This is a genomic window from Mycobacterium palustre, assembly GCF_002101785.1.
Classification (GTDB): domain Bacteria; phylum Actinomycetota; class Actinomycetes; order Mycobacteriales; family Mycobacteriaceae; genus Mycobacterium; species Mycobacterium palustre.
The window spans coordinates 1-80,891 of the sequence record NZ_LQPJ01000139.1 but is presented as its reverse complement, the minus strand read 5'-3'; the positions used below and the strand labels follow the sequence as shown (position 1 = coordinate 80,891).

Below are 80,891 nucleotides of genomic sequence, written 5' to 3'. Positions count from 1 at the left end.
GATCGACAACCAGGCCAAGGTGGTGTCCTGGTACGACAACGAATGGGGCTACTCCAACCGCCTCGTCGACCTCGTCGACCTGGTCGGCAAGTCCCTGTAACCGTCGTGACGTCCTCCCTGCCCAACCTGGACGGCCTTCTGGCCGAAGGAGTTTCGGGTCGCGGCGTGCTGGTGCGCTCGGACCTGAACGTGCCGCTCGATGACGGCGGCGAGATCACCGACCCCGGTCGCATCACCGCATCGGTCCCGACGCTCAAGGCGCTGCTGGACGCGGGCGCCAAGGTGGTCGTGGCCGCACACCTGGGCCGTCCCAAGAACGGAGCCGACCCCAAGCTGTCGCTGGCGCCCGTCGCCGCCGCGCTCGGCGAACGGCTGGGCCGGCACGTGCAATTGGCCGGAGACGTCGTGGGCAGCGACGCGCTCGCCCGCGCCGAGGGGCTGACCGAGGGCGACATCCTGCTGCTGGAAAACGTCCGCTTCGATCCCCGCGAAACCAGCAAGGACGACGGCGAGCGGCTGGCGCTGGCCGGGCAACTGGCCGAATTGGTCTCGCCGGGAGGCGCTTTCGTCTCCGACGGGTTCGGGGTGGTGCATCGCAAGCAGGCCTCCGTCTACGACGTCGCCACCCTGCTGCCGCACTACGCCGGCACCCTGGTGGCCAAGGAGATCGAGGTGCTGGAGAAGTTGACCAGCTCCACCACCCGGCCCTACGCGGTGGTGCTCGGCGGGTCGAAGGTGTCCGACAAGCTCGGCGTCATCGAATCGTTGGCGACCAAGGCCGACAGCATCGTGATCGGCGGCGGCATGTGCTTCACTTTCCTTGCCGCGCATGGGCTTTCGGTGGGCACCTCGCTGCTCGAGACCGAGATGATCGACACCTGCCGGCGGTTGTCCGAGACCTACGCCGACGTGCTTCGGCTCCCGGTCGACATCGTGGTGGCGGAGAAGTTCGCCGCCGATTCGCCGCCGGAAACCGTGGCCGCCGACCGGATCCCGGAAGGCAAGATGGGCCTGGACATCGGGCCGGAATCGGTCCGGCGGTTCGCGGCGCTGCTGTCCAACGCCGAGACCGTCTTCTGGAACGGGCCGATGGGCGTGTTCGAGTTCCCGGCCTTCGCCGCCGGCACGAAGGGCGTCGCCGAGGCGGTCGCCGCGGCCACCGGCAAGGGCGCCTTCACCGTGGTCGGCGGCGGCGACTCCGCGGCCGCGGTGCGCGCCCTCGGCATTGCCGAGGCGGACTTCTCGCACATCTCCACCGGCGGCGGCGCATCGCTGGAATACCTGGAAGGCAAGACGCTGCCCGGCATCGAGGTGCTCGGCCGGCCGCAACCAAGTTGAGCCAAGCGAAGGAGACCCGTGAGCCGCAAGCCGCTGATCGCCGGCAACTGGAAGATGAACCTCAATCACTTCGAGGCGATCGCCCTGGTGCAAAAGATCGCTTTCGCGCTGCCGGATAAGTACTACGACAAGGTCGACGTCACCGTCCTGCCGCCGTTCACCGACCTGCGCAGCGTGCAGACCCTGGTCGACGGCGACAAGCTGCGCCTCACCTACGGCGCCCAGGACCTGTCCCAGCACGACTCCGGCGCCTACACCGGCGACATCAGCGGGGCCTTTCTGGCCAAGCTCGGCTGCAGCTTCGTCGTGGTCGGGCACTCCGAGCGGCGCACCTATCACCACGAGGACGACGCGCTGGTGGCCGCCAAGGCCGCCGCCGCGCTCAAGCACGAGCTCACCCCGATCGTCTGCATCGGCGAGCACCTCGAGGTCCGGGAGGCCGGCGAGCATGTCGGCCACTGCGAGGAGCAGCTGCGCGGCTCGCTGGCCGGCCTGTCGGCCGAGCAGATCGGCCGCGTCGTCGTCGCGTACGAGCCCGTATGGGCGATCGGAACCGGACGGGTCGCCAGCGCGTCCGATGCTCAAGAGGTGTGCGCGTCCATCCGCAAGGAGCTTGGCTCGCTGGCCTCGGCGCAGGTCGCCGACACCGTCCGGGTGCTCTACGGCGGCTCGGTGAACGCCAAGAACATCGGCGACATCGTCGCCCAGGACGATATCGACGGGGCTCTGGTCGGCGGGGCGTCGCTGGACGGCGAGCAGTTCGCGACGCTGGCGGCCATCGCCGCCGGCGGGCCCCTGCCGTGACCGCGCGGCTGTCCCGGTAGGCTCTGCGTCATGGAATTGGCCCTGCAGATCACCCTGGTGGTGACCAGCATCCTCGTGGTGCTGCTGGTGCTGTTGCACCGCGCCAAGGGCGGCGGCCTGTCGACGCTGTTCGGCGGTGGCGTGCAATCGAGCCTGTCCGGGTCCACCGTGGTGGAAAAGAACCTGGACCGCCTGACGCTGTTCATCACCGGGATCTGGCTGGTCTGCATCATCGGCATGGCCCTGCTGATCAAGTACCGCTGACGCTCGACGGGCGCGCAGCTTGGCGCGCCTCGATACTGGAACCCATGGCTGGGCATTCCGACAGGGCTTTTGACAGCGCGCTCGAACCGATCGGCGCCGTCCAGCGCACCCGCGTCGGGCGCGAGGCCACCGAGCCCATGCGCGCCGACATCCGGCTGCTGGGCACCATCCTCGGCGACACCGTGCGCGAGCAGAACGGCGAGGAGGTGTTCGACCTCGTCGAGCGGGCGCGGGTGGAATCCTTCCGGGTGCGGCGCTCCGAGATCGACCGGGCCGACATGTCGCGGATGTTTTCCGGTCTCGACATCCGCCTGGCGCTGCCGGTCATCCGGGCGTTCAGTCATTTCGCCCTGCTGGCCAACGTGGCCGAGGACATCCACCGCGAGCGCCGGCGCGCGCTGCACGTCGCCGCGGGCGAGCCGCCGCAGGACAGCAGCCTGGCCGCCACCTACGCCAAACTCGATGCGGCGGACCTGAATTCGGCCGCGGTGGCCGACGCGCTGCGCGGCGCGGTGGTGTCCCCGGTCATCACCGCCCACCCGACCGAGACCCGCCGGCGCACCGTGTTCGTCACCCAACATCGCATCACCGAGCTGATGCGCCTGCGCGCCGCGGGGCACACCCACACCGACGCGGGCCGCGACATCGAGCGCGAGCTGCGCCGCCAGGTCCTGGCGCTGTGGCAGACCGCGCTGATCCGGCTCAACCGGCTGCAGATCACCGACGAAATCGACGTCGGCCTCAGGTACTACCCGGCCGCGCTGTTCACGGTGATCCCGCAGGTCAACGCCGAGGTGCGCGACGCGTTACGCGCCCGCTGGCCCGAGGCGGACCTGCTGGCCGCGCCGATCCTGCAGCCCGGCTCCTGGATCGGCGGCGACCGCGACGGCAACCCGAACGTCACCGCCGACGTCGTGCGGCGCGCCACCGGCAGCGCCGCCTTCACCGCGCTGGATCACTACCTGTCCGAGCTCACCGACCTCGAGCAGGAACTGTCGATGTCGGCGCGGCTGATCACCGTCACGCCCGAGGTGACCGCCCTGGCCGAGCGCAGCGACGAGGCGGCCCGCGCCGACGAGCCGTACCGGCGGGCGCTGCGGGTGATCCGGGGGCGTCTGACCGCCACGGCGGCTGAGATCCTGGACCGGCGGTCGCAGCACGAGCTCGACCTCGGCCTGCCCCGCTATTCGGCGCCGGCCGAGTTGCGCGCCGACCTGGACGCCATCGACGCCTCGCTGCGCACCCACGGCGCCGGCCTGTTGGCCGACGACCGCCTGGCCCGGCTGCGAGAAAGCGTGCACGTCTTCGGATTTCACCTGTGTGGGCTGGACATGCGGCAGAACTCCGACGTGCACGAGGAGGTCGTCGGCGAGCTGCTGGCCTGGGCCGGGGCGCACCCCGACTACGGCTCCCTCCCCGAAGACGAGCGGGTCGAACTGCTGGCCCGCGAGCTCGGCACCCGCCGCCCGCTGGTCGGCGACCGCGCCCAACTGTCCGAGCTGGCCCGTCGCGAGCTGGGCGTCGTCGCCGCGGCCGCCCGCGCCGTCGAGCTCTACGGCCCCGCGGCGGTGCCCAACTACGTCATCTCGATGTGCCAGTCGGTGTCGGACGTCCTGGAGGCCGCGATCCTGCTGAAGGAGGCCGGCCTGCTCGATGCCTCCGGACCCGAACCCTATTGCCCCCTGGGCATTTCGCCGCTGTTCGAGACCATCGACGACCTGCACAACGGGGCGTCGATCCTGCAGGCGATGCTGGACCTGCCGCTGTACCGATCCCTGGTGGACGCCCGGGGCGGCTGCCAGGAAGTCATGCTCGGCTACTCCGATTCCAACAAGGACGGCGGGTACCTCACCGCCAACTGGGCGGTCTACCGCGCCGAGCTCACCCTCGTCGAGGTGGCGCGCAAGACCGGTATCCGGTTGCGGCTCTTCCACGGCCGCGGCGGCACCGTCGGCCGCGGCGGCGGCCCGAGCTACCAGGCCATCCTGGCGCAGCCACCCGGAGCGGTGAACGGCTCGCTGCGCCTCACCGAGCAGGGCGAGGTGATCGCCGCCAAGTACGCCGAGCCCGAGCTGGCCCGGCGCAACCTGGAGAGCCTGGTGGCGGCGACGCTGGAGTCGACACTGCTCGACGTCGAGGGCCTAGGCGATGCGGCCGAGCCGGCCTACGCGGTGCTCGACGAGGTGGCGGCCCTGGCGCACCGCGCCTACGCCGAATTGGTCCACGAGACACCGGGTTTCGTCGACTACTTCAAGGCCTCCACGCCGGTCAGCGAGATCGGGTCGCTGAACATCGGCAGCCGGCCCACCTCACGCAAGCCCACCGAGTCCATCTCGGACCTGCGCGCCATCCCGTGGGTGCTGGCCTGGACCCAGTCGCGGGTGATGCTGCCCGGCTGGTACGGCACCGGCTCGGCGTTCGAGCAGTGGATCGCCGCGGGCCCCGAACCCGAATCCGAGCGGGTGGCGGTGTTGCACGACCTCTACGAGCGGTGGCCGTTCTTTCGCAGCGTGCTGTCCAACATGGCCCAGGTGCTGGCCAAGAGCGACCTGGGCCTGGCCGCCCGCTACGCCGAGCTGGTCGCCGACGAATCGTTGCGGCGCAGGGTATTCGACAAGATCGTCGACGAGCACCGCCGCACCATCGCCATGCACAAGCTGATCACCGGCCACGACGACCTGCTCGCCGACAACCCCGCCCTGGCGCGGTCGGTGTTCAACCGCTTCCCGTACCTGGAGCCGCTGAACCACCTGCAGGTGGAGTTGCTGCGCCGCTACCGCTCCGGCGACGACGACGAGCTGGTGCAGCGCGGCATCCTGCTGACCATGAACGGGCTGGCGAGCGCGTTACGCAATAGCGGTTAACGGCCGATGATGAGATGATTCTGCCCGGCCGCAGCGGTACCCACCCCCAGGAGCAACCATGGCTCTCGCCTCGCTCTCCGAGCTGGACCAATACAAGGCCGCACCGTTCCCGCCCGGCTATCCCGACGGCACGCGGACTTTCTACAGCCCGGTCGACCGTGTGCACGAAGCCCTGCAGGCGTTGTTGACGTCGGCCAACAAAAGCATCGTGGTGGCCATGTACGGCTACGACGACAGCCAGCTGAACACGATCCTCCAGTCGAAGCTGCACGACGAAAACGTCTACGTGCAAATGACTCTCGATTCCACGCAGGCCGCCGGGAAGGCGGAGCGGGAACTGTTGGCCGCGTGGCTGAACGACAAGACGGGCAACAGCATCGCAATCGGCCACAGCGAGAAGTCGGCCATCATGCACCTGAAGATGGTCATCATCGACGGCGTCGACGTCGTCACCGGCTCGACCAACTGGTCCCAGGGCGGCGAGACCAGGCAGGACAACCAGATGACCGTGATCCGCGACCCCTGCGTGTGCGCCGAGGCCCGCTCCAGGCTCGACATCATCCACGACGACATGCTCAAGCAGATGGCCGCGCGCGCCGCGAAGGAAAAGCAGGCGCGTTAGGCGACCGCGGTTAACGGGCATCCGGAGGCCATGTCGCACGCCACGTCATCCGACAACACACGGCTGGCCCAAAACAGCGTCTTCGAACGACTGGCCCGCGCCGGCTATGTCGTCAACGGGCTGGTGCATTTGATCGTCGGCTACCTGGCCATCCGGATCGCCTGCGGCGACGGCGCCACCGCCGACCAGACCGGGGCGCTGGCGGCGCTGGCAAGCAAACCGGGTGGCCGCCTCGTCCTGTGGGCCGTCGCGGGGGCCCTTCTGACGCTTGGCCTCTGGCGGCTCGTCGAGACGGCCCTCGGGCGGTCGAGCGACCGCGAGTCGGGTCGCCGCGAGCCCGAGGGGGCGTGGGATCGGGCGAAGGCCTTCGGGCTGGCGGTGGTCTACCTCGCGTTCGCGTACTCGGCGTTCGGGTTCGCCCGCGGCGCGGGCAGGGCGGCCGATCGACAGAATTCCGGCATCAGCGCGCGCCTGATGCAGACGGCCCCGGGCACCCTCGCCCTCGTCGCGTGCGGGCTGGTCATCGTCGGGGTGGGCATCTACCACATCTACAAGGGGGCCAGCCGCAACTTCGTGGGCGACCTCAAGGGCAAGACCGGGCACCTGGTGCGACGGCTGGGCGCGGCGGGCTACGTCGCCAAGGGCGCGGTCATCGCCGGGACCGGCGCGCTGGTCGTCGTCGCCGCCTGCCGCTCCGAACCGAAGAAGGCCACCGGACTCGACGGGGCGCTCAAGACGCTCGGTGCCCAGCCCTACGGGCGGGCGATGCTGATCGCGGCCGGCGTGGGGATCATCCTCTACGGCCTGTACAGCTTCGTCATGGCCCGGTCGAACAAGATGTGACCCTCAACGGTTGCGCAGCCGGTCGATGACGCCGCGCACCGCGTTCTCGGTGACCGCCAGCGGCGAGATCATCGTCTCGCCGACCTTCACCATGTCGTCGATGCGCGCGACGATGGCCTCCACCGGCTCGACCAGCACGATGAGCCGCTTGGCCAGCTCGTCCAGGCTGGCCAGGGTGCCGTCCAGGTGATCCAGCCCGGTCTCCATGCGTTCGACCGTGGCGTTGAGGCGAGACAGCGAGCTGTTCAGCTCGCTCATCGTGCTGCTCAGGCCGTCGAGCACGTCCTCGACCTGCTCGACGGTCTTGTCGGCGTTCAGGGCGGCCTGGGTGAGGGTCTTGATGCGGTTGCGCTCGCCCCCGCCGCGCACGGTTCTGTCTGCCATGACGGCAATTATGCGCCGAGGGGGTCAGCGGGGGAGCCTGGCCGCGGCCTCCTCGTCGAGGAACCAGCGCGTGGCCTCGCGCCCGATGGCACCGGCGGCCGGCACCGACGCCGGGGTGGCGCCGCCGATGGCGGCCGCGGCCGCGTCAGCCTTGCCGGCCCCGGACACCATCAGCCACACCTCCCGCGAACGCTGAACCGCGGGCAGCGTCAACGTGATTCGCTGCGGCGGCGGCTTGGGAGAGTCTTCGACGGACACCACCATGCGGGTCATCTCGTGCACCGCGGGCGTGTCCGGGAACAGCGAATTGATGTGGCCCTCGGGGCCCATCCCGAGCAGGTGCACGTCGAAATTCGGCACCGGCTCGCCCGGTGCGGCGTTGGCCGCCAGCAGTTGTTCGTACGACAGCGCCGCGGCGGCGATGTCGTTGCCGAACTCGCCGTCGCTGGCCGGCATCGCGTGCACGTGACTCGACGGGATGTCGACGTGATCGAGCAGCGCCTCGCGCGCCTGCTTCTCGTTGCGCTCGTCGTCGTCCTCGGGCACGTAGCGTTCGTCGCCCCAGAACAGGTGCACCTTCGACCAGTCGATGCGCTCGGCCTGGGTGCCGAGATACTTCAGCAATCCGATGCCATTGCTGCCGCCGGTCAGCGCGATCAGTGCCCGGCCCCGGGCCGCCGCGGCGGCCTCGATGGCATCGACCAGCCGTGTGCCCGCGGCCCGCACCAACGCGTCGCCGTCGGGAAAAACTTCGACAATGGCAGTCACACGTATTGCACCTTCTTAATACCTTCGAGCGCTTGCTGATAGATCTCGTCCGCGTCCAGCCGTCGCAGATCCTCGGCGAGGCATTCACCGGTTTCCCTGCGCGCCAACGGAACCAAGGCTTCCGGTTTGGCGGTGCGGCTCAGCGTTGCCGTCCGGCCCGTTTGCGGCCGGCTCAAGGTGATGGTCTCGCTCGGGCGGGTCAATTCGACCTTGAGCTCGCCGACCGCCCGGCGCACCGGGCCGTCGATCCGGCTGGCCAGCCACCCCGCCAGGATGTCGAGGGCGGGCTCGTCCCGCAGGCCGGACACCAACGCCCCCTGGATCGGTTCGTGCGGCGGCTGGTCGACCGCGGAGGTCAGCAGCGCCCGCCAGTAGGTGATGCGCGCCCAGCACAGGTCGGTGTCGCCGGCGGTGTAGCCGGCCAGCCGGCTCCGGATCGCCGACAACGGGTCGACGCCGTTGGTGGCGTCGGTGATGCGCCGAATCGCCAACTTGCCCAACGGGTCTTGGGCCGGCACCTCCGGGGCGATGTCGGGCCACCACGCCACCACCGGAATGTCGGGGAGCAGAAACGGGATGACCACGCTGGCGGCGTGGCCCGCGAGCGCCCCCGACAGCTTCAGGATCACCACCTCGCTGGCGCCGGTGTCGCCGCCGGCGCGCAGCTGCGCGTCCAGGCGCGGTGTGTCGGCGTACGGGTCGCCGCGCATGGTGACGATGATCCGGCTGGGGTGTTCGTGGCTGGCGTCGTTGGCGGCCGCCAGCGAATCCTCGAGCACCTCTTCGCTATCCGGCGCGATGAGCAGCGTCAGCACCCGTCCCATCGTGACCGCGCCGACCTTCTCGCGCAGCCCGCTGAGTTTCTTGTTGACCGCTGTGGTGGTCGTCTCGTCGAGGTCGACAATCATCGGCGCCACCATCCCCGCCCGGCGGCAATCACGGCCGCCGCCATTCCCGCCCGGTGCGGCGCAGCATCTCGAAGGCGGACTCCGGACCCCAGGTGCCCGCCTCGTACGGGTCGGGCTTGCCGTGCGACGCCCAGTTGTCGAGGACGGGATCGAGGATCTCCCAGGCCAATTCGACCTCCTCGTTGACCGGGAACAGCGACGGCTCCCCGAGCAGCACGTCGAGGATCAGCTGTTCGTAGGCCTCCGGGGATTCCTCGGCGAACGCCGATCCGTAGGAGAAGTCCATGTTGACGTCGCGGACCTCCATCGCGGTGCCGGGCACCTTCGAGCCGAACCGCAGCGTGGTGCCCTCGTCGGGCTGGACCCGGATCACCATCGCGTTGGCGCCCAGCTCGTCGGTCATGGTGGCGTCGAAGGGCAGGTGCGGGGCGCGCTTGAAAACCAGGGCGATCTCGGTCACCCTGCGGCCCAACCGTTTTCCCGTCCGCAGGTAGAACGGCACACCGGCCCAACGGCGGGTGTCGATCTCCAGAGTGATGGCGGCGAACGTCTCGGTGGTGGAGTCCTTGGCGAACCCCTCCTCGTCGAGCAGCCCGACGACCTTCTCGCCGCCCTGCCAGCCGCCGGTGTATTGGCCGCGGCTGGTGGTCTCGTCGAGCGGTTGGGCCAGCTGCGTGGCCGACAGCACCTTGATCTTCTCGGTCTGCAGCGCCGCCGGGTGGAAGCTGACCGGCTCCTCCATCGCGGTCAGGGCCAACAGCTGCATGAGGTGGTTCTGGATGACGTCGCGGGCGGCGCCGATGCCGTCGTAGTAACCGGCGCGCCCGCCCAACCCGATGTCCTCGGCCATGGTGATCTGGACATGGTCGACGTAGTGGGAGTTCCAGATCGGGTCGAACAGCTGGTTGGCGAACCGCAGGGCCAGGATGTTGCGCACCGTCTCCTTGCCCAGGTAGTGGTCGATGCGGAACACCGCCTCCTCGGGGAAGACGGCGTTGACGGTCTTGTTCAGGTCGCGGGCGCTTTGCAGGTCGTGGCCGAAGGGCTTTTCGATCACCACCCGGCTCCACCGGTCGCCCTGCGGGCGGGCCAATCCGGACTCGTGCAGCCGCTCGCACACCACCGGGAAGGCGTTCGGCGGGATCGCCAGGTAGAAGGCGTGGTTGCCGCCGGTGCCGCGCTCGGCGTCGAGCTTGTCCAGCGTCTCGGCCAGCCGGGAGAATGCCTCGTCGTCGTCGAAAGACCCTGGCACGAAACGGAATCCCTCGGCCAGCCGGTCCCAGTTCTCCTGACGGAACGGCGTGCGGCAGTGCTCCTTGACCGCCTGGTAGACCACCTTGCCGAAGTCCTGGGTGGTCCAGTCCCGGCGGGCGAACCCCACCAGGGAGAAGGTGGCCGGCAACAACCCGCGGTTGGCCAGGTCGTAGATCGCCGGTATCACCTTCTTGCGGGCCAGGTCGCCGGTGACGCCGAAGATCACCATGCCGCACGGACCGGCGATCCTCGGCAGCCGTTTATCCCTCTTGTCCCGCAAGGGGTTCTGCCATTGCGCGGCCTGGCCGCGCGCGCCGGCCTTGGAGTTCGCCGGGCTCATTTGCCGTTGGAATCCAGTTGCTTCCGTGTCTCCTCGAGCAGCTCGGTCCAGGATTCCACGAACTTCTCCACGCCCTCTTTCTCCAGCACCACGAAGACGTCGGTCAGGTCGACGCCGACGCCGTCGAGCTTGTCGAACACCTCCTGGGCGGCCGCCGCGGTGCCGCTGACGGTGTCGCCCTTGATGTCCCCGTGGTCGGCGACCGCCTCGATCGTCTTCTCCGGCATGGTGTTCACCGTGTTGGGTGCGACCAGCTCGGTGACGTAGAGGGTGTCGGGGTAGTCGGGGTTCTTCACCCCCGTCGAGGCCCACAGCGGGCGCTGCACCCGGGCCCCGTCCGACCTGAGCGACGCGAAGCGGTCACCGCCCTCGAACACCTCCTGGTAGGCGGCGTAGGCCAGCCGGGCGTTGGCGACGCCGGCCTTGCCGCGCAGCGCCTTCGCCTCCTCCGAGCCGATCTTCTCCAGCCGCTTGTCGATTTCGGTGTCCACCCGGGACACGAAAAACGATGCGACCGAATGGATCTTGGACAGGTCGTGGCCGGCTTCGCGGGCCTTCTCCAGCCCGGCCAGGTAGGCGTCCATCACCTGGCGGTGGCGCTCCACCGAGAAGATCAGCGTGACGTTGACCGAAATCCCTTCCGCCAGACTGGCGGTGATCGCGGGGATGCCGGCCTTGGTCGCCGGGATCTTGATGAACAGGTTCGGCCGGTCGACGATCTTCCACAGCTCGACGGCCTGCGCGGTGGTCTTGTCGGTGTCGTCGGCCAGCCGCGGGTCCACCTCGATCGAGACCCGGCCGTCCACGCCGTCGGAGGCCTCCCATTGCGGCCGCAACACGTCGCAGGCGGCGCGGACGTCGTCGGTGGTGACGGTGCGGATCGTGGCGTCGACGTCGGCGCCGCGGTCGGCCAGCTCGGCGATCTGGTCGTTGTAGGTGTCGCTGTCGGCGAGCGCCTTCTGGAAGATCGATGGGTTGGTCGTGACGCCGACGACGCTTCTGGTGTCGATCAGCTCCTGCAGATTGCCCGACCGCAGCCGCTGCCGCGACAGATCGTCCAGCCAAACGGATACGCCCGCGGCGCTCAGCGCCGCAAGGTTAGGGTTCTGACTGGCCATGTGAATCACCCTTTCTCAGTTGTCCACTACCTGTTGCGCGGCGGCGGCGACGGCTTCGGCGGTAAAGCCGAACTCACGGAACAACGTCTTGTAGTCGGCGGATTCGCCGTAGTGCTCGATCGACACGATCCTGCCCGTGTCGCCGACCAGCTTATGCCAGCATTGCGCCACGCCGGCCTCGACGGCCACCCGCGCCGACACGTCGGGGGGGAGCACGCTGTCGCGGTAGTCCTGCGGCTGGGACTCGAACCATTCGAGGCAGGGCATCGACACCACGTAGGCGTTGATGTCTTTGTCCGCCAACAGTTTTGCCGCCTCGACCGCGAGCTGGACCTCCGAGCCGGTGGCGATGATGATGACGTCGGCGTCGTCGGCCGGCTGGCCGCCGCCCAGCACGTAGCCGCCGCGGGCGACCCCGTCGGCGCTGGTGCCCTCCAGCACCGGCACGCCCTGGCGCGTCAGGCACAGCCCGACCGGGCCGCTCCCGTTGCCCCGCGCCAGGATGCTGCGCCAGGCGTAGGCCGTCTCGTTGGCGTCGGCCGGGCGCACCACCGACAGGTTGGGGATGGCGCGCAGCGCCGACAGGTGCTCGATCGGTTGGTGGGTCGGGCCGTCCTCGCCCAGCCCGATCGAGTCGTGCGTCCACACGTAGATGGTGTCGATGTCCATCAGCGCGGCCAGCCGCACCGACGGGCGCATGTAGTCGGAGAACTGCAGGAAGGTGCCGCCGTACGCCCGGGTCGGACCGTGCAGCACGATGCCGGACAGGATGGCGCCCATCGCGTGCTCGCGGACCCCGAAATGCAGGGTGCGCCCGTACCAGTGCGCGGTGTAGTCCTTGGTCGAAATCGACGGAGGCCCAAAGGAATCCGCGCCCTTGATGGTGGTGTTGTTGCTGCCCGCCAGGTCGGCCGAGCCGCCCCACAGTTCCGGCAGCTTGGGCCCCAGCGCGTTGAGCGCCTCGTTGGATGCCTTGCGGGTGGCGACCGCCTCGGATCCGGGCTCCCAGTGCGGCAGGTCGGCGTCCCAGCCCTCGGGCAGTTCCTCGGCGGTCAACCGGTCCAGCAGCGCCTTGCGTTCGGGCTCCCGCTCGGCCCACGCGTCGAAGTCTTGCTGCCACTTCTCGTGCGCTACCTTGCCCCGCTCGACCAGCTTGCGGGTGTGGGCGATGACCTCGTCGCGCACCTCGAAGGTCTTGTCCGGGTCGAAGCCCAGGATTTTCTTGACCTCCGCGACCTCCTCGTCGCCGAGGGCCGCGCCGTGCGCCTTGCCGGTGTTCATCAGGTTGGGCGCCGGGTAGCCGATGATGGTGCGCAGCGAGATGAACGACGGCCGGTCGGTGACGGCCTTGGCCTTGGCGATGGCCTCCTCGATGGCGACGACGTTCTCGCCGCCCTCGACCTCCTGGACGTGCCAGCCGTAGGCGCGGTAGCGGGCGGCGGTGTCCTCGCACAGCGCGATGTTGGTGTCGTCCTCGATCGAGATCTGGTTGTGGTCGTAGAACACGATCAGGTTGCCCAGCTGCTGGACGCCGGCCAGCGACGACGCCTCCGACGTCACGCCCTCTTCGATGTCGCCGTCGGAGGCGATCACGTAGATGTGGTGGTCGAACGGGCTGGTTCCCGGCTCGGCGTCGGGGTCGAACAGCCCGCGCTCGTAGCGCGACGCCATCGCCATCCCGACCGCCGAGGCCAGGCCCTGCCCGAGGGGGCCGGTGGTGATCTCGACGCCCTTGGTGTGCCGGAACTCCGGGTGCCCGGGCGTCTTGGACCCCCAGGTGCGCAGCGACTGGATGTCGGACAGCTCCAACCCGAACCCGCCCAGGTACAGCTGGATGTATAGCGTCAGGCTGCTGTGGCCGGCCGAGAGCACGAACCGGTCGCGACCCAGCCAATGGGGGTCGCTGGGGTCGTGGCGCATCGTCCGCTGGAACAGGGTGTACGCCAGGGGGGCCAGGCTCATCGCCGTTCCGGGATGGCCATTGCCGACCTTCTGGACCGCGTCGGCGGCCAGCACCCGGACCGTGTCGACCGCAGCCGAATCGATCTCGGTCCAGTCGTCGGGAAGGTGGGGTTGGGTCAGCGTGGAGATCTCTTCGAGTGTGGTCACAGCCTCTGTCCTTGGGTCATCAAGCTGATACTGCTCAACCCTAATGCGGGAGGGCCGGCTCTTGCAGTGCAGAGTCTCGGGGTACCCAACGCCGGCCGTTGTGAAAATTACGCGCCGGCCGTTCGCGCGCTGCATCAGTCCTGCGATCCGGCCGAAATCACGCGGAATCGACCCTGGGGGCTCGCCACCGCCAGCGGGCGGTCTACCATCGTGCGTAGTAGATGCTGCGCGCTGCTGCGACCCCGAGGAGTTATTGCGTGAGCGTTCGCGGGCGCGCCGCGCCGAGCGGAGTACCGAGCCGGGTACACACCACGGTGCTCGCGTACTTCGCGCTGACCAAGCCGCGGGTGATCGAGCTGCTGCTGGTCACCGCGATCCCCGCCATGCTGCTGGCCCACCGCGGCACGGTGAACCCGCTGTTGATCCTCGATACGCTGATCGGCGGGATGCTCGCCGCCGGCGGCGCCAACACGCTGAACTGCGTGGCCGACGCCGACATCGACAAGGTGATGAAGCGCACGGCGCGCCGGCCGCTGGCGCGCGCCGCGGTGCCGATGCGAAACGCCCTGGTGTTGGGGCTGGTGCTGACCGTGGGGTCGTTCTTCTGGCTGTGGTGGACGACGAACCTGTTGTCGGGGTTGCTGGCCATCGCCACGGTCGCGTTCTACGTGTTCGTCTACACGCTGGTGCTCAAGCGCCGCACGTCGCAAAACGTGGTGTGGGGCGGCGCGGCCGGGTGCATGCCGGTGATGATCGGCTGGTCGGCGGTCACCGACACCATCGGCTGGCCGGCGCTGGTGATGTTCGCGATCATCTTCTTCTGGACGCCGCCGCACACCTGGGCCCTGGCGATGCGCTACAAGGACGACTACCGGGCGGCCGGGGTCCCGATGCTGCCCGCCGTGGCCACCGAGCGTCAGGTCACCGAGCAAATCCTGATCTACACCTGGCTGACCGTGCTGGCGACGCTGGCGCTGGCGCTGGCCACCGGCTGGCTGTACGCGGCGGTGGCGTTGCTGGCCGGCGTGTGGTTCCTGGCGATGGCGCACCAGCTCTACGCCGGCGTGCGCGCCGGCGAGCCGGTCAAGCCGCTGCGGCTGTTTTTGCAGTCGAACAACTACCTGGCGGTGGTGTTCTGCGCGCTGGCGATCGACTCCGTGGTCGCGCTGCCGACGCCGTTCTAGGCGAGGCGCGAGCTAGGGCAGCAGCACCAGCGACCCGGTGGTCTTGCGGCCCTGCAGGTCCTGGTGGGCCCGGGCCGCCTCGGCCAGCGGGTAGCGCCCGCCGACCTCGACGGTGATGGCCCCGCCGGTGATCGCGTCGAACAGTTCGCCCGCGCGCCAACCGAACTCGTCGCCCGTGCGCACGAAGTGCGCCAGCGAGGGCCGCGTCAAAAACACCGAGCCGGCGGCGTTGAGCCGCTGCGGGTCGAACGGCGGCACCGGCCCGCTGGCGGCGCCGAACAGCGCCAGCGTCCCGCGCACCGCCAGGCTGGCCAGGCTGGCGTCGAACGTCGTCGCGCCCACGCCGTCGTACACCGCCGCCACCCCGGCGCCCCCGGTCAGCTCGCGAATCCGCCGCCCGAACGCGGCGGCGTCGTCGGGATAGGGCAGCACCTCGTCGGCGCCGGCCCGCCTGGACGTCCGCTCCTTTTGCGGCGTCGACACCGTCGTGATTACCCGCGCGCCAAGGGTTTTGGCCCACTGGGTCAAGATCAGCCCGACGCCGCCGGCGCCGGCGTGCACCAGCACGGTCTCGCCGTCGGCCACCGGGTAGACCGACTTGAGCAAGTAATGGGCGGTCAGGCCCTTCAACAGCACCGAGGCCGCCACCTCGGGCGTCACCGCCTCCGGCACCTTGGCCGTCAAAGCCGCTGGCGCGGTGGCGAATTCGGCGTAGCCTCCCGATGCCGCGGCGCTGACAACCCGGTCGCCGACGGCGAAGCCGTCGACGCCGTCACCGGTCGCGGCCACGGTGCCGCACAATTCCGAACCGAGGACGAACGGCACCTCTCGCGGATATTGCCCGGAGCGGAAGTACGTGTCGATGTAATTGACGCCGATCGCCTCGGCCTCGATCAGCACCTCACCGGGGCCGGCCGTGGGCTGGTCCGTTTCGACGTAACGCAGGACTTCGGGACCGCCGGTTTCACTGATTTCGATTGCGTGCATGCCGATATCATGCCTGGCAATGAAACTCGCGCGCCCGGACGTCTTCCATCCCCGCATCGTTCTGGCGGGCGAGAGGCGGGCCGTGCCGGGGGACCGCGACGACGCCGGGCTGGTTGCCGCGCTGCGGCAACGCGGCCTGCACGCCCGCTGGCTGCCGTGGGGACATCCCGATGCCGGTGACGCCGACCTGGTGATCCTGCGGGCCGCCCGCGACCACACCGACCGTCCCGACGAGTTCCTCGCCTGGATCCGCCGGGTGCGCCGCCTGCTCAACCCGCCGGACGCGATCGCGTGGAACCTCGACGAGCGATACCTGCGCGACCTGCAAGGCGACGGGGTGCCGGTGCTGCCGGGCGGGACGGCGCAGGCGGCGTTGGTCTTTCTCGGCGGACAGCAATCGCACGCCTGGCCGGGCGAGCCGGGCTTTGACTCGTGGGACCTCGGCTACGCCGCGATCGCGGCCGGCGCCCGGCGCGCCGGGCTCGGCGCGCGCGAATTGCTTTGCGCGCGAGCCGATGTGGCCGGCGACCGGCTGGTGCGGCTCGACCTGGTCGCGCCGTCGTTAGGTTGGTCACACCTGGGCGCCGACGAGCGCGAGCTCGCGCAGCGCCGGTTCGCCCTGAAGGTGGAATCAGCCTGCGAGCGGCTCGGGCTGGGCCCGTTCTCGCATCGACGCCCATAGCGCCGCGGTGGCCGCCGTGCACGCCGCCGCGCCCGCGACGTGAACCGCGACCAGCGCGGCGGGCACGCCGGTGAAGTATTGCGTGGTGCCCACGGCCGCCTGCGCGACCACCAGCGCGACCAACACGCCCAGTCGCAGCCGGACGGCCCGGCCGGCGCCCACCGCCAGCAGCCCGAAGCCCAGCCCGACCAGCAGCGCCAGGTAGGAGACCAGCAGCGACGAATGCGCGTGCACCAGCGTGGTGATCTCGACCTTCAGGCGCGGGACCGTGCGGCTGGGGCTGCGGTCGCCGGCGTGCGGGCCCGCGGCGGTCACCAGCGTCCCGGTGACCAGCACCGCCGCCAAGTTCAGCGCGCTCAGCGCCGTCAGCGCCCGCAGCGGGCGGGCCACCCGTTCTTCGACCACCCCGTTGTCCGGCTCGCCGACCTTGACGTAGAGCAGCACCGACAGCCACACCATCGTCATCGACGTCAGCAGGTGGATGGCCACCGTCCACCACAGCAGCCCGGTGCGCACGGTGATCCCGCCGATCACCGCCTGCACCACCGTCGACACCGGCATCAGCCACGCGTAGACCAGCACCTCGGCGCGCCGGCGCGCCCTCGTCACGGCCAGCACGGCCAGGGCCGCGGCGATCACCACGGCGAAGGTGATCATCCGGTTGCCGAACTCGACGGCCTGGTGCACGCGCGGCACCTCGGCGACGGCGACCGGGGTGAAGCTGCCCGGGAAGCATTGCGGCCAGGTGGGGCAGCCCAGGCCCGACGCGGTGACGCGGACGATCGCGCCGGTGACGGCGATGCCGCCCTGGGTGAGGATGACGAGCGCCGCGATCATGCGCTGGACGCGCAGGCTGGGCTCGGGAAGCAGGTCCACCAGCGGCCGCAGCGTTCGTCGTAGCACCGCCCGATGGTAAGCCAACGACAACTACGCGCCGTAGTACGGCCGTCGCCCGGCCGTCAGAACACCTAGGTGAAACGGAACCAGCGCAGCGCGGCCAGCGCCGCGACCGCGCCCCACGCCGCCAGAACGACGATCCCGAACCAGTCCACCGACAACGTCATGGCCCGCGAGAGCGCCTCGGTCAGCGCGCCCGACGGGGTGAGCCGGGCCGCCCACTTGACCCCGGTCGGGATTACCTTCATCTCCACGGTCAGCGCGCCGAGCCCGGCGAAGACGAACCACATCAGGTTGGCCACCGCCAGCACGATTTCGGCGCGCAGCGTCCCGCCGAGCAACAACCCCAGGGCCGCGAACCCCGCGGTGCCCAGCGCGATGACCGCCGCGCCCAGCGCCAGCGCCGCGGGTGCGGGCCGCCACCCGAGCCCAAAACCTATGGCGCCCAACAGGATTGCCTGCAGGAACACCACCGTCACCACCGCCAGCGACTTCCCGGCGATGATGCCCCACACCGGCAGCGGGGTGGCCCCCAGCCGCTTGAGCGCGCCGTACCGACGGTCGAAGGCGACGGCGATCGCCTGCCCGGTGAACGCGGTCGAGATGACCGCCAGCGCCATGATCACGGGCACGAAGGTGGCGGCGCGGTTGCGCCCGAAGTCGCCGAAGGGCAGCAGGGTGAGCCCGACCAGCAGCGTGATCGGGATGAACATGGTCAGCAGCAGCTGTTCGCCGTTGCGTAACAACAGCTTCAGCTCCAGGCCGAACTGCGCGGCGAGCATCTTCGACACGGAGTTGGGGCGCGGGTCGGGGGTGAAGGTCCCCGCGGGGAAGACGTCCGATTGGGTCACGATCGCAACTTCCTGCCGGTGAGGTCGAGGAACACGTCCTCGAGGCTGCGCTGCTCGACGCGCACGTCGGTGGCCAGCACGTCGATCTGCGCGCACCACGCCGTGACCGTGGCCAGCACCTGCGGGTCGACCGGCCCCTCGACCAGGTACTCGCCCGGCGTCACCTCGCTGGCCCGGTAGTCCTCGGGCAGCGCCGAGGCCAACAGGGACAGGTCCAGCCGGGGCGGCGCGCTGAACCGCAGCTGGTCCTTGGCCCCGCTGCGCATCAGCTCCGCGGGCGTGCCCGAGGCCACCGTCGCCCCGTGGTCGATGATGACGAGCCGATCGGCCAGCTCCTCGGCCTCCTTGAGCTGGTGGGTGGTCAGCACCACCGTCACGCCGTCGCGGCGCAGCGCGTCGATCAGCTCCCACACCAACAGCCGCGCGTGGGCGTCCATGCCCGCGGTCGGCTCGTCGAGGAACACCAGCTCGGGGCGGCCGACCAGCGCGCACGCCAGCGCCAGCCGCTGCTGTTGGCCGCCGGAGAGCCGCCGATAGGTGGTGCGCGCCGCGTCCGTCAGGCCCAGGGTGTCGAGCAGCCACGCCGGGTCCAGGGGGTCGGCGGCGTAGGAGGCGACCAGGTTGAGCATCTCCCCGGCCCGCGCCGCGGGGTAGCCGCCACCGCCCTGCAGCATCACGCCGATGCGCGCCCGCAGGCGGGCGTTGTCGGCGATCGGGTCCAGGCCGAGCACCTGGATCGTGCCGGCGTCGGGGCGCACGAAGCCCTCGCACATCTCGACGGTCGTGGTCTTGCCCGCGCCGTTGGGGCCCAGCAGGGCCAGCACCTCGGCGGCGTGCACCTCCAAGTCGAGGTTGGAGACGGCCTCGATCGAGCCGTAGCGCTTGCTCACGCCCCGCAGCCGCAGCACGACGTCGGGGTTCCCGCGGGCCGATCTCACGTGGAATCAGCGTAGGCGTCGGGCGCCGCCTCCGAACTGGGGGTCTGGTGCGCCTGGGGCGTGGGCACGGCGTCCACCGCCACCGGGCTCTCCGGTTCGGGCTGCGGCAGCAGCGGCCGCCACGGCAGGCGGGTGTACGTCAACCCGATCAGCAGCAGCACGATGACGGTGCTGGCCAGGGTCGCGTCGACGATCTGAAAGAGGGCGAACCGGTCGCCGTTGGCCGTCGGGCCGAAGATGCCGACGATCAGGGTGATGACGATCGCGGCCACCCGGAAGCCGGTGCGGGTCGCCCAGGCCGCCAGCGGGATGATCGCCCACAGCAGGTACCAGGGCTGCACGACGGGAAACAGCAGCACGGTGACGCCCAGCGCGACGCCCAGGCCCCCGATCGGGTGCAGCCGCCCGCGGAACACCGCCACCAGCAGCCAGGACACCATCACCGTGATGATCAGCACGCCGATGGCGCGGGTCAGCCCCAGCACGGCGGTGGTGTGATCGCCCAGGCCCAGCAGGATGCCGACCTGCCCGGTTCCCAGCGCCAGCAGCGTCGGCGGCGACATCCAGCTGCGCACCACGTTGGCGGTGCCCAGCGTGAAAACCCAGCCGAACCCCAGCCCGCTGGCCCAGCCGACGAGGGCCATCACCGCAAGGGACAGCGCCGCCATGCCGCCCCCGCACAACAGCAACGCCCGCAGGGTGCCGCCGCACTGGTAGGCCAGCGCCATCGTGACGAAGCCCAGCGCCAGCAGCGACGGCAGCTTCACCTGCGACGACAGCGTGATCAGGATGGCGCCCGCGAGCAGCATGCCCAGCGGCCCCCAGTGCGGGCCCGGCCGCCAGGACGTGGGCAGCAGCCGCCGCGCCTTGGCAGCCGAGACACCGCGCAGCGCGAATTCGGCGCCGGCCAGCATCAACCCGAGCATCAGCGCCTCGTTGTGCACGCCGGCGACCAGGTGCATGATCAGCAGCGGATTGGCCGCGCCCAGCCACAGCGCGCTGACCTCGGCGACCCCGCAGCGCCGGGCCAGCCGGGGGGTCGCCCACACGATCAGGGCCACGCCGACGAGCACCACGACCCGGTGGCAGAGCACGGCGGCGACGATGTTCTCGCCGGTCAGCGCCGAGATGCCGCGTCCGACCCACAAGAACAGCGGGCCGTAGGGCGCCGGGGTCTCGCGCCACAGCGTGGGCACCGACAGGGTGAAGACGTGCGACAGGCCCAGCCCGGACGCCGGGCCGACCCGATACGGGTCGAGCCCTTCCAGGGAGATCTGGCTCTGCGCCAGGTAGGAGTAGACGTCCTTGCTGTACATCGGAGGCGCGGGCAGCAGCGGCAGCACCCACAGCAGCAGGGTGCGGTCCAGGTCGCCCCGCGACATCCGCCTGGGGCCCAGCGCGAACCGGCCGAGCATCAGCCAGGCCAGGGCCATCATGACCGCCCCCGTCGTGGTCATCGTCAACGAGACCGTCTGGATGCGCGACGGCAGGTTGAGCAGCCGGACCCCGAACGTCGGGTCCTGGACCACGGGCCGCGCCCCGGCGCCCAGCGCGCCGATCGCCATCAGGACCGTCCCGGTGGCGCCGAACAGCCGGGTGCGTTGCAGCGCGGTGAGCTCGGTATCGTTTAACGGCGACCCCACCGCCTGCTCGTCGCCGTGCAGGCTGGCGATCGACGAGCTCAGCGTTCGGTGGCGGGCTGCCATCAGAGCAGCGTAGCCCGGCCTTCGAGACGGCCGACTGGCCGCGCGGCTCCCCGGCGGGGGCGGCCGTGTGACCAGCGCAACGCGCACAGAGGCGACCCTTGCTAGACCGATCCCAGGAATTGCGTCACACTGGTGTTGTGAAAATCTCCGAGGCTCAGGCGGCTGCTGCTGTCCTGACGCCGGATGGTCACACCCGCCGTGCCATCGTGCGGCTGCTGCTGGAATCCGGATCGATCACCGTCAGCGAGATCGGTGACCGCCTCGGCCTGGCGGCCGCCGGCGTGCGGCGCCACCTCGACGCGCTGATCGACGCCGGGGACGCCGAGTCGGTGCCCGCGGCGGCCTGGCAGCAGGTTGGGCGCGGGCGGCCCGCGAAGCGCTTCCGGCTGACCGCGGCCGGGCGCGCCAAGCTCGGCCACGCCTACGACGACCTGGCGGCGGCGGCCATGCGGCAGCTGCGGGAAATCGGCGGGGAGGACGCGGTCCGGACGTTCGCCCGCCGCCGCATCGACGCCATCCTGGCCGGCGTCGAGGCGGCCGAGAGCAACGACGACGTGGCGGTCGAGGCGGCCGCCGAGCGGGTCGCGGGCGCCCTGACCGAGGCGGGCTACGTCGCCACCACGGCGCGCGTCGGTGGGCCGATCCACGGCGTGCAGATCTGCCAGCACCATTGCCCGGTGTCGCACGTCGCCGAGGAATTCCCCGAATTGTGCGAAGCCGAGCAGCAGGCCATGGCCGAGGTGCTCGGGACGCACGTGCAGCGGTTGGCGACCATCGTCAACGGAAACTGCGCCTGCACCACCCACGTGCCCCTGACCCAGGCGCCCAGCCCGCGCCACCAGACCAACATCAAAGGAGCGTCGTCATGACCCTAGAGGCAGACAAGGCCGTTGCTCAGCCGCTCACCCAGGCGGAGGCCATCGCCTCGCTGAGCCGGTACGGCTACGGCTGGGTGGACTCCGACGTCGCGGGCGCCAGCGCACAGCGCGGGCTGTCCGAGGCGGTGGTGCGCGACATCTCCGCCAAGAAGAACGAGCCCGAGTGGATGCTGCAGACCCGGCTGAAGGCGCTGCGCATCTTCGAGCGCAAGCCGATGCCGACCTGGGGCTCCAACCTCGAGGGCATCGACTTCGACAACATCAAGTACTTCGTGCGCTCGACCGAAAAGCAGGCCGCCACCTGGGATGATTTGCCGGAGGACATCAAGAACACCTACGACCGGCTGGGCATCCCGGAGGCGGAGAAGCAGCGCCTCGTGGCCGGCGTGGCCGCACAGTACGAATGCCTCGCCGGCGACACCTTGGTGTGGACTGCCAATCGCGGACAGGTCCCCATCAAGGAGATCGAGTTCGGCGATCGGGTTTTCGCGTACGACGAAGACGCAGAGCGATTCATCGTGGCGCCCGTCAAGGCGTCAGCGCAGACGGATACCCGGCTCACCTATGCAGTGAAGACCACTGGCCGCAGCATCCGCGCGACCGGCAACCACCCGATGCTGGTGCTGCGGGACGAGCGCAAACCGGGTCGCCAGCGCAGGCGCTATGCGCGACGGTGGGTGACTGTCGGCGAGATCAAGCCGGGCGACTTCATTGCAGTCCCTCGGCAGGTGCCCGAATTCGGTGCCAGTGTTGACCTTCCGAGCATTGCCGGATTCGTCTCGCCGCCGACAAGTTCCGTAGACCTGATGTGGCTGTTGGGGCTGTACATCGGTGACGCCAACCTGCACCTGTCCACCAAGACAAACCGCGTTCGATTCGCCATTCCCGCAACCGATGTCGAGCTGCGGGCGGAGCTGGCGCGCGTCGTGAAGGACTTGTTTGGTCTTCGGTGCATAGCGGCCGATGGGGACCGGGTGGTGGTGAACTCCAAGGCCTTGACCGAGTTGATTATCGAGCTCGGTTTCAGCGGTCTGGCGCTGACAAAGCGGGTGCCCGACTGGATTTTCGGCTTGCCCGTTGACGAGCGGCTGGCGTTCCTCGGCGGCTGGGTCGACGCCGACGGCTACGTCGGCCCGGACAACAGCGGTTCGATCCTGTTGACGTGTGCCAATGAGGCGCTGATCGGTCAAGCGCGTGAACTCGCCCAGCTGTCCGGATTGCGCACGGGCGGCCCGTGGTCGTTTACTCAGCCGTATCGCCACGCGCCCGAACGCATGCAGATCGGTTGGCGGCTTGGCATTTCCGGTGACCTCGAGCGCCTCGGCTGCCGTAACCGCAAGCGCGCCGACCGCTTTGGACGCCGCCGCTACATGCACTCGTCGAACAGTACGCACGGGACGACAATTCGAGCCCACACCAATGAGTGGCTGGGCTTTGAACGGGTCGAGTCGATCGAGCCGTATGCGGTGGAACCGGTGTACGACATCGAGGTCGACGGTCCGCACAACTTCGTCGCCGAAGGCCTGGTAGTGCACAACTCCGAAGTGGTGTACCACCAGATCCGGGAAGACCTCGAGGCTCAAGGGGTGATCTTCCTCGACACGGACACCGGTCTGCGGGAGCACCCCGACGTCTTCAAGCAGCACTTCGGAACGGTAATTCCTGCCGGCGACAACAAGTTCTCCGCCCTGAATACCGCGGTGTGGAGCGGCGGCTCGTTTATCTATGTCCCCCCGGGGGTGCACGTCGACATCCCGCTGCAGGCCTACTTCCGGATCAACACCGAGAACATGGGCCAGTTCGAGCGGACGCTGATCATCGTCGACGAGGACGCCTACGTCCACTACATCGAGGGCTGCACCGCGCCGATCTACAAGTCGGACTCGCTGCACTCCGCGGTGGTCGAGATCATCGTGAAGCCCGGCGGCCGTTGCCGTTACACCACCATCCAGAACTGGTCGGGCAACGTCTACAACCTGGTCACCAAGCGGGCCCGCGCCGAGGCCGGCGCCACCATGGAGTGGGTCGACGGCAACATCGGGTCGAAGGTGACCATGAAGTACCCGGCGGTCTGGATGACCGGCGAGCACGCCAAGGGCGAGGTCCTGTCGATCGCCTTCGCCGGCGAGGACCAGCACCAGGACACCGGCGCCAAGATGCTGCACCTGGCGCCCAACACGTCGAGCAACATCGTGTCCAAGTCGGTGGCCCGCGCCGGCGGCCGCACCTCCTACCGCGGCCTGGTGCAGGTCAACAAGGGCGCGCACGGGTCGCGCTCCAGCGTGAAATGCGATGCGCTGCTAGTCGATACGATCAGCCGCAGCGACACCTACCCCTACGTCGACATCCGCGAGGACGACGTCACGATGGGCCACGAGGCCACCGTGTCCAAGGTCAGCGAGAACCAGCTGTTCTACCTGATGAGCCGCGGGCTGACCGAGGACGAGGCGATGGCGATGGTGGTGCGCGGCTTCATCGAGCCGATCGCCAAAGAGCTGCCGATGGAATACGCGCTCGAGCTCAACCGCCTGATCGAGCTGCAGATGGAGGGCGCGGTCGGATGACCCCCGCCGGCGACGATGCAGAGCGAAGCGATGAGGAGGAGCGGCGCATATGACGGCCGTTCTGAACAAGGGAGAGTTGTTCTCTTCCTTTGATGTCGACGCGTTCGAGGTGCCGCACGGCCGCGACGAGATCTGGCGGTTCACCCCGCTGCGCCGGCTGCGCGGGCTGCACGACGGGTCCGCGGCGGCGACCGGCAGGGCCGAGATCAGCGTCGACGAGCGGCCCGGCCTGCGGGTCGAGCGCGTGCGCCGCGGTGACGAGCGCCTCGGTGCGGGCGGCGCTCCCACCGATCGCGTTGCCGCCCAGGCGTTTTCGTCGTTCAACTCGGCGACGCTGATCACCGTCGGGCGCGACACCCGGATCGCCGAGCCGGTCAACGTCGCCGTCACCGGGCCCGGTGACGGCGCGACGGCCTACGGCCACCTGCAGATCCGGGTCGAAGAACTCGGCGAGGCGGTGGTGGTGATCGACCACCGGGGCAGCGGAACCTACGCCGACAACGTCGAATTCGTCGTCGACGACGCCGCGCGCCTGACGGTCGTGTGGATCGCCGACTGGGCCGACGACGCGGTCCACGTCAGCGCGCACCACGCCAGGCTGGGCAAGGACGCCGTGCTGCGCCACGTCACGGTGACCCTGGGCGGGGAGGTGGTGCGCATGGCCGCCACCGTGCGGTTCGCCAGCCCCGGCGGTGACGCCGAGCTGCTGGGCCTGTACTTCGCCGACGACGGCCAGCACCTCGAGTCGCGGCTGCTGGTCGACCACGCCCAGCCCGACTGCCGGTCCAACGTGCTGTACAAGGGTGCGCTGCAAGGGGATCCGGAATCCGCGCTGCCCGACGCCCACACCGTCTGGGTGGGCGACGTGCTGATCCGGGCCGAGGCCACCGGCACCGACACCTTCGAGGTCAACCGCAACCTGGTGCTCACCGACGGGGCGCGCGCGGATTCGGTGCCCAACCTGGAGATCGAGACGGGCGAGATCATCGGCGCCGGACACGCCAGCGCCACCGGGCGTTTCGACGACGAACAACTTTTCTACCTGCGCTCCCGCGGCATCCCGGAAGATCAGGCCCGGCGGCTGGTCATCCGCGGATTCTTCGGCGAGATCATCTCCAAGATCGCGGTGCCGCAGATACGCGAACGCCTGACCGACGCCATCGAACACGAACTCGAAATCACGGAAAAGACGGCTTTATGACGACTCTGGAAATCAAGGACCTGCACGTCAGCGTCGACAACTCCAACGCCGCCGAGGGCGAACGCGACATCCCCATCCTCAACGGTGTCGACCTGACGGTGAAATCCGGTGAGACGCATGCGTTGATGGGCCCCAACGGCTCGGGCAAGTCGACGCTGTCGTACGCCATCGCGGGCCACCCCAAGTACCGGGTGACCTCGGGATCGATCACGCTCGACGGCGAGGACGTGCTGGCGATGAGCGTCGACGAGCGCGCGCGGGCCGGCATCTTCCTGGCCATGCAGTACCCCGTCGAGGTGCCCGGCGTCTCGGTGTCGAACTTCTTGCGTTCGGCCGCAACCGCCGTCCGCGGCGAGGCCCCGAAGCTGCGCCACTGGGTCAAGGAGGTCAAGGCGGCCATGGGCTCGCTGGACATCGACCCGGCCTTCGCCGAGCGCAGCGTCAACGAGGGGTTCTCCGGCGGGGAGAAGAAGCGCCACGAGATTTTGCAGCTGGAACTGCTCAAGCCCAGGATCGCCATCCTCGACGAGACCGACTCCGGGCTGGATGTCGACGCGCTGCGGGTGGTCAGCGACGGCGTCAACCGGTATGCCGAATCCGAGCACGGCGGCATCCTGCTGATCACGCACTACACCCGCATCCTGCGCTACATCCATCCGCAATTCGTGCACGTGTTCGTCGGCGGGCGCGTCGCCGAATCCGGCGGCCCGGAGCTGGCCGACGAACTCGAGCAGAACGGTTACGTGCGCTTCACCCAGCCGGCGGCGGAGAAAGTCTGACGGGGCCCGACATGAGCACTCCGCTGGACATCGACGCGATCCGCGCCGACTTCCCCATCCTCAAGCGGGTGATGCGGGGCGGAAACCAGTTGGCCTACCTGGATTCCGGGGCGACGTCGCAGCGGCCGCTGCAGGTGCTCGACGCCGAGCGGGAATTCGTGCTGACCTCCAACGGCGGGGTGCACCGCGGCGCGCACCAGCTGATGGAGGAGGCCACCGACGCCTACGAGCAGGGCCGCGCCGACATCGCGGCCTTCGTCGGCGCCGACGCGCAAGAGCTGGTGTTCACCAAGAACGCCACCGAATCGCTCAACCTGGTGTCATACGTGCTGGGGGACAACCGCTTCGAGCGGGCCGTCGGACCCGGCGACGTGATCGTCACCACCGAGCTCGAACACCACGCCAACCTGGTGCCGTGGCAGGAGCTGGCCCGGCGCACCGGGGCCACGCTGCGCTGGTACGGCGTCACCGACGACGGCCGCATCGACCCGGACTCGCTGCGGCTCGACGAGCGCGTCAAAGTGGTTGCGTTCAGCCATCATTCGAACGTCACCGGGGCGGTGGCACCGGTGGCCGAGTTGGTCGCGCGGGCGAAAGCCGTCGGCGCGTTGACCGTGCTGGACGCCTGCCAGTCGGTGCCGCACGAGCCCGTCGACTTTCACACGCTCGACGTCGACTTCGCCGCCTTCTCCGGGCATAAGATGTTGGGTCCCAACGGAATCGGGGTGCTCTACGGACGCCGGGAGGTTTTGACCGCCCTGCCCCCATTTCTCACCGGCGGGTCGATGATCGAGACGGTCACCATGGAGGCCAGCACCTACGCCGCCGTGCCGCAGCGGTTCGAGGCCGGCACGCCGATGACCTCGCAGGTCGTCGGGCTGGCGGCGGCCGCACGGTATCTCGGCGCCATCGGCATGGACGCCGTCGCGGCCCACGAAAAGGGACTGGTGGCCGCGACCCTCGAGGGCCTGTCCGGCATCGACGGGGTGCGCATCGTCGGGCCCGCCTCGATGGACGACCGCGGCTCGCCGGTGGCTTTCGTCGTCGATGGCGTGCACGCCCACGACGTCGGTCAGGTGCTCGACGACGACGGCGTCGCCGTGCGGGTCGGGCACCACTGCGCGCTGCCGCTGCACCGCAGGTTCGGCCTGGCGGCCACCGCGCGGGCGTCGTTCGCGGTCTACAACACGCCCGACGAGGTCGACCGCCTGGTCGCCGGCGTGCGCCGAGCGCTGGATTTCTTTGGGAGGGGCTGACTTTGCGGCTCGAGCAGATCTACCAGGACGTGATCCTCGATCACTACAAGCACCCGCAACACCGGGGGCTGCGGGAGCCGTTCGCCGCGCAGGTCTACCACGTCAACCCGGTCTGCGGCGACGAGGTCACCCTGCGGGTCAGCCTGTCCGACGACGGCGAAACCGTCACCGACGTCTCGTATGACGGGCAGGGCTGCTCGATCAGCCAGGCGGCGACGTCGGTGCTCGCCCAGCAGGTGATCGGGCAGAGCGTGGGCGAGGCGCTCAAGATCGTCACGGCCTTCACCGAGATGGTGTCGTCGCGCGGCACCATCGAGGGCGACGAGGACGTGCTGGGCGATGGGGTGGCGTTCGCCGGGGTGGCCAAATACCCGGCGCGGGTGAAGTGCGCGCTGCTGGGGTGGATGGCGTTCAAGGACGCGCTGAGCCAGGCCGCGACGGGTTTGAAGGAGGATCACCGATGAGCGAAACCACCGCACCGGACGACGAACTGCTCGCCGACGTCGAGGAGGCGATGCGCGACGTCGTCGACCCCGAGCTGGGCATCAACGTCGTCGACCTCGGACTGGTCTACGGCATGAACATCGAGGAGGGCGACGACGGGACCGTCGCGCTGATCGACATGACGCTGACGTCGGCGGCCTGCCCGCTGACCGACGTCATCGAGGACCAGTCGCGCAGCGCGCTGGTCGGCAGCGGCCTGGTCGACGACCTGCGGATCAACTGGGTGTGGAACCCGCCGTGGGGCCCGGACAAGATCACCGAGGACGGCCGCGAGCAGCTGCGCGCGCTCGGCTTCACCGTCTAGACCGATCCGCCTACGAACCCATCCGCCTACAAGTGGAAGTGCAGGTGCGGCAGGTGTAGGTGGTGGTGCGGGCGCCCCATCGGCGGGCAGGCTTGCAAGGCGATCGTCACGGCCTGAAGCGCGCCGCCGCTGTTGGTTCCCTGCGCACCCATGCACTTTCCGTTTCCGATCGCTTCGGGGCTCGACGGCGTCTGCTTGTTGTAGGCGGTCGAGTCGGCGACGGTCACGTCGGTGGGCGCGCTTTGACGGGCGGGACCGAGGCCGTTGACGGCGATCGTGTCGCCCGAAACCGAGGCGACCATTCCGTAAAAGCCCGGCGGGGGTGGACATTTCGCGTCGACCGCGGGGGTGACGGTCACCGATTGCGCGGTGATCGCGCCGGGCGGAGGGGCGCTTTGCGGAGTGGCCCGCACGTTGATGCAGCTGCCCGGGGTGACGTCGGTCAGCCGGGCCGGCGCCTGCTCGACGACCCGTGTCGCCGGCGAAAAGTCCACCGTCGCCGAGCCGGTCCGCGTCCGCAGCCGGATCGTGCCGCCCGAGACCGATTCGACCAGGCCCTCGACGTAATCCTTGGGCACGGGCGGCGCCGGCACCGGAGCCGGGCTCGGCGCCGCGGCGGGCGCCGGGCTCGTCGGGACGGCCGTCACCGTCCGTTTGCCGGCGCCGCCGGTGGGCGTGCGGTCCGAGTGGCACATGGCGACGGTGAGGCTGACGACGGCGACGACCGCGACGATCGAGAGCTGCGCCAGTAGTCGGGGACTGGCCGATCGTGCGGTCCGCATTCGGCGCGAAATACCCAGCAAGGCGCCGTTTTCACCGACCCGTAATCAAGATCACCTCAGTGACCGCGGGGTGGCTGCCCGGGCCCCGGGCACTTGCCGTCGACGGCCGCGCGCAGCCTGATCGACGTCGCCTGCAGCGCGCCGCCGTTGTCGGTGGTTCCGCGCGCGGAGACGCACTTGCCCTGGGTGATCGCCTCGGGGGTCGAGGAAACCAGCTTGGTGTACTTGGTCTTGTCGTCGACCGTCACGGAGGTCTGGGTGGTGTTGCCGCTGGCGTCGGTGCCCGCGACGGTGATGGTGCCGCCGGTCACCGAAGCGACCGAACCCTGCAGGGGCTTCGGCTTGGCCGGCGCCGGCGACGGGGAACCGGACGGCGCGGGGGTCGTCGCACCCGGCGCGGAGCCCGGCTTGTTGTCCTTGGGCTTCGGGCAGGTGCCGTTGACCGAGGGGCTCACCCGGACGGATGCCGCGGTGACCGGCTGCTGACCGCCGGGCTGAATTTCCTGGGTGGGCCGCACGGTGACGCAGCTGCCCGAGGTGACGTCGCTGAGCGTCGCCGGAGCCACCTCCGTGATCTTGGTCGTGGACGTGAAGTTCACGGTGGCGTTGCTGTTGTCGTCCTTGGTGACCTGCAGCGAGTTACCGGCCACCGACGCGACCAAACCGTTGACCTGCGCCTCGCCCTGGGCCGGCGCCGGGGTGGTGGTCGTCGAGGTCACCGTCGAGGTCGAGGTGGAGGTGGAGGTCGACGTCGAACTCGACTGATTCGACGAGCCGCACGCCGCCACCGACAGCGCGGCGGCGCCCGTTACGGCGAGGATGGCGAATCGGGTGAGCCGGGGCGCAGGACAGCTGACAGACATCGACGCGTCTCCAATCGTGGTGGGCCAGGAAAAGATGTACCCCCTAAAGCTGTGCGTGAACTGTGTGATGGCCGCTTTAGAAGGCGTCTTCGGAGATGCGCATGACCTCGTCGTCGATGGACTCGAGGACTTTGCGCTGCGCGGTCAGCCTCGGCAGCATGTTCTTGGCAAAGAACGCCGCGGTGGCGATCTTGCCCCGATAGAACGGCGCGTCCTGCTCCGACGGCGCACCGGCCAGTGCGGCGTGCGCGACGCCGGCCTGCACCAGCAACCGCCAACCGATCAGCAGGTCACCGACGGCGAGCAGGTACCGCACCGACCCGAGCCCGACCTTGTAGATCTCCGTCGGCTGCTGGGGCGCCGCCATCAGGTATCCGGTGAGCGCGGCCGTCATGGCGGTGACCTCGTCCAGGGCGGTCTGCAGCAGCTCGGCTTGCGGCTTGAGCGCCTCGTCGCAGGTGTCGATGGTCTTGCTGATCTGGGCCGTCAGGAACTGCAGGGCCTCGCCGCGGTCGCGGACGATCTTGCGAAAAAAGAAGTCCAGGGCCTGGATGGCGGTGGTGCCCTCGTAGAGCGAATCGATCTTGGAATCGCGGATGTACTGCTCCAGCGGATAGTCGACCAAAAAGCCGGAGCCGCCCAGGGTCTGCAGCGACTCGGTCAGGATCTCGTAGGCCCGCTCGGAGCTGGCGCCCTTGACGATCGGCAGCAGCAGGTCGTCGACGCGGTGCGCCATGTCGTGGTCCGCGCCCGAAACCCGTTGCGCCACAGCGTCGTCCTGGTGCGCGGCCGCATACATGTACAGCGCGCGCAGCCCCTCGGCGTAGGCCTTCTGTGTCATCAGGCTGCGCCGCACGTCGGGGTGGTGGATGATCGTCACGCGCGGGGCGGTCTTGTCGGCCATCTGGGTCAGGTCGGCCCCCTGCACCCGCTCCTTGGCGAAAGCCAGCGCGTTCAGGTAGCCGGTGGACAGCGTGCCGGCGGCCTTGACGCCGATCGTCATGCGGGCCTGCTCGATCACGGTGAACATCTGCGCGATCCCGTTGTGCACGTCGCCGACCAGGTAGCCGACGGCCGGCACGTCGGTGGCGCCGAACGTCAGTTCACACGTGGGCGAGGACTTGATGCCCATCTTGTGTTCCACGCCGGTGACGAAAACGCCGTTGCGGGAACGCAGTTCCAGCGTATCCGGGTCGAACAGGTACTTGGGCACATAGAACAGGCTCAATCCCTTGGTGCCCGGTCCGGCGCCCTCGGGCCGGGCCAGCACCAGATGGAAGATGTTCTCGGCGGTGTCGCCCACGTCGCCGCCGGAGATGAACCGCTTGACACCCTCGATGTGCCACGTCCCGTCGGGCTGCGCGACGGCCTTGGCGCGCCCGGCGCCCACATCGGACCCCGCGTCGGGTTCGGTGAGCACCATGGTTGCTTGCCAGCCGCGCTCCACACCCATTGCGGCCCAACGCTTTTGCTCCTCGTTGCCCTCGGCGAAGAGCGCCTGGGCCATGAAGTAGCCCAGGCAGAAGAAGTTCGCGGAGGGGTTGGCGCAGATGATCATCTCGTTGACGGCCCACACCAGCGGCGCCGGCGCGGGCATGCCGCCTATCTCCTCGGACAGGTTCAGCCGCCACCACTCGGCGTCCTTGATCGCCTGCACCGTCTTGGCCAGCTCGTCGGGCACGCTGATGGTGTGCTCGGCGGGATCGAACACCGGCGGGTTGCGGTCGGCCGCGGCGAAGGACTCGGCGACCGGCCCCTCGGCCAGGCGGGCGGCCTCGGCCAGGATCGTCCGGACGGTGTCCTCGTCGAGGTCGCTGTAGCTTCCGCTGCCCAGCACCGCGCCCAGGTCGAGCACCTCGAAGAGGTTGAACTCGAGATCGCGGACGTTGGCGATGTAATGGCTCAAGGCGATTCTTTCACTGGTTTTCAAGACAGGCGGATCGTCAGCCCTCAGTCTGTCCGACGTGGGAAAACGTACGCAACCGTAACCTCGCGGCGCCGCGACCTTGTGCCAGAGGCAAATTCAACGCCCACCGGCCCGCGGGAACATCGCGCCGACTCGGTACGTTGATACGCCCGTGACCACAGTCAATCTCACCGCCGAGAAGTTCAACGAGACCATCGAGGGCAACGACATCGTGCTCGTCGACTTCTGGGCCTCCTGGTGCGGGCCATGCCGCCAGTTCGGGCCGACCTTCCAGGCGTCGTCGGAAAAGCACCCCGACGTCGTCTACGCCAAGGTCGACACCGAAGCCGAGCCACAGCTGGCCGCGGCCGCGCAAATCCGGTCCATCCCCACGCTGATGGCGTTCAAGAAGGGCAAGCTGCTGTTCAACCAGGCCGGTGCGCTGCCGCCCGCGGCGCTGGAGGACCTGGTGCAGCAGGTCAAGGCGTTCGACGTCTCGGCAGTTTAGGGCCGCCCGCCCGGGCCGAACAGGCATGATCCGACGAGCCGCCGTCGGAGCCGAAAGCCGGTAGCGCCACGGCCCTCGGCGCCCGACCTTCAGCACGGGAGCGTCTTTTCTCCTGGCCACGGCGCCGCGGGCGGTAGAGTGCCGCCCATGTGGGCCACGGTGCTGGCGCTAGGGCTGTTCGCGGGCGCGGACCCGGTGCGAATCGGGATCGTCGTGCTGCTGTTTACCCGGCGCCGGCCCATGGTGCATCTGGTGGCCCTGTGGTTCGGGGCACTGGCGGCGGCGGTGGTGCTGGGCGTCGGGATGCTGATCGGGCTGCACGGCGTCGCGGCTTCGGTGATGCAGCGGGTGGACCGGGCCACCACGAGTTCGACGATGGGGCACATCCAGGTCGCGATGGGCGTGCTCGCGCTCGTGGTCGCGGTGGGCTTTGCGGTCCGTTTTTCGGTGCGGCAACCGGCGAAGGTTGCGGTGCCCGCCGGTGACCGGCCGGATCAAGTTGGCGCGAACGCTTTTTCGCGGCTGTCGGCGCGCGCGCTGAATGCGCTTGTGTCGGCCCCGCCGTGGGTGACATTCCTTGTGGGAGTGACGATTACGACCGATTTTCGATACCTTGGGGTGCTCACCGCCATCCTGGCGTCCGGAACCGCGGTGGGCACCCAGGTCGGCGCCGCCGCGGTGTACACGGCCCTGTCGCTGGCGTTCGCGGAGATCCCGATCGTCAGCCAATTGGTCGCGCCGGTTCAGACCAGCGCGGTGATGTCGCGCGTGCACACGTGGGTGAAGGCCCGCTGGCGGGCGGTCGTCGGCGTCGTCGTGGCGGCGCTGGGGGTTGTGCTGATGACCACCGGCATGGGCCACGTCTGAGCCCCGGCGGTCGAAGCACGCTACCTTTCACAGGTGAGCTTGGTACTGGTAGAGCACCCGCGGCCCGAGGTCGCGCTGATAACCCTCAACCGGCCGGAGCGGATGAACTCCATGGCGTTCGACGTCATGGTGCCGCTCAAAGAGGCCCTCGAGAAGATCACCTACGACAATGCCGTGCGCGTGGTCGTGCTGACGGGCGCCGGCAAAGGATTCTCCTCGGGAGCCGATCACAAGTCGGCGGGCGCGGTGCCCCACGTCGAGGGGCTGACCCGCCCGACCTATGCGCTGCGCTCGATGGAGTTGCTCGACGACGTCATCCTGGCGCTGCGGCGGCTGCACCAGCCGGTGATCGCCGCGGTCAACGGGCCGGCCATCGGCGGCGGGCTGTGTCTGGCGCTGGCCGCCGACATCCGGGTCGCCTCGACCAGCGCCTACTTCCGGGCCGCGGGCATCAACAACGGGCTCACCGCCAGCGAGCTGGGCCTGAGCTACCTGTTGCCCCGGGCCATCGGGTCGTCGCGAGCCTTCGAGATCATGCTGACCGGTCGCGACGTCAGCGCCGAGGAAGCCGAGCGCATCGGCCTGGTGTCCTGTCAGGTGCCCGAAGGGCAGCTGCTGGACACCTGCTACGCGATCGCCGCGCGGATAGCGGCCTTCTCGCGCCCGGGGACCGAACTGACCAAGCGCACACTATGGAGTGGACTGGACGCCGGTAGCCTGGAAGGGCACATGCAAGCCGAAGGCTTGGGCCAGCTTTTCGTCCGCCTGCTCACCGCCAACTTCGAAGAGGCGGTTGCCGCGCGCGCAGAGAAACGGCCGGCGGTGTTCACCGACGACAAATAGCAAACGGGAGTAGATGTGATCACGGCCACGGACCTCGAGGTCCGCGCCGGCGCGCGCATCCTGCTCGCACCCGACGGCCCGGACCTGCGTGTGCAGCCCGGCGACCGCATCGGGCTGGTCGGCCGCAACGGCGCCGGCAAGACGACGACCCTGCGCATCCTGGCCGGCGAGACCGAGCCCTACTCCGGATCGATCACCCGCACCGGTGAAATCGGTTATCTGCCACAGGATCCCAAGGAGGGCGACCTCGACGTGCTGGCCCGCGACCGGGTCCTCTCGGCGCGCGGCTTGGACGTCTTGCTCACCGACCTGGAAAAGCAGCGGGCCCTGATGGCCGAGGTCGCCGACGACGACGCGCGGGACCGCGCGATTCGCCGCTACGGCCAGCTCGAGGAGCGGTTCGTGGCGCTGGGCGGCTACGGCGCCGAAAGCGAGGCCGGGCGGATCTGCGCGAGCCTCGGCCTGCCCGACCGGGTCCTGACCCAGCAGCTGCGCACGCTGTCCGGGGGCCAGCGCCGCCGGGTGGAGCTGGCGCGCATCCTGTTCGCCGCGTCGGAGGGCGGAGCGGGCGCCTCGGGTTCTGGGACCACGTTGCTTTTGGACGAGCCGACCAACCACCTCGACGCCGATTCGGTGGGCTGGCTGCGCGATTTCCTGCGGGGCCACACCGGCGGCCTGGTGGTCATCAGCCACAACGTCGAGCTGCTCGCCGACGTCGTCAACCGCGTGTGGTTTTTGGACGCGGTGCGCGGCGAGATGGACGTCTACAACATGGGCTGGCAGAAGTATCTCGACGCCCGGGCCACCGACGAGCAGCGCCGCCGCCGCGAACGCGCCAACGCCGAGCGCAAGGCCGCCGCGCTGCGCGCGCAGGCCGCCAAGCTGGGCGCCAAAGCCACCAAAGCCGTTGCGGCGCAGAACATGTTGCGCCGTGCGGATCGGATGATGGCCGCCCTCGACGAGGAGCGCGTCGCCGACAAGGTGGCCCGGATCAAGTTCCCCACCCCGGCCCCGTGCGGGCGCACGCCGCTGGTGGCCAAGGGGCTGAGCAAGTCCTACGGCTCGCTGGAGGTGTTCAGCGGCGTCGACCTGGCCATCGACCGGGGCTCCCGGGTGGTGGTGCTCGGCCTCAACGGCGCCGGCAAGACCACGCTGTTGCGGCTGCTGGCCGGCGTCGAAACACCCGACACCGGAGGGCTCGAGCCCGGACATGGTTTGCGGATCGGCTATTTCGCGCAGGAACACGACACGCTCGACAACGACGCAACGGTCTGGGAGAACATCCGCCACGCCGCACCCGAAGCCGGCGAACAAGACCTACGCGGCCTGCTCGGCGCGTTCATGTTCAGCGGCCCCCAGCTCGAACAACCGGCGGGCACCCTCTCCGGCGGCGAGAAGACCCGGCTCGCGCTGGCCGGCCTGGTGGCGTCGACGGCCAACGTGCTGCTGCTCGACGAACCGACCAACAACCTCGATCCCGCGTCGCGCGAACAGGTCCTCGACGCGCTGCGCAGCTATCACGGGGCGGTGGTGCTGGTGACGCACGACCCGGGCGCGGCCGAGGCCCTCGACCCGCAACGCGTGGTGCTGCTGCCCGACGGGACCGAGGATTACTGGTCCGACGAGTACCGGGATCTCATCGAACTCGCGTAGCGCACACAACTTTTAAACGATTTCGCCAATCCGGCCCGCGCTTCGCGGCGGCTTCCTACTCTATGTGCTTGGAATCGACTTCGGGTGGGGAGGCACCTTGACGGGCAGAGTGAGAAAGCCGGAGAAGACGCGCGACCAGCTGTTGCACGAGCTACGCAACGCGTACGAGGGCGGTGCCAGCATCCGCAACCTGGCCGCCACCACCGGCAGGTCGTACGGCTCGATTCACAGTATGCTGCTGGAATCCGGCACCACGCTGCGCAGCCGCGGCGGTCCCAACCGCACGTCCAGCCGGCGCCGGTCGGCGCGGGCGTAGCGTCACTGCGAAATCACATCCCCTTGTTCGCAGTGGCGCTACGCCCAGAATCCCGAGAAGTGCTGCGCCGCACCGAGTTTTCCACCAGATCCAGGACGGCCGCCAGCCGCCGCGGATCCTCGCCGGACGCCAGCCGGGCCACCAAGCCGTCCAGAACCAGTTCCAGGTAGCACTGCAAGACGTCGCCGGGAACGTCGTCGCGCACCCGGTGTGCCTGCGTCTGGCGGCGCAGCCGATCGGTCGTCGCCGCAGCCAGTTCCGCGGACCGCTCCGCCCAGCCGCGGTTGAACACCGGATCGTTGCGCAGCTTGCGCGCGATCTCCAGCCTGGTGGCCAGCCAGTCGAATTCTTCTGGCGCGGCGAGCATGTCGCGCATGACCTGGATCAGGCCCTCGCGGGACGCCACGTCGGCCATCCGCTCGGCGTCCTCGTGCGCGAGGGCGAAAAAGAGTGCGTCCTTGTCCCGGAAGTGATGGAAGATCGCGCCGCGCGACATCCCGATCGCCTTCTCCAGCCGGCGCACCGTCGCCCTGTCGTAGCCGTATTCGGCGAAGCAGCGGCGGGCGCCGTCGAGGATCTGACGGCGGCGGGCCGCCAGATGGTCCTCGCTGACTTTGGGCACAGGCGACGAGGCTATGACTTCAGCATGTTGCGCAGCACGTACTGCAGGATGCCGCCGTTGCGGTAGTAGTCGGCCTCGCCGGGGGTGTCGATGCGCACCACGGCGTCGAACTCGATCGGGTCACCAGAGTCCTTGCTGGCCTTGACGTGCACCGTCTTCGGCGTCTTGCCGTCGTTGATCGCCTCGATGCCGGTGATGTCGAAGACCTCGGTGCCGTCCAGGCCCAGGTCGCCAGCCGTCTTGCCCTCGGGGAACTGTAGCGGGATGACACCCATGCCGATCAGGTTGGAGCGGTGGATGCGCTCGAACGACTCGGCGATGACCGCCCGCACGCCCAACAGCCGGGTGCCCTTGGCCGCCCAGTCGCGCGACGAACCCGATCCGTACTCCTTGCCGCCCAGCACCACCAGCGGAATATCTTGCGCCGCATAGTTTTGCGCGGCGTCGTAGATGAACGCCTGCGGCCCGCCGTCCTGGGTGAAGTCGCGGGTGTAGCCGCCCGAGACGACCTCTCCCAATGTGCCAAGCAGCTCGTTGCGTAACCGGATGTTGGCGAACGTGCCGCGAATCATCACCTCGTGGTTGCCGCGCCGCGACCCGAAGGAGTTGTAGTCCTTGCGGTCCACGCCGTGCTCGTCGAGGTACTGCGCCGCCGGGGTGCCCGGCTTGATGCTGCCGGCGGGGGAGATGTGGTCGGTGGTCACCGAATCGCCCAGCAGCGCCAACACCCGGGCGCCGGTGATGTCGCTGACCGGCTCCGGGTCGGCCGCCATGCCCTCGAAGTACGGGGGCTTGCGCACATAGGTGGAATCCGGGTCCCACTCGAAAGTGTTGCCGCTGGGCGTCGGCAGGTTGCGCCAGCGCTCGTCGCCCTTGAACACGTCGGCGTAGTTCTTGGTGAACATCTCCTGGCTGATCGCCGAGGCGATGGTGTCCGAGACGTCCTTTTGCGACGGCCAGATGTCTTTGAGGAACACGTCGTTGCCGTCCTTGTCCGTGCCGAGTGGCTCGGACTCGAAGTCGAAGTCCATGGTTCCGGCCAGCGCGTAGGCGACCACCAGCGGCGGGGACGCCAGGTAGTTCATCTTCACGTCCGGGTTGATGCGGCCCTCGAAATTCCGGTTGCCCGACAGCACCGCCGCCACCGAAAGGTCGTTGTCGTTGACGGCCTTCGAGATGTCTTCGGGCAGCGGGCCGGAGTTGCCGATGCAGGTAGTGCAGCCGTAGCCGACCAGGTAGAAGCCGAGCTTCTCCAGATACGGCCACAGACCGGCCTTGTCGTAGTAGTCGCTGACCACCTGCGAGCCCGGCGCCATCGACGTCTTCACCCATGGCTTGGAGGCCAAGCCCTTTTCGACGGCGTTGCGGGCGAGCAGCGCCGCGCCCAGCATCACCTCGGGATTGGAGGTGTTGGTGCACGACGTGACGGCGGCGATCACCACGGCGCCGTGGTCGAGCACGAACTCGCCGAGGTCGTCCGACTTGATCGTCACCGGGTTGCTCACCCGCCCGTTGGCGTGCTTGGCGGCCGATTCCAACTCGGGGAGGGCGTCGGCGTCCTCGCACTCCGTATTCTGCCCGGGGTCGCTGGCCGGGAAGGACTCGTCGACCGCCTCGTCCAGCTTCGAGTACTCCTTCTTGTCGGGGTCGTCGCCGACATAGTTCGGAATCTGTTCGCGGAACGTCTCTTTGGCCTTCGACAGCGGGATGCGGTCCTGCGGGCGCTTGGGCCCGGCGATCGACGGCACCACGTCGGACAGGTCGAGCTCGAGGTACTCGGAGAACTCCGGCTCCTGCTTGGGGTTGTGCCACATGCCCTGTTCCTTGGCGTAGGCCTCGACCAGCGCCAGCTGCTCCTCGGAGCGGCCGGTGAACCGCAAATAGGAGATGGTCTCCTCGTCGATCGGGAAAATCGCTGCGGTGGAACCGAATTCGGGGCTCATGTTGCCCAGGGTGGCGCGATTGGCCAGCGGCACCTCGGCCACGCCCTCGCCGTAGAACTCGACGAACTTGCCGACCACGCCGTGCTTGCGCAGCATCTCGGTGACCGTCAGCACGACGTCGGTCGCCGTGACGCCCGGCTGGATCTCGCCGGTCAGCTTGAAACCGACGACCCGCGGGATCAGCATCGACACCGGCTGACCGAGCATCGCGGCCTCGGCCTCGATGCCGCCCACGCCCCACCCCAGCACGCCGAGGCCGTTGACCATCGTGGTGTGCGAGTCGGTGCCCACGCAGGTGTCGGGATAGGCGACACCGTCGCGGGACATCACCACGCTGGCCAGGTACTCGATGTTGACCTGGTGCACGATGCCGGTCCCCGGCGGCACCACCTTGAAGTCGTCGAAAGCGCCCTGCCCCCAACGCAAGAACTGGTAGCGCTCGCCGTTGCGCTGGTACTCGATCTCGACGTTGCGCTCGAACGCGTCAGGCCGGCCGAACAGGTCGGCGATCACCGAGTGGTCGATCACCAGGTCCGCGGGTGCCAGCGGGTTGACCTTGTCCGGGTTGCCGCCGAGGTCGCCGATGGCCTCGCGCATGGTGGCCAGGTCGACGATGCACGGCACGCCGGTGAAGTCCTGCATCACGACGCGGGCGGGGGTGTACTGGATCTCAATGCTGGGTTCGGCCTTGGGATCCCAATTCGCGATCGCCTCGATGTGGTCCTTGGTGATGTTGCTGCCGTCCTCGTTGCGCAGCAGGTTCTCGGCGAGGACCTTGAGGCTGTAGGGAAGTCCTCCGGTGTTGGAAACGGCGTCGAGGCGATAGATCTGGTAACTCTTGTCGCCGACCTTGAGGGTGTCGCGGGCTCCGAACGAGTTCACAGATTCAGTCACTTCAACTCCCAAGGATTCAGTTCTTTCACCGACGGGCTGTGTCGGCGGCGCGGTGCTACTTTAACAGTACGCTTGTCCTGCATTACGGCGGGCGTTCGTATGTTCAGTCTTGTCGCGTACGGCGTGGGTTTAAACCCCTGGGGGCCGCTCCAGTTCTGCGGCCGCACGAGCGGGCCGAGCGCCACGCTAGAGTGACCGCCGTGGCCGAGCGCCACGCCGGCGTGACGGCGGGGCCGCGAAGGGCAGGAGGGAAAGCGATGACCGGGCACGATTCTCTGCCCCTCTACATTCCGCAAGACGTCGACATGGCCGCGATCAAGGCCCAGGTCGCCGCCGACGGCGTCAGCGCGCCGCCGGCCGTCGCGCCCGGCCTGCTCGACGTGGTCCACGAGGCGCACGCCAAGGGCATCAACCTCAAGATCGTGCTGCTCGACCACAACCCGCCCAACGACACGCCCCTGCGCGACATCTCGACCGTGGTGGGCGCCGACTACCACGACGCGACCGTTCTGACGCTGAGCCCGAACTTCGTTGGCACCTACAGCACGCAGTTCCCGCGGGTGACCCTCGAGGCGGGCGAGGACATCGCCAAGACGGGCAACCCGGTGGTCTCGGCGCAGCATTTCGTGCACGAGCTGGAGACGCCGGAGTTCCCCTGGACCGGGCTGACCGTTTTCCTGCTGATCGCCGTGTTCGCGGCGGCCGTCGGCGCCCGACTCCTGCAGCTGCACAGCAAGCGTGCAGCAACGTCGGCGGGTGCGCGGGAGGCGGGGGCCGAGGCGCCCGATCGCGCCGTCTGACCGCCACATCCGGCTGACCCCGGCCTAAGCCGGCGACCGTCGCGGCAAACACCGCAGGTCACCATTCGGTCACATTAAACGCACGTCCAGAGTGCAGTTTGTGACGAGCGTTTCCACGGCGTCTCATGTGACGTACGGTGCAAATGATGCTCGTGTTGTTTGTGGCGCCCTCGGAAAACGTGTGCATGGCGCCGACCGTCCGCGTTGAGCCGTAGGAGACCTGAGCCGTATGAGACGCACCCGGTGTGGCTCTTCTGCGCGACTTGCCGCGAGGCTGGTCCGGCCGCTCATTCCCGCGGTGTTGAGCGTGGCCCTGCTCGTGTGCACCCCGGGGCTGGCGGAGGCCGATCCCGCCGCCGACAGCCTGGCCGCGCTGATCGCCGACGTCGCCAAGGCCAACCAGCGCCTGGAAGACCTGACCGCGCAGATCGAGGCGCAGCAGGAAAGCGTCAACAAGGCCCTCGTCGACGTGGAGACCGCGCGCGACAACGCCGCGGCCGCCGAACACGACCTCGAAGCCAGCCAGCAGGCGGTCAAGGACGCCAACGCGGCGATCGCCGCGGCCCAGCAGCGTTTCAACACCTTCGCGGCGGCCACCTACATGAACGGCCCGTCGGGCAGCTACCTGACCGCGAAAAGCCCGGAAGACATCATCGCCACCGAGTCGGCCGCCCGCACGCTGACCGCGAGCTCGCAGGCCGTGATGGACAAGCTGCAGCGGGCCCGCACCGAGCAGGTGAACAGGGAGTCCGCGGCGCGGCTGGCCAAGCAGAAGGCCGACAAGGCCGCGGCCGACGCCAAGGCCAGCCAGGACGGCGCGGTGGCCGCGCTCACCGACTCCAAGCGCAAGTTCGACGAACAACGCGAGCAGGCCGTCCGCCTGGCCGCCGAGCGCGACCAGGCTCAGGCGAAGCTCGACGCGGCCAAGCTGCAATGGGCGGCGGGACGAGGCGGCGGCCCCGCCCCGGCGACCGGCGATCGGTGGGATCCGGGCGCCCCGGGCGCCCCGGCCGCCGCGCCGCACTCCGGCGGGCGCCGGTGGGACGGGTGGGACCCGACGCTGCCGATGGTGCCCAGCGCCAACGTCCCCGGCGACCCGATCGCGGTGATCAACCAGGTGCTGGGGATTTCGGCGACGTCGACGCAGGTCACCGCGAGCATGGGGCGCAACTTCCTGCAGCAGTTGGGCATCCTGCGGCCCGACGACACCGGCATCACCAACCCCGTTCCGGGCCGCGCGTCGCGGATCCCGCGCGTCTACGGGCGGCAGGCCACCGAGTACGTGATCCGTCGCGGGATGTCGCAGATCGGGGTCCCCTACTCCTGGGGCGGCGGCAACGCCGCCGGCCCGAGCAGGGGCATCGACTCCGGGGCCAACACCGTCGGTTTCGACTGTTCGGGGCTGGTCCTGTATTCGTTCGCCGGCGTGGGCATCAAGCTGCCGCACTATTCGGGTGCGCAGTACAACCTGGGCCGCAAGATCCCGTCGTCGCAGATGCGCCGCGGCGACGTCATCTTCTACGGCCCCGGCGGCAGCCAGCACGTGACCATCTACCTCGGCGACGGCCAGATGCTCGAGGCTCCCGACGTCGGCCTGAAGGTCCGGGTCGCGCCCGTCCGCACCAGCGGCATGACGCCCTACGTGGTCCGCTACATCGAGTGGTGACGATTGAATACTAGACGAGGAGCCATGCGCCGCAAGGGGTTTCGCCTGATCAACGTCGCCGGCATCGCCGCCGCGCTGACCGGGCTGATGCTGACTTTGGTCATCTCCGGGCCCAGCCCGGCCACCGCCGACCCCGGCCAATGGGACCCCACGCTGCCCGCGACGATCAGCGCCGGCGCCCCCGGGGACCCGCTCGCGGTCGCCAACGCGTCCCTGCAGGCCACCGCGCAGGCCACGCAGACCACGCTGAATCTGGGCAAGCAATTCCTCGGCGGGCTCGGGATCAACCTGGGCGGCGATCCCGCTCCCAGCGCGGCGCCCCCCACCAACCCCGGCGGCAAGATCCCGCGCGTCTACGGCCGGCAGGCCATCGAGTACGTGATCAAGCGGATGGGGTCGCAGATCGGCGTCCCGTACTCCTGGGGCGGCGGCTCGCTGGAAGGTCCCAGCAAGGGCGTCGGCGACGGTGCCAACATCACCGGCTTCGACTGCTCGGGCCTGATGCGCTACGGCTTCGCCGGGGTCGGCGTGCTGATCCCGCGGTTTTCCGGTGACCAGTACAACGCCGGCCGGCACATCCCGCCCGACCAGGCCAGGCGCGGCGACCTCATCTTCTACGGCCCGGGCGGCGGCCAGCACGTCACCATGTATCTGGGCAACGGTCAGATGCTGGAGGCGTCGTCACTGGCCGGCAAGGTGACCGTAAGCCCGGTTCGCAAGCCCGGCATGACGCCGTTCCTGACTAGGATCATCGAGTACTGACCCGGGTGTGCCGGCCGTTGGCTGCGCGAACGGCGCGTCGACGGATTTCGGCGGGCCTGGAATAGTTAAACGCGGGCACGTTGCTGCCCGGCAGTCGTGTCCGAGTGAGCTGTGGAGGGTTCTTGATGACATCAGCAGGTGGACCGCCCCCGGGCGCCAGCAACTACCCCGGCCCGGGTGGCCAGTCCGGCCCCCCGGCCCACGAAGCGCCCACCGGCGGCGGCAACGGCCTGGCCGCCGAGGTGCACACGCTCGAGCGCGCGATCTTCGAGGTCAAACGCATCATCGTCGGCCAGGACCAGCTGGTGGAGCGGATGCTGGTCGGCCTGCTGTCCAAGGGCCATGTGCTGCTCGAGGGCGTGCCCGGCGTGGCCAAGACGCTGGCCGTCGAGACCTTCGCCCGCGTGGTCGGCGGGACGTTCGCGCGCATCCAGTTCACCCCGGACCTGGTGCCCACCGACATCATCGGTACCCGCATCTACCGGCAGGGCAAGGAGGAGTTCGACACCGAGCTCGGCCCGGTGGTGGTCAACTTCCTGCTCGCCGACGAGATCAACCGCGCGCCGGCCAAGGTGCAGTCGGCGCTGCTGGAGGTCATGCAGGAACGCCACGTGTCGATCGGCGGCAAGACCTTCCCGCTGCCCAACCCGTTTTTGGTCATGGCGACCCAGAACCCGATCGAGCACGAGGGCGTCTACCCGCTGCCCGAGGCCCAGCGGGACCGCTTCCTGTTCAAGATCAACGTCGGCTACCCGACGCCGGAGGAAGAGCGCGAGATCATCTACCGGATGGGCGTCAAGCCGCCGGTGCCCAAGCAGGTGCTCAACACCGGCGACCTGCTGCGGCTGCAGGACATCGCGTCCAACGTCTTCGTCCACCACGCGCTCGTCGACTACGTGGTGCGCGTGGTGACCGCCACCCGGCACCCCGAGCAGCTCGGCATGAACGACGTCAAGACCTGGATCTCGTTCGGCGCGTCCCCGCGTGCGTCGCTGGGCATCATCGCCGGCGCCCGCTCGCTGGCCCTGGTGCGCGGCCGGGACTACGTGATCCCGCAGGACGTCGTGGAAATCATTCCCGACGTGCTGCGGCACCGGCTGGTGCTGACCTACGACGCGCTAGCCGACGAGATCTCCCCCGAGATCGTCATCAACCGGGTGCTGCAGACGGTCGCCCTGCCGCAGGTGAATGCCGTTCCGCAGCAAGGTCATTCGGTCCCGCCGGTGATGCAGACCGTGGCGGCCAGCGGTCGGTGACCGAACCGAAACCACGCTCCGTTTCGCACCCGCCGTCGTTCGAGCGCGGGCAGATCGACGACCCGAAGCTGTCGGCGGCGCTGCGGCAGCTGGAGCTCACGGTCAAACGCAAGCTCGACGGGGTGCTGCACGGCGACCACCTCGGCCTGATCCCGGGACCCGGGACGGAGCCGGGGGAGTCGCGCGAGTATCAGCCCGGCGACGACGTCCGGCGCATGGACTGGGCCGTCACCGCGCGCACCACGCACCCGCACGTGCGGCAGATGATCGCCGACCGCGAGCTGGAGACCTGGCTGGTGGTCGACATGTCGGCCAGCCTGGACTTCGGCACCACGGTCTGCGAGAAGCGTGACCTGGCGGTGGCGGCCGCGGCGGCGATCACCTTCCTCAACAGCGGCGGCGGCAACCGGCTGGGCGCGATCGTGGCCACCGGCGCGACGATGAAGCGGGTGCCCGCGCGTTCCGGGCGCCAGCACGAGCAGACGCTGTTGCGCACCATCGCCACCACGCCCAAGGCCCCGGTGGGGGTGCGCGGGGACCTGGCGACGGCCATCGACGCGCTGCGCCGCCCGGAGCGCCGGCGCGGCATGGCGGTGATCATCAGCGACTTCCTCGGCCCGATCAACTGGACGCGCCCGCTGCGGGCCATCGCGGCGCGCCACGAGGTGCTGGCCATCGAGGTGCTCGACCCGCGCGACGTGGAACTGCCCGACATCGGTGAGGTCGTGCTGCAGGACGCCGAAACGGGCGTCACCCGCGAGTTCACCATCGACGCCCAGCTGCGCGACGACTTCGCGAGGGCCGCCGCGGCGCACCGCGCCGAGGTGTCCCGCACGGTCCGCAGCTGCGGCGCCCCGGTGCTGACCCTGCGCACCGATCGCGACTGGATCGCCGACATCGTCCGGTTCGTCGAGTCCCGTCGGCGCGGGGCCCTCGCGGGGCGGCAGTGACGCTGCCCCTACTGGGCCCGGTCTCGCTGTCGGGCTTCGCGCATGCTTGGTTCTTCCTCTTTCTCTTAGTCGTCGCGGGGCTGGCCGCCCTGTACATCCTGTTGCAGCTGGCGCGTCAACGCCGGATGCTGCGGTTCGCCAACATGGAGTTGCTGGAAAGCGTTGCGCCCCAACGGCCCTCGCGGTGGCGGCACCTGCCGGCGATCCTGCTGGTGACCGCCCTGGTGCTGTTCACCATCGCGATGGCCGGACCGACGCAGGACGTGCGGATTCCCCGCAACCGCGCGGTCGTGATGCTGGTGATCGACGTGTCCCAGTCGATGCGCGCCACCGACGTGCAGCCCAACCGGATGGCCGCCGCCCAGGAGGCGGCCAAGCAGTTCGCCGACGAGCTCACCCCCGGCATCAACCTGGGCCTGATCGAGTACGCGGGCACCGCGACGGTGCTGGTGTCGCCGACCACCAACCGCGAGGCGACCAAGAACGCGCTGGACAAGCTGCAGTTCGCCGACCGCACCGCCACCGGCGAGGGCATCTTCACCGCGTTGCAGGCCATCGCCACGGTGGGCGCGGTCATCGGCGGCGGCGACAAGCCGCCGCCGGCGCGCATCGTGTTGTTCTCCGACGGCAAGGAGACGATGCCGACCAACCCGGACAACCCCAAGGGCGCCTTCACCGCCGCGCGCACCGCCAAGGACCAGGGCGTGCCGATCTCGACAATCTCGTTCGGCACCCCCTACGGCTTCGTCGAGATCAACGACCAGCGCCAGCCCGTTCCCGTCGACGACTCCACGATGAAGAAGGTCGCCGAGCTCTCCGGCGGCAATTGGTACAACGCGGCGAGCCTGGCCGAGCTGAAGGCCGTGTACGCGTCGCTGCAGCAGCAGATCGGCTACGAGACGATCAAGGGCGACGCCAGCACGGGCTGGCTGCGGCTGGGGGCGCTGGTGCTGGCGGTCGCGGCGCTCGCGGCGCTGCTGATCAACCGCCGCCTGCCGACGTAAGTCTGGGGCGTTCGCGGGGGCTGTGGGTCGCGAGCGCAACGGGGTTGAGATTTTGAGCCCGGGTTTTGTCGGTGTGGCTACGCTCGCGAGCCGCGGGCCTCGGCCACCCGGCGGATGATGTCGGCGGGATGGTCCTCGGCTACTACCCGGACCACGATCCAGCCGTGGTGGTGCTCCAGCTTCTCGAGGCGGCGAATGTCCTTGACGTATTGGTGCCGGCTGGTTTGGTGTTGCTCGCCGTCATACTCCGCGGCCACCTTGATGTCCTCCCACCCCATGTCCAAATGCGCGTCGGGCCAAGCCCATTCGTTGCGCACCACAATCTGGGTTCGGGGACGCGGAAATCCGGCCCGGATCAACAACAGCCGCAGCCACGTCTCTTTGGGGGACTGTGCCCCGCCGTCGACCAATTCGAGTGCGGCGCGGGCGGCCTTCATGCCGCGGCGCCCGCGATACCGGTCGATCAAGAGCTCGGCGTCGGCGATCTTCAGGTCCGTCGCCCGCACCAGCGCGTCGACGGCGGCGACGGCGACGTCGGTCGGAAACCGGCGCGCCGGGTCCAGCGCCGTTCGGGCCGGCGTCGTGACGCGCATGCCGCCGCGGACGGTGACCTCGTCGGGGTCGATGCGCTCTTCCCACACCTGGACGCCGGGCCGATGGCGGCGGTTGGTGTCGATGATCGCGGCGGGCAACGCCGGGTCGATCCACTTGGAGCCGTGCATTGCGGAGGCCGAGAAGCCCGCGAGGATGCCGCGTCGTCGTGACCGCAGCCAGCATGCCTTTGCCCGCACGACTGCCGTCATCGCGGCATCTTTGGGCAGGTAGACGTCTTTGTGCAGGGCTACGTACCGGCTGCGTAACTCGTAGGGGGTCAACGCGCCGGCGGCGAGGGCTTCGCTGCCCAAAAACGGGTCGTCATGGGCGAAAGTGTGATGCGCCACACCGACAAGCCACGCGAGCGTGACGGGGCTGCGAAACGCCGACCCGGAAATTGCAGCGTGGTTACGCTCGCGGTCCGACAGGGGGGAGATTTCGGCCGCCAACCGGCGAGGCGCTAGGTTGTCGGGGTGACTGACACGGCCACCTCGAACACCACCGACAGTGCATCCACTTGGGGCAGACCCGCATTCGTATCCCGCTCGGTCCTGGTCACCGGCGGAAACCGGGGCATCGGGCTGGCGATCGCGCAGCGGCTGGCCGCCGACGGGCACAAGGTGGCCGTCACGCACCGCGGGTCCGGGGCGCCCGAGGGGCTGTTCGGCGTCGAGTGCGACGTCACCGACAACGAGGCCGTCGATCGCGCGTTCAAGGAGGTCGAGGCGCACCAGGGGGCGGTCGAGGTGCTGGTCGCCAACGCCGGCCTGGCCGCGGACGCGTTCTTGATGCGCATGACCGAGGAGAAGTTCGTCAAGGTCATCGACGCGAACCTGACCGGCGCGTTCCGGGTCGCCCAGCGGGCCTCGCGCAGCATGCAGCGGAACAAGTTCGGCCGCATGATCTTCATCGGGTCGGTCTCGGGAACCTGGGGCATCGGCAACCAGGCCAACTACGCGGCCTCCAAGGCCGGTGTGATCGGCATGGCCCGCTCGATCGCGCGGGAGATGTCCAAGGCCAACGTGACCGCGAACGTGGTGGCCCCGGGCTACATCGACACCGACATGACCCGCTCGCTCGACGAGCGGATCCAGGAGGGCGCGCTGCAGTTCATCCCGGCGAAGCGGGTCGGCACCGCCGCCGAGGTCGCCGGGGTGGTCAGCTTCCTGGCGTCCGAGGACGCGAGCTACATCTCCGGCGCGGTCATCCCGGTCGACGGCGGCATGGGCATGGGTCACTGACAACCACGATTTCATAGATTTCATAAAGGACGGACATGGCAGGACTGCTCGACGGCAAACGGATTCTGGTCACCGGCATCATCACCGACTCCTCGATCGCGTTTCACATCGCGCGGGTGGCCCAAGAGCAGGGCGCCGAACTGGTGCTGACCGGCTTCGATCGGCTGCGGCTGATCCAGCGCATCGCCGACCGGCTGCCGCAGAAGGCCCCGCTGCTCGAGCTGGACGTGCAAAACGACGAGCACCTCAACACGCTCGCGCAGCGGGTGACCGAGGTGATCGGGGAGGGCAACAAGCTCGACGGCGTGGTGCATTCGATCGGCTTCATGCCGCAGAGCGGGATGGGCATCAACCCGTTCTTCGACGCGCCGTACGAGGATGTCGCCAAGGGCATCCACATCTCGGCCTACTCGTACGCCTCGCTGGCCAAGGCGCTGCTGCCGATCATGAACCCCGGCGGCGGCATCGTCGGCATGGACTTCGACCCGTCGCGCGCGATGCCCGCCTACAACTGGATGACGGTCGCCAAGAGCGCGCTCGAGTCGGTGAACCGGTTCGTGGCCCGCGAGGCGGGCAGGTACGGCGTGCGCTCCAATCTTGTTGCGGCCGGGCCGATCCGGACGCTGGCGATGAGTGCGATCGTCGGTGGTGCGCTGGGCGAGGAGGCCGGCGCGCAGATACACCTGCTCGAGGAGGGCTGGGATCAGCGCGCGCCGCTGGGCTGGAACATGAAGGACCCCACCCCGGTCGCAAAGACCGTGTGCGCGTTGCTTTCCGAGTGGCTCCCCGCCACCACCGGCACCGTCATCTACGCCGACGGCGGCGCCAGCACGCAGTTGCTATAAGCGCCAATGGATTTCGACGCCGTCCTGCTGCTGTCCTTCGGCGGCCCGGAGGGCCCCGAGCAGGTGCGGCCGTTTTTGCAAAACGTCACCCGCGGGCGCAACGTGCCGCCCGAACGCCTCGACGAGGTCGCCGAGCACTACCGGCATTTCGGCGGGGTGTCACCGATCAACGGCATCAACCGCGCGCTGATCGCCCAGCTGGAAGCCGAACAGGACCTGCCGGTCTACTTCGGCAACCGCAACTGGGAGCCCTACGTCGAGGACGCCGTTGAAGACATGCGCGACAACGGTGTTCGCCGCGCCGCGGTATTCACGACCTCGGCATGGAGCGGGTACTCCAGCTGCACGCAGTACACCGAAGACATCGCCCGGGCCCGCGCGGCGTCCGGCCCGCAAGCCCCCGAATTGGTCAAGCTGCGGCCGTATTTCGACCACCCGCTCTTCGTCGAGATATTCGCCGGGGCGGTCGCGGCCGCGGCCAAAAACGTGCCGGCGGGCGCGCGGCTGGTGTTCACCGCGCATTCGGTCCCGGTGGCCGCCGACGAGCGCTGCGGGCCGCGGCTGTACAGCCGCCAAGTCGCGTACGCCGCAAGGCTGGTCGCCGGGGCCGCGGGGTATGACGACTACGACCTGGTGTGGCAGTCGCGCTCCGGCCCGCCGCAGGTGCCGTGGCTCGAGCCCGACGTGGCCGACCATTTGGCCGCGCTGGACGCCGCCGGGACCAAGGCCGTCGTCGTCTGCCCGATCGGGTTCGTCGCCGACCACATCGAGGTGGTGTGGGACCTCGACCACGAATTGCGATTACAGGCCGAGGCGGCCGGAATGTCGTTCGCCCGCGCCGCAACGCCCAACGCGGACCGCCGATTCGCCCGGCTGGCCGCCGGATTGATCGACGAACTGCGCACCGGCCGACCCCCCGAACGCGTCGCCGGACCCGACCCGGTGCCGGGCTGCCTGGCCAGCGTGAACGGCGCGCCGTGCCGGCCGCCGCACTGCGCGGCGCGCGAAAACCGAACCTAGTCCGCCCAGGCCGAGTGCAGGATCGCGGTCACCGCGGCCATCCGCGCCGAACGCACCACGGTGGTCAGCGGCCGCAGCGCATCGGTGGCGATCTGCGCCTGCGACGACGACTGGGTGATCGCGACGGCGATGCGGTCCCCGGGGGCATCCGACGTTCGGCTCAGCCCCGCGCTGACCGCGATGATCGCGTCGACGTGCGCGGCGTTTTCCAGCACCCGCAGCGCGCGCGTGGGCGCGTGGTCCGGAATGCGGTGTTGCCGTGCGGATTCCAGCAGCTGCTCGACGAGCCCGCGCGGATCGTCGACGTCGGACGCGGCGGCCAGACCGATCTCGCCGAGCGCATCGGCCGCCGAGCGGACGGCCGAGCGCAGCGAATATTCGGCGTCGCCCAGCTCGTAATGGTCGAACACGGGGTGACCGGGCAACGAGTACACCGTCCAGGACAGCGCGCACAATTCCGGCGCGAGGTCGTCGCAGGCTTCGTCGGGGTCGGCGTAGGAAAACTCCGGGACCAGCCCGACCGCGGTGGCGGCATCGTCGGGGTTGGTGATGATGACGGCCTCGCCCGCGGCCAGCGCGTCGCGCCCGAACTGCGTCCCGGGGGCCAGCCCGCGCACGTCGCCGGGCACCGGCAACACGACGTTGATCGTCCCGCGCAACCGATCCGGCAGGCCCGCCGCCCCCGCCGGGGACCGGCCGACGGCCGCGCGCAGCGTCTGCAACAGCGCCACCGTCCCCGCGTCGTGCACGTCGGGCCACGGCAGTCCGGTGTGGCCCGCGGCGACGGCATCATACGCGGTGACCGATTGCTTTGGCGCCCAGAGGGATAACGCGTCCAAGACGTCGTCGGGCGCGGCCTTGCCCGCGAGCCAGGCGTTGGCCCACAGGGACAGCGAAACACTGGGACACCACATGATCTCGGAGTGTAGTTGTTTGGCCCCGCAAAGGCCGATCACGCGTATTCTGACCGCATGCCCGCGGCGGTGATTTGGCTCATATTCGGGCTGGTCCTTGCCGGTGCCGAGGCGCTGACCGGCGACATGTCGTTGTTGATGCTATCGGGCGGGGCGCTGGCCGCGGCGGGCGGCAGCTGGCTGCTGGATTGGCCGGTTTGGGCCGAGGCGACGGTGTTCCTCGTCGTGTCCGTCCTGCTGCTGGTCCTGGTGCGGCCGGCGCTGCGGCGGCGGCTGAGCCCGGCCAAGGGGCTGCCGACCGGCATCAAGGCGCTGGAGGGCAAGAAAGCGCTGGTTTTGGACCGGGTCGCCCGCGACGAGGGCCAGGTCAAGCTGGACGGCCAGGTATGGACGGCGCGGCCCCTCAACGAGGACGATGTCTACGAGCCGGGGGAACGAGTGACGGTCATGCACATCAACGGCGCCACCGCGGTGGTGTTCAAAGACTTTTAATCCCTGGCGCAAAAGTAGGAGGAAAGCGTGATGCAAGGCGCATTCGCGTTGTTAGTGGTGGCCATCGCGCTCATCGTCTTCGGGATCATCGTGGTGGCAAAGTCGGTCAAAGTGATCCCGCAGGCCGAGGCCGCGGTGATCGAACGGATGGGCAGCTACAGCCGCACGGTCAGCGGGCAGCTGACCTTGCTGGTGCCGTTCATCGAGCGCATCCGTGCCCGCGTGGACCTGCGTGAGCGGGTGGTGTCATTCCCTCCGCAACCGGTGATCACCGAGGACAACCTGACCCTCAACATCGACACGGTCGTCTACTTCCAGGTCACCGTCCCGCAGGCGGCGGTCTACGAGATCAGCAACTACATCGTCGGCGTCGAGCAGCTCACCACGACCACGCTGCGCAACGTGGTCGGCGGGATGACGCTGGAACAGACGCTAACCTCGCGCGACATGATCAATCGCCAGTTGCGGGGCGTCCTGGACGAGGCCACCGGCCGCTGGGGGCTGCGGGTCGCGCGCGTCGAACTGCGCAGCATCGACCCGCCGCCGTCGATCCAGGCGTCGATGGAAAAGCAGATGAAGGCCGACCGCGAGAAGCGCGCGATGATCCTGACCGCCGAAGGGAACCGGCAGGCCGCAATCACCCAGGCCGAGGGCGCCAAGCAGGCGCAGATTCTGGCCGCGGAGGGCGCCAAGCAGGCGGCGATCCTGGCCGCCGAGGCCGACCGGCAGTCGCGGATGCTGCGCGCCCAGGGTGAGCGGGCCGCGGCCTACCTGCGGGCGCAGGGGCAGGCCAAGGCGATCGAGAAGACGTTCGCCGCGATCAAGGCGGGCCGGCCCACCCCGGAGATGCTGGCCTACCAGTACCTGCAGACGCTGCCGGAGATGGCCCGCGGCGACGCCAACAAGGTGTGGGTGGTGCCCAGTGACTTCAGCGCCGCGCTACAGGGATTCACCAGGCTGCTGGGAACCCCGGGCCAGGACGGCGTGTTCCGGTTCGAGCCGTCTCCGGTCGAGGACGCGCCCAAGCACCAAGCCGACGACGACGCCGAGGTCGCCGACTGGTTCTCCACCCAGACCGATCCCGCGATCGCCCAGGCGGTGGCTAAGGCCGAGGCCATCGCCCATCAGCCGGTGGACGTTCCCCCGGGGGCGCCGCCGGAGTTGACCCAATGACCGGCACGGCGACCTGAGCTGTCTCACATTGCCGAAACCCTATGCGGCCCTTGGCCGAACGCTGCTAGTCCAGCCGGAACTCGACCATCGGCAACGGGGTGGCGGTGTCGGTGATCGGCGCGCCGAGCGTCTCTTCGAGCACCGGGCGCATCTTCTTCCAGGCTCGGGGATGACGGGCGCGGTAGGCGGCCAGTGTGCGGTCCGCCTCCTGTTGGTCGAGGACCCGCGCGGCGGCGGGCCTCGGCGCGCGGCTGCCGGCGTAGACGCGGACGCGCGGATTGGCGCGAATGTTGAGGAACCACTGCGCCTTTGGCCCGAAACCCGAGGCGACGACGTACCTGTCGGGCGCGGGGTGATCGACGACCTCCAGCACGGCGTGGCGCGGCGCGCCGGACTTGCGGCCCACGTGTTCGACCATCACGAATCGCGAGCCGAACAGAGCGCCCGCCCGAGCCTTGTAGAGCCACACCGGCGCCCGCACGAACGGGCGCGAGCGCAGCAGCCGGCCACCGGCCCGGGTGAACAGGGAGGGAGCGTGCGGTTCGGCCACACTCCCCATGTTGCCTCGCGCACAGCCGCGCGAGCTCGGTCGTCGGCGTAGGCGCCGCGACGATGGGGTATGACTTTCCCTCGATGCCCAGCAAAGCGAGCGGGGGACAGCCTGGGACGGCGACGCCCGGTAGAACCACCGTGCTCACCTCCCGGGCAATGCACCGCTCGATCGAGGGCACCGCCATCGGCAACTTCATGGAGGCTTACGACTTCACGCTCTTCAGCCTGGTCGCCACGATCCTGGCGCAGAAGTTCTATCCCGGGGAAAACTCCGGCGCGGGCAACCTGATCGCCATCTTCGGCACGATGACGGCGGGGTTCGTGGTGCGCCCGCTCGGCGGGGTCATCTTCGGCCCCCTCGGCGACCGCATCGGGCGCAAGCCCGTGCTGGTGGTGACGATCTCACTGATGGCGGTGTGCGCGGCGGCGACCGGCGTGCTGCCCGTCTACCACACCATCGGGGTGTGGGCGCCGATCCTGCTCACGGTCATCCGGATCTGCCAGGGCCTTTCCTCCGGCGGGGAGTACGCGGGCGCGATGACCTTCATCGCCGAGCACGCCCCCGACGACAAGCGCGGAATGATGGCCGGGTTTCTGCCGGTGGGCACGCTGGGCGGATTCGTGGTGGGCGCGACGCTGGTGACCGGGCTGCAGACCGCTCTGTCGAGCGCCGAGATGCTGGCCTGGGGCTGGCGGGTGCCGTTTCTCCTGGCCGCTCCGCTCGGCCTGATCGCGGTCTACCTCCGCAAGCGGATCGAGGAATCGCCCGACTACGAGGAGGTGCACGCGCGCGAGCAGCCCCTCTCGGGCCGCAAGCAGTTCGTGCAGACGGTGGTGCTGCAGTGGAAGCCGCTGTTGATCTGTTTGGGCGTGGAGCTCGCCGTCACCGACACCAGCTACATGGTCAGCGGCTACGTGCCGACCTACCTGAAGAAGACCGCGGGCGTCGGGGACACCGCGGCCCTGGTGATGGTCCTGGTGGTGCTGGCGGTCCTGACGGTCGGGGTGCTCCTCGTCGCGATGCTGTCGGACCGCATCGGCGTCAAGCCGCTGATGTGGACGGGTTGCGGGCTGCTGGTCGCGATCTCGCTGCCGGCGTTCGGGTTGATGCGCTTCGGCGGGGCGTACCCGACGCAGTTCGTCGGGGTGCTGCTCGTCGGGTTGCCCATGCTGTTCTTGAGCAGCCTCGAACCGGCGATCCTGCCCGCGCTGTTTCCCACCAACGTGCGCTACGGCGCGGTGTCGATCGGATTCAACATCGCGGTGTCGGCGTTCGGCGGCACCACCCCGCTGATCGCCGAGACGCTGGTTGCCGGCACCGGCAACGCGATGGTGCCGGCGTACATGCTGATGTTCGCCGGGGCGGTCGGCGCCGTTACGTTGTTCTTCGCGCCGGAAGTGGCCCGCCGGCCGCTGCTGGGTTCGCGACGGTCGCTTGACGCCGCCGAAACCGGCCCCGGCGCCGACGTGGGCGCGGTGCCCGGCGCCGGGTAGGGCGGTTTTACGGGGACGCTACTGGCCCTGGCCGTCGCCGGGAACCGCTACCGCGCAGGCGACGCCCGGCGCTCGAAGAATGTTTCGGTCCAAGGTCACCAAAGGGATCGCCAGCGTCTCGGCTAACGCAACGTAGGCGGCGTCATAGCAGGGCAGGTTCGCGCGCAGCTCCCACGCCCGCGCACCGAGCACCTCGTAGGGCCACAGCTCCACCGCAAGGTCGATCATGTCGGCGTGGGCTTGAGCGGCCTGGTCTGCTCCGATCGCCCCGCTTAATTCGGCGCGCCTGATGACGTTGGCGCATTCGTATGGCAATAGCGCGGGCGCAAACAGGTCGGCGTCCTTCAGTTGTGCCGTCGCCCACTGACCGTCGCTCCCGGCGTCCAGAAGGACGGCCAGCACCGCCGATGCGTCGCACACCACCCGGTCGGTCACCGACGATCGGCGTCCCTGGCGGCGAGGATGTCGGCCGCGCCCAGGCGCGCTCCGGTCGCGTCCACCCTGGCGCGTGCCCGGGCGATGACGCCGCGGACGGTCGGCTTCTCGGCCGTCGTCACCAACAGTCGGCGCAGGTATTCCTGAAGCGACTGCCCGGACAGCGCGGCGCGGGCGGCCAGTTCGTCGCGGACGTCGTCCGGGACATCGCGAATCGTGATCGCCACCATGCCTGCAGTTTAGCAGCGATGCCTGCATAACGCAGCGCCGTGGAAACGTGAAGCGAACCTGAAGAAAGCCGCGTCGCACGCCCGTCCCCCGAAGTGCGCGCTAACAATGAGGCATGGCTGATTCCGGTCGCGGCACCCCGCGGGTGCTGGTGGCCGAGGATTCGGAGACCATCCGCGAAATGGTCAGCAAAGCGCTGACCGACACCGGTTACCACGCGGACGCCTGCCGCGACGGCGCCGGGCTGGAACGCGCGCTCGACGGGCTGCGACCGGATCTGGTGGAGGCGGCGGGCGAGCGCTCAGATCTTCGGGTTCGCTTCAGCCGGCGAGGACGGACACGGGGCCCGTCGCCGTCTTGCGGTGCCGGCGCCGGAAGTGGCGGACCTCGACGATCAGCCCCGCCAGCCCCACAGCGCCGGTGCACAGCAACACCAGCGCCAGGCGGGGGCTGGGATGACCGGCGATCGCGTCGCCGAGGACGACGACCGCCGCGGTGCCCGGCACCAGGCCGGCCACCGTGGCCAGCGTGTATGGCAGCAGCCGCACGGCCGACGCGCCGGCGGCATAGTTGATCGCCGAAAACGGCACCGCGGGGATCAACCGCAGCGACAACACGGCCGCCCAGCCCCGCTGTTGCAGGCGCTCGTTCACCGTCTCGATCGATTCGTGGCGCACCAGGCGGGTCAGCCGCCAGCCGGCCGCGCGCACCAGCAGCAGCGCGAGCACCGCGCTCGTGCTGCTGGCGACCACCGCGATCAGCACGCCCAACGCCGGGCCGAACAACAGCCCGGCGGCCAGGGTGAACGCCGTGCGGGGCACCGGTAGCACCGTGACCATGACGTGCGCGCCCAGAAACGCCAACGGGAACCACGGGCCCACCGACTCGGCCCAGTCCCGCAGCTGCACCGGGCTGGGCAGGGGAAGCCACGTCGCCGCCGCGATCAGCGATGTGATACCGGCCACTGCGGCCAGGGCCCGCGGGCCGGTCAGCCGACGCGCCGCCGCGCGCAGCGCGCCGCCAAGGTCGCGCAGCCGCTCGGTGATTTTGCTGGTGGCGGGATCCGTCACGGCTGTCAAGGTTACGGGTCCCAGATGAATGCCCCGTTTACCGACGCTGGCGTTTCACCGGGGAGCCGGCCGGATCGGCGCCGCCGGCAATTTTTTGCGGAGAGGCCCCATCAATTAGCCTCGTTAGCAAGTGGCAGTACCCGGAGCAGCCCACCAATCAGCTGGGAAAAAGGGAGCAATCGGTGTCCATTGACGTACCCGAACTCGCCGACCTGGAAGAGGTTCGCGGGCGTTGGCGCACGGCGGTCGCCGGCGTGCTGTCCAAGAGCACGGGCAAGGACCCGGGCGAGCTGGGCGACGAGCCCGAGCGGCTGCTGGACACCCCCACCTACGACGGGATCGCGGTCCGCGCGCTCTACACCGCGCTCGACGAGCTGCCCGAACCGCCGCTGCCCGGCGAGTGGCCCTACGTGCGCGGCGCCGACGCGCTGCGCGACGTCAACGCGGGATGGAAGGTCGCCGAGGCGTTCCCCGTCCCGGGCGGCGACCCCGATCGCAGCGGCAACGCCGCGGTGCTCGCCGCCCTCGCCGACGGGGTGAGCGCGCTGCGGATCCGGGTGGGCGAATCCGGGGTGGCGGCCGGCGAGCTCGCCCAGCTGTTGTCGGGGGTCTACCTGGACCTGGTGCCGGTGCTCCTCGACGCGGGCGCCGACTACGCCGAGGCCGGTGATGCCCTGCTGGCGCTGGTGGATCAGGTCGCGGACAAGAGCAAGCTGTCGATCGACCTCGGGGCAGACCCGCTGACCGCCACGCTGAGCGGGCGGGCCGCCGCGTCGATGGAGCAGGTGGTCGCGGCCGCGACGCGCGCGGCCGGCACGCCCGGTGTGCGGGCGATCACCGTCGACGGGCCCGCCTTCCACAACCTGGGTGCCAACGCCACCTGGGAGCTGGCCGCCGGCATCGCGGCGGCGGTGTCCTACCTGCGGGCGCTCGCCGACGCCGGGCTGCCGGTCGCAAACGCGTTGCGGCAGATCAGCTTCCGGTTGGCCGCCGACGACGACCAGTTCATGACCATCGCCAAGGTGCGCGCCGCGCGCCGGCTGTGGGCGCGGGTCGCCGAGGTGGCCGGCGACCCCGAGGGCGGCGCGGCCGTCGTGCACGCGGAGACGTCGCTGCCGATGATGACCCAGCGCGACCCCTGGGTGAACATGCTGCGCACGACGGTGGCCGCGTTCGCCGCCGGCGTCGGCGGGGCCGACACCGTGCTGGTGCTGCCGTTCGACGTGGCGATCCCGGGCGGCTTTCCCGGCGTGGGACGCGGCTTCGCGCGGCGCATCGCCCGCAACACGCAGCTGCTGCTCCTGGAGGAGTCACACGTCGGGCAGGTGTTGGACCCGGCCGGCGGCTCGTGGTTCGTCGAGGACCTCACCGAGCGGCTTGCCCAGCAGGCTTGGCAGCAGTTCCAGGCGATCGAGGCGCGGGGCGGCCTCGCCGACGCGTGCGGCTTCGTCGCCGAGCGGATCGCCGACGTCGCCGCGCGACGCGCCGACGACATCGCGCACCGGCGCACCGCGATCACCGGCGTCAACGAATACCCCAACCTCGAGGAACCGCCTCTCGAACAGGCGGAGCAGCAAGGGGATTCGGTGGTGGCGGCGCGCCGCTACGCCGCGGAGTTCGAGGCGCTGCGCGACCGCTCGGACGCCTTCCTGGCGCGCACCGGCTCGCGGCCCAAGGCGCTGCTGTTGCCGCTGGGCCCGCTGGCCGAGCACAACGTCCGGGCGACGTTCGCGGCCAACCTGCTGGCCTCGGGCGGCATCGAGGCGGTCAACCCCGGTTCGCTCGACGCCTCCGGGGTCGCCGCCGTCGTCGCCGGGGCCGGTTCGGTTCCCGCCGCGGTCATCTGCGGCACCGACAAGCGCTACGCCGACGAGGCCTCGGCCGTGGTCGAGGCGGCCCGCGGCGCCGGCGTGTCGAGGGTCTATCTGGCCGGCCCCGAGAAGGCGCTGGGCGATGCCCAACACCGGCCGGACGAGTATCTGACCGCGAAAATCAATGCGGTGCAAGCCTTGTCGGATCTGCTTACCCTGTTGGGAGCGTAGGCGCCATGACGATGATGAAACCTGTAGTCGGTAGTTTCGCCGACATCCCGTTGCACGGCGATCGCGAGGTGACCCGGCCGATTGAGGCCGCCGTGGCGCAACGCGTCACCGCGGCCGCCTCGGCGCACGGGTACGCGCCCGAGCAACTGCACTGGCACACCCCGGAAGGCATCGATGTCAAACCGGTCTACATCGCGGCCGACCGTGCCGCCGCGGCGGCCAACGGTTACCCGCTGAACAGCTTCCCCGGTGAGCCGCCGTTCGTGCGGGGGCCCTACCCGACGATGTATGTCAACCAGCCCTGGACGATTCGCCAGTACGCCGGGTTCTCGACGGCCGCGGACTCCAACGCGTTCTACCGGCGCAACCTGGCCGCCGGGCAGAAGGGCCTGTCGGTGGCCTTCGACCTGGCCACCCACCGCGGCTACGACTCCGACCATCCGCGCGTGCAGGGTGACGTCGGAATGGCCGGCGTGGCAATCGATTCCATCCTCGACATGCGCCAGCTGTTCGACGGCATCGACCTGTCGGCGGTGAGCGTGTCGATGACGATGAACGGCGCCGTGCTGCCGATCCTGGCGCTGTACGTGGTGGCCGCCGAGGAGCAGGGGGTGCCGCCGGAGAAGCTGGCCGGCACCATCCAGAACGACATCCTCAAAGAGTTCATGGTGCGCAACACCTACATCTATCCGCCCAAGCCGTCGATGCGCATCATCTCCGACATCTTCGCCTACACCAGCGCCAAGATGCCCAAGTTCAACTCCATCTCGATCTCGGGCTACCACATCCAAGAGGCTGGCGCCACAGCGGATTTGGAGTTGGCCTACACGCTGGCCGACGGCGTCGACTACATCAAGGCCGGTCTGGACGCCGGGCTGGACATCGACAAGTTCGCGCCCCGGCTGTCGTTCTTCTGGGGCATCGGGATGAACTTCTTCATGGAGGTCGCCAAGCTGCGGGCCGGCCGGCTGCTGTGGAGCGAGGTGGTGGCCGGGTTCGGGGCCAAGAACCCCAAATCCCTGTCGCTGCGCACACATTCGCAGACCTCGGGCTGGTCGTTGACCGCCCAGGACGCCTTCAACAACGTCGCGCGCACCTGCATCGAGGCGATGGCCGCCACCCAGGGCCACACCCAGTCGCTGCACACCAACGCCCTGGACGAGGCGCTGGCGCTGCCCACCGACTTCTCGGCCCGGATCGCGCGCAACACCCAGCTGCTGCTGGCGCAGGAGTCGGGCACCACCCGGCCGATCGACCCGTGGGGCGGCTCGTATTACGTGGAGTGGCTGACCCACCGGCTCGCCCAGCAGGCCCGCGCGCACATGGCCGAGATCGCCGAGCACGGCGGCATGGCGCAGGCCATCGACGACGGCATCCCCAAGCTGCGCATCGAGGAGGCCGCCGCGCGCACCCAGGCCCGCATCGACTCGGGCCAGCAGCCGGTGATCGGGGTCAACAAGTACCAGGTCGACGAGGACCAGGAGATCGAGGTCCTCAAGGTGGAAAACAGCCGGGTGCGCGCCGAGCAGCTGGCCAAACTGCAAGAGCTGCGGGCCAACCGGGACCAGGCGGCCGTCGACGCCGCCCTGGCCGAGCTGTCCCGCGCGGCCGCCGCCCAGGGCCGCGCCGGGGACGACGGGTTGGGTAACAACCTGCTGGCGCTGGCCATCGACGCGGCCCGGGCCAAAGCCACCGTCGGGGAGATCTCCGACGCGCTGGAGAAGGTGTATGGCCGCCACCAGGCCGAGATCCGTACCATCGCCGGGGTCTACCGTCACGAAGCCGGAAAGGCCACCAACATCGCCAGCGCCACCGAATTGGTCGAGAAGTTCGCCGAGGCCGACGGCCGCCGGCCGCGGATCCTGGTGGCCAAGATGGGTCAGGACGGCCACGACCGCGGGCAGAAGGTGATCGCGACGGCGTTCGCCGACATCGGGTTCGACGTCGACGTCGGGTCGCTGTTCTCCACGCCCGACGAGGTGGCCCGCCAGGCCGCCGACAACGACGTGCACGTCATCGGGGTGTCGTCGCTGGCCGCCGGGCACCTGACGCTGGTGCCCGCGCTGCGGGACGCGCTGGCCGAGGTGGGCCGGCCCGACATCATGATCGTGGTGGGCGGCGTCATCCCGCCCGGCGACTTCGACGAGCTCTACGCCGCCGGGGCCGCCGCCATCTTCCCGCCCGGGACGGTGATCGCCGACGCCGCGATCGGCTTGTTGCACAAGCTCGCCGAGCGGCTGGGCTACGACCTGGGCCAGTGACGTCGATCTGTGTCGCGAGCGTAGCGCCAGTGCGAAAATCCGCCTCGAATCGCGCCGCGGCGTTCCGCTCATGAATCCCCAGAAGGCCGGCTCGGTCGAGGAACTGGCCAAGGCCGTGCGGGGCGGCGACCGCGCGGCCCTGCCGCGCGCCATCACGCTGCTGGAGTCGACCCGCGCCGACCACCAAAAGAAGGCCCAGCAGCTGCTGCTCGAGCTGATGCCGGACTCGGGCAACGCGCATCGGGTCGGCATCACCGGGGTGCCCGGGGTGGGCAAGTCCACCAGCATCGAGTCGCTGGGCATGCACCTGATCGAGCGGGGCCACCGGGTGGCGGTGCTGGCCGTCGACCCGTCGTCGACGCGGACCGGTGGCTCGATCCTGGGCGACAAGACCCGGATGGCGCGCCTGTCGATGCACCCCGACGCCTACATCCGGCCCTCGCCGACGTCGGGCACCCTCGGCGGGGTGGCAAAGGCCACCCGGGAGAGCATCGTGCTCCTCGAGGCCGCTGGGTTCGACGTGATCGTGGTCGAGACCGTCGGCGTGGGGCAGTCCGAGGTGGCCGTGGCCAACATGGTGGACACCTTCGTGCTGCTGACCCTGGCGCGCAGCGGCGATCAGCTGCAAGGCATCAAGAAGGGAGCCTTGGAGCTCGCCGACATCGTGGTCGTCAACAAGGCCGACGGCGACCACCTGGCCGAGGCGCGGTCGGCCGCCCGGGAGCTGTCCACCGCGATCAGGTTGATACATCCCCGCGAAACCCTTTGGCGCCCACCAGTTTTGACCATGAGCGCGATCGAGGGAACCGGCCTGGTCGAGCTGTGGGACACCATCGAACGCCATCGCGAGGTGCTCACCGAGGCCGGGGAGTTCGAGCAGCGCCGCCGCGCCCAGCAGGTGGACTGGACCTGGCAGCTGGTGCGTGACACCGTTGTGGACCGGGTGCTGTCCAGCCCGGCGGTGCGCAAGATGCGCGCCGAGGTGGAACGGCAGGTCAAGGCGGGGGAGCTCACCCCCGCGCTGGCGGCCCAGCAAATCCTGCAGGCCGCATCGCCGGGGCCGCCCTGAGCTAGGCCTTAGTCAGCCGGCGGATTCAGGCCCCTTGGTCCGCGACGATCGTCTGCAGGAGATCGACGATCTGCTGTTGTCCGGCGGCCGCGGCGTCGAATCTGCCACGCATCTCGGTAAAGCCCCGGTCGACGTGCTCCTGGAGGGTGCCGAACTCCGCTCGCAGCGTGCCAAAGTCCGACCGCAGGTCAACAAAGTCGTCCCTAAGGGCGTTGAAACTTGCCGCCGTGGCTTGTCGAAATTTGCGCAGATCGCTCCGAAATTCGCTGACGTCGCGGTCGGCCGCCCCGGCCAGCACCCGAGCGGCCGCGGCGTCTTGCTCGCTCGCCCGTACTCGCCCGGCCAGGTCTAGCACCTGGTGCTCGAGGGCGCTGACGCGCGACTCGAGGTCCTCGGGTTCCATGGACAGAAGCGTAGCGGTGTCCCCCCGCCGCGGCCCACCCCAATCAACAGGCCACCAACGGCCCGCACCTTTTAACGGAAAGGTAACTAAATCGGGTGTTGCCCTACGGAAGGTATGAAGTCCAAGTAAATTAGTTAGCGTGACAATGGAGTCCGGGATCGATCGCCGCGCGATCCCACGACACGATGGCCCCGGCGCCGGCCATCGCGTGTTCGGTGCGGCGGATCCACATTTCGCGTGCGCCGTTCGCAGTTTCTCCGCCATGTTCCCCGCCCGCCGGTTCGGCGGCGGCGCGCTGGCCGTGTACGTCGACGGCCAGCCGGCCGTCGACGTGTGGACCGGCTGGTCGGACCGGGGCGGTCACGTGCCGTGGTCGGCCGACACCGCGCCGATGGTGTTCTCGGCGACCAAGGGCATGGCCGCCACGGTCATTCACCGGCTGGCCGACCGGGGGCTGATCGACTACGAGGCGCCCGTCGCGCGGTACTGGCCGGAGTTCGCCGCCAACGGCAAGGCCGACCTCACGGTGCGCCAGGTGATGCGGCACACCGCCGGCCTGTCGGGCCTGCGGGGCGCCACCCAGGAGGACCTCCTGGACCACGTGGTCATGGAGGAGCGGCTCGCCGCCGCGCCGCCGGGCCGGCTGCTCGGCAAGCCCGCGTATCACGCGCTGACGTTCGGCTGGCTGCTGTCCGGGCTCGCGCGGGCCGTCACCGGCAAGGGGATGCGCGCGCTGATCCGCGAGGAGCTCGCCGAGCCGCTGGGCACCGACGGCATGCACCTGGGCCGCCCCCCGGCCGAGTCGCCGACGCGGGTCGCGCAGATCATCATGCCGCAGAGCATCATCAACAATTCGGTCGTCAACTACGTGACGCGCAAGGTCGCCAACGAGTTGTCCGGCGGCTGGCGGTCGATGTACTTCCCGGGCGTCGTCGCCGCCGTGCAGGGAGAGATCCCGTTGCTGGACGCCGAGATTCCGGCGGCCAACGGCGTGGCGACGGCCCGCGCGCTGGCGCGCATGTATGGGGCGATCGCCAACGGCGGCGAGATCGACGGCGCCCGATTTTTGTCCCGCGAGCTGGTCGCCGGCCTGACCGGTCGGCGCAGCCTGCGTCCGGACCGAAACCTGTTCGTGCCGTTGGCTTTTCACCTCGGCTACCACAGCCTGCCCTTCGGTGACGTGATGCCGGGCTTCGGTCATGTCGGGCTGGGAGGCTCGGTCGGGTGGGCCAACCCCGCCGAGGGGGTCGCGTTCGCGCTGGTGCACAACCGGCTGCTGACCCCGTTCTCGCTCACCGATCACGCCGCGTTCGTCGGGATCTACAAGCTGATCCGGCAGGCCGCCGCCAAGGTGCGCAAGCGGGGCCTGCAGCCGATCACCGAGTTCGGGGCGCCGTTCTCCGAGCCGGGGGCGGTCGCCGGCTGAGCCGAGGCGGCGGTCTTCAGCCGAGGGTCTCGAAGGCGGCGATCTGCTCCTGGGTGACCCCGAGCGGGTCCTCGCCCGCGTGCACGCGCCGTTCCCAGTCGATCGTCCAGGCCAGGGCGCCACGGAAGCCGAGCCGGTTGCGCCAGCCGAGTTCGCGCTGCGCCTTGGAGGCATCGAGGGCGAGCAGGTTCGCCTCGTGCGGGTGGTTCCCGCTGTCCAGCTCCCACCGCGCGCCGCCGCCCCACAGCTCGGCGGCGAGCGAGGCGACCTCGCCAACCTCGACGAAGCTGTCGCGCCCGGGCCCAAAGTTCCACTCGCCCAAGCCTTCACCGGCCAGCAGCGCATCAACGAGGGTGAGGTAGCCGTTGAGGCAGTCGAGGACGTGCTGCCACGGCCGCACCGCGCGCGGGAACCGCAACCGCGGCGCCCGGCCGCTCGCGTAGGCGGCGATCAGGTCGGGCAACAGCCGATCGCGGCTGACGTCGCCGCCGCCAATTACGTTGCCGCCGCGTGCGATTGCCGTGGCGGGGCCGGGGAAGCTTCGAATCCACGACTGGGTCAGCAGGTCGGCCATCGCCTTCGACGCGCTGTAGGGATCGTCGCCGCCGAGCGGGTCGGTTTCGACGTAGCCGGCCTCCTGGTCGACGTTGCGGTAGACCTTGTCGGTGGTGATGACGACGTGCGCGCGCACCGACGGGGTGGCCGCGACGGCCTCGAGCACGTTGAGCGTGCCCATCGCGTTGGTCTCGTAGGTGTAGCGCGGGTTGCGGTAGGACTCGCGGACCAACGACTGGGCGGCCATGTGCACCACCACGTCGGGAGCCGCGGCCGACACGGCCGCCGCCGTGGCCTCCGCATCGCGGATATCCACCCGGAAGTCGGAGACGAGCAGGTCGGCGACACCCGCGCGATTGAACAGGCTACCGTCGGCGGGGTCTAACGCCAGTCCGGATACCCGGTGCCCGCGGCTCAGCAGGAGCAGCGCGAGCCACGGTCCCTTGAACCCGGTGTGCCCGGTCATCAGGTAGTGCACGGCTATCGCGCGGCCCTCTATTCGTGGATCGCCGTAGCGAATTTCTCGGCTGGCCCCGGTGAACGCTTCGTAGTGTATGCGGCCGGCGGTCAGCTCGGCGCCGCCCGGGCCACCACCCGCCACAATCTGGCGATTCGGTGACACGGCCGTCCGGCGTCCACCTAGGATCAGCGGGTGATTGAGTCCCGGTCCGACAGCGTCAGCCCCGCTGTCAGCGTTCTTCCCGCCCCGGGAGCGCAGGAGAAGCGCACGGCGCAGAGCGGGTTCCGCAACGACATCGAGGGCTTGCGCGGCTTCACGCTGCTGGCCATCGTCGGCTGGCACATCTCTATGCCGGGGGTGAGCGGCGGCTTCGTCGGGCCGGACATCTTCTTCGAAATCTCCGGCTTCGTGATCACCGGTCAGCTGTGGCGCCAGGTGAGCACCACCGGGACGGTCGGGCTGCGCCAGTTTTACGGGGCGCGGTCGCGCCGACTGCTGCCGGTTTCGGCCACGGTCGGCGTCGTCACCGCGATCATCGCGGCCTTCCTGCTGCCCGTGGTGCAGGCTCAAAGCGCGCTGAAGGACGCCATCGCGTGCGCGTTGTACGTCCCCAACTTCTGGTTCATCGTCCAGCAGGTCGACTACTTCGCCGGCGGCGTGCCCTCGCCGTTCCAGCACTACTGGACCCTGGGGGTGGAGGAACAGTTCTATCTGTTGTGGCCGCCCATGATCGTCGGCACGGCGTGGTTAGTGCGACGTTTGCGTCGGCGGTCGAGGAGCGCTGCGCCGCCACCGCGAAGCCCGTTCGTAGCCCTCGTCACGCTCATCACGGTTGTGTCGTTGGCGCTGTCGCTGCTGGTCACGTACGTGATGCCGCTCGCGGCGTACTTTTCGCTGTTCACCAGGGCGTGGCAGTTGGCCGCCGGCGCCCTGGTGGCGCTCACGGCGGACTACTGGCGCCGACTCCCGGTGCGAGCCGCGGTGGTCACGGGCTGGGTCGGGCTGGCCATGGTCCTGGTGGCCTGCATTTTTTACACCCCGGACATCCCCTATCCGGGCGTCGCCGCGCTGTTGCCCGTCGTGGGCACGGCGCTGCTGCTCGGCGCCGGCTGCGCAGCGGCGTCGCAGGGTGCCGGGCGCCTCCTGGGATGGTCGCCGATGCGGGCGATCGGACGGTTGTCCTACTCCTGGTATCTGTGGCACTGGCCGGTGCTGGTCTTTGCGCCGATTTTGCTGGGCCACCCGCTCGGGCTGGTGGGTAAGTTCGTCGCGGCCGTCGTCGTCTCCGGTGGGCTGGGATGGCTCACGCTGCGGTTCATCGAGAACCCGTTGCGATACGCCGCCGCGCTGCGCAAGTCTCCCGGCAAGAGCCTGGCGGTGGGCGGTCTGGCCACCTCGGCGGCGGCCTGCGTGGGGGTGGCGCTGCTGATGTGGGTGTCCTCGATACCGATGCCCATTCCGGTCGGGCGCGGCGCGCCGGCCGCCGCGCCAACGATCAAACCCCCCGCCGCGCCGACCGGGACCGACGTCGCCGCCTACAACGCGGCCATGCAGAACGTGTTCGCGCAGGTGCAGGCGGCGGTAGCGTCGTCGGCGGACCGAAACGACGTGCCATCGAACCTGGCCCCGTCGCTGGCCGGTGCGGCAGGCGAGATTCCCAAGATGCAGTTCGACGGCTGCCTGCGACTGCCCTTCGAAAGCGGCCAGCCGGAGTGCGTGACGGGCGATGCCGCCTCGAAGACGACGGTGGCCATGGTCGGAGACTCGCACGCGTCGATGTGGATCCCGGCGTTCCAGCAGATCGGCACGGAGCGCCCCTGGCGAATGGAAACCATGGCCAAGGCGGCCTGTCCCATGATGGACCTGCCCGTCACCACCCGCCTGTTCAGCCGGCTGGTGGAAGCCTTCGAACATTGTGAGCAATGGCGCGGCCAGATCATGGACCGGCTGCGCGCCGAACACCCGCGCGTGGTGGTGGTGAGCGTGTTCCGGGGCTACCTGGCCAGCCACAGCAACGGTTTCCTGTCGGGTTTCACCTCCTACGACCCCGCGTGGATCGACGGCCTGGGCCGCCTCGTCCGGCAGCTGCGCGGGACCGGCGCCAACGTGCTGGTGCTCGGGCCGCTCCCGCATCTGGACGCCGCGGTGCCGAACTGCCTGTCCGATCACCTCGACGACGCGACGGCGTGCGCGCCGACCATGTCCACCGCGTTCAACCGAACCGGCATGGCGGCCGAGTCCGCCGCCGTCAAAGCCGCCGGCGGGCAATACGCCGACCTCACCGAACTGTTCTGCATCAAGACCCGCTGCCCGGTCATCGTCGGCAACACCATGGTCTACGTCGACGCCGGTCACCTGACGCTGGAGTACTCCCGGCTGTTGAGCCCGGCGATCGCGGCGCTGGTCGACCGCGCGCTCGCGCAATAGTCAGCAGGGGACCGGTCAGCGCCCGGCCGCGACGCCGATTCGGATTTGCGGACTTTGCTGAAAACGCCCATATCTGAACTGCGGATTTCGTACGCTCCGATACGGAATCAACCACACACTCGTCTGCCCTTGTCGTCGTTCAACCCTTGGGCCGGGTTTGAGGCAGGGGGGCCGGAGGGGGACGTTTGGCATGGTAGGTCAACCCGATAACCAAATCTGCATCATTGGCGGTGCCGGCCACGTGGGCCTGCCGCTGGCGCTCGTTTTAGCCGACGAGGGTTTCCATGTCGACATCCTGGATACGAACGCGAGCGCGTTGAAAACCATCATGGCCGGCCGGATGCCCTTCGTCGAGGACGGAGCCCAGGAGCTACTCCAGCGGCTACTGCCGACTGGGCGCATCTCGGCCACCACCGATTCGTGGGCGGTCAGGAATTCCGACATCGTGATTTGCGTCGTCGGGACGCCGGTGGACGAATACCTGACGCCCCAGGCGCACACCTTTTTCCGCATCATCGACGAAATCAGCCCGTACTTCCGCGACGGGCAAACGCTCGTGCTCAGGAGCACCGTCTACCCGGGCCTGAGCCAGCGTGTCCACGACATGTTCCAGGAACGGGGGATAGGTGTTCACGTCACCTTCTGCCCCGAACGCATCGCGCAGGGCCACTCGATCCGCGAGCTGAGGACAATTCCGCAGATCATCAGCGGATTCGACGCCGAGGGCCGGCGAATCGTTCGCGAACTTTTCTCCCGGACTGCCAGCGAGATCATCGAGGTCGAGCCGCAAGAGGCAGAGTTGGCCAAGCTGTTCTGCAATGCCTACCGCTACATCCAGTTCGCCGTCGCCAACCAGTTCTATCTGCTCAGCCGCGACGCCGGGCTCGACTTCGACCGCGTTCACCACGCGGCCACCTACAAGAACCCGCGGGTCGACAGCCTTCCCCGAGCGGGGCTGGCGGCGGGCCCGTGCCTGCTCAAAGACACCATGCAGCTCGCCGGCTTCAGTAACAACAACTTCATGCTGGGGCACGCGGCGATGCTGATCAACGAGGGGCAGCCCCAGTTCATCGTCAACATGCTCAAACGGCGAGTTGATCTGCGCGACAAGACCGTTGGTCTCCTGGGCATGACGTTCAAGGCCGATTGCGATGACACGCGCGACTCGCTCAGCTTCAAGCTTCGGCACCTGCTGATGCTGGAGGCAAAAACCGTGATCCTGCACGACCCGTTCCTGGACGGCCCGGACTATTACCCCCTGGACGTCGTTTTGGGCCGCTCCGACGTGCTGGTCGTAGGCGCGCCGCACTCCATCTACCGCGGCCTGCGGATCCCGCCAGACAAGATCGTCGAGGACGTCTGGAGTTGCCTGGAGGTCAGCCGGGATGACGACACCGCTGTGAACGAGGCGCCGGTGCCGACGAAGGTGAGCGCGGGGGCAACGGCCCGGTGAGGGTATTAGTCACCGGCAGCGCAGGTTTCATCAACGGCTACGTTGTCGAGGAACTGCTTCGGGCGGGCCACGAGGTCGTCGGTATCGACAACTACTCGAAGTACGGCAGGGTCAAGAAGAGTTACGACGACCATCCGCGCTACCAGTTCGTCGAGGGCGACGTCAAAGACGTCGACCTGATGTTTCGCCTGGTCGAGGGTTGCGACCAGATGGTGGCCAGCGCGGCCCGCATCGGCGGCATCACCTACTTCCACGAGTATGCCTACGACTTGCTCGCCGAAAACGAACGCATCGCGGCTGCGCATTTCGACACGGCCATCTACGGATATCGCAAGGGCTGGCTGAAGAAGATCAACGTGATCAGTTCGTCGATGGTGTTCGAGAACGCTACCGTCTTCCCGACGCCGGAGAAGCACATCACCGAATGCCCGCCTCCGACAAGCACTTACGGATTTCAGAAGCTGGCCTGTGAGTATTTCGCGCACGGCGCCTACGAGCAGTACGGTCTCCCGTACACGATCATCCGCCCGTTCAACTGTGTGGGCACCGGCGAGCAACGTGCGCTGGGTGGTCGTGAAATACCCAGTGGCAACGTCAAACTCGCCATGAGTCACGTGGTTCCCGACCTCATCCAGAAGGTGGCCAAGGGCCAGGATCCGTTGCACATCCTCGGTGACGGCACTCAGGTGCGGCACTACACCTACGGCGGCGACCTGGCGCGCGGCATCCGTATCTGCATGGAGCATCCGGCCGCGGTCAACGGGGACTTCAACCTTTCGACGCCCGAGGCCACCACCGTCTTGGAGCTCGCGGAAGTGATCTGGAAAAAGATGCGGCCCGATGCGCCGTTCCGCTACGAAAGCGATCCGCCGTTCGAACACGATGTGCAGCTGCGCTCACCGGACGTTCACAAGGCGTCCGAGGTTCTCGGCTTCGAGGCCAAGACTTCCCTCGATTCGATGCTGGACGAGGTCATCCCCTGGGTCGTGAACGCCGTTGAGGCCGGGACGATCTAAGGTGCGCCGCTTCCCGCCGCCAGGACGCCATGGACAGCGCGGGTAAGCCCCACCTGCAACAGCTCTACCGCAATCGCTTCGGCCACGCCCGTGAGTCGCGGTCGGCCATCTGGGCGGCAATAGTTCGCGACTTCTTCCAAGCGTGGATCAAGCGGAGCGACACGGTGGTCGACCTCGGCTGTGGTTATGGCGAGTTCCTTAACCACGTCGTGGCCGCCCGGCGCATCGGCGTGGATTTGAACCCCGACTGCGCCGGCATGCTGCGCCCTGGGACCGAGTTTCATCACGGCCGCGCCGACGATCTCGGCTTCCTCGGGGATGGCTCAGTCGACGTGGTCTTCACCAGCAACCTTTTGGAGCATCTGGACGGCAAGGCCGAAGTGGAGCGCACGGTCGCTGAGGTCCACAGGGTGCTCAAGCCGGGCGGGCACTTCATCGCCATGGGGCCCAATATCCGCTTCGTCCCCGGCAAGTATTGGGACTTCTGGGACCACACCGTGCCGATCAGCGACCGCTCATTGATCGAGCTGCTCGAGTCGTGCGGGCTCGAAGTCTCGGACAGCTACGACCGCTTCCTGCCCTACACGTCGTCTTCGCGCTTGCCGCAGGCTCCGATCCTGGTGCGTTGGTACCTGCGCTCCAAGGCGACGTGGCGAATCCTAGGGAAGCAGTTCGTGATTCGCGCCCGCAAGCCGGGACGTCCGTCCGAGGACGCTGGACGGTTGGTGAGCGTGGTCATCCCCGTCTACAACGAGGGCGAAAACATCCAAGCCTGCGTCAGGAGGCTCACCGAAGCGCTGAAGGACACCGCGCATGAGCTGCTGGTGTGTTACGACTTCGACGAGGACACCACGCTGCCGGCGCTCGCCGCGATGCCCGACAAGCCGGCCACCGTGCGGCTGGTTCGCAACTCGCTAGGGAAGGGTGTGGCCAATGCGCTGGTCGCCGGATTCGCGGCTGCGCAGGGCGACGTCATAGTCACCACCATGGCCGATCTGTCGGACCCACCTTCGGTAATTCCATTGATGGCGGCCAAGATTCGTGACGAGGGTGCAGATGTGGTGAGCGGGTCGCGGTATATGCCCGGGGGTACCCAGCGCGGTGGCCCTCGATTGAAGACGCTGATGTCGCGGACCGCCGGGCTGAGCCTGCACTACGTCGGCCGCGTACCCACCCACGACGCCACCACAAACTTCCGCGCCTACAGCCGGCGGTTCCTCGATGACGTTCCGGTGCAGAGTTCGCGGGGGTTCGAGGTGGGTCTGGAACTGACCACGAAGGCGCATTTGCTTGGCTACCGGGTCGACGAAGTCCCCAGCAGCTGGGACGACCGAACCGCCGGGACCAGCAAGTTCGATCTGGGCGGTTGGTTGCCTGCCTACCTGCATTGGTATGGGCTGGCCATGCGCCGCCCGGCGGTGCGCTGGGCGGGCGGCGGGCTGGCATCGCTGGGGGTGCTGCGCCTCTCGCGGCGGTACAAAGGCAACATTTCGAGGCCAGGGCGCCGAAGGCCCCGTCGCTGAAGTGAATTGGGCCAATGGGAGACATGGAGCCGATGAGTGAACACGGCGAATTGACCTCGGACGATCCACCCGTCAGCCTCGGACCGGCCGGTCCCGCTGCGGATGCGGGCACTCTGGCGGTGCCAGACAACGCGGCGCCGGGCACACCGCCAAGGCGGAACGGCCTACGCACACTGCTGGCGGCCGTGGCATTGAGCGTCTTCGGCGCCAAGCTAATCGTCATTTCGGCGCTCGGTTCCCCGGTGCCCCTGCTCGATCAGTGGGACGCCGAGGCCGACGCTCTATATTCGCCGTATCTGAAGGGGACATTGTCTGCTGGCGCCCTCTTCGCCCCTCACAACGAGCACCGCATCTTTGTTTCTCGGGTGTTCTCGCTGCTGCATCTCGAGCTGGCCGGCGAGTGGAACACCCGCCTCGAGATGGTCTTGGGTGCGATCACCCTCACCGCGCTGGTCACCTTGGTCACGGCGCTGCTGATGCCCCTCGTTGCGCCGCAACGCAAAATGCTCCTGGCATGTTTCGCCGCGCTTCTGTTTGTGTTTCCCATCGGCTACGAGAACACGCTGTGGGGATTTCAGTCTCAGGTGTACTTCACACTGCTCTTCGGCGTAGCAGCTCTGGTTGCCTTCGCCGCCGCTCGCCCGTTTTCGTTGCGTTGGCTCGGCGGATTGGCGGCGGCGGTCGCCAGTTACTGGTCGTTCGGGACCGGCGCGACAACCATTTTCGCCGCGGCCGGGCTGGTGAGCCTGCAGCTGGCAACGAAGGCCAGAAAGCGGTCCTGCCTGGAGTTGGCCGCCGTCGCCGCGATGGCGGCGATCGGTTTGGCGATGGTCGTCCGGCAAGCGTCGGGTGCGCATCCGAAGTCCACTTTGTGGACGTTTGTCCAGGGGCTGAGCGTGTTCGGCGCCATGACCGTCGCGGGGCTGATCCCCGTAGCGTGGTTCTGTCGCCACACGATGGCCAGGCACCCGGGGATCAGCGACCGCGCCTGGGTGGTGATCGGGATCCCGTTGTGGATCGTGATCCAACTCGGCGTGGTCGCCTACGCACGTGGAATCCTTATCGCACCGCGCTATATGGACATCGTCCTGCTCTTGTATCCGGTGGCGCTCGTGGCGGTGTACACATTCGCCGACAGTGCGCGCGACACGAGGTTCGGCCGGTATGCGAGCCGTGGCGCTGTGACATGGGTGTTCGCCGTCGCGGCAGCCATTGGAATCCTGGGCTACTACGTGACCGCGCTGGGAGCGACCGATTGGAGCAAGTCGGCATACCAACAGATGGTCAACGTCCAGGCCTACGTGGCCACGGGAAACGTCGACCATCTCAAAACCAAAGGCGCGAGTGGCCGCATGGCTAACCTGTTCTACCCGAACCCGCAACGGCTGGCCGGAATTCTCCGGGATCCCGCCGTCAGAGCGATCCTGCCCCCCGGAATGCGGCCGCCGGACGCTGATAATGCCGTGGGCCGCAACCGGATGTTGCTCAAGGGGAGGGCCGCGGGTGTCACCGCCGGTGCGATTCGCCTCTTACTCGGGAGCGGCCCCGCAATGCTGGCGCTGGGGGTCGGTCTGTTCTTCGCCGCCGCTGCAGACGGAGGGCCCCGGGGCGAAAGGCGTTGATGGCGTGTGGAGGAATGGCGCCAACCTCAAGGCGTTGGTGTGCTTAGCTTTCTGCGGCGGGGCTTGCAGCGCCACCCGCAAATTGGGTCGCAGACTTGGGACCCGCCAAGAAAAGTGTGAAAAGCCGCGAGTTGTTCTCTTCGAGAGAGCCAACTGCGTCCATCCCGGCTCCCCGAATCAGCCGGTGATCGTCATCCGGGGCCTTATGGGTGCGACGGAAGAGCCATTTATCTAGCATGACGAAGCGGCCGACCCAGACAATACCGAGACCTAGCAACTGCGCCAGGAAGACGGCTGCGCCTCGGTAAACCATTGCGCGATCTGCCATGGCACACTCGACGAGGCTCGTGAAAAGCGTTGCCAGCGCGACGCCCAACATCAACGCGAGCCAAAAGACAAGCACTTGAAAACGTAGGTTTTCGCGGGACGTCACCCGCCAGACGAAACGCCGGTTGGCATAGAAGTTGGGCACTGCGATGATTGCGGCCTGCAAGAGCGAGGCGACGGTGTAGTCGTTGAACCACAGGCCAAACGCTTGCACGAGGACTTGGCCGATCGGCACGAAGACCACCGACACGACGGCGTAGCGCAGCTTCTTCCGCGCATCCGCTGCGCTTGCACAACCGCCTCGACGAGACGGCGAGAGGTCCATAGGCGGCCAACATACTCCCCTGAAGATCGCTTCGGGCCCGAACCGGTGAACTGAACGGAGCCAGGCGATTATGCGCACGGGCACCGGTCGGCGTCAGCCCGGGTTGTGATGGATACCGACCGCTCGGCAGTGAAGAACCCCGGTGCCGCAGCCGTTTACGCCAGCCTTCGGCCTGCCACCGTATGGCTCCGCCGGCACAGTCGGGCCAAAAGCGCTACCGATTTCGAATCGCTTGGTACTTTCCGGGTATGGGGGCGATCGGAGCTGTGGCGTTATCTGCCCGGATGCCGCGGCATTTACGAACTTGGTGGTCGGCGTCAACATGGGGCTTTGCTCGCTGGCAACTTGCAGTTACCGCAGTCGTCGTCGCAATCTTTGTTGGCTTTCAAGGACACATCGATGCGGCCGTCGGACTCGATCCGTCGTGGCAGGCGGGACTGGCACTTGCCCGGATCCACCACCTCGCTTGGGGTCGCGACATAATTTTCACTTTCGGACCTTTAGGGTTCCTCCAGAACAGCGCCTTTTACTGTTATTCGCAGTCTGTCCTCGCCACCCTCTACCAAGTGGCCATCGTCGCCGCGCTGTTCCTCGGGGTCGCCGTGGTACTTCGCGGGCGTCACTCTCCGACGACGTCGCTCGTCGGCGCGTTCGTGACGACCGGCCTCACCACTGCGATCCTTGCTGGTGTAGGTTTCGCAGCCGGCGGCACTTTGGGCGTGATGTACCCGGAATTGACCGTTCTCGCGGCACTTGTCTGGGCCAGTTTGCCGTTCCTGCGATGCCCCGCCAAGCCTTCGATGGTGTTCGCTACGTGCACCATGTTGGGTGTCGTCGCGGGATTCCAGATGCTGGTAAAGCTCAACACCGGGCCCGCCATCCTGGCCATCGCGCTCGCTATGTCGGCATTGGTTGGCTGGAAAAACATTTGGCGACATTGCGCAACGGTGACCGCGTTTGCGGCATCCATCCCCGTCTGGTGGCTCCTAGCTGGTCAACACCTTGGGGATCTGCCTACCTGGCTGCGCGCCTCCCTCGCCCTGGCATCAGGTTATGGCGAGGCGATGGCAGTTCCCGTCCCCCCCTATCCCATTCCCGCGGTTGTAGTGAGCTTTGCTTCGGTAGGCGCGCTGTGCTTCGCGTTCATCCGTGGCGTCCCCGAGATTCCTCGCCGCTTCGTGGTGCTCGTCGGCATCGCCACGATGATCACGCTCAAGGGTGCGTTCGGGCGGTTCGAACCGTGGCACTTCAGCCTTGTCCTCGGACTGATCGTCGTGGTGGTGGCCATTACTCCGCTCACGGGGAATCGTTACTGTGTGCTCGCGGTGGCTGCGGCGCTGGCCATCGCTTGGGTGTCCACCAGCGACGGGATTCCCGCGCTCCTACAACGTGCCGCCACAGATCTTCGTGCGCCGGTGCAGGGGGTCACCCGCCTGATCACCCTCGCCCAACCAGGCGACGTTCACCGTCGCGCTGAACAAAACAAGGCACATCAACGCGAGCTGTATGCCATTCCCGAGCGCTTCCTTCGGACCATCGGGTCGCAATCGGTCCATATCGACCCTAATGAAAGCTCTGCCGCGTGGGCTTATGACCTTGCGTGGCACCCCGCTCCAGTCTTCGCGACATATGCGGCCTACACGCCCGCCCTCGACGGCTTGAACGGTGAATCCCTCGCTAACGGGCCACAATTCGTTTTGTCACGTTTATCGCCGGCATCGCCTGCCACGGACATCGACGGCCGGCTCGCCACGCAAGAATCCCCCCGGTATTCGCGCACGCTGCTGTGCAACTACACCGTCAGCGGCATCGACAACCGCTGGGCGCTATTTACCCGTAACGGCCCGCACTGTGGAGCGCTCGTCAAGCGGTCGGAGGTCACCGTGCACGGCGCCGATATGGTGCCGGTCCCGGCGCCCAGCGGGCCGGACATGGCAGTCCTTGTGGGGATCGACCTGGATCGGACCCTCACCGATCGGCTTTTCCAGGGAGACGTCTACCCGCTCTTCACTTCCACGGTCACGCTCGACAACGTGACTTACCGCCTGATTAGCGGTAATGCGGCCGAGCCCTTCCTGATCACCACTCCTGCTTGGGTCCACGGCACGAACCTGCAGATACGGACGCATAGCATCGGGCTAGGCCATACCGCAGGCATCTACGCATCCGGGATAAGGGCCCGACTGCGTTTCTACGAGATGCGAGTCGGGCTCTGAGCCGCGCCTGGATGGTGGCCGGGCAGGCATTGGAAAGTACGCATTCCAAAGTGCCTGGCGTCGCTCTGAGTCTGCGGGCTGCCCACGTGCAACCGCCGTGGCGCCGCGCCCGCGACAAACCATGAGCAACACCCGATGACGACTCGGGTGTTGCACCAATCATTGCGCCTTCTGGCACTTCTGAGGCGATAACCCTCCGCGTGTCTACCTGCCCGTCTAGAGTGCTAACCCATGAAGTGCCTTGCGCCGGCGGTTCCCGCGCTGCTAATCACCGCATGCGGGAGTGCAACGCACATCGCGGCGTCACCCGTCACCGTCACCGTCACAGAAACCGTCACCGCATATCCCACGGGCACTCAAACGGTGGGTGAAACACCGTCGCCGTTACCAGGCCCCAAGACGGTCCTCGACCGCTTCGGCGGATACCAGGCCGTCATCGACAACGACGGAATTTATATCGTGGGCGTAGACATCCCGTCGGGCGCGTACCGCAATGCTGGTGGAACACAGTGTTATTGGGCGCGGCTTCGCAGCGTTGATAGTAGCGACGTAATCGACAGTCGGACCAGCAGTTCCCCACAGCTAGTTGAAATACGGCGGACCGATACCGCTTTCGCGACGCGCGATTGTGGCACTTGGCAGATGGCCCCCTAGTTTGCATAACGAAAACTTCTCGTTCCACTGCCGGCTCAGCACCTTGATGCGCTCGAGCGGTACCCTGGGCTCTGGCGGAAGAAGTGTCACAGGCTGCGATCGCGCGGCGGCTGGCCTGTCATGCAACACCGTAGCCAAAGCCCGTGTTCGCACTAACCGCCGCGCTATGAGCGGGCTCCGTGTCGTTGTAGGGGGTATCTGATTGGCTGAACCGCATGGTGAACTCAACGCCGAGTTGGACCGGCTGTACGCGGCTCGGTTTCACGATGAAGAACGTGAGTCGAAAGCCCAATTGTGGCGGATCATTTGCGACGCGTTTTTCTCGGAGTATGTGCCGCAGAACGGGTGCGTAGTAGACCTCGGGGCCGGCTACTGCGACTTTATTAACAACGTTCAAGCCAAGCGCAGGATTGCTGTGGACTTGAACCCGGACACGACGCGGTTTGCCGCACGGGATGTCGAGGTGTATCGACTTCCGCTAGAACGCCTGTCTGAGGTTATCGAGCCCGGCACGGTCGATCTTGCGTTTGCAAGTAACGTCTTTGAGCATCTGCGCGGCCCCGACGCGCTACTACATGTCCTCGGCAATGTTCGCACGGTACTTCGTCCAGGCGGACGAATAATGATTATGCAGCCGAACGTTCGCCTCGTGGGCGGGGCATTTTGGGACTTCTTCGACCACACGTTACCGCTGAGCGAACGGGGTATGACCGAGGCGCTCGAAGTCGCCGGATTTCGGGTCGTCGAGTGTCGCGCGCGCTTCCTGCCTTACACAACGAAAAGTCGCCTCCCACAATGGGGATTTCTTGTCCGGCTGTATCTGCGACTCCGCATTGCCCAGCTCCTGCTAGGCAAACAAATGCTCGTCTTGGCCGAGCGGCTTGGATGAACGACGAGGTTAATTTTATGGTTCCCCTGAGCAAGGGAGTTGGGCACGGCATCCGGGACCGGGCACGTCGAAGTCTATGCTCCGCTACGCTGGGGCCCGTATGCGGAATGGATCGGGAGAACGGCAAGGCATGGAAAGCACGACAGCAGTGACGGCCGACCCGACTTACTATTGCCATACGCGTCCGGAGATGCTTCCGTTCGTGCCTGCGACCGCGCAAAGTGTGCTGGAAATCGGCTGTGCGCAAGGGGCGTTCGGCGCCGCGGTCAAGCGGCGCACCGGCGCCGAGGTCTGGGGCATCGAATTCAACCCCGATGCGGCGAAGCGGGCGAGCACGGTGCTCGATCTGGTCCTCGTTGGGGACGCCGACGCGCAGATTGCACAGCTGCCCGATGGCTACTTCGAGGTTGTTATTTGCAACGACGTGCTGGAACATCTCGTCGACCCCGTGTACACCCTGAAACAACTTCGGCGGAAGATGAAACCGCACGGTGTCGTCGTCGCATCGATCCCCAACATCCGTTTCCTGCCGGCGCTGAGCGCGATAGTTGTCCATAAAGACTTTCCCCGGGAAGACTTCGGCATCTTCGACCGCACCCACCTGCGTTTCTTCACGCGAAAGAGCATGGTGCGACTGTTCGAGGAAGCGGGCTTCAGCATGCGGCGCATCAAAGGAATTAACGCCTATCGCAGCCGGCTTGCAATATTGCTGACGGTTCTGACATTTGGCTACTTTGCGGATAGCTTCTATCTCCAATATGCATGTGTGGCATCGCCGGCGGGAGCACGATCGTAAAGGTCGTTCAGGTTGGCAAGTAGCCCGCCGGCGCCCAGGCTATTCCGCCAGATCGACAACCACCGGTGCGGTGGCAAACTCTTCGAACCACTTCTTTCCATAGATATACCGCATGCCTAAATTCGCACGCCACTTGGCGCAGAGGTGGTAGCGCTTCTGGCCGAACACTGCGTGGGCGGTCTTTCGGCCGAAGTGGTTGATGAACGCCATCTCGGTCGCATATATCCCAAATCCGGCACGCCTCATACGAAAGCTGAGGTCAAGGTCGGCCCCCCAGCCATAGCGGCCGAACAATCGCAGATCGAACCCACCGACCCTCCGCCACGCTTTCCGCGAAACCACCATTGCCGTGCCGTCGAGTGCGGACAGTTTGCGGTAGCGCGGGACCGGGATATAGTCGGCAGCCGGACCGTCATAGTCGGCCCGCATGGCAGTAAATCCATAGGGGTCGTCGTAAAGAGGACCGATAATCCCGGCGTCGTCGGGAAGACGTGGATTCAGAAGTTCGCCAACGAATCCTTTGGATACGCGGGTGTCGTTGTTCAGCGTCATGGCGTGGCTATATCCGTCTGAAAAGGCGATGCGGAAGCCCATCTCGCTGCCACCCGCCCAGCCGAGGTTTTCTCCTGGCCTGATGACCCGCTCGCCACCCAGCTTCGGGTAGTCGCCGCCATTGTCGATGATTAGGTAGTCGGCGCTTTCGCGTTCCAAATCCTCAACGAGGGCATGGGTGTACTCATGCTGCCCATACACCGGAACTGTAATCAGGAGCGATACGTTACGCATTATGCGAGGCGCCGAGAGTGTGGAGCGCGTCCTGACGAAAGGCGCAACCCGCGCGGTCGCGTTCGTTCTCGTGGACGCCGCGTATTGGGTCGCACCGGACCCGTCGGTCGGCGATTGCCGGCGACGATCACCACGTAGTCGCCGCACGACTGCCGGCTGAGCGACCCCAGAGCGTCCTGCAGTGACGATTCGACGCGGCCGCTGTCGGCTGACTTAAACGGACGACGCAAGGTGGTGACAAGCGCGTTCATCTCGTGCCCCCCTCCCCAAGCAAGGCGATTCCCCGTCCCCTGTCGGAGAACCGTAGTTGATAGACGTCCGGAGAAGGCCTGTTTTCAGCTAAAGTTCGGCGACACCTAGAAGTCATCGATACTTGTTCTCCGGCTGCGCTTTTGGCAGATCGCCGCTTCCGGGCCCGGTCGGCCCGACGCGCCATCGCAAGCCACGTGGGTCGACCGATGGCGGCGGAGTGTGCGAGGCCAATGCCTGCCAATCAGGCCGCGTGCGGCAACCGCGCATCGCCGCGGGCGTATCCCCGGGGCGGGGGCCCGGCTTTGTGGATGAATCCCCGTGTGAACCCGGCGGCCTCGCCGGTCACCCGGAGGCATCAGGAGAAACCTTGGTCAGGGACTGCGTGTTTGGTTAAAGCGCGTGATGCCGCGCGAGTGCAGGCTAGGATCAGATCTTGCGCGGATCTGGTCGCCGACGCGCGAACTTCGCGGCCGCCGCGGGCAGGGGAGGTGCCGTTTGTCTTTCGTCAGTGTGGGCACGGAGGCGATGACGGCCGCTGCTACGGATTTGGCGAATATAGGATCGACGATCAGCGAGGCCAACGCCGCAGCGGCACCACTCACCACCGGACTGGTCCCAGCCGCCGAGGATGAGGTGTCGGTAGCCATCGCCAGCCTGTTCGGCAGATTTGGCGATGCATTCCATGGCCTGAACGCGCAGGCGGCTGTGTTCCACCGTCAGCTGGTGCAAGCCGTGAACGCAGCTGTCGGCGCGTATTCCGCCGCCGAAGCAGCCAACATGTCCACGCTACAGACGGGGGAGCAAAACCTCCTGAACGCGGTCAACGTGCCCGCGGAGCTCCTGCTAGGACGGCCGCTGGTCGGCAATCCGGCCGGTTCAGCCCAGAGCTCGGCCCTCGGGGCAACCGTTCACGCGCTGGGGGACCCGGTCGGTACGACGTTGGTGATGGGCGGCAGCGGTAATCCCGGGCCGGCGACCAGCTTCATCAACGCCGTAAACAAGCTGTTCATCCAGACGACTGCCGGGTTGCAAGGCTCCGTCCCGCAGGGCCTGACCACGCCCGAGCAGATGTTTCCGTTCGGCCTCCAAGACCTGACTCTGAACACCTCGGTGTCGCGGGGCGTAGAAATCCTCAACAGCGCGCTCCAGCAGGCCATCGCGAACCAGACACCCATCGGGGTCTTCGGTTATTCGCAAAGCGCGGTCATCGCGTCGTTGGAGATGGCGAAACTGCAGGCGGCGGGTGTGCCGAGTTCTGCGGTGCACTTTGTGCTGACCGCTGATCTGATGAACCCCAACGGCGGGATATTCGAACGTTTCGCCGGTCTGCAGCTGTCAGCCCTGGGAATAAACTTTGCCGGCGCAACGCCCTCCAATGCGTACCCGACCACTATCTATACGGCGGAATACGACGGCTGGGCCGACTTTCCCCGGTACCCGCTGGACATCCTCTCGGACTTCAACGCATTTTTGAGTCAGACGCACTTCTCGTATCCGAATATGACGCTGGCGCAAATCAATTCGGCTATTCAGTTGCCCACGTCGGGAGCCACCCAGACCACCTACTACATGATTCCCACCACCGACCTGCCGCTGGTGGACCCGATACGCGGCAGCATTCCGGTCTTCGGCAACGCAATCGCGGACCTGCTGCAGCCCGACCTGAGGTATCTGGTGAACCTCGGCTACGGCGACCCCCTGTACGGTTGGTCCACGTCGCCGGCCAATGTGCCCACGCCGGCGGGACTGCTGCCGCCCCTCAGCGCATTCCAGGAGCTTCCCGGGCTACTAACCAGCGGCGCCCAGCAGGGTGTACAGAACTTCATCGGCGATCTGACCGGCACCGGGCCGCACCCGCTGACCCTGGCGTCGCTCAGCTCCGCCGTCCCGTCGCTGCCCGCCTCGACGGGCACGGCGGGCGTGACGACCGGGACGGCTGATCCGCTGACGGTCTTCTCGGCTGTCGCGGCTAACCCCGGGTCACTCGGGGGAGTGATTTCGGACTACCTGAACTCGCTTCCGGGTGACTTCGCGAACGCCTCCGGCGCTGTGCGCGCGACCGGAGATATCGCCTATGCCGCCCTGATCGACGTCCCGTCCTATGACGTCAGCCTGTTCCTTGACGGGATCCAGGAAGCGGTCAACGGTCAGCCCGTTACGGGCCTTATCAACGCATTCGGGTTGCCGCTGGTGGACGATGTGGCGCTGTACCCGCTGCTGTGGCAGTTCGAGACGGGGGCTTTGGGGAATGTGGGCATTCCGCTGCCCTAGCTGTACTCGGCCAGGACGTTGGTAGCAGGCGTGTCGGCTTGATGTGAGGAGAACCCCCGGGTGGGGTGTGGCGTGTCG

The 80,891-nt window shown here is 68.3% G+C and carries 71 protein-coding genes and 3 pseudogenes; 48 read left to right on the top strand and 26 right to left on the bottom strand.

Going from position 1 to position 80,891, the window contains the following annotated elements:
- The 7 genes from AWC19_RS30950 to AWC19_RS24855 form a co-directional block, all read left to right on the top strand.
- On the top strand, positions 1–100 hold a 100-nt coding region (locus AWC19_RS30950; protein WP_245849309.1), incomplete at its 5' end, for a hypothetical protein.
- Between the two features lie 5 nt (positions 101–105).
- Complete coding sequence (locus AWC19_RS30945; protein WP_245849306.1) at positions 106–1,338, top strand: phosphoglycerate kinase; 1,233 nt, start codon at positions 106–108, stop codon at positions 1,336–1,338.
- An 18-nt stretch (positions 1,339–1,356) separates the two neighbouring features.
- Positions 1,357–2,142 carry a triose-phosphate isomerase gene (tpiA, locus tag AWC19_RS30940; protein WP_085080760.1) on the top strand — a complete coding sequence of 262 codons (786 nt, stop codon included), beginning with the start codon at positions 1,357–1,359 and terminating at the stop codon, positions 2,140–2,142.
- A gap of 30 nt (positions 2,143–2,172) precedes the next feature.
- The gene (gene secG / locus AWC19_RS24870; protein WP_085080759.1) at positions 2,173–2,406 is read left to right on the top strand and encodes a preprotein translocase subunit SecG; all 234 of its coding nucleotides are present in this window, start codon (positions 2,173–2,175) and stop codon (positions 2,404–2,406) included.
- Between the two features lie 44 nt (positions 2,407–2,450).
- On the top strand, positions 2,451–5,270 hold the full coding sequence (ppc, locus tag AWC19_RS24865) for a phosphoenolpyruvate carboxylase (protein WP_085080758.1): 2,820 nt from the start codon (positions 2,451–2,453) through the stop codon (positions 5,268–5,270).
- A gap of 58 nt (positions 5,271–5,328) precedes the next feature.
- The gene (locus tag AWC19_RS24860; RefSeq protein ID WP_085080757.1) at positions 5,329–5,892 is read left to right on the top strand and encodes a phospholipase D-like domain-containing protein; all 564 of its coding nucleotides are present in this window, start codon (positions 5,329–5,331) and stop codon (positions 5,890–5,892) included.
- A 30-nt stretch (positions 5,893–5,922) separates the two neighbouring features.
- On the top strand, positions 5,923–6,735 hold the full coding sequence (locus tag AWC19_RS24855; protein WP_085080756.1) for a DUF1206 domain-containing protein: 813 nt from the start codon (positions 5,923–5,925) through the stop codon (positions 6,733–6,735).
- Between the two features lie 3 nt (positions 6,736–6,738).
- On the opposite strand, the gene AWC19_RS24850 is transcribed toward AWC19_RS24855, so the two are convergent.
- Genes AWC19_RS24850 through tkt form a run of 6 tightly spaced genes read right to left on the bottom strand, consistent with a single transcriptional unit; the run spans position 6,739 to position 13,616 of the window.
- Positions 6,739–7,128: an ATPase gene (locus AWC19_RS24850; protein ID WP_142281401.1), complete on the bottom strand. Its 390-nt coding sequence runs from the start codon at positions 7,126–7,128 to the stop codon at positions 6,739–6,741.
- A 15-nt stretch (positions 7,129–7,143) separates the two neighbouring features.
- Positions 7,144–7,887, bottom strand: coding sequence for a 6-phosphogluconolactonase (gene pgl / locus AWC19_RS24845; RefSeq protein WP_085080754.1), 744 nt, complete (start codon positions 7,885–7,887; stop codon positions 7,144–7,146).
- Positions 7,884–8,795: a glucose-6-phosphate dehydrogenase assembly protein OpcA gene (opcA, locus tag AWC19_RS24840; RefSeq protein ID WP_085080767.1), complete on the bottom strand. Its 912-nt coding sequence runs from the start codon at positions 8,793–8,795 to the stop codon at positions 7,884–7,886. The genes pgl and opcA overlap by 4 nt, the downstream gene beginning before the upstream one ends.
- Positions 8,796–8,823: 28 nt before the next feature.
- Positions 8,824–10,389, bottom strand: coding sequence for a glucose-6-phosphate dehydrogenase (gene zwf, locus AWC19_RS24835; protein WP_085080753.1), 1,566 nt, complete (start codon positions 10,387–10,389; stop codon positions 8,824–8,826).
- On the bottom strand, positions 10,386–11,507 hold the full coding sequence (tal, locus tag AWC19_RS24830; protein WP_085080752.1) for a transaldolase: 1,122 nt from the start codon (positions 11,505–11,507) through the stop codon (positions 10,386–10,388). The genes zwf and tal overlap by 4 nt, the downstream gene beginning before the upstream one ends.
- A gap of 15 nt (positions 11,508–11,522) precedes the next feature.
- Positions 11,523–13,616 (bottom strand): transketolase, encoded by a 2,094-nt coding sequence (tkt, locus tag AWC19_RS24825; RefSeq protein WP_085080751.1) that lies wholly within the window; start codon positions 13,614–13,616, stop codon positions 11,523–11,525.
- A gap of 257 nt (positions 13,617–13,873) precedes the next feature.
- On the opposite strand from tkt, the gene AWC19_RS24820 reads away from it, so the two are divergent.
- Positions 13,874–14,800: a heme o synthase gene (locus tag AWC19_RS24820; protein WP_085080750.1), complete on the top strand. Its 927-nt coding sequence runs from the start codon at positions 13,874–13,876 to the stop codon at positions 14,798–14,800.
- Between the two features lie 12 nt (positions 14,801–14,812).
- On the opposite strand, the gene AWC19_RS24815 is transcribed toward AWC19_RS24820, so the two are convergent.
- Positions 14,813–15,787: a quinone oxidoreductase family protein gene (locus AWC19_RS24815; protein ID WP_085080749.1), complete on the bottom strand. Its 975-nt coding sequence runs from the start codon at positions 15,785–15,787 to the stop codon at positions 14,813–14,815.
- 19 nt (positions 15,788–15,806) lie between these two features.
- Between AWC19_RS24815 and AWC19_RS24810 the strand changes: the two genes are divergently transcribed.
- Positions 15,807–16,469 carry a hypothetical protein gene (locus AWC19_RS24810; protein WP_085080748.1) on the top strand — a complete coding sequence of 221 codons (663 nt, stop codon included), beginning with the start codon at positions 15,807–15,809 and terminating at the stop codon, positions 16,467–16,469.
- On the opposite strand, the gene AWC19_RS24805 is transcribed toward AWC19_RS24810, so the two are convergent.
- The 4 genes from AWC19_RS24805 to mptB form a co-directional block, all read right to left on the bottom strand.
- Positions 16,419–17,306 (bottom strand): COX15/CtaA family protein, encoded by an 888-nt coding sequence (locus AWC19_RS24805; RefSeq protein ID WP_142281405.1) that lies wholly within the window; start codon positions 17,304–17,306, stop codon positions 16,419–16,421. The genes AWC19_RS24810 and AWC19_RS24805 overlap by 51 nt on opposite strands.
- A 131-nt stretch (positions 17,307–17,437) precedes the next feature.
- On the bottom strand, positions 17,438–18,217 hold the full coding sequence (locus AWC19_RS24800) for an ABC transporter permease (protein WP_085080746.1): 780 nt from the start codon (positions 18,215–18,217) through the stop codon (positions 17,438–17,440).
- Entirely contained in the window at positions 18,214–19,155 is a 942-nt protein-coding gene (locus AWC19_RS24795) for an ABC transporter ATP-binding protein (RefSeq protein ID WP_142281400.1), read from the bottom strand. The genes AWC19_RS24800 and AWC19_RS24795 overlap by 4 nt, the downstream gene beginning before the upstream one ends.
- The gene (gene mptB / locus AWC19_RS24790) at positions 19,152–20,861 is read right to left on the bottom strand and encodes a polyprenol phosphomannose-dependent alpha 1,6 mannosyltransferase MptB (protein WP_085080745.1); all 1,710 of its coding nucleotides are present in this window, start codon (positions 20,859–20,861) and stop codon (positions 19,152–19,154) included. Before mptB ends, AWC19_RS24795 begins: the two co-directional genes overlap by 4 nt.
- 98 nt (positions 20,862–20,959) lie before the next feature.
- On the opposite strand from mptB, the gene AWC19_RS24785 reads away from it, so the two are divergent.
- The 7 genes and pseudogenes from AWC19_RS24785 to AWC19_RS24755 all read left to right on the top strand — a co-directional run bounded on the left by AWC19_RS24785 (position 20,960) and on the right by AWC19_RS24755 (position 28,347).
- Complete coding sequence (locus AWC19_RS24785; RefSeq protein ID WP_085080744.1) at positions 20,960–21,730, top strand: helix-turn-helix transcriptional regulator; 771 nt, start codon at positions 20,960–20,962, stop codon at positions 21,728–21,730.
- A complete protein-coding gene (sufB, locus tag AWC19_RS24780) occupies positions 21,727–24,303 on the top strand; it encodes a Fe-S cluster assembly protein SufB (RefSeq protein WP_211284993.1) in 2,577 nt (858 codons plus the stop codon). The genes AWC19_RS24785 and sufB overlap by 4 nt, the downstream gene beginning before the upstream one ends.
- A 49-nt stretch (positions 24,304–24,352) precedes the next feature.
- Positions 24,353–25,504, top strand: coding sequence for a Fe-S cluster assembly protein SufD (gene sufD, locus AWC19_RS24775; RefSeq protein ID WP_085080743.1), 1,152 nt, complete (start codon positions 24,353–24,355; stop codon positions 25,502–25,504).
- Entirely contained in the window at positions 25,501–26,283 is a 783-nt protein-coding gene (gene sufC, locus AWC19_RS24770; protein WP_085080742.1) for a Fe-S cluster assembly ATPase SufC, read from the top strand. Before sufD ends, sufC begins: the two co-directional genes overlap by 4 nt.
- An 11-nt stretch (positions 26,284–26,294) precedes the next feature.
- Complete coding sequence (locus AWC19_RS24765) at positions 26,295–27,539, top strand: cysteine desulfurase (RefSeq protein WP_085080741.1); 1,245 nt, start codon at positions 26,295–26,297, stop codon at positions 27,537–27,539.
- Positions 27,536–28,022: pseudogene (sufU, locus tag AWC19_RS24760) on the top strand (Fe-S cluster assembly sulfur transfer protein SufU); the annotation flags it as partial. The gene AWC19_RS24765 and the pseudogene sufU, both read left to right, overlap by 4 nt.
- Entirely contained in the window at positions 28,000–28,347 is a 348-nt protein-coding gene (locus AWC19_RS24755; RefSeq protein ID WP_085080739.1) for a metal-sulfur cluster assembly factor, read from the top strand. The pseudogene sufU and the gene AWC19_RS24755, both read left to right, overlap by 23 nt.
- Positions 28,348–28,373: 26 nt before the next feature.
- On the opposite strand, the gene AWC19_RS24750 is transcribed toward AWC19_RS24755, so the two are convergent.
- The 3 genes from AWC19_RS24750 to AWC19_RS24735 form a co-directional block, all read right to left on the bottom strand.
- Positions 28,374–29,129, bottom strand: coding sequence for a DUF5666 domain-containing protein (locus AWC19_RS24750; protein WP_085080738.1), 756 nt, complete (start codon positions 29,127–29,129; stop codon positions 28,374–28,376).
- Between the two features lie 56 nt (positions 29,130–29,185).
- The gene (locus AWC19_RS24745) at positions 29,186–29,992 is read right to left on the bottom strand and encodes a DUF5666 domain-containing protein (RefSeq protein ID WP_211284992.1); all 807 of its coding nucleotides are present in this window, start codon (positions 29,990–29,992) and stop codon (positions 29,186–29,188) included.
- A gap of 76 nt (positions 29,993–30,068) precedes the next feature.
- The gene (locus tag AWC19_RS24735; protein WP_085080737.1) at positions 30,069–31,898 is read right to left on the bottom strand and encodes an acyl-CoA dehydrogenase; all 1,830 of its coding nucleotides are present in this window, start codon (positions 31,896–31,898) and stop codon (positions 30,069–30,071) included.
- Between the two features lie 172 nt (positions 31,899–32,070).
- Here AWC19_RS24735 and trxA point away from each other — a divergent pair, with 172 nt between their 5' ends.
- The 5 genes and pseudogenes from trxA to AWC19_RS24715 all read left to right on the top strand — a co-directional run bounded on the left by trxA (position 32,071) and on the right by AWC19_RS24715 (position 36,085).
- Positions 32,071–32,406: a thioredoxin gene (gene trxA / locus AWC19_RS24730; RefSeq protein WP_085080736.1), complete on the top strand. Its 336-nt coding sequence runs from the start codon at positions 32,071–32,073 to the stop codon at positions 32,404–32,406.
- A 147-nt stretch (positions 32,407–32,553) separates the two neighbouring features.
- Positions 32,554–33,273 (top strand): GAP family protein, encoded by a 720-nt coding sequence (locus tag AWC19_RS29430; RefSeq protein WP_142281399.1) that lies wholly within the window; start codon positions 32,554–32,556, stop codon positions 33,271–33,273.
- Positions 33,274–34,116 (top strand): annotated as a pseudogene (locus tag AWC19_RS29425) (enoyl-CoA hydratase); the annotation flags it as partial. It abuts the gene before it with no gap.
- 15 nt (positions 34,117–34,131) lie between these two features.
- Positions 34,132–35,769, top strand: coding sequence for an ABC-F family ATP-binding cassette domain-containing protein (locus tag AWC19_RS24720; RefSeq protein WP_085080735.1), 1,638 nt, complete (start codon positions 34,132–34,134; stop codon positions 35,767–35,769).
- A gap of 109 nt (positions 35,770–35,878) precedes the next feature.
- On the top strand, positions 35,879–36,085 hold the full coding sequence (locus AWC19_RS24715; protein WP_085080734.1) for a helix-turn-helix domain-containing protein: 207 nt from the start codon (positions 35,879–35,881) through the stop codon (positions 36,083–36,085).
- 13 nt (positions 36,086–36,098) lie between these two features.
- On the opposite strand, the gene AWC19_RS24710 is transcribed toward AWC19_RS24715, so the two are convergent.
- Both AWC19_RS24710 and AWC19_RS24705 read right to left on the bottom strand, forming a co-directional pair.
- Positions 36,099–36,707 (bottom strand): TetR/AcrR family transcriptional regulator, encoded by a 609-nt coding sequence (locus tag AWC19_RS24710; protein WP_085080733.1) that lies wholly within the window; start codon positions 36,705–36,707, stop codon positions 36,099–36,101.
- Between the two features lie 11 nt (positions 36,708–36,718).
- Positions 36,719–39,544, bottom strand: a complete 2,826-nt coding sequence (locus AWC19_RS24705) for an aconitate hydratase (protein ID WP_085080732.1) — start codon at positions 39,542–39,544, stop codon at positions 36,719–36,721.
- Positions 39,545–39,801: 257 nt separating this feature from the next.
- On the opposite strand from AWC19_RS24705, the gene AWC19_RS24700 reads away from it, so the two are divergent.
- The 6 genes from AWC19_RS24700 (at position 39,802) to AWC19_RS24675 (ending at position 45,982) form a co-directional block, all read left to right on the top strand.
- Positions 39,802–40,344, top strand: coding sequence for an Rv1476 family membrane protein (locus tag AWC19_RS24700; RefSeq protein WP_085080731.1), 543 nt, complete (start codon positions 39,802–39,804; stop codon positions 40,342–40,344).
- Positions 40,345–40,573: 229 nt separating this feature from the next.
- Positions 40,574–42,010 carry an NlpC/P60 family peptidoglycan endopeptidase RipA gene (gene ripA / locus AWC19_RS24695; protein ID WP_085080730.1) on the top strand — a complete coding sequence of 479 codons (1,437 nt, stop codon included), beginning with the start codon at positions 40,574–40,576 and terminating at the stop codon, positions 42,008–42,010.
- 24 nt (positions 42,011–42,034) lie between these two features.
- Positions 42,035–42,772 carry an NlpC/P60 family peptidoglycan endopeptidase RipB gene (ripB, locus tag AWC19_RS24690; RefSeq protein ID WP_085080729.1) on the top strand — a complete coding sequence of 246 codons (738 nt, stop codon included), beginning with the start codon at positions 42,035–42,037 and terminating at the stop codon, positions 42,770–42,772.
- A 125-nt stretch (positions 42,773–42,897) separates the two neighbouring features.
- Positions 42,898–44,028 carry a chaperone MoxR1 gene (gene moxR1 / locus AWC19_RS24685; protein ID WP_085080728.1) on the top strand — a complete coding sequence of 377 codons (1,131 nt, stop codon included), beginning with the start codon at positions 42,898–42,900 and terminating at the stop codon, positions 44,026–44,028.
- Positions 44,025–44,978, top strand: a complete 954-nt coding sequence (locus AWC19_RS24680) for a DUF58 domain-containing protein (RefSeq protein WP_085080727.1) — start codon at positions 44,025–44,027, stop codon at positions 44,976–44,978. The genes moxR1 and AWC19_RS24680 overlap by 4 nt, the downstream gene beginning before the upstream one ends.
- Positions 44,975–45,982 (top strand): VWA domain-containing protein, encoded by a 1,008-nt coding sequence (locus AWC19_RS24675; protein ID WP_085080726.1) that lies wholly within the window; start codon positions 44,975–44,977, stop codon positions 45,980–45,982. Before AWC19_RS24680 ends, AWC19_RS24675 begins: the two co-directional genes overlap by 4 nt.
- A gap of 77 nt (positions 45,983–46,059) precedes the next feature.
- Here the strand turns inward: AWC19_RS24675 and AWC19_RS24670 are convergent, their stop codons facing one another.
- Positions 46,060–46,923 carry a hypothetical protein gene (locus AWC19_RS24670; RefSeq protein WP_085080725.1) on the bottom strand — a complete coding sequence of 288 codons (864 nt, stop codon included), beginning with the start codon at positions 46,921–46,923 and terminating at the stop codon, positions 46,060–46,062.
- 126 nt (positions 46,924–47,049) lie between these two features.
- Here AWC19_RS24670 and fabG1 point away from each other — a divergent pair, with 126 nt between their 5' ends.
- From fabG1 to AWC19_RS24655, 3 genes are read left to right on the top strand one after another with little or no spacing between them, the layout of a single operon-like run.
- Complete coding sequence (gene fabG1 / locus AWC19_RS24665; RefSeq protein ID WP_085080724.1) at positions 47,050–47,817, top strand: 3-oxoacyl-ACP reductase FabG1; 768 nt, start codon at positions 47,050–47,052, stop codon at positions 47,815–47,817.
- A gap of 35 nt (positions 47,818–47,852) precedes the next feature.
- Positions 47,853–48,662, top strand: coding sequence for an NADH-dependent enoyl-ACP reductase InhA (gene inhA, locus AWC19_RS24660; RefSeq protein WP_085080723.1), 810 nt, complete (start codon positions 47,853–47,855; stop codon positions 48,660–48,662).
- Positions 48,663–48,668: 6 nt separating this feature from the next.
- The gene (locus AWC19_RS24655; protein ID WP_085080722.1) at positions 48,669–49,682 is read left to right on the top strand and encodes a ferrochelatase; all 1,014 of its coding nucleotides are present in this window, start codon (positions 48,669–48,671) and stop codon (positions 49,680–49,682) included.
- Here the strand turns inward: AWC19_RS24655 and AWC19_RS24650 are convergent.
- Positions 49,679–50,596 (bottom strand): hypothetical protein, encoded by a 918-nt coding sequence (locus AWC19_RS24650; protein WP_085080763.1) that lies wholly within the window; start codon positions 50,594–50,596, stop codon positions 49,679–49,681. The genes AWC19_RS24655 and AWC19_RS24650 overlap by 4 nt on opposite strands.
- A 57-nt stretch (positions 50,597–50,653) precedes the next feature.
- On the opposite strand from AWC19_RS24650, the gene AWC19_RS24645 reads away from it, so the two are divergent.
- Together AWC19_RS24645 and AWC19_RS24640 are read left to right on the top strand one after the other, a co-directional pair.
- Positions 50,654–51,088 carry an NfeD family protein gene (locus AWC19_RS24645; RefSeq protein ID WP_085080721.1) on the top strand — a complete coding sequence of 145 codons (435 nt, stop codon included), beginning with the start codon at positions 50,654–50,656 and terminating at the stop codon, positions 51,086–51,088.
- Positions 51,089–51,118: 30 nt separating this feature from the next.
- Positions 51,119–52,261, top strand: a complete 1,143-nt coding sequence (locus tag AWC19_RS24640) for an SPFH domain-containing protein (protein WP_085080720.1) — start codon at positions 51,119–51,121, stop codon at positions 52,259–52,261.
- Between the two features lie 64 nt (positions 52,262–52,325).
- Here AWC19_RS24640 and AWC19_RS24635 read toward each other — a convergent pair whose 3' ends face one another.
- Complete coding sequence (locus AWC19_RS24635) at positions 52,326–52,820, bottom strand: nitroreductase family deazaflavin-dependent oxidoreductase (RefSeq protein ID WP_085080719.1); 495 nt, start codon at positions 52,818–52,820, stop codon at positions 52,326–52,328.
- A gap of 149 nt (positions 52,821–52,969) precedes the next feature.
- Between AWC19_RS24635 and AWC19_RS24630 the strand changes: the two genes are divergently transcribed.
- Positions 52,970–54,307: an MFS transporter gene (locus tag AWC19_RS24630; protein WP_085080718.1), complete on the top strand. Its 1,338-nt coding sequence runs from the start codon at positions 52,970–52,972 to the stop codon at positions 54,305–54,307.
- 18 nt (positions 54,308–54,325) lie between these two features.
- Here AWC19_RS24630 and AWC19_RS30165 read toward each other — a convergent pair whose 3' ends face one another.
- Both AWC19_RS30165 and AWC19_RS30160 read right to left on the bottom strand, forming a co-directional pair.
- Positions 54,326–54,742 carry a type II toxin-antitoxin system VapC family toxin gene (locus tag AWC19_RS30165; RefSeq protein WP_085080717.1) on the bottom strand — a complete coding sequence of 139 codons (417 nt, stop codon included), beginning with the start codon at positions 54,740–54,742 and terminating at the stop codon, positions 54,326–54,328.
- Positions 54,739–54,972, bottom strand: a complete 234-nt coding sequence (locus AWC19_RS30160; protein ID WP_085080716.1) for a FitA-like ribbon-helix-helix domain-containing protein — start codon at positions 54,970–54,972, stop codon at positions 54,739–54,741. The genes AWC19_RS30165 and AWC19_RS30160 overlap by 4 nt, the downstream gene beginning before the upstream one ends.
- Positions 54,973–55,085: 113 nt before the next feature.
- On the opposite strand from AWC19_RS30160, the pseudogene AWC19_RS30935 reads away from it, so the two are divergent.
- Positions 55,086–55,253, top strand: a pseudogene (locus AWC19_RS30935) (DNA-binding response regulator); the annotation flags it as partial.
- A 37-nt stretch (positions 55,254–55,290) separates the two neighbouring features.
- Here the strand turns inward: AWC19_RS30935 and AWC19_RS24610 are convergent.
- Positions 55,291–56,040: a TVP38/TMEM64 family protein gene (locus tag AWC19_RS24610; protein WP_085080715.1), complete on the bottom strand. Its 750-nt coding sequence runs from the start codon at positions 56,038–56,040 to the stop codon at positions 55,291–55,293.
- Between the two features lie 182 nt (positions 56,041–56,222).
- Between AWC19_RS24610 and mutA the strand changes: the two genes are divergently transcribed.
- The 3 genes from mutA to meaB all read left to right on the top strand — a co-directional run bounded on the left by mutA (position 56,223) and on the right by meaB (position 61,412).
- Complete coding sequence (gene mutA / locus AWC19_RS24605) at positions 56,223–58,082, top strand: methylmalonyl-CoA mutase small subunit (RefSeq protein WP_085080714.1); 1,860 nt, start codon at positions 56,223–56,225, stop codon at positions 58,080–58,082.
- A 5-nt stretch (positions 58,083–58,087) separates the two neighbouring features.
- Positions 58,088–60,343: a methylmalonyl-CoA mutase gene (gene scpA, locus AWC19_RS24600; RefSeq protein WP_085080713.1), complete on the top strand. Its 2,256-nt coding sequence runs from the start codon at positions 58,088–58,090 to the stop codon at positions 60,341–60,343.
- Between the two features lie 70 nt (positions 60,344–60,413).
- Positions 60,414–61,412 (top strand): methylmalonyl Co-A mutase-associated GTPase MeaB, encoded by a 999-nt coding sequence (gene meaB, locus AWC19_RS24595; protein WP_085080712.1) that lies wholly within the window; start codon positions 60,414–60,416, stop codon positions 61,410–61,412.
- Positions 61,413–61,437: 25 nt separating this feature from the next.
- On the opposite strand, the gene AWC19_RS24590 is transcribed toward meaB, so the two are convergent.
- Positions 61,438–61,815 carry a hypothetical protein gene (locus AWC19_RS24590; RefSeq protein WP_085080711.1) on the bottom strand — a complete coding sequence of 126 codons (378 nt, stop codon included), beginning with the start codon at positions 61,813–61,815 and terminating at the stop codon, positions 61,438–61,440.
- A gap of 145 nt (positions 61,816–61,960) precedes the next feature.
- On the opposite strand from AWC19_RS24590, the gene lipL reads away from it, so the two are divergent.
- Positions 61,961–63,241, top strand: a complete 1,281-nt coding sequence (gene lipL / locus AWC19_RS24585; protein WP_276042635.1) for an esterase/beta-lactamase LipL — start codon at positions 61,961–61,963, stop codon at positions 63,239–63,241.
- Between the two features lie 16 nt (positions 63,242–63,257).
- On the opposite strand, the gene rfbG is transcribed toward lipL, so the two are convergent.
- Complete coding sequence (gene rfbG / locus AWC19_RS24580; protein WP_245849304.1) at positions 63,258–64,418, bottom strand: CDP-glucose 4,6-dehydratase; 1,161 nt, start codon at positions 64,416–64,418, stop codon at positions 63,258–63,260.
- A gap of 30 nt (positions 64,419–64,448) precedes the next feature.
- Here rfbG and AWC19_RS24575 point away from each other — a divergent pair, with 30 nt between their 5' ends.
- The 5 genes from AWC19_RS24575 to AWC19_RS24555 all read left to right on the top strand — a co-directional run bounded on the left by AWC19_RS24575 (position 64,449) and on the right by AWC19_RS24555 (position 72,297).
- On the top strand, positions 64,449–66,683 hold the full coding sequence (locus tag AWC19_RS24575; protein WP_085080709.1) for an acyltransferase family protein: 2,235 nt from the start codon (positions 64,449–64,451) through the stop codon (positions 66,681–66,683).
- 190 nt (positions 66,684–66,873) lie between these two features.
- The gene (locus AWC19_RS24570; protein WP_085080708.1) at positions 66,874–68,136 is read left to right on the top strand and encodes a nucleotide sugar dehydrogenase; all 1,263 of its coding nucleotides are present in this window, start codon (positions 66,874–66,876) and stop codon (positions 68,134–68,136) included.
- Positions 68,133–69,152 (top strand): NAD-dependent epimerase/dehydratase family protein, encoded by a 1,020-nt coding sequence (locus tag AWC19_RS24565; RefSeq protein WP_085080707.1) that lies wholly within the window; start codon positions 68,133–68,135, stop codon positions 69,150–69,152. Before AWC19_RS24570 ends, AWC19_RS24565 begins: the two co-directional genes overlap by 4 nt.
- A 29-nt stretch (positions 69,153–69,181) precedes the next feature.
- The gene (locus AWC19_RS24560; protein ID WP_085080706.1) at positions 69,182–70,675 is read left to right on the top strand and encodes a glycosyltransferase; all 1,494 of its coding nucleotides are present in this window, start codon (positions 69,182–69,184) and stop codon (positions 70,673–70,675) included.
- A gap of 32 nt (positions 70,676–70,707) precedes the next feature.
- Positions 70,708–72,297, top strand: a complete 1,590-nt coding sequence (locus AWC19_RS24555) for a hypothetical protein (RefSeq protein ID WP_142281397.1) — start codon at positions 70,708–70,710, stop codon at positions 72,295–72,297.
- 43 nt (positions 72,298–72,340) lie between these two features.
- Here the strand turns inward: AWC19_RS24555 and AWC19_RS24550 are convergent, their stop codons facing one another.
- Positions 72,341–72,949 carry a GtrA family protein gene (locus AWC19_RS24550; protein ID WP_245849301.1) on the bottom strand — a complete coding sequence of 203 codons (609 nt, stop codon included), beginning with the start codon at positions 72,947–72,949 and terminating at the stop codon, positions 72,341–72,343.
- A 248-nt stretch (positions 72,950–73,197) separates the two neighbouring features.
- Between AWC19_RS24550 and AWC19_RS24545 the strand changes: the two genes are divergently transcribed.
- The 4 genes from AWC19_RS24545 to AWC19_RS24530 all read left to right on the top strand — a co-directional run bounded on the left by AWC19_RS24545 (position 73,198) and on the right by AWC19_RS24530 (position 77,504).
- A complete protein-coding gene (locus AWC19_RS24545; RefSeq protein WP_085080704.1) occupies positions 73,198–75,165 on the top strand; it encodes a hypothetical protein in 1,968 nt (655 codons plus the stop codon).
- A gap of 231 nt (positions 75,166–75,396) precedes the next feature.
- On the top strand, positions 75,397–75,819 hold the full coding sequence (locus AWC19_RS31735; RefSeq protein WP_085080703.1) for an Rv1352/Rv1906c domain-containing protein: 423 nt from the start codon (positions 75,397–75,399) through the stop codon (positions 75,817–75,819).
- Positions 75,820–76,021: 202 nt separating this feature from the next.
- Positions 76,022–76,708, top strand: a complete 687-nt coding sequence (locus tag AWC19_RS24535; protein WP_085080702.1) for a class I SAM-dependent methyltransferase — start codon at positions 76,022–76,024, stop codon at positions 76,706–76,708.
- A 130-nt stretch (positions 76,709–76,838) separates the two neighbouring features.
- Positions 76,839–77,504, top strand: coding sequence for a class I SAM-dependent methyltransferase (locus AWC19_RS24530; RefSeq protein WP_142281396.1), 666 nt, complete (start codon positions 76,839–76,841; stop codon positions 77,502–77,504).
- Between the two features lie 39 nt (positions 77,505–77,543).
- Here AWC19_RS24530 and AWC19_RS24525 read toward each other — a convergent pair whose 3' ends face one another.
- On the bottom strand, positions 77,544–78,290 hold the full coding sequence (locus tag AWC19_RS24525; protein WP_085080700.1) for a glycosyltransferase family protein: 747 nt from the start codon (positions 78,288–78,290) through the stop codon (positions 77,544–77,546).
- Positions 78,291–79,037: 747 nt separating this feature from the next.
- On the opposite strand from AWC19_RS24525, the gene AWC19_RS24520 reads away from it, so the two are divergent.
- Positions 79,038–80,813, top strand: a complete 1,776-nt coding sequence (locus AWC19_RS24520; protein ID WP_158090937.1) for a PE family protein — start codon at positions 79,038–79,040, stop codon at positions 80,811–80,813.
- Positions 80,814–80,891: the final 78 nt, after the last annotated feature.

Bases quoted from the DNA above. Each gene is read 5' to 3' on its own strand.
- secG (WP_085080759.1), top strand. From the start codon at position 2,173: ATGGAATTGGCCCTGCAGATCACCCTGGTGGTGACCAGCATCCTCGTG.
- ppc (WP_085080758.1), top strand. From the start codon at position 2,451: ATGGCTGGGCATTCCGACAGGGCTTTTGACAGCGCGCTCGAACCGATC.
- AWC19_RS24860 (WP_085080757.1), top strand. From the start codon at position 5,329: ATGGCTCTCGCCTCGCTCTCCGAGCTGGACCAATACAAGGCCGCACCG.
- AWC19_RS24855 (WP_085080756.1), top strand. From the start codon at position 5,923: ATGTCGCACGCCACGTCATCCGACAACACACGGCTGGCCCAAAACAGC.
- opcA (WP_085080767.1), bottom strand. From the start codon at position 8,795: ATGATTGTCGACCTCGACGAGACGACCACCACAGCGGTCAACAAGAAA.
- zwf (WP_085080753.1), bottom strand. From the start codon at position 10,389: ATGAGCCCGGCGAACTCCAAGGCCGGCGCGCGCGGCCAGGCCGCGCAA.
- tal (WP_085080752.1), bottom strand. From the start codon at position 11,507: ATGGCCAGTCAGAACCCTAACCTTGCGGCGCTGAGCGCCGCGGGCGTA.
- AWC19_RS24815 (WP_085080749.1), bottom strand. From the start codon at position 15,787: ATGCACGCAATCGAAATCAGTGAAACCGGCGGTCCCGAAGTCCTGCGT.
- AWC19_RS24810 (WP_085080748.1), top strand. From the start codon at position 15,807: ATGAAACTCGCGCGCCCGGACGTCTTCCATCCCCGCATCGTTCTGGCG.
- AWC19_RS24805 (WP_142281405.1), bottom strand. From the start codon at position 17,306: ATGATCGCGGCGCTCGTCATCCTCACCCAGGGCGGCATCGCCGTCACC.
- mptB (WP_085080745.1), bottom strand. From the start codon at position 20,861: ATGGCAGCCCGCCACCGAACGCTGAGCTCGTCGATCGCCAGCCTGCAC.
- sufB (WP_211284993.1), top strand. From the start codon at position 21,727: ATGACCCTAGAGGCAGACAAGGCCGTTGCTCAGCCGCTCACCCAGGCG.
- sufD (WP_085080743.1), top strand. From the start codon at position 24,353: ATGACGGCCGTTCTGAACAAGGGAGAGTTGTTCTCTTCCTTTGATGTC.
- sufC (WP_085080742.1), top strand. From the start codon at position 25,501: ATGACGACTCTGGAAATCAAGGACCTGCACGTCAGCGTCGACAACTCC.
- AWC19_RS24765 (WP_085080741.1), top strand. From the start codon at position 26,295: ATGAGCACTCCGCTGGACATCGACGCGATCCGCGCCGACTTCCCCATC.
- AWC19_RS24755 (WP_085080739.1), top strand. From the start codon at position 28,000: ATGAGCGAAACCACCGCACCGGACGACGAACTGCTCGCCGACGTCGAG.
- AWC19_RS24750 (WP_085080738.1), bottom strand. From the start codon at position 29,129: ATGCGGACCGCACGATCGGCCAGTCCCCGACTACTGGCGCAGCTCTCG.
- AWC19_RS24745 (WP_211284992.1), bottom strand. From the start codon at position 29,992: ATGTCTGTCAGCTGTCCTGCGCCCCGGCTCACCCGATTCGCCATCCTC.
- AWC19_RS29430 (WP_142281399.1), top strand. From the start codon at position 32,554: ATGTGGGCCACGGTGCTGGCGCTAGGGCTGTTCGCGGGCGCGGACCCG.
- AWC19_RS24700 (WP_085080731.1), top strand. From the start codon at position 39,802: ATGACCGGGCACGATTCTCTGCCCCTCTACATTCCGCAAGACGTCGAC.
- ripA (WP_085080730.1), top strand. From the start codon at position 40,574: ATGAGACGCACCCGGTGTGGCTCTTCTGCGCGACTTGCCGCGAGGCTG.
- ripB (WP_085080729.1), top strand. From the start codon at position 42,035: ATGCGCCGCAAGGGGTTTCGCCTGATCAACGTCGCCGGCATCGCCGCC.
- moxR1 (WP_085080728.1), top strand. From the start codon at position 42,898: ATGACATCAGCAGGTGGACCGCCCCCGGGCGCCAGCAACTACCCCGGC.
- inhA (WP_085080723.1), top strand. From the start codon at position 47,853: ATGGCAGGACTGCTCGACGGCAAACGGATTCTGGTCACCGGCATCATC.
- AWC19_RS24655 (WP_085080722.1), top strand. From the start codon at position 48,669: ATGGATTTCGACGCCGTCCTGCTGCTGTCCTTCGGCGGCCCGGAGGGC.
- AWC19_RS24650 (WP_085080763.1), bottom strand. From the start codon at position 50,596: ATGTGGTGTCCCAGTGTTTCGCTGTCCCTGTGGGCCAACGCCTGGCTC.
- AWC19_RS24645 (WP_085080721.1), top strand. From the start codon at position 50,654: ATGCCCGCGGCGGTGATTTGGCTCATATTCGGGCTGGTCCTTGCCGGT.
- AWC19_RS24640 (WP_085080720.1), top strand. From the start codon at position 51,119: ATGCAAGGCGCATTCGCGTTGTTAGTGGTGGCCATCGCGCTCATCGTC.
- AWC19_RS24635 (WP_085080719.1), bottom strand. From the start codon at position 52,820: ATGGGGAGTGTGGCCGAACCGCACGCTCCCTCCCTGTTCACCCGGGCC.
- AWC19_RS24630 (WP_085080718.1), top strand. From the start codon at position 52,970: ATGCACCGCTCGATCGAGGGCACCGCCATCGGCAACTTCATGGAGGCT.
- AWC19_RS30160 (WP_085080716.1), bottom strand. From the start codon at position 54,972: ATGGTGGCGATCACGATTCGCGATGTCCCGGACGACGTCCGCGACGAA.
- scpA (WP_085080713.1), top strand. From the start codon at position 58,088: ATGACGATGATGAAACCTGTAGTCGGTAGTTTCGCCGACATCCCGTTG.
- meaB (WP_085080712.1), top strand. From the start codon at position 60,414: ATGAATCCCCAGAAGGCCGGCTCGGTCGAGGAACTGGCCAAGGCCGTG.
- AWC19_RS24590 (WP_085080711.1), bottom strand. From the start codon at position 61,815: ATGGAACCCGAGGACCTCGAGTCGCGCGTCAGCGCCCTCGAGCACCAG.
- lipL (WP_276042635.1), top strand. From the start codon at position 61,961: ATGGAGTCCGGGATCGATCGCCGCGCGATCCCACGACACGATGGCCCC.
- AWC19_RS24570 (WP_085080708.1), top strand. From the start codon at position 66,874: ATGGTAGGTCAACCCGATAACCAAATCTGCATCATTGGCGGTGCCGGC.
- AWC19_RS24560 (WP_085080706.1), top strand. From the start codon at position 69,182: ATGGACAGCGCGGGTAAGCCCCACCTGCAACAGCTCTACCGCAATCGC.
- AWC19_RS24555 (WP_142281397.1), top strand. From the start codon at position 70,708: ATGAGTGAACACGGCGAATTGACCTCGGACGATCCACCCGTCAGCCTC.
- AWC19_RS24550 (WP_245849301.1), bottom strand. From the start codon at position 72,949: ATGGACCTCTCGCCGTCTCGTCGAGGCGGTTGTGCAAGCGCAGCGGAT.
- AWC19_RS24545 (WP_085080704.1), top strand. From the start codon at position 73,198: ATGGGGGCGATCGGAGCTGTGGCGTTATCTGCCCGGATGCCGCGGCAT.
- AWC19_RS31735 (WP_085080703.1), top strand. From the start codon at position 75,397: ATGAAGTGCCTTGCGCCGGCGGTTCCCGCGCTGCTAATCACCGCATGC.
- AWC19_RS24530 (WP_142281396.1), top strand. From the start codon at position 76,839: ATGGAAAGCACGACAGCAGTGACGGCCGACCCGACTTACTATTGCCAT.
- AWC19_RS24525 (WP_085080700.1), bottom strand. From the start codon at position 78,290: ATGCGTAACGTATCGCTCCTGATTACAGTTCCGGTGTATGGGCAGCAT.